At 68.5% G+C, this 108276-nt stretch carries 122 protein-coding genes, 1 tRNA gene, 1 other RNA gene and 3 pseudogenes (2 of these 127 only partly in view); 47 read left to right on the forward strand and 80 right to left on the reverse strand.

The window, feature by feature from the left end; all coding sequences use genetic code 11:
• The 15 genes from LCY71_RS10205 to LCY71_RS10275 form a co-directional block, all read right to left on the reverse strand.
• Positions 1-884 carry the 5' portion of a tubulin/FtsZ family protein gene (locus LCY71_RS10205; protein WP_225333044.1) on the reverse strand. 295 nt of this gene lie to the left of the window's left edge, so only the first 884 of its 1179 coding nucleotides appear in the window; it begins with the start codon at positions 882-884; the stop codon falls past the left edge of the window.
• 476 nt (positions 885-1360) lie between these two features.
• The gene (locus LCY71_RS10210; RefSeq protein ID WP_225333045.1) at positions 1361-1825 is read right to left on the reverse strand and encodes a response regulator; all 465 of its coding nucleotides are present in this window, start codon (positions 1823-1825) and stop codon (positions 1361-1363) included.
• A 36-nt stretch (positions 1826-1861) separates the two neighbouring features.
• On the reverse strand, positions 1862-2200 hold the full coding sequence (locus LCY71_RS10215; RefSeq protein WP_225333046.1) for a DUF7344 domain-containing protein: 339 nt from the start codon (positions 2198-2200) through the stop codon (positions 1862-1864).
• Positions 2201-2283: 83 nt separating this feature from the next.
• Entirely contained in the window at positions 2284-2931 is a 648-nt protein-coding gene (locus LCY71_RS10220) for a helix-turn-helix domain-containing protein (protein ID WP_225333047.1), read from the reverse strand.
• 53 nt (positions 2932-2984) lie between these two features.
• Positions 2985-3245 (reverse strand): DdfA family disk-determining factor, encoded by a 261-nt coding sequence (gene ddfA, locus LCY71_RS10225; RefSeq protein WP_225333048.1) that lies wholly within the window; start codon positions 3243-3245, stop codon positions 2985-2987.
• Between the two features lie 151 nt (positions 3246-3396).
• Complete coding sequence (locus LCY71_RS10230; RefSeq protein WP_225333049.1) at positions 3397-3975, reverse strand: Lrp/AsnC family transcriptional regulator; 579 nt, start codon at positions 3973-3975, stop codon at positions 3397-3399.
• Between the two features lie 162 nt (positions 3976-4137).
• Positions 4138-4518 carry a rhodanese-like domain-containing protein gene (locus tag LCY71_RS10235; protein WP_225333050.1) on the reverse strand — a complete coding sequence of 127 codons (381 nt, stop codon included), beginning with the start codon at positions 4516-4518 and terminating at the stop codon, positions 4138-4140.
• 53 nt (positions 4519-4571) lie between these two features.
• The gene (locus tag LCY71_RS10240) at positions 4572-5141 is read right to left on the reverse strand and encodes an NUDIX hydrolase (RefSeq protein WP_225333051.1); all 570 of its coding nucleotides are present in this window, start codon (positions 5139-5141) and stop codon (positions 4572-4574) included.
• Positions 5138-5683 (reverse strand): NUDIX hydrolase, encoded by a 546-nt coding sequence (locus LCY71_RS10245; protein WP_225333052.1) that lies wholly within the window; start codon positions 5681-5683, stop codon positions 5138-5140. Before LCY71_RS10245 ends, LCY71_RS10240 begins: the two co-directional genes overlap by 4 nt.
• A gap of 1 nt (position 5684) precedes the next feature.
• Entirely contained in the window at positions 5685-6080 is a 396-nt protein-coding gene (locus LCY71_RS10250; protein ID WP_225333053.1) for a hypothetical protein, read from the reverse strand.
• Between the two features lie 69 nt (positions 6081-6149).
• The gene (locus LCY71_RS10255; RefSeq protein ID WP_225333054.1) at positions 6150-6563 is read right to left on the reverse strand and encodes a DUF5809 family protein; all 414 of its coding nucleotides are present in this window, start codon (positions 6561-6563) and stop codon (positions 6150-6152) included.
• Positions 6564-6587: 24 nt separating this feature from the next.
• Positions 6588-7097: a DUF5810 domain-containing protein gene (locus LCY71_RS10260; RefSeq protein ID WP_225333055.1), complete on the reverse strand. Its 510-nt coding sequence runs from the start codon at positions 7095-7097 to the stop codon at positions 6588-6590.
• A 99-nt stretch (positions 7098-7196) separates the two neighbouring features.
• Positions 7197-7667, reverse strand: coding sequence for a ribosomal protein S18-alanine N-acetyltransferase (gene rimI, locus LCY71_RS10265; RefSeq protein ID WP_225333056.1), 471 nt, complete (start codon positions 7665-7667; stop codon positions 7197-7199).
• A gap of 57 nt (positions 7668-7724) precedes the next feature.
• Complete coding sequence (locus LCY71_RS10270) at positions 7725-8966, reverse strand: GNAT family N-acetyltransferase (protein ID WP_225333057.1); 1242 nt, start codon at positions 8964-8966, stop codon at positions 7725-7727.
• Positions 8967-9122: 156 nt separating this feature from the next.
• Positions 9123-11099 (reverse strand): aconitate hydratase, encoded by a 1977-nt coding sequence (locus tag LCY71_RS10275; RefSeq protein ID WP_225333058.1) that lies wholly within the window; start codon positions 11097-11099, stop codon positions 9123-9125.
• A gap of 177 nt (positions 11100-11276) precedes the next feature.
• Between LCY71_RS10275 and LCY71_RS10280 the strand changes: the two genes are divergently transcribed.
• Positions 11277-11738, forward strand: a complete 462-nt coding sequence (locus LCY71_RS10280; RefSeq protein WP_225333059.1) for a deoxyuridine 5'-triphosphate nucleotidohydrolase — start codon at positions 11277-11279, stop codon at positions 11736-11738.
• A gap of 46 nt (positions 11739-11784) precedes the next feature.
• Here the strand turns inward: LCY71_RS10280 and LCY71_RS10285 are convergent, their stop codons facing one another.
• Positions 11785-12420, reverse strand: a complete 636-nt coding sequence (locus tag LCY71_RS10285) for an IS6 family transposase (RefSeq protein WP_225333060.1) — start codon at positions 12418-12420, stop codon at positions 11785-11787.
• Positions 12421-12606: 186 nt separating this feature from the next.
• Positions 12607-12750: a hypothetical protein gene (locus tag LCY71_RS10290; protein ID WP_225333061.1), complete on the reverse strand. Its 144-nt coding sequence runs from the start codon at positions 12748-12750 to the stop codon at positions 12607-12609.
• Between the two features lie 92 nt (positions 12751-12842).
• Here LCY71_RS10290 and LCY71_RS10295 point away from each other — a divergent pair, with 92 nt between their 5' ends.
• Both LCY71_RS10295 and LCY71_RS10300 read left to right on the forward strand, forming a co-directional pair.
• On the forward strand, positions 12843-13106 hold the full coding sequence (locus LCY71_RS10295; protein ID WP_225333062.1) for a HalOD1 output domain-containing protein: 264 nt from the start codon (positions 12843-12845) through the stop codon (positions 13104-13106).
• 89 nt (positions 13107-13195) lie between these two features.
• A complete protein-coding gene (locus tag LCY71_RS10300; RefSeq protein WP_225333063.1) occupies positions 13196-13588 on the forward strand; it encodes a methylglyoxal synthase in 393 nt (130 codons plus the stop codon).
• Here the strand turns inward: LCY71_RS10300 and queC are convergent.
• From queC to LCY71_RS10320, 4 genes are all read right to left on the reverse strand, one after another.
• Entirely contained in the window at positions 13585-14235 is a 651-nt protein-coding gene (gene queC / locus LCY71_RS10305; protein WP_373325165.1) for a 7-cyano-7-deazaguanine synthase QueC, read from the reverse strand. The genes LCY71_RS10300 and queC overlap by 4 nt on opposite strands.
• A 187-nt stretch (positions 14236-14422) precedes the next feature.
• On the reverse strand, positions 14423-15205 hold the full coding sequence (locus LCY71_RS10310; protein WP_225333065.1) for a 7-carboxy-7-deazaguanine synthase QueE: 783 nt from the start codon (positions 15203-15205) through the stop codon (positions 14423-14425).
• On the reverse strand, positions 15205-15657 hold the full coding sequence (locus LCY71_RS10315) for a 6-pyruvoyl trahydropterin synthase family protein (protein WP_225333066.1): 453 nt from the start codon (positions 15655-15657) through the stop codon (positions 15205-15207). Before LCY71_RS10315 ends, LCY71_RS10310 begins: the two co-directional genes overlap by 1 nt.
• Before the next feature lie 94 nt (positions 15658-15751).
• Positions 15752-16546 (reverse strand): helix-turn-helix transcriptional regulator, encoded by a 795-nt coding sequence (locus LCY71_RS10320; protein WP_225333067.1) that lies wholly within the window; start codon positions 16544-16546, stop codon positions 15752-15754.
• 223 nt (positions 16547-16769) lie between these two features.
• On the opposite strand from LCY71_RS10320, the gene LCY71_RS10325 reads away from it, so the two are divergent.
• Both LCY71_RS10325 and LCY71_RS10330 read left to right on the forward strand, forming a co-directional pair.
• The gene (locus LCY71_RS10325) at positions 16770-17768 is read left to right on the forward strand and encodes a DMT family transporter (RefSeq protein WP_225333068.1); all 999 of its coding nucleotides are present in this window, start codon (positions 16770-16772) and stop codon (positions 17766-17768) included.
• A 117-nt stretch (positions 17769-17885) separates the two neighbouring features.
• Positions 17886-18803, forward strand: coding sequence for a hypothetical protein (locus LCY71_RS10330; protein ID WP_225333069.1), 918 nt, complete (start codon positions 17886-17888; stop codon positions 18801-18803).
• A gap of 182 nt (positions 18804-18985) precedes the next feature.
• Here LCY71_RS10330 and LCY71_RS10335 read toward each other — a convergent pair whose 3' ends face one another.
• Positions 18986-19297 carry a hypothetical protein gene (locus LCY71_RS10335; RefSeq protein ID WP_225333070.1) on the reverse strand — a complete coding sequence of 104 codons (312 nt, stop codon included), beginning with the start codon at positions 19295-19297 and terminating at the stop codon, positions 18986-18988.
• A gap of 118 nt (positions 19298-19415) precedes the next feature.
• A complete protein-coding gene (locus LCY71_RS10340) occupies positions 19416-20135 on the reverse strand; it encodes a fumarylacetoacetate hydrolase family protein (RefSeq protein ID WP_225333071.1) in 720 nt (239 codons plus the stop codon).
• Between the two features lie 762 nt (positions 20136-20897).
• Here LCY71_RS10340 and LCY71_RS10345 point away from each other — a divergent pair.
• Positions 20898-22235, forward strand: a complete 1338-nt coding sequence (locus LCY71_RS10345; protein WP_225333072.1) for a Cdc6/Cdc18 family protein — start codon at positions 20898-20900, stop codon at positions 22233-22235.
• Between the two features lie 160 nt (positions 22236-22395).
• Here the strand turns inward: LCY71_RS10345 and LCY71_RS10350 are convergent.
• Together LCY71_RS10350 and LCY71_RS10355 are read right to left on the reverse strand one after the other, a co-directional pair.
• A tRNA-Arg gene (locus LCY71_RS10350) sits at positions 22396-22468 on the reverse strand.
• A 111-nt stretch (positions 22469-22579) separates the two neighbouring features.
• Positions 22580-23167 carry a 2Fe-2S iron-sulfur cluster-binding protein gene (locus LCY71_RS10355; protein ID WP_225333073.1) on the reverse strand — a complete coding sequence of 196 codons (588 nt, stop codon included), beginning with the start codon at positions 23165-23167 and terminating at the stop codon, positions 22580-22582.
• Between the two features lie 166 nt (positions 23168-23333).
• Here LCY71_RS10355 and LCY71_RS10360 point away from each other — a divergent pair, with 166 nt between their 5' ends.
• Positions 23334-23543: a hypothetical protein gene (locus tag LCY71_RS10360; protein WP_225333074.1), complete on the forward strand. Its 210-nt coding sequence runs from the start codon at positions 23334-23336 to the stop codon at positions 23541-23543.
• Positions 23540-25072, forward strand: a complete 1533-nt coding sequence (locus LCY71_RS10365) for a sulfatase (RefSeq protein ID WP_225333075.1) — start codon at positions 23540-23542, stop codon at positions 25070-25072. The genes LCY71_RS10360 and LCY71_RS10365 overlap by 4 nt, the downstream gene beginning before the upstream one ends.
• A 23-nt stretch (positions 25073-25095) precedes the next feature.
• On the opposite strand, the gene LCY71_RS10370 is transcribed toward LCY71_RS10365, so the two are convergent.
• Both LCY71_RS10370 and LCY71_RS10375 read right to left on the reverse strand, forming a co-directional pair.
• The gene (locus tag LCY71_RS10370) at positions 25096-25521 is read right to left on the reverse strand and encodes a CBS domain-containing protein (protein WP_225333076.1); all 426 of its coding nucleotides are present in this window, start codon (positions 25519-25521) and stop codon (positions 25096-25098) included.
• Positions 25522-25617: 96 nt separating this feature from the next.
• Positions 25618-25776: a DUF1059 domain-containing protein gene (locus tag LCY71_RS10375; RefSeq protein WP_225333077.1), complete on the reverse strand. Its 159-nt coding sequence runs from the start codon at positions 25774-25776 to the stop codon at positions 25618-25620.
• A 104-nt stretch (positions 25777-25880) separates the two neighbouring features.
• Between LCY71_RS10375 and LCY71_RS10380 the strand changes: the two genes are divergently transcribed.
• The gene (locus LCY71_RS10380; RefSeq protein WP_225333078.1) at positions 25881-26516 is read left to right on the forward strand and encodes an IS6 family transposase; all 636 of its coding nucleotides are present in this window, start codon (positions 25881-25883) and stop codon (positions 26514-26516) included.
• 41 nt (positions 26517-26557) lie between these two features.
• On the opposite strand, the gene gnd is transcribed toward LCY71_RS10380, so the two are convergent.
• The gene (gene gnd / locus LCY71_RS10385) at positions 26558-27472 is read right to left on the reverse strand and encodes a phosphogluconate dehydrogenase (NAD(+)-dependent, decarboxylating) (protein WP_225333079.1); all 915 of its coding nucleotides are present in this window, start codon (positions 27470-27472) and stop codon (positions 26558-26560) included.
• 129 nt (positions 27473-27601) lie between these two features.
• Here gnd and LCY71_RS10390 point away from each other — a divergent pair, with 129 nt between their 5' ends.
• Together LCY71_RS10390 and LCY71_RS10395 are read left to right on the forward strand one after the other, a co-directional pair.
• Positions 27602-27979, forward strand: coding sequence for a hypothetical protein (locus LCY71_RS10390; protein WP_225333080.1), 378 nt, complete (start codon positions 27602-27604; stop codon positions 27977-27979).
• A gap of 80 nt (positions 27980-28059) precedes the next feature.
• Entirely contained in the window at positions 28060-29196 is a 1137-nt protein-coding gene (locus LCY71_RS10395) for a site-2 protease family protein (RefSeq protein WP_225333081.1), read from the forward strand.
• Positions 29197-29245: 49 nt separating this feature from the next.
• On the opposite strand, the gene LCY71_RS10400 is transcribed toward LCY71_RS10395, so the two are convergent.
• Positions 29246-30544: an aryl-sulfate sulfotransferase gene (locus tag LCY71_RS10400; RefSeq protein ID WP_225333082.1), complete on the reverse strand. Its 1299-nt coding sequence runs from the start codon at positions 30542-30544 to the stop codon at positions 29246-29248.
• Positions 30545-30626: 82 nt separating this feature from the next.
• On the opposite strand from LCY71_RS10400, the gene LCY71_RS10405 reads away from it, so the two are divergent.
• Complete coding sequence (locus tag LCY71_RS10405) at positions 30627-31466, forward strand: ZIP family metal transporter (protein ID WP_225333083.1); 840 nt, start codon at positions 30627-30629, stop codon at positions 31464-31466.
• Between the two features lie 124 nt (positions 31467-31590).
• Positions 31591-31755, forward strand: coding sequence for a DUF5786 family protein (locus LCY71_RS10410; protein ID WP_225333084.1), 165 nt, complete (start codon positions 31591-31593; stop codon positions 31753-31755).
• Between the two features lie 52 nt (positions 31756-31807).
• Here LCY71_RS10410 and LCY71_RS10415 read toward each other — a convergent pair.
• Positions 31808-33150 (reverse strand): annotated as a pseudogene (locus LCY71_RS10415) (RNA-guided endonuclease InsQ/TnpB family protein).
• A gap of 42 nt (positions 33151-33192) precedes the next feature.
• On the opposite strand from LCY71_RS10415, the gene LCY71_RS10420 reads away from it, so the two are divergent.
• On the forward strand, positions 33193-33333 hold the full coding sequence (locus tag LCY71_RS10420; RefSeq protein ID WP_225333085.1) for a hypothetical protein: 141 nt from the start codon (positions 33193-33195) through the stop codon (positions 33331-33333).
• Between the two features lie 73 nt (positions 33334-33406).
• Entirely contained in the window at positions 33407-34003 is a 597-nt protein-coding gene (locus LCY71_RS10425; RefSeq protein ID WP_225335903.1) for an IS6 family transposase, read from the forward strand.
• Between the two features lie 169 nt (positions 34004-34172).
• On the opposite strand, the gene LCY71_RS10430 is transcribed toward LCY71_RS10425, so the two are convergent.
• Positions 34173-35243 carry an AEC family transporter gene (locus LCY71_RS10430; RefSeq protein ID WP_308444671.1) on the reverse strand — a complete coding sequence of 357 codons (1071 nt, stop codon included), beginning with the start codon at positions 35241-35243 and terminating at the stop codon, positions 34173-34175.
• Here LCY71_RS10430 and thiE point away from each other — a divergent pair.
• A complete protein-coding gene (gene thiE / locus LCY71_RS10435; RefSeq protein ID WP_225333086.1) occupies positions 35242-35880 on the forward strand; it encodes a thiamine phosphate synthase in 639 nt (212 codons plus the stop codon). The genes LCY71_RS10430 and thiE overlap by 2 nt on opposite strands.
• A gap of 622 nt (positions 35881-36502) precedes the next feature.
• On the forward strand, positions 36503-38458 hold the full coding sequence (locus LCY71_RS10440) for an ABC transporter ATP-binding protein (protein ID WP_225333087.1): 1956 nt from the start codon (positions 36503-36505) through the stop codon (positions 38456-38458).
• A gap of 180 nt (positions 38459-38638) precedes the next feature.
• Here the strand turns inward: LCY71_RS10440 and LCY71_RS10445 are convergent, their stop codons facing one another.
• Both LCY71_RS10445 and LCY71_RS10450 read right to left on the reverse strand, forming a co-directional pair.
• Complete coding sequence (locus LCY71_RS10445; protein ID WP_225333088.1) at positions 38639-38923, reverse strand: translation initiation factor eIF-1A; 285 nt, start codon at positions 38921-38923, stop codon at positions 38639-38641.
• A gap of 180 nt (positions 38924-39103) precedes the next feature.
• A complete protein-coding gene (locus LCY71_RS10450) occupies positions 39104-39343 on the reverse strand; it encodes a hypothetical protein (RefSeq protein WP_225335935.1) in 240 nt (79 codons plus the stop codon).
• Positions 39344-39387: 44 nt separating this feature from the next.
• Between LCY71_RS10450 and LCY71_RS10455 the strand changes: the two genes are divergently transcribed.
• Both LCY71_RS10455 and dpsA read left to right on the forward strand, forming a co-directional pair.
• Positions 39388-39933 (forward strand): Rieske (2Fe-2S) protein, encoded by a 546-nt coding sequence (locus LCY71_RS10455; RefSeq protein ID WP_225333089.1) that lies wholly within the window; start codon positions 39388-39390, stop codon positions 39931-39933.
• Between the two features lie 279 nt (positions 39934-40212).
• Positions 40213-40650 (forward strand): DNA starvation/stationary phase protection protein DpsA, encoded by a 438-nt coding sequence (gene dpsA, locus LCY71_RS10460; RefSeq protein WP_225333090.1) that lies wholly within the window; start codon positions 40213-40215, stop codon positions 40648-40650.
• A 461-nt stretch (positions 40651-41111) separates the two neighbouring features.
• Here the strand turns inward: dpsA and LCY71_RS10465 are convergent, their stop codons facing one another.
• The gene (locus LCY71_RS10465; protein WP_225333091.1) at positions 41112-42248 is read right to left on the reverse strand and encodes a FecCD family ABC transporter permease; all 1137 of its coding nucleotides are present in this window, start codon (positions 42246-42248) and stop codon (positions 41112-41114) included.
• A gap of 20 nt (positions 42249-42268) precedes the next feature.
• Positions 42269-43471, reverse strand: a complete 1203-nt coding sequence (locus LCY71_RS10470) for an ABC transporter substrate-binding protein (protein ID WP_225333092.1) — start codon at positions 43469-43471, stop codon at positions 42269-42271.
• Between the two features lie 288 nt (positions 43472-43759).
• On the opposite strand from LCY71_RS10470, the gene LCY71_RS10475 reads away from it, so the two are divergent.
• Together LCY71_RS10475 and LCY71_RS10480 are read left to right on the forward strand one after the other, a co-directional pair.
• Positions 43760-44617, forward strand: a complete 858-nt coding sequence (locus LCY71_RS10475) for an ABC transporter ATP-binding protein (RefSeq protein ID WP_225333093.1) — start codon at positions 43760-43762, stop codon at positions 44615-44617.
• Between the two features lie 120 nt (positions 44618-44737).
• Entirely contained in the window at positions 44738-45499 is a 762-nt protein-coding gene (locus tag LCY71_RS10480; RefSeq protein ID WP_225333094.1) for an FAD-dependent oxidoreductase, read from the forward strand.
• Positions 45500-45539: 40 nt separating this feature from the next.
• On the opposite strand, the gene LCY71_RS10485 is transcribed toward LCY71_RS10480, so the two are convergent.
• Positions 45540-46343, reverse strand: a complete 804-nt coding sequence (locus LCY71_RS10485) for a TrmB family transcriptional regulator (protein WP_225333095.1) — start codon at positions 46341-46343, stop codon at positions 45540-45542.
• A 108-nt stretch (positions 46344-46451) separates the two neighbouring features.
• On the opposite strand from LCY71_RS10485, the gene LCY71_RS10490 reads away from it, so the two are divergent.
• Positions 46452-46790 carry a DMT family transporter gene (locus tag LCY71_RS10490; protein ID WP_225333096.1) on the forward strand — a complete coding sequence of 113 codons (339 nt, stop codon included), beginning with the start codon at positions 46452-46454 and terminating at the stop codon, positions 46788-46790.
• A 45-nt stretch (positions 46791-46835) separates the two neighbouring features.
• Here LCY71_RS10490 and LCY71_RS10495 read toward each other — a convergent pair whose 3' ends face one another.
• Together LCY71_RS10495 and LCY71_RS10500 are read right to left on the reverse strand one after the other, a co-directional pair.
• Positions 46836-47141 (reverse strand): cupin domain-containing protein, encoded by a 306-nt coding sequence (locus LCY71_RS10495; RefSeq protein ID WP_225333097.1) that lies wholly within the window; start codon positions 47139-47141, stop codon positions 46836-46838.
• A 44-nt stretch (positions 47142-47185) separates the two neighbouring features.
• Positions 47186-47611, reverse strand: coding sequence for a hypothetical protein (locus LCY71_RS10500; RefSeq protein ID WP_225333098.1), 426 nt, complete (start codon positions 47609-47611; stop codon positions 47186-47188).
• A gap of 381 nt (positions 47612-47992) precedes the next feature.
• Here LCY71_RS10500 and LCY71_RS10505 point away from each other — a divergent pair, with 381 nt between their 5' ends.
• Together LCY71_RS10505 and LCY71_RS10510 are read left to right on the forward strand one after the other, a co-directional pair.
• Positions 47993-48592 (forward strand): helix-turn-helix transcriptional regulator, encoded by a 600-nt coding sequence (locus tag LCY71_RS10505; protein WP_225333099.1) that lies wholly within the window; start codon positions 47993-47995, stop codon positions 48590-48592.
• A gap of 232 nt (positions 48593-48824) precedes the next feature.
• Complete coding sequence (locus LCY71_RS10510; protein WP_225333100.1) at positions 48825-48926, forward strand: SHOCT domain-containing protein; 102 nt, start codon at positions 48825-48827, stop codon at positions 48924-48926.
• 65 nt (positions 48927-48991) lie between these two features.
• Here LCY71_RS10510 and LCY71_RS10515 read toward each other — a convergent pair whose 3' ends face one another.
• Positions 48992-49468 (reverse strand): SHOCT domain-containing protein, encoded by a 477-nt coding sequence (locus LCY71_RS10515; RefSeq protein WP_225333101.1) that lies wholly within the window; start codon positions 49466-49468, stop codon positions 48992-48994.
• A 244-nt stretch (positions 49469-49712) separates the two neighbouring features.
• Positions 49713-50027: a plasmid pRiA4b ORF-3 family protein gene (locus LCY71_RS10520; protein WP_263654003.1), complete on the reverse strand. Its 315-nt coding sequence runs from the start codon at positions 50025-50027 to the stop codon at positions 49713-49715.
• 220 nt (positions 50028-50247) lie between these two features.
• On the opposite strand from LCY71_RS10520, the gene LCY71_RS10525 reads away from it, so the two are divergent.
• Together LCY71_RS10525 and LCY71_RS10530 are read left to right on the forward strand one after the other, a co-directional pair.
• A complete protein-coding gene (locus LCY71_RS10525; RefSeq protein WP_225333102.1) occupies positions 50248-51528 on the forward strand; it encodes an MBL fold metallo-hydrolase in 1281 nt (426 codons plus the stop codon).
• A gap of 53 nt (positions 51529-51581) precedes the next feature.
• Positions 51582-52370, forward strand: coding sequence for an HAD-IIA family hydrolase (locus LCY71_RS10530; RefSeq protein WP_225333103.1), 789 nt, complete (start codon positions 51582-51584; stop codon positions 52368-52370).
• Between the two features lie 48 nt (positions 52371-52418).
• Here the strand turns inward: LCY71_RS10530 and LCY71_RS10535 are convergent, their stop codons facing one another.
• Positions 52419-53753, reverse strand: coding sequence for a hypothetical protein (locus LCY71_RS10535; RefSeq protein WP_225333104.1), 1335 nt, complete (start codon positions 53751-53753; stop codon positions 52419-52421).
• Positions 53750-54403 (reverse strand): hypothetical protein, encoded by a 654-nt coding sequence (locus tag LCY71_RS10540; protein WP_225333105.1) that lies wholly within the window; start codon positions 54401-54403, stop codon positions 53750-53752. The genes LCY71_RS10535 and LCY71_RS10540 overlap by 4 nt, the downstream gene beginning before the upstream one ends.
• A 158-nt stretch (positions 54404-54561) precedes the next feature.
• Between LCY71_RS10540 and LCY71_RS10545 the strand changes: the two are divergent.
• Positions 54562-55998: pseudogene (locus LCY71_RS10545) on the forward strand (MATE family efflux transporter).
• A gap of 138 nt (positions 55999-56136) precedes the next feature.
• A complete protein-coding gene (locus tag LCY71_RS10550) occupies positions 56137-56982 on the forward strand; it encodes an aldo/keto reductase (RefSeq protein ID WP_225333106.1) in 846 nt (281 codons plus the stop codon).
• A 382-nt stretch (positions 56983-57364) separates the two neighbouring features.
• Here the strand turns inward: LCY71_RS10550 and LCY71_RS10555 are convergent.
• The 10 genes and pseudogenes from LCY71_RS10555 to LCY71_RS10600 all read right to left on the reverse strand — a co-directional run.
• Positions 57365-57646 (reverse strand): annotated as a pseudogene (locus tag LCY71_RS10555) (WNWW family protein); the annotation flags it as partial.
• A 149-nt stretch (positions 57647-57795) separates the two neighbouring features.
• An RNA gene (gene rnpB, locus LCY71_RS10560) (RNase P RNA component) lies at positions 57796-58180 on the reverse strand.
• Between the two features lie 123 nt (positions 58181-58303).
• Positions 58304-59464, reverse strand: a complete 1161-nt coding sequence (locus tag LCY71_RS10565; RefSeq protein WP_225333108.1) for a nicotinate phosphoribosyltransferase — start codon at positions 59462-59464, stop codon at positions 58304-58306.
• 50 nt (positions 59465-59514) lie between these two features.
• Entirely contained in the window at positions 59515-60561 is a 1047-nt protein-coding gene (locus LCY71_RS10570; protein ID WP_225333109.1) for a phosphate uptake regulator PhoU, read from the reverse strand.
• Positions 60562-60616: 55 nt separating this feature from the next.
• Positions 60617-61513: a phosphate ABC transporter ATP-binding protein PstB gene (gene pstB, locus LCY71_RS10575; protein WP_225333110.1), complete on the reverse strand. Its 897-nt coding sequence runs from the start codon at positions 61511-61513 to the stop codon at positions 60617-60619.
• The gene (gene pstA, locus LCY71_RS10580) at positions 61506-63107 is read right to left on the reverse strand and encodes a phosphate ABC transporter permease PstA (protein ID WP_225333111.1); all 1602 of its coding nucleotides are present in this window, start codon (positions 63105-63107) and stop codon (positions 61506-61508) included. Before pstA ends, pstB begins: the two co-directional genes overlap by 8 nt.
• Complete coding sequence (pstC, locus tag LCY71_RS10585) at positions 63104-64171, reverse strand: phosphate ABC transporter permease subunit PstC (RefSeq protein WP_225333112.1); 1068 nt, start codon at positions 64169-64171, stop codon at positions 63104-63106. Before pstC ends, pstA begins: the two co-directional genes overlap by 4 nt.
• 48 nt (positions 64172-64219) lie before the next feature.
• Positions 64220-65380, reverse strand: a complete 1161-nt coding sequence (locus tag LCY71_RS10590; RefSeq protein WP_225333113.1) for a substrate-binding domain-containing protein — start codon at positions 65378-65380, stop codon at positions 64220-64222.
• A 187-nt stretch (positions 65381-65567) separates the two neighbouring features.
• On the reverse strand, positions 65568-66890 hold the full coding sequence (locus LCY71_RS10595) for an Hvo_1808 family surface protein (protein WP_225333114.1): 1323 nt from the start codon (positions 66888-66890) through the stop codon (positions 65568-65570).
• Complete coding sequence (locus LCY71_RS10600; RefSeq protein ID WP_225333115.1) at positions 66883-68295, reverse strand: Hvo_1808 family surface protein; 1413 nt, start codon at positions 68293-68295, stop codon at positions 66883-66885. The genes LCY71_RS10595 and LCY71_RS10600 overlap by 8 nt, the downstream gene beginning before the upstream one ends.
• Before the next feature lie 83 nt (positions 68296-68378).
• On the opposite strand from LCY71_RS10600, the gene LCY71_RS10605 reads away from it, so the two are divergent.
• Positions 68379-68951 carry a cysteine hydrolase family protein gene (locus LCY71_RS10605; RefSeq protein ID WP_225333116.1) on the forward strand — a complete coding sequence of 191 codons (573 nt, stop codon included), beginning with the start codon at positions 68379-68381 and terminating at the stop codon, positions 68949-68951.
• A 30-nt stretch (positions 68952-68981) separates the two neighbouring features.
• Here the strand turns inward: LCY71_RS10605 and LCY71_RS10610 are convergent, their stop codons facing one another.
• Positions 68982-69806, reverse strand: coding sequence for a DUF8155 domain-containing protein (locus tag LCY71_RS10610; protein WP_225335906.1), 825 nt, complete (start codon positions 69804-69806; stop codon positions 68982-68984).
• Positions 69807-70010: 204 nt separating this feature from the next.
• Here LCY71_RS10610 and LCY71_RS10615 point away from each other — a divergent pair, with 204 nt between their 5' ends.
• The 3 genes from LCY71_RS10615 to LCY71_RS10625 all read left to right on the forward strand — a co-directional run bounded on the left by LCY71_RS10615 (position 70011) and on the right by LCY71_RS10625 (position 72551).
• Positions 70011-70688, forward strand: coding sequence for a lipoyl protein ligase domain-containing protein (locus tag LCY71_RS10615; protein ID WP_225333117.1), 678 nt, complete (start codon positions 70011-70013; stop codon positions 70686-70688).
• Positions 70689-70712: 24 nt separating this feature from the next.
• Positions 70713-72002 carry a dihydroorotase gene (locus LCY71_RS10620; RefSeq protein WP_225333118.1) on the forward strand — a complete coding sequence of 430 codons (1290 nt, stop codon included), beginning with the start codon at positions 70713-70715 and terminating at the stop codon, positions 72000-72002.
• A 78-nt stretch (positions 72003-72080) separates the two neighbouring features.
• Complete coding sequence (locus tag LCY71_RS10625) at positions 72081-72551, forward strand: DUF7529 family protein (protein WP_225333119.1); 471 nt, start codon at positions 72081-72083, stop codon at positions 72549-72551.
• Between the two features lie 96 nt (positions 72552-72647).
• Here the strand turns inward: LCY71_RS10625 and LCY71_RS10630 are convergent, their stop codons facing one another.
• Complete coding sequence (locus tag LCY71_RS10630) at positions 72648-73418, reverse strand: DUF5806 family protein (RefSeq protein ID WP_225333120.1); 771 nt, start codon at positions 73416-73418, stop codon at positions 72648-72650.
• Positions 73419-73607: 189 nt separating this feature from the next.
• Here LCY71_RS10630 and LCY71_RS10635 point away from each other — a divergent pair, with 189 nt between their 5' ends.
• Positions 73608-73976, forward strand: coding sequence for a universal stress protein (locus LCY71_RS10635; protein ID WP_225333121.1), 369 nt, complete (start codon positions 73608-73610; stop codon positions 73974-73976).
• Positions 73973-74497: a GNAT family N-acetyltransferase gene (locus tag LCY71_RS10640; protein WP_225333122.1), complete on the forward strand. Its 525-nt coding sequence runs from the start codon at positions 73973-73975 to the stop codon at positions 74495-74497. Before LCY71_RS10635 ends, LCY71_RS10640 begins: the two co-directional genes overlap by 4 nt.
• On the opposite strand, the gene LCY71_RS10645 is transcribed toward LCY71_RS10640, so the two are convergent.
• A complete protein-coding gene (locus tag LCY71_RS10645; RefSeq protein ID WP_225333123.1) occupies positions 74489-74929 on the reverse strand; it encodes a universal stress protein in 441 nt (146 codons plus the stop codon). The two genes, LCY71_RS10640 and LCY71_RS10645, sit on opposite strands and share 9 nt — an antisense overlap.
• Positions 74930-75019: 90 nt before the next feature.
• Between LCY71_RS10645 and LCY71_RS10650 the strand changes: the two genes are divergently transcribed.
• The 5 genes from LCY71_RS10650 (at position 75020) to LCY71_RS10670 (ending at position 77963) form a co-directional block, all read left to right on the forward strand.
• On the forward strand, positions 75020-75487 hold the full coding sequence (locus LCY71_RS10650; protein WP_225333124.1) for a universal stress protein: 468 nt from the start codon (positions 75020-75022) through the stop codon (positions 75485-75487).
• Positions 75488-75553: 66 nt separating this feature from the next.
• On the forward strand, positions 75554-76654 hold the full coding sequence (locus tag LCY71_RS10655) for a DHH family phosphoesterase (RefSeq protein WP_225333125.1): 1101 nt from the start codon (positions 75554-75556) through the stop codon (positions 76652-76654).
• 188 nt (positions 76655-76842) lie between these two features.
• On the forward strand, positions 76843-77211 hold the full coding sequence (locus LCY71_RS10660) for a type II toxin-antitoxin system death-on-curing family toxin (RefSeq protein ID WP_373325128.1): 369 nt from the start codon (positions 76843-76845) through the stop codon (positions 77209-77211).
• Between the two features lie 25 nt (positions 77212-77236).
• Positions 77237-77377, forward strand: coding sequence for a hypothetical protein (locus LCY71_RS10665; protein WP_225333127.1), 141 nt, complete (start codon positions 77237-77239; stop codon positions 77375-77377).
• A 139-nt stretch (positions 77378-77516) separates the two neighbouring features.
• Positions 77517-77963 carry a hypothetical protein gene (locus LCY71_RS10670; protein ID WP_225333128.1) on the forward strand — a complete coding sequence of 149 codons (447 nt, stop codon included), beginning with the start codon at positions 77517-77519 and terminating at the stop codon, positions 77961-77963.
• Between the two features lie 21 nt (positions 77964-77984).
• Here LCY71_RS10670 and LCY71_RS10675 read toward each other — a convergent pair whose 3' ends face one another.
• On the reverse strand, positions 77985-78419 hold the full coding sequence (locus LCY71_RS10675; protein ID WP_225333129.1) for a DUF5807 family protein: 435 nt from the start codon (positions 78417-78419) through the stop codon (positions 77985-77987).
• A gap of 90 nt (positions 78420-78509) precedes the next feature.
• Here LCY71_RS10675 and LCY71_RS10680 point away from each other — a divergent pair, with 90 nt between their 5' ends.
• Both LCY71_RS10680 and LCY71_RS10685 read left to right on the forward strand, forming a co-directional pair.
• Positions 78510-78824, forward strand: a complete 315-nt coding sequence (locus tag LCY71_RS10680) for a hypothetical protein (RefSeq protein WP_373325166.1) — start codon at positions 78510-78512, stop codon at positions 78822-78824.
• Positions 78825-78940: 116 nt separating this feature from the next.
• Positions 78941-79168 carry a hypothetical protein gene (locus tag LCY71_RS10685; protein WP_225333131.1) on the forward strand — a complete coding sequence of 76 codons (228 nt, stop codon included), beginning with the start codon at positions 78941-78943 and terminating at the stop codon, positions 79166-79168.
• Between the two features lie 86 nt (positions 79169-79254).
• On the opposite strand, the gene arlJ is transcribed toward LCY71_RS10685, so the two are convergent.
• From arlJ to LCY71_RS10770, 17 genes are all read right to left on the reverse strand, one after another.
• Positions 79255-81009, reverse strand: coding sequence for an archaellar assembly protein ArlJ/FlaJ (arlJ, locus tag LCY71_RS10690; RefSeq protein WP_225333132.1), 1755 nt, complete (start codon positions 81007-81009; stop codon positions 79255-79257).
• A complete protein-coding gene (flaI, locus tag LCY71_RS10695; RefSeq protein WP_225333133.1) occupies positions 81009-82682 on the reverse strand; it encodes an archaellum flagellar ATPase motor FlaI in 1674 nt (557 codons plus the stop codon). The genes arlJ and flaI overlap by 1 nt, the downstream gene beginning before the upstream one ends.
• Positions 82683-82684: 2 nt before the next feature.
• Positions 82685-83446 carry an archaellum protein ArlH gene (arlH, locus tag LCY71_RS10700; protein ID WP_225333134.1) on the reverse strand — a complete coding sequence of 254 codons (762 nt, stop codon included), beginning with the start codon at positions 83444-83446 and terminating at the stop codon, positions 82685-82687.
• The gene (gene arlG, locus LCY71_RS10705; protein ID WP_225333135.1) at positions 83443-83889 is read right to left on the reverse strand and encodes an archaellum stator protein ArlG; all 447 of its coding nucleotides are present in this window, start codon (positions 83887-83889) and stop codon (positions 83443-83445) included. The genes arlH and arlG overlap by 4 nt, the downstream gene beginning before the upstream one ends.
• Entirely contained in the window at positions 83890-84333 is a 444-nt protein-coding gene (gene arlF / locus LCY71_RS10710; RefSeq protein ID WP_225333136.1) for an archaellum stator protein ArlF, read from the reverse strand.
• A complete protein-coding gene (locus LCY71_RS10715; protein ID WP_225333137.1) occupies positions 84317-85756 on the reverse strand; it encodes a FlaD/FlaE family flagellar protein in 1440 nt (479 codons plus the stop codon). The genes arlF and LCY71_RS10715 overlap by 17 nt, the downstream gene beginning before the upstream one ends.
• A 262-nt stretch (positions 85757-86018) precedes the next feature.
• Positions 86019-86537 carry a chemotaxis protein CheD gene (locus LCY71_RS10720; RefSeq protein WP_225333138.1) on the reverse strand — a complete coding sequence of 173 codons (519 nt, stop codon included), beginning with the start codon at positions 86535-86537 and terminating at the stop codon, positions 86019-86021.
• A gap of 1 nt (position 86538) precedes the next feature.
• Positions 86539-87855: a chemotaxis protein CheC gene (locus LCY71_RS10725; protein WP_225333139.1), complete on the reverse strand. Its 1317-nt coding sequence runs from the start codon at positions 87853-87855 to the stop codon at positions 86539-86541.
• Positions 87856-88215, reverse strand: coding sequence for a chemotaxis protein CheY (gene cheY / locus LCY71_RS10730; protein ID WP_225333140.1), 360 nt, complete (start codon positions 88213-88215; stop codon positions 87856-87858).
• A gap of 98 nt (positions 88216-88313) precedes the next feature.
• Entirely contained in the window at positions 88314-90464 is a 2151-nt protein-coding gene (locus LCY71_RS10735; RefSeq protein ID WP_225333141.1) for a hypothetical protein, read from the reverse strand.
• The gene (locus LCY71_RS10740) at positions 90461-90940 is read right to left on the reverse strand and encodes a hypothetical protein (protein ID WP_225333142.1); all 480 of its coding nucleotides are present in this window, start codon (positions 90938-90940) and stop codon (positions 90461-90463) included. Before LCY71_RS10740 ends, LCY71_RS10735 begins: the two co-directional genes overlap by 4 nt.
• Positions 90941-90980: 40 nt before the next feature.
• Entirely contained in the window at positions 90981-91565 is a 585-nt protein-coding gene (locus tag LCY71_RS10745; RefSeq protein WP_225333143.1) for a DUF7500 family protein, read from the reverse strand.
• A gap of 150 nt (positions 91566-91715) precedes the next feature.
• On the reverse strand, positions 91716-92336 hold the full coding sequence (locus tag LCY71_RS10750) for a flagellin (RefSeq protein ID WP_225333144.1): 621 nt from the start codon (positions 92334-92336) through the stop codon (positions 91716-91718).
• 275 nt (positions 92337-92611) lie between these two features.
• Positions 92612-92887, reverse strand: a complete 276-nt coding sequence (locus tag LCY71_RS10755; protein WP_225333145.1) for a DUF7521 family protein — start codon at positions 92885-92887, stop codon at positions 92612-92614.
• 141 nt (positions 92888-93028) lie between these two features.
• Positions 93029-93364 carry an ArsR/SmtB family transcription factor gene (locus LCY71_RS10760; RefSeq protein WP_225333146.1) on the reverse strand — a complete coding sequence of 112 codons (336 nt, stop codon included), beginning with the start codon at positions 93362-93364 and terminating at the stop codon, positions 93029-93031.
• A gap of 247 nt (positions 93365-93611) precedes the next feature.
• A complete protein-coding gene (locus LCY71_RS10765) occupies positions 93612-94337 on the reverse strand; it encodes an RAD55 family ATPase (protein WP_225333147.1) in 726 nt (241 codons plus the stop codon).
• Positions 94338-94442: 105 nt separating this feature from the next.
• Positions 94443-94874, reverse strand: coding sequence for a chemotaxis protein CheW (locus LCY71_RS10770; RefSeq protein WP_225333148.1), 432 nt, complete (start codon positions 94872-94874; stop codon positions 94443-94445).
• A 152-nt stretch (positions 94875-95026) separates the two neighbouring features.
• Here LCY71_RS10770 and LCY71_RS10775 point away from each other — a divergent pair, with 152 nt between their 5' ends.
• The 6 genes from LCY71_RS10775 (at position 95027) to LCY71_RS10800 (ending at position 102064) form a co-directional block, all read left to right on the forward strand.
• Positions 95027-96091: a protein-glutamate methylesterase/protein-glutamine glutaminase gene (locus LCY71_RS10775; RefSeq protein ID WP_225333149.1), complete on the forward strand. Its 1065-nt coding sequence runs from the start codon at positions 95027-95029 to the stop codon at positions 96089-96091.
• Positions 96088-98145 carry a chemotaxis protein CheA gene (gene cheA / locus LCY71_RS10780; protein ID WP_225333150.1) on the forward strand — a complete coding sequence of 686 codons (2058 nt, stop codon included), beginning with the start codon at positions 96088-96090 and terminating at the stop codon, positions 98143-98145. Before LCY71_RS10775 ends, cheA begins: the two co-directional genes overlap by 4 nt.
• Positions 98146-98150: 5 nt before the next feature.
• Positions 98151-98963, forward strand: coding sequence for a CheR family methyltransferase (locus tag LCY71_RS10785; RefSeq protein WP_225333151.1), 813 nt, complete (start codon positions 98151-98153; stop codon positions 98961-98963).
• Positions 98960-100183, forward strand: a complete 1224-nt coding sequence (locus tag LCY71_RS10790; RefSeq protein ID WP_225333152.1) for a HEAT repeat domain-containing protein — start codon at positions 98960-98962, stop codon at positions 100181-100183. Before LCY71_RS10785 ends, LCY71_RS10790 begins: the two co-directional genes overlap by 4 nt.
• A 13-nt stretch (positions 100184-100196) precedes the next feature.
• Positions 100197-101063: a CheF family chemotaxis protein gene (locus tag LCY71_RS10795; protein WP_225333153.1), complete on the forward strand. Its 867-nt coding sequence runs from the start codon at positions 100197-100199 to the stop codon at positions 101061-101063.
• A gap of 245 nt (positions 101064-101308) precedes the next feature.
• Positions 101309-102064: a class I SAM-dependent DNA methyltransferase gene (locus LCY71_RS10800; protein ID WP_225333154.1), complete on the forward strand. Its 756-nt coding sequence runs from the start codon at positions 101309-101311 to the stop codon at positions 102062-102064.
• Positions 102065-102222: 158 nt separating this feature from the next.
• Here the strand turns inward: LCY71_RS10800 and LCY71_RS10805 are convergent, their stop codons facing one another.
• The 7 genes from LCY71_RS10805 to LCY71_RS10835 form a co-directional block, all read right to left on the reverse strand.
• Positions 102223-103101, reverse strand: a complete 879-nt coding sequence (locus LCY71_RS10805) for a CheF family chemotaxis protein (protein WP_225333155.1) — start codon at positions 103099-103101, stop codon at positions 102223-102225.
• 97 nt (positions 103102-103198) lie between these two features.
• Positions 103199-103627, reverse strand: a complete 429-nt coding sequence (locus LCY71_RS10810) for a DUF7112 family protein (RefSeq protein ID WP_225333156.1) — start codon at positions 103625-103627, stop codon at positions 103199-103201.
• A 1-nt stretch (position 103628) separates the two neighbouring features.
• The gene (locus LCY71_RS10815; RefSeq protein WP_225333157.1) at positions 103629-104015 is read right to left on the reverse strand and encodes a 30S ribosomal protein S6e; all 387 of its coding nucleotides are present in this window, start codon (positions 104013-104015) and stop codon (positions 103629-103631) included.
• 383 nt (positions 104016-104398) lie between these two features.
• Positions 104399-104815: a dCTP deaminase/dUTPase family protein gene (locus tag LCY71_RS10820; RefSeq protein ID WP_225333158.1), complete on the reverse strand. Its 417-nt coding sequence runs from the start codon at positions 104813-104815 to the stop codon at positions 104399-104401.
• 55 nt (positions 104816-104870) lie between these two features.
• Positions 104871-105953 (reverse strand): aminopeptidase, encoded by a 1083-nt coding sequence (locus LCY71_RS10825; protein ID WP_225333159.1) that lies wholly within the window; start codon positions 105951-105953, stop codon positions 104871-104873.
• A gap of 61 nt (positions 105954-106014) precedes the next feature.
• Positions 106015-106998 (reverse strand): Gfo/Idh/MocA family protein, encoded by a 984-nt coding sequence (locus tag LCY71_RS10830; protein WP_225333160.1) that lies wholly within the window; start codon positions 106996-106998, stop codon positions 106015-106017.
• Positions 106999-107230: 232 nt separating this feature from the next.
• Positions 107231-108276, reverse strand: the 3' portion of a protein-coding gene (locus LCY71_RS10835; protein ID WP_225333161.1) for a hypothetical protein. The gene runs 763 nt beyond the window's last position; only the last 1046 of its 1809 coding nucleotides appear in the window; its start codon lies off the right edge, out of view; its stop codon occupies positions 107231-107233.

The following is a 108276-nucleotide window of genomic DNA, read 5'->3' on the forward strand; positions in this document are numbered from 1 at the left end:
ACCAGGAGCGTCTTCTCGGCGCCGTCGACGTCGCAGGGCAGCGTCAGCCGCCCCAGCGCGGCCTTGCGGACCAGCGACGTGATGCGGTTGGTCGTGTCGACGGCGTCGCAGTCCGACCCGCCGCTCCCGCCGGCCAGTCGCGACAGGAAGCCGTCGTGGTCCGACCGCTCGACTGGCTCGCTGGCGTATCCCACCGTCGAGATGCCGCCGCCGTCGAGCGTGTTGATGATCTCCGAGGAGTCAACGACGCTCTCGGCGACCTCGTCGCCGGTCTCGGCCTCGCCGGCGCCGAAGAGGACGCCGAAGCGCGTGACGATCTCCTCGTTGATCGCGTCGTACCCCTCGGCCATCGACTCGCCTGCCGACCGCCAGGCGTCGTTGTCGAACACGAGCAGGTTGTCCACCTCGCGGACGAACGTCCGAAACGAGCGCGCGGCGTTGAGCGTGTAGATGCCGCCCTCGTCGGCCGCGGGCAGCACGCCCAGTCCGAACACGGGCTCCTCGTAGACGTGCTCGAGGTGCTTGGCGAGGACGGGCGCGCCGCCGCTGCCGGTCCCGCCGCCCAGCCCGGCGACGACGAGGAACGCGTCCACTTCGTGGACCGGGACGCGGTCGATCGCCGCCTGTATCTCGTCGAGGTCGGCCTCGGCGACCTCGGCGCCCAGCTCGTTGTCGGCGCCGACGCCGTGGCCCTTCACGCGCGACTGCCCGATGAGGACCCGGTTCTCCTCCGGGACTCGCTCTAGCCCCTGCAGGTCGACCGTCGCGGAGTTGACCGCGATCGGACACCGGACGACGTCCTGGCCGGTGCGCTGCTCGTACTCGAGGAACTTGTCGACGATCTTGCCGCCTGCCTGACCGAACCCGATGAGTGCGAGTTTCATGGTTGGATGGACGCGGGGCGTCCGACCGCCTCAGTTCCCTGGGAGCGTCGTCCCACCGCCTACCCCGCGCACCTCTTGATCCACACGTCTACGGCATTGTTATGTAGTCTATACTTCACTCTAATCAGTTATATACCAGACGATCAGCAGTCGTCTGACGGGCGCGTGACGCGCGGCGTGCGGACGGACGGCGCACACCGCAGCTCCGGAAGCCGGGACGGGGCGGCAGAAACGACCCGTTTTTCAGAGACGGACGCGTAGCGACGCCCGGTGGCGATGACGACACGTTACCCCCGCTGAGCCCCTTGTGACGATGCCTTTCAACTGAGCCACCAACTCTCGAAACCGATCAGTAGCGACGCTCTCGCCCCCGTCGTTGCGAAGCGGGGCGTGGAACTGACGTCCGAGTCCGGTGGCTCTGTGGATCGACCGTAGTGGCCGCCGACAGCAGCCTGTCGCAGACCGCTTCGTTCCACTCAGTTCGCGATTTCCGGAGACCCCTTCCGGACGATCGTGACTCCGAATCCGCTCATCCCCCGGACGACGTCGACGAACTCGGCAGGTTCGAGCGGTTTCTGGATGGAGACGTCGACGTCGCTGCCAGACGACTGTGCGATGTCGGCCTCCGCGGTCGACCCCGTCATTCCGAGGACCGGCACCGACGCCAGTTCCGGCCTGTCGTTCAACGTGGCCAGGACGTCCTCGCTCTTCCGCCCGGGAAGCTCGAGATCCAGAAGGACGACGTCCGGGGCCGGAGCGTTCGTGTACTCACCGCGCTGACGAACGTAGTCGAGGGCCGTCTCACCGTCGTAGACGACGTTAATCTCGTTCGTGACACCCGCTTCGGCGAACAGTTCTCTGACGAGTCGCACGTCGCCGTGGTTCGCCTCGATCAACAGGATCTCTACGGCGTCGGGTTCGGAACGCTTCGAGGGCGTCACGGCCCTCGCGACCTCCGCTCCGCGAAGTCGGACGGGTCAGTCATTTCCGAGGGAGACGTCGAGATTCCTCGCGGATCCGTCGCCGTCCTCGGAGCGGCCAGTGAACTCGATCATCTTCGTGCTCGGCTCGTACCTGACGAGCCCCGCTTCGTCGAGTTTGGGAAGATGACAGTGGTGGAGTTCGACGGCGATCTCCTCGGCTGGGACGTTCACTTCAGCGTCGTGTTCGGCGAGCCGGGCGCTCAGGGCATCGAGGAACGCCCGATCGGTCCGCTCGTACTCTCCGAGAAGTCCGATCAGGCGACGGCGGCGAGAGTCAGTCCGGACCTCAAATAACATGTCCTGCTGGCGGGTGTCGGGAGTGGGATCGTCCATTCGCGTTCTCGGCAGTGATAGACTACTCTCACAGATAAGCCGCTATGTGAGATAGACAGGTGATTTAAACGTTCGACTTTGGATTATCCCGACAGGAGCGTGTTTTCGATGAGCTCGGAAACGCCCCGGTTCAGTCGTTCGGAGAAGGCCTGTTGAGAGAGGTCGAACCGTTCGGCCAGTTCCGTCGCAGTCGTCTCCCGTGGTTTCTCGTAATACCCGGCGTTGTAGGCGGCGACGAGCGCGTCGCGCTGTTTCGCCGTCACGTTGAACTCGCCACTGTGGGGCCCGGCGGGGGAGAGGAGTCGCTCCACGTGCACGGTCCCGCTGGTCTTGAAGTGGGCGTGGAAGAGCCCGAGCTGTTCACGGTCGGCGAACCGGACTTTCAGCTGCCACCTGTCGCCGCTGCCGACAGCTTCGAGAATCGTCCCTTCGTGATCGAGTACGAGGTCCACGGTGTGGGTCACGTCGCGGTCCCACGTCATCTTGTACAGGCAGGCGTCGGGGAACGAGTCCGTCACTTCGAATTCAGTGACCGACGAGTCGTCCGCTACTGCCTCCTCGAACTGCGCGAGCTCGTCCTCTTCGCCAGTAACCCAGAGGAACGGCATGATCCAGTTGCTACTGTGGGCGACGAGACGGTCGAAATTGGCAGTTATCGAGGGGACTGCTTCGAGCGAATGCGCGAGCGCAAACGCATCCGCTGGAATGGTAAAATCCGCGATGATACTCATTGCGGCGGATAGCCCAGAGAGAGGGATGAGTGTTCCGGCCTCTCTCGTACCAGTTACGGGGCGCTCGGTGTCGCCTCGTCGGCGAGCGTGACCGTCCCGCTGCTGTCAGCGATCACCGTGTGTCCGTGGTAGGCGAACGCGATTCGACAATCGGACTGTCGACCGTCGTCTGTCTGCGACTGTAGCGCGTCCAGGGCGTCGGGATCGATCGCTTCGTACAGCGGGTCCAGGTCCAGCGGATCGCTGTTCTCGGCTTCGGCGACTCGGTCGACGACAGAGCGACTGAGCGATCTGCGCGCTGCTGTTGTTCCCATTGTCGGTCCCAGGGGACGATGGCAGATAAACTTGTTTGGTAGTTGTTAATTACAGGATGGGGTTTAAATGGCGCTGTCTGGACACAGGTCGCGGGGCAACTATCGTGGAAAACGCAAGGGAGCGACTCAGCTATCGTGAACCGCCTCGGGGTCAAGCCCCGAGGCACTCGGCCTGCTCCGGCTGTAGACATTGAACGCACTGACGCACTCGAAGGGCCCCCGGAGCGCCCTTCGATGTGTAAATAGTTTCAATTTCTACTATAGTCGTCGACAACGTCCTCCCGAAATTGTCGGCGGGCTTGTGGAGCTCCCGTTTGAGCAGTTCGTTGCGCACGAGATCGAGCCCCAGCTCCGCTAACGCCTCGATCGACTCTTCGAGTTCCTGCCGCGTGGACGTCGCTATTTCGAGCTCGAGGTTCCGGTGATGGGTCAACAGCTCTCGGACAGCGACGACCCCGTGAACTTCGAGTGCGTCCTCGGCGAGTTGGCTGCGACTGTCCATCGGGGCCGTTGCGGTGACGAGCATGTGATGGTCGAGTCCGGCCTTCTCGTAGTTGAGGATCGGTTGATAGGCAGTGATGATATCTTTCTCTTCGAGCTTGTTGATGCGGTTCCCGACGGTAGTCGACGAGACGCCCACCCTCTCACCGATCCCCGCCGTCGTGTTGTTGCGAGCGTCTTGCTGGAGCAGATACAGGATGCCCTGATCAGTCGGATCGAGGTCGACCATCGGAACAGGGACAGGTACGCCCTCCACGACCAACAACCCTCGCTTCCGGAGGTGAGCGCCGGAATCACGGCCAGCGCGCGTATCCTTCGGCGTTCCAGCCCCCTCGATCGTCGTTCCGCCGAACGACGAGGCCGCGCACTGCGCTCTGCCGCTGGGACTCGCTCAGAACGGCGACTCGGGGCCCTCGTCTACCGCACCGTCCGCCCTGACACCGTCCTCTTCCGCCTCGTCTGCGCCCGCCTCGATCGGTCCGTCCCACTCGCTGAGGCCGGGTTCGTAGCTGACGACCTCGCCCTCGAACCCCTCGTAGGCGGCGATCAGCCGCGCGGCCTTGACGCTCGACTTCCCGTGGGGACAGAGCGTCACGACGTCCTCGTCGCCGGCGAACCGCTCGACGTCCTGCACCAGTTGTCCGAGCGGGACGTTCTCGCTGCCCGGGACGTGGCCCTGCCGGTAGGCCCGCGGCGGGCGGATGTCGACCACGCGCGTCTCCTCGTCGTCCAGGCGCTCCCTGAGTTCCTCGGTGCCGATCTCGCCGTCCATCGGCGTCCACTGGGCGACCGAGGCTGAAAGCCCTCACGGAACGCGACGGACGGCTACAGCAGCCCCTCCTCCCTTGCCAGCAGCAGGGGCGTCAGTGCGCCGCCGTTGACGGGGCCGTCGCGGCCGCGGACGACGTCGATCACCTCGTCGGCGGGGACCGTGTCGGTCTCGATCCACTCGCCCTCGTTGAGGTCGGGGTCGCCCGGCGTGAGGTCCTCGGCGACGTAGACGTGCCGGCGGTAGCGGACCCACCCCGACGGGACGTACGACTCGACGTGGGTCACCGTCCCGGCGCGGTAGCCCGTCTCCTCGCGCAGTTCGCGGCGGGCGGCGGCCGCGGGGTCCTCGCCCTCGTCGACCCCGCCGGCGGGCAGTCCGATCTCGCGCATCCGGTGGCGCGGGCAGTACTGCTCGACCGCGACGACCTCGCCGTCGTCGACGGCGAGCACGATGACGGCGTCTGACGGTTCGAGCCAGAAGTAGTTCGCCCGATTCCCGTTCGGCCGCTCGACGACGTCGTAGCCGGCCTCGAAGAAGGGCGTCTCCCAGGCGACGACGGCGTCGTGGACGAGCCACTCGGAGTCCCCGACGTCATCGCTCCAGGGAGCGGCCGGCGGAGTCACAGGAGGCCGTCCTCCCTCGCCAGCAGGATCCCCTCGATGGTAGCGTCGTTGGCGGGTTCGCGCCGGGCGACGTCCAGCGCGTCCTCGACGGGGACGGTCCGCACCGAGAGGAACTCGTTGTCGTCGAGGTCCCGCTCGACGGGTTCCAGTCCCTCGGCGAAGGCGATGCCCCGCCTGTGGCGGAGGACGCCAGTGGAACACCAGAACTCCTCCAGCAGGGAGACGCCGGCGGGGTCGAAGCCGGTCTCCTCGCGCAGCTCGCGGCGGGCCGCCTCGGTGTAGGACTCGCCGTCCTCGACGATGCCCGCGGGCAGTTCCAGGCACTGCTCGCGGATGGTCGGGCGGTACTGGTCGACGAAGACGAGTTCGTCGCCGGTCCGAGCCACCACGACGACGGCGTCGGGCAGTTCGGCCCAGTAGTACTGCTTCTCGGAGCCGTCCGGTTGCTCGACGCGGTCGTACCCGCCGGTGTACCAGCCGGTCTCGTACTCGGCCGCGCGCTCGCGGACGGGCCACTCGTGGGTTGACTCGCGGTCGCTCACGCTAGGGGCGTGCGACTGCGACGCGGTAAAGCGTGCCGTTGTCGCTGAGGTACACCGCGTCGCCCTCGGCCGCCGCCGGGTTCCGCCCTCGCAGCGACGCCAGTTCGTCGAACGGGGAGTGCGTGAACGCCTCCTTGATCCCGACGTAGCCGGTTCGGTAGGGCGCCGACCGGCCCGCCTCGCCGTCGGAGGCGTTGGCCAGCGCGGCGGTGGCGTAGGGGTACTGGCGCTCGGAGAGGGTCCCGGCGTCGACGGCGGCGTGCGTGGCGTTCGACGGCGTCGCGGTCAGGTAGTAGGGGTCGCCGCTGCCCAGCAGCGACGGCAGCGCGCCCAGCGCGATCAACAGGACCAGCACCGCCAGGATGCCCAGAATCAGGTTCCGCGTGACGGGGCGCATACCACACGGTCAGGGCCGGCGCCCATAGGCCGTTCGGAACCCGGCTGGCCGCTCAGACGGACGTCCGTCTCAGACGACGTCGCGGTAGAGCCGGCCGAACGCCTGCCGTCGGAGCGTGTCCACCGCCGCGCGCTCCTCGTTCTGGAACGTGGCCGCGACGGCGGCGTCGGCGAACGGCGGCGCGTGCCAGACAACGTTCTCGACGTTGTCCGATCCCACCTCGATCACCTCGTGGTCGGCGCCGTCGCGCCACTCCTCGTACTCCGCCCGCGTGCCGACGGTGACTTCGAGCCGGTCGGCGAACAGCGCGTCGCGGGCCGTCTCGACGACCCCGCTCGTCACGCGCTCCTCGTACTCCTCGGCGTCGAACTCCATGGCCTTCGCGATTTCCTTGACGACCAGCTGGGCCGTCGAGCCGAGCGCCTCGTAGCGCTCGCTGGCCTCGTCGGCCGTCTCCGGCGAGAACGTCCCCTCGGTGTGCATGCCCCGGCGTTCGCCCGTCGGCCACTACTCCGTTTCGCCTTCCCCGCGGCCGTCGGCCGCTTCGCCGTCGTCGGCCGCCTCGCCGTCGGCCGCTCCGTCGCCGTCCCGGCCCTCGGCGTCGTCGGCGTCCGCAGCCGCCTCGCGCATCTCCTCCGTCAGCCGCTGGGCCTCGCGGAGGATTGCCTGCGCCTCGTCGTCGATCTCGCCGCCCCCGCGGGCCCGCGCCGCGGCCTCGTCGATACCGCCCGCGCCGCCGTGGCCGTGCTGGTGGTCGTGGCCGTGCTGGTGATCGCCGCCGTGGTCGTGGTCGCGAACCCCGCTCTCCTCGAACACCTGCGGGAACTCCTCCTCCTCGGCGTACTCGACGACGGCGTCGGCCAGCTCCGACTCGCCCATCCCGCCCCACTCCGGGACGCGCTCGTCGAGCCACTCCTCGTGGTCGCCACCGCCGGTCATCGCCGTGAACGCGAGGTGGTTCGCCAGGTGCTCCGCGTCGGCCTGCGGGTCCTCGCAGACGGGACAGGCGTAGCCCATGGTCGACGCGTGGGGCCACGGACGGATATCGCTCACGGCTTCGGGCGACCTACCGCTACAGCGAACACTGCATATTCCTCGTAACACCAACCGCAGTTCCTAGTCCAGCCCGCGGACCATCACGAGGGCGTCCTCGCCGTTGCCGTAGTAGTTGGGGATGGTCCGCTGGTGCTCGAAGTCGAACTCGCGGTACAGCGAGATGGCGACGTCGTTGGAGGCGCGCACTTCGAGTTTGACCGAGCCGGCACCGCCCTCGCGAAGCGTCTCCAGCGCGCTGTCGAGCAGGCTCCGACCGATGCCCTCGCCCCGGCGGTCCGGGGCCACGGCGATGTCCTTGACGTGGCCCAGCGGCGTGCCGTGGTTGGGGATCGCGTCGGCGACGACGTAGCCGACGACGCCGCTGTCGCCCTCGGCCACCAGGAAGCCCGGTTCCTCCAGGTAGTTCTCGAACGCCGGCATCGGCCAGGGCTGGGGGAAGGCGACCTGCTCGATCCGGTGGACCCGCAGCAGGTCGCCCGGCGTCGCCTGCCGGACCGAGACGGCGTCGTCGGCTGGTGGGACGGTCGTCACTACCGGCAGTTCGGCGGCGGTCCACAAAGGAATGACGCCTGCGCCGGTCGGCGGCGGTCAGAAGAAGTCGGTGAGGTACACCGGCCGCTCGGGAAAGAGCGCGTCGAGGTCGGCGACGGCGTCGTCGGTAGCCGCCAGCAGGCCCCGGTCGGCCGCCGTCGACGGCGCGAGCGTCCCGACGTACAGCTTCGAGAGCAGGCCGACGCCCAGTTCGACGTCGGGCTCTGCGTCCGTCGGCTCGCAGGTCGGTCCGTCGGGACCCGGTTCGATCCGTATCGTCGCGTCGTTGGCGGGCAGCAGCGGGTCGTCGACGTCGACCGTCACGGGACGCTCGGGAGTCCGCTCCGCGGGGAGGCACTCGATGGCGGCCTCCAGATCGACGATCCGGCCCATCGCACCCGGCTCGACCGTCGCGGTGACCGCCTTCGGATCGACGGCGTCGTGGACCAGCCGGGTCTCCTCCGGGGCGGACCAGCGCACCTTGTCGACCTGCGGCGCGTGCCGGCGCACCAGTTCCAGGAGCTGCCGGCGCGCTTCCTCCGTCCGGTAGACCAGTTCGTCGACGACCATCGTCGCGCCGCTGCCGTCCTCGCTCTCGCCGGGGAGCCTGAACACGACGTACCCCGCCGGCACCTCGGCGTCGGCGGGCGTCCGGCCCAACTGCGTGAGGCCGGGCTCGACAGACGAGCAACGCGAGTCTGTCGGCGTCCAGCAGTAGATCCAGTCGTCGTCGAGCGTCCGCTCGCGCCACCACCGTGCCGACCGGTCGAGTGCGAGTTCGTATCCCGCTGCCCACTCCTCGTGGGCCGGAAGCAGCCGCTCGTAGTCGTCGGGCGTCAGCCGCTCGAAGGCGCCCTCGGCGTTCGCGCTCGGCAGCGCGTCCGCGGGGAAGCGGTACTCGGTCTCCGCGTGGACCAGCCCCCAGCCGGAGCGGCGGTAGTAGGGGATCGAGTTCGGCCAGAGGGCAGCGTACGGGTAACCCCGGTCGCGGAAGACCCGAAGCGCCTCGCGCTGGAGCCGTTCGCCGTGGTCCGCTGCCCGGTGTTCCGGCGGCGTCGCGAACGCTGCGAAGCCGCCCACGGGACGCCGCTCCCCGGCCAGCGTCGCGCGCAGGTCGTACAGGGCGCAGGTCGAGACCAGCGCTCCGTCCTCGAACAGGCCCCATCGCTCGGCGATCCGATCCCTGACGTCCTCGGGCCCGTCGTAGGACGGCGGTCCCGCGCCGGAGCCGAAGGCGTGATCGATGGCGGTGGCCTGCTGGACGACCTCGTCGCCCTCGAGCCGGCGAAAGGTGGCCATGCAGGGGTGACCGGTGCCGGGCGCTTGAAGGTTGCTCCCGTGTGTGGCTCACTGGCACGGTGCCCGATCGGGTAGCCGCGGCTATCGGGCGGACAGCGCTCGAAAAATGGAGCGAATCAGTTGCCGGTCGGACGGGTGACCGACTACGGCGTCCGATCAGTCGTCGGCGGGCGCGGCGCCGCTGCCGTCTTCGGCCTGCTTCTTCGTGTGCGAGAGCTTGCCGCCGTCCGCGAGGATGCGGCGCTCGCGCTCGGAGGCGTCGAGGGTGGCGGTAGCCTCCCAGTCGTCGTTCACGCGGATGGTGAACTCCTCCTGGCCGGAGGCGACCGCGTCGGCGACGTCGGTGACGATCTCGACGTCGTCGCCCTCGTCGATCTTCTCGTAGGTCTCCTCGTCGATCTCCAGGGGCACGATGCCGAAGTTGAAGAGGTTCGCCTTGTGGATGCGGGCGAAGCTCTGGGCGAGGACGGCCTCGATGCCGAGGTACATCGGGCACAGGGCCGCGTGCTCGCGCGAGGAGCCCTGACCGTAGTTCTCGCCGGCGACCAGCAGGCCGCCGTCGGCGTCGCGGGCGCGGTCGGCGAAGGTGTCGTCGATCCGCGACAGCGTGAAGTCCGAGAGCTTGTCGATGTTCGAGCGGAACTTGAGGATGTCCGCCGTCGCCGGGATGATGTGGTCGGTGGTGATGTTGTCCTCCATCTTCAGGAGGGCCTCACCCTCGATGTCCGCTCCCAGCGGGTCCTTCAGCGGGACCTCGCCGATGTTCGGGCCCTTGATGAGCTCGTCGTCGACGGCCTCGTCGGGCGCGATGAGGTCCGAGGTGGAGCTGCCGATGTACTGGTCGGGCAGCTCGAAGCCGGGGTCCTCGAGGTCGCCCAGCTCGTCGGCCAGGTCGCGCGGGTCGACGATCTCGCCCTTGATGGCCGCGGCGGTCGCGACCTCGGGCGAGCAGAGGTAGACGTTGTCGTCCTCGATGCCGGAGCGACCCTCGAAGTTGCGGTTGAACGTCCGCAGCGAGACGGAGTCGGAGGCGGGCACGTGGCCGATGCCGATGCAGGCCCCGCAGGTCGCCTCCGAGAAGTTGACGCCGGCGGCCATCAGCTCGGCCGTCCAGCCGTCGCGGGCCAGCATCTCGGAGGCCTGCTTGGAGCCGGGCGCGACGATCATCTCGGTCGTCTTCGCCGTGTTCCGGCCCTCCAGCATCTTCGCGGCGGGCAGGATGTCCTCGTAGGCGCCGTTCGTACAGGAGCCGATGATGACCTGCTCGACGTCGGTGCCGGCGACCTCGCTGACGGGCACGACGTTGTCGGGCATCGACGGCTCGGCGATGAGCGGCTCGAGCTCCGAGAGGTCGACCGTGATCTGGTCGGCGTACTCGGCGTCCTCGTCGGGCGAGAGCTCGACGTACTCGTCCTCGCGGCCGAGCCGCGAGAGGTAGTCCTCGGTCTGCTCGTCCGTCGGGAAGATCGAGGTGGTGGCACCGAGCTCCGTGCCCATGTTGGTGATCGTCGTCCGCTCGGGCACGGTCAGGTTCTCGACGCCGGGGCCGGTGTACTCCAGCACCTTGCCGACGCCGCCCTTGACGGAGAGCCGCCGGAGGAGCTCGAGGATGACATCCTTCGCGGTGGCCCACTCGGGCAGTTCGCCCTCGAGGCGGACGTTGACGACCTCGGGCATCTCGATGTAGTAGGCGCCCCCGCCCATCGCGACGGCGACGTCGAGGCCGCCGGCGCCGATGGCCAGTTCGCCGAGCCCGCCGGGGGTCGGCGTGTGGGAGTCGGATCCGAGCATCGTCTTGCCCGGCGCCGCGAAGTTCTCCTTGTGGACGTTGTGGCAGATGCCGTTACCCGGCCGCGAGAAGTGCGCGCCGAACTTGCCGGCGGCGGAGCGGAGGAACCGGTGGTCGTCCGTGTTCTTGAAGTCGAACTGATAGGTCTGGTGGTCGCAGTACTGGGCGGCCAGTTCCGTCTGGACCTCGTCGAGGTCCAGCGCCTCGAACTGCAGCCACACCAGCGTACCCGTCGTGTCCTGCGTCAGGACCTGGTCGATCTCGATCCCGATTTCCTCACCGGGCGTGAGCTCGCCCTCGACGAGGTGATCGTCGAGAATTTTCTCCGTGAGCGTCTGTCCCATAACGTACGTACGTGGACGGTCGCCGGGTATAAATCCCGCGTATTCGCAAACGTTGTTCGTGCAGGACTTGCGTCCGTTCCGGCGCGGGTCTCTGCGACCGTCCCGGTACGGGTGGTAGCTATGGTGGTTCTCGATGCGGGTGGTAACGCCTATGGTGGCCCCGTTCCGAGCGCGGGTATGTTCCGAAGCGGTGCGTTCGTCGCGGAGCGACTGGGCGAGTTGCGCAGCGAGCAGGTCCAGCCCAACGGCGTCGACCTCACGCTGGAGACCGTCTACGAACAGGTCGAACCGGGCCGGATCGAGCGGAGCGACAAGACCGTCGGCGACCGGCGAGAGCTGTCGTCGGACGGCGACGCTTACGGCCTGGAGCCCGGCGGCTACGTCGTCGAGTACGGCGAGCGGGTCGCCGTGCCCGAAGGCCACGTCGGCTTCGTCCTCCCGCGCTCGTCGCTCATGCGCAACTCCTGCATGCTGAACACGGCGGTCTGGGACGCCGGCTACGAGGGCCGCGGCGAGGGCCTGCTGCAAGTCCACCACCCGATCGAACTCGAACCGGGCGCACGCATCGCGCAGTTCGTCCTCGCCGAGGCCGGCCACGAGGACACCTACGACGGGACGTATCAGGGCGAGAACCTCTGAGCGTTCCCGCTCACGCCGTCCCGTCACCCAGTCAGCACGGTAGTGTTCAGATTAGCTGATTCCATGCGAAGCTGAACGATTTGAGCCAGTCGTCGGCTATGTCCGCTTCGGCGTTGCTGAAGCAGTTTGAGAACGAAGATGTCCGTCGTTTTATTTCTCGAAAGACACGTTCGACACTGTTTCGATTTCCATGGCGTTCATATCTGAAATCGAGGCCGTGTCGCTGGCAGGCGTCTTTCAGCGGTGTCGCACCATCGACGAGAAAGACGGCGTCGTCGACATCGTGTTTCTCGCGGAGCTCGGTGAAGAACGCACGAGCGAGAACGTTTGTTTTCGTCGGTTCAAGCTGTGTATGGAGTAATTCGTTCGTGTCTGGATCGACGGCAGCGTACAGCCAGTAGTGCTCGTCATCGAGTTGGATCACGGTTTCGTCGACCGCGACGTGATCCGGTTCTCGCCCATCCTGGGGCTGTAGATCGGCTTTGTGAACCCAGTTGTGAACGGTTGACCGAGCGCGTTGGACACCGAATACCTCAAGAAACGAGACAGTATTCGAAAGCGAGAGTCCAGCCAGATGCAGCTGAATACTGAGCTTCATCAGTAGTCGCGGTGTCGCTTCTCGCTCCACAAACTCTAACTCGATCTGGTCCAAACAACCGTTGAGGCGGTCGGTTTTTGGCATAGAGCACTAAAAACCCCATCCGCCTCACCTTTCAAGCTTATCTGAACACCGCCGTCAGCACAGGCAAAAGACCTAAGGTTTGTTGTGTCCTACCACACTGTGCATCACTTCGGAGGTGATGCCACCCAGGGCAGTTCCCGTCTGAGCGAGCGCGGACGGCACGCTAGCCCGGATTCGTCAGTCTGGTCACCGGGCCGCGGCGCGCTGCTCGCGCCCGGCCCACTTTCCCGCCCCGTAGCCGGCGGTCTCGCCGCCCTGCCGGCCGGGGCGGTCCATCTGTACGTCGGCTGTAGCCGCGTCCGCGTTCGCCGCAGCGCCGGCCAGCTGCATCGCGGGCGCCGGCCGGCAGTACGCCGCGGTCTTTTCAGCCTCTGAAACGACCCATCGGTACTTACGGCGGTCGCCGGCAAACGGGAGAGCGTATGAGTTTCAATCACGGTATCTACGTACTCGACGGCGACGACGGGGACGAGTGGGTCACGCCCCGGCCCGTCGACGAGGTGGTGGTCGACGCCGTCGCGGCGTCGACCGATCTGGAACGGGGTGACCTCGACGCCATCGACGCCTACGCCGACCTCGACGAGGTCGCGGCGGTCGTCGCCGACGGTGACCGCGAGTCCGTCACCTTCCCCGTGGAGGGGCACGAGGTGACGCTCACCCGCGAGGGCGACGTCTCCGTGGCGTGAGCGGTGGGAGACCCCTCCCGTCTGCCCGATAGCGTCGCCGCTCTGCCCCGACCGCATCACCTTTGACGGGCGCGCTCCCAGCACGCTCTATGACTCGCGTCGCGCTGATCGCTCACGACGAGAAGAAGCCCGACATCATCGACCTCGCCCAGGAGTACGAGGCGGTCCTGTCGACGTTCGACCTCGTCGGCACGGGCACCACGGGCAAGCGCATCACCGAGGAGACCGACCTGCACGTCAACCGCAAGAAGTCCGGTCCCATCGGCGGCGACACCCAGATCGGTGCCGAGGTGGCCGACGACGCGATCGACGCCATCGTCTTCCTCCGCGACCCCCTGACGGCCCAGCCCCACGAGCCGGACATCTCCGCCCTGCTGCGCATCTGCGACGTCCACGACGTCCCGCTGGCGACCACCCGCACCGCCGCCGAGTACGTGCTCGAGGGGCTGGCGCGCGACACCGGCAACGCCGACCTGCTCTAGTACTCCGGCCGCTCCTCGTACTCGATGGGGTCGCGCTCGTCGAGCCGCTGGAACGCCTGGAGCCGGTAGGCGCAGGCGTCGCAGGTGCCACAGGCGGGCGCCTCGGCGCGGTAGCAGCTCCATGTGTCCTCGTACGGGACGCCCAGTTCCAGCCCGCGCTCGGCGATGTCCGTCTTCGACCACTCGACGAACGGCGCTTCGATCGAAACCGCCGTGTCGGGGTGCGTGCCGACGTCGACCACGTCCTCGAACGCCTCGAAGAAGGCGGGCCGGCAGTCGGGGTACCCGGAGAAGTCTTCGCTGTGGGCGCCGATGAACACGGCCGCACAGTCGTTGGCCTCGGCGTAGGCGACGGCCATCGACAGCAGGTTGGCGTTCCGGAAGGGGACGTAGGTGTCCGGCACCGCCTCGGCGTCGAGGTCGGCGTCCTCGACGGCCTCGTCCTCGTCGGTCAGCGACGACCCGCCGATGGCCCGGAGGTGGTCGGTCTCGACGTGGAGGAACTCCGCCGCGTCGACGTGGCCGGCCAGCGCCTCGGCGCACGCCCGCTCGCGGTCCTCGGTCCGCTGGCCGTAGCTGGTGTGCAGCAGGTACAGGTCGTCGTACCCCTGCGCCCGCGCCTCGTAGGCCGCCGTCGCGCTGTCCATCCCGCCGGAGGCCAGCACGACGGCCGCGTCTCCGCTGGAGTGCCCGTCGGTGGTGTCGGCGGCGTCGGTCTCGCCGTCCGCCGGGCCGCCGGTCGTCTCGTCGTCCGATGCGTCCGCGGTGTCGTCGGTGGTGGTGTCGTCCGTAGTCATGGTCGTGCGCTCTCGCACGCTCGTCTGGCTCGCCCGCTCAGGTCCCCGGCGCGTCGTTCCACAGGTCCACGTGCAGCCGGGGCGTGTACCGGTAGCCGCGCTCCGCCGCCAGCTCGGCGACGGTGCGGCGCGTCTCGTCCAGTTCCTCGCGCGTCCGCCCCTCGGGCATCAGGAGGACGTCCGCGTCGCGGACGGGGACGCTCGTCGCCTCCCGGACCCGATCGACCAGGTCCTCGATCTCCGGCAGGTCGCCCTTACCTGTGACGACGAACTTCAGCTGGAACTCGCAGTCCTCGACCAGTCCGGCGAGCGCGTCGAGGTCGAGCCGCCGCTGTTCGTGTCTGTCGGCCCACTCGCCGTCGCCCTTCGGGTCGCGCTCGGCGATCGGCGTGCTCGACGCCAGCTTCGGGCTCACGCTGGCCAGGTCGATCGGCGCGTCGCGGTGGATCGTCCCGTTTGTCTCGACGGTGGTGTGATAGCCTGCGTCGTCCAGCCGCTCCAGCAGCGCGACGCTCTCCTCGTGCACGAGGGGCTCGCCACCCGTCAGGACGACGTGGTCCGCGTCGTGGTTCGCCACCTCGTCGACGATCTCGTCGATCCCCATCCAGGCGTGGGTCGGCTCCCAGGAGGTGTGGTAGGAGTCGCAGAACCAGCACCGGAGGTTGCAGCCGCTCGTGCGGACGAACACGCTGGGCACGCCCGCCAGCTTCCCCTCGCCCTGCAGCGAGTGGAACAGCTCGTTGATCGGCAGGCCCTCGCCCTCCGGCTCGGTCGCCGCATCGCCGTCGCCCTCCGCCTCGACGTCGCGCTCGACCGGCATCACTGCCCCGCCGCGAGCTCGCTGGTCTCCCGGACGGTCACGTCGACCTCGCTGACCGTGTCGGGCAGCGCCTCGGCCAGCCGCTCCTCCAGCAGGACGGACATGACCTCGGCGGTCGGCGGGGCGTCCAGGACGACGACGGCGTCGCCGTCGCCGCTGTCCTCGAAGGCCTCGATCAGCGGGTCGCCCGCCTCCAGCAGGAAGCGGTGGTCCCAGGCGTCGATGGCGTCCGTGACCGCGCCCTTGTCGGCGATCCACCCCTCCTCGGTCAGCTCGCCGACCAGGCGCACGGTCACGGCGTAGTTGTGTCCGTGGGGCCTGCTGCACTTGCCGTCGTGGTGCATGATCCGGTGGCCCGCGCTGATGCGGATCGGCCGGTCGCCCCCGACGACCAGTTCCCGCTCGCCCGCGTCGACGAGCGACGAGTGTTCTTCGGCGACTCTATCGGTCATATCTGGATATTATTGAGGGAGTAGTTAAAACGACTGGTCGATCGCCGTCTGGGGATTCCGACGGGCTCGCCGTTGCCACCGTGGCTGTCGCCGATCACTCGGGCAGGTCGTCCCGCTCCAGCGGCGTCGCGGTCCGCCAGTAGTGGTCGAAGGCGTCGCCCGCCCACGACCGGACAGCCCGGTCGTCGGTGTCCACCGAGGCCTGGAGGACGCCGTTCCCGTCGCGCAGCAGCAGGTGGACGACGTCGTCGACGACGGTCACCGCCACTGGCACGCCCTCGTCGCGGATGCGGATCGCGGCGTTCTCGGCGTCCAGTAGCGAGGCCAGCCGCTCCCGGAGCCCGGGGTCGTCCGCCAGCGGGTCGATGGCGCTCCGGGAGAACACGCCCCGGAAGGTCCCCTCGCCGTCGGTGACCAGGTCCTCGACGACTCCGAGGCTCTGGTCGTTGAACGCGTGGGAGAACACCCGGACGTCCGACGCCGACTCGATCAGGTCGACCACGCGCTGGACCGGCGCGTCGGGCCGCGTCACGGTCGGCGTCGTGACGGTCGCGTTCGCCAGCCGCCCCAGGTCGAAGTCCATCGCGTGCGTGGGCAGGAACTCGACGACGTCGCGCAGCTCGCGCTCCGTCTCGAGTATGTCGAGCAGGTCCGTGACGCCCGAGGCCACCAGCCGCCCGGTGGCCGTCGCCACGTACTCGCTGCCGTCCCGGCGGATCCAGGACCGCTCGTCGAGGTCGCCGAGGATCCGGCCGAGCGTCGCCTGCGACGCGCCCGTCGCCGCGGCCAGTTCGTCGCGCGTGTGTCGCCCCTCGGCGAGCAGCTGCAGCACCTCGACCCGGTTGGCCGAGAGCGCGAGGAACTCGATCTCCGCCAGTGCCTCGTCCATACCGCCACTCGCAGCCCTCTCCGGAAACCGCTTTCGCACCGTGAAATCGTTTCACGCCGCGCAACAGCGGTGCAGCGCGAGCGGCTTGCACGCTATGTAAGAATTTCTGAACGAACTCATAACCATAGCGGCCTAAGTACGGGTAAGATGACGCAACTCCGCTCTACGCCGGTGTTCTCTCTTCCGGCGTACGATGGTCAGATTAACGAGGTGAGTCCGTAACGTGGTCGCGAAGCGCGCGCTCGCGCTGGCCCTGATCACAGCCGTCCTGTTCGGCGGGACGTTCGTCGCGGCGAAGGCGGGGCTGGAGTACTTCCCGCCGCTTTTGTTCGTCGCGCTGCGGTTCGACGTCGCGACGGTCGGTCTGGTGGCCTTCGCGGTCGCCACCCACTCCCGGGCGGCCCTCCGGCCGCGGACGTGGGGCGATCTCGCGGGCATCCTCGCGACCGGGATCTTCGCCATCGGGCTGGCCAACGCCCTGCTGTTCGTCGGCCAGCAGTACGCCACCAGCGCCGTCGGTGCGATCGTCTTCGGGCTCAATCCGATCCTGACGCCGGTGCTCGCCGCCGGCCTCCTCGCCGACGAGCGGCTCTCCCGGCGCGGCGTCGTCGGCCTCGCCCTCGGGCTGGTCGGGGTCGCGCTCGTGGTCGACCCGGACCCGGCGACGCTGTTCGCCGGCGGCGTGGGGAAGCTCCTGCTGTTCGGCGGCGCCGCCAGCGGTGCCCTCGGGAGCGTCCTCATCCGCCGGGCCGACAGCACGCTCTCCAGCACCGCCCGGACCGCCTGGGGGCTGCCCTTCGGCGCGGCGCTGACGCACCTCCTGAGCCTGTCGGCCGGCGAGTCGGTCGCCGCCGTGACCTGGAGCCAGGAGGCGCTGCTCGCGCTGGGTTACGTCGGCCTGTTCGCCGGCGCCGTCGCCTACATCACCTACTTCGAGCTGATCGACGTCGCCGGCGCCGTCCGGGCGAACCTGGTGTTCTACGTCACGCCGGCCGTCGCCACGCTCGGGGGCTGGGCGCTGCTGGGCGAGACTGTCTCCGTGCTGACCTTCGCCGGCTTCCTGACCATCTTCGCCGGCTTCGCCGTCCTGGGTAGCGAATCGATCGACGTCCGTCGGCTGCTGGAGCGCGTCGCTCCGACCGCCGCCGACGTCCGGCCAGCGGGTGCGGCGCGCTTCGATCACGGGTCGGACGCGGTCGGGTTCGACGGTTCCGACGACTAATCCCGTATGGTTACTTCCATGAGTGGCCTGGCTGCGATATCGCACACGCGGCGATAGGCGTACGGATTCCCCAACTACGTGGTATTTTATCGAAGCAACCCTACAGCTCGGCACGCTATGGGACGCGACACCTCCGGGCTGGCAATCAGTCTGCTCGGTCTGGCGGTGTTCGTCGTCGGCGTCGGGCTGCTGATCGATCTGACGTACTTCGAAACCGCACCCGCCCTGCAGGCGAGAGAGGGACTGGGGCTGCTGACTCCCAACCTCGTCGTCGGTGGCTACGGACTGATGGAAGCGGGCCGGTACCACGGAACTGCGGGAGGGTCTGAGGAGTCGAGGTACTTCGACACCCGCCTCCCGGTGTTCAGCGGTCGGGACTCGACGGCCGTCGAACTGTCCCCCTCGAACGCCACAGCGCTGTGGTTCCGCGTCCTCTGGATCGGTCTGACCGGACAAGCCGTCTGGGCGGGGCTGGCGCTGACTGGCCTCGTCGAGGGCGTCTCCGGACGGGTGCTGCGCTACGCGACACTACTGGCGACAGTGCTGGCGGCCTACTACGACATGCAGTACGTCGCCGGGCGTGCTCGCTGGTCGGGGCCACAGCGGTGGCTTCTGGGGTTCGCAGTCTTCCCGGTGAACCTCGGTGTCGCCGTCGCCTACGTCCGACTCCGCCGACGGCGACTGACTGGGGCCGGTTCGTCCTGTGGCGATGGCGACGTCGCTGGACCGACCGGAGGAATCGACCGCTCGTGGGCCGCTCCCGGATGGCACTACGTCGTCGCGCTCGCCACCGTCAGCTGGCTCCCGATCCTCCTGGTCGGGGACGTCGCCGTCAGTACTGGCCCGCTGGTCGCAGTGGTCATCGTCGCCGTCTGGTCGGCGCTCCCGGTGGCCATCGCGCTGGACAGCCGACAGTTCGTCGACAGCGACTGGGCGCCGAAGCGGCGCCGCTGGATACTCGGGAGTCTGATTCCGGTGTGCAACCTCGTCGTTGGTCCCGCGTACCTCCTTCGGCGATACGAGACGACACGCTGAGCGATGCGACGGCCCTGGGCGGAGGCGTCCTGTTCCTGTACGTGCGACCGGAGGACGACAGGGAGCCGTATTCCGTGACGTCTCTACCGGTCACTGAATAGCGGTACTCGACGACTGCCAGCAGCGAGCGCCGGCCGCCGCTCGCGGCGATCCGTGGCGACCTGCCCCAACGGCGCTCGCTGTCAGGCCCCGAGCCAGTCGTTCGTCGAGACCTCGTGGCCGCGTTTCCGGACGATCTCCGCCCCCTGCTGCCGGACGTTCCGCGCGGACGGGTACTTCTCCCGCGAGCGCATCTCCTCCTGGATCCACTCGGACAGCTCCCGCGCCGCTTCGTCGTCGTCGTCCGCGATCTCGCGGACCTCCCGCAGCCCCTTCTCGTAGGCGTCCCGCCGCGCCCCGGCCTTCTCCTTCGCCTGCCGCCGGGCCGCGAGGTCGAACACTTCGACGGCGGTCTTGTCGATCTCCCGTACCATCTGCTCGATCTGATCACTCATGAGAATCTCTCCGTCCCACCTTGGGTCGCTCCTCGCAAAGGGTTATTCTGCGACTCCGTCGCTTTAGATGCCGATTCGCCGCGATCGATAGCCAGATCGTCACGTCGATCGCCGGCCGTCACTCCCGCTCTACGACGGTGTTGCGCAGCGTCCCCACGCCCTCGTACGTTATCTCTACCTCTTCGTCCGGCTCGACCAGTCCGGGGTTCGCCGGGCTCCCGAACGCGATCACGTCGCCCGTCCGCAGCGTGAACCGCTCGGAGAGGTAGGCGACGACCTCGTGGGGGCCGAACAGCATCAGCTCCGTGTTCGCCTCCTGGCGGCGCTCGCCGCCGACGTCGGTGTGCATGTCGATCCCCGTCGGATCCAGGTCCGTTTCGATCCACGGCCCCAGCGGCCCGGAGCCGTCGAAGGCCTTCCGCGCCGTCCGCCCCTGCTGGTCCAGCGCGTCGACGTCGTTCATGATCGTGTACCCGCGCACGACGCCGGGGACGTCCTCCTCGGCGACGTCCCGGCACCGCTCGCCGATCACCGCCGCCAGCTCGCCCGCGTACGTCAGCTCGTCCGTGAACTCCGGATAGGGGATCGGCTGCTCGTGAGCCAGCAGCGATGCCGGCGGCTTGACGAAGAAGTCCGGCTCCTCCGGCCGCTCGTACTCCATCTGCTCCAGCGTCTCCGCGTAGTTCCGACCCACGCAGTACAGCGCCGTCGGCTCGCAGGGCGGGAGCAGCCGACCGTCGACGCCCACCTCGTAGGTCCCGTCGTCGGCGTGGATCGTTCCGTCGACGTACTCCCCCGAGACCGGTCCCTCCGGCGTCAGCAGTCGTGCCAGTCGCATGCCTCCACCTCGCAGCGCTCCCCGCAAAGGGCTAACGGGACTCGATCTCTGGACGGTCTCCTACCCCACTCACACCGTTATCGAAATGAAATAGACTAGAAGAGAGAGTCTAGACAGAGTGCCCTCACACACCACCTTCGAAATGAAACGCTGGCGGCGGGAGTCAAATCTAGCTCGCTAATGCGGTAAAACGGGTGAAAGCGAGCGATCGTGGCGTACGGTCGACGAACTTCATTTCGATACCGACGTCTCTCGAAGCGGTACATCCGTCGCGGCCGTTCCCCGGTGGCGGGTCTTCGAATTTCATTTCGAAAAAGGGGTCTGAGGGCTTACGGATCGAATCTCGACTCGGACGACAGATCATTTCGATACCGGTGTCCTCATTTCGAAGCCGGTCGGAGCGAACTGGCGTCCTCTCTCTATAGTAGAAATTGAACGCACTGACACGCTCGAGGGGCACTCGGGGTGCCCCTCGATGTGTAAATAGTTTCAATTTCTACTATAGAGCAGGTCCGAGAACTGCGACCGCGCCGCGGCGAAGTTCATTTCGATACCGGTGTCCTCATTTCGAAGTCGGTCCGAGACGTGTTGATATCTCCCACGGCCACGACCGTGGCCGTTCTCCTCGACAGTCGCACCACGGTGGCGCCACGGGTCATTTCGATATCGGTGTCCTCATTTCGACATTCCCCCATTCATTCCGACAGACCCTGGATCATATCGACAGAGGTTATAGGGACTAGTTTGCAACGGACGATATCAATGGGAAACGGCGCCGAACCAACTCACGCCGGGGACGACGAGGCGTCGTCGCCGTCGGAGTCGTCCGTCGTCGACAGCATCCTCGACGGGGAGGCACAGACGGTTTTCAAGAACAAGGACCTCGTCGATCCGAACACGATCGTCGACCAGGACCGGATCTACGGTCGAGACGAACAGTTAGCCGCCGAAGCCCGCGCGTTCCGCGACACGCTAGAGGGGGAGCGACCGCCCGATCTCCTGCTGTACGGGCCGAGCGGTACCGGGAAAACGCTGACCGTGAAGGCGGTCGCGAACAAGGTCAAGCAACGGGCCGAACAGGAGGACATCGTCTTCGACTTCGTGGCGGTGAATTTCAAGACGATGGAGTCGCACACCCTCGATCGTGCCGTCTGGAAACTGGGCTATCAGACGGCGCAAAAGGCCGGTGTCGTATGGGACATCCCGCGCAAGGGCGTCTCGACGGACGCGAAGTACGTTCGCCTCTACGAGATCGTCGACGAGCACTTCGATTCGCTCGTCTTCATCCTCGACGAGATCGACGCGCTCACCGGGCACAAGAACGAAGACGAGCCGGCGTACTCCCGGCTGCTGTACAGCCTCAGCCGGGTCATGGCCGAACAGCACGTCGACACGCTCATCTCGACGGTCGTCGTCACGAACTACCCCAAGTTCCGCGAGAACCTCGACAGCCGGACCGACAGCTCCTACAACCCCAACGGGATCCACTTCTCGGACTACGACGCGAACGAACTGATCGAAATCCTCGATCGGCGTCGTGACGCCTTCAAGGAAGACGCGCTCGAAGACGGCGTCATCGAACTCGTCGCCGCCTACGGCGCGCAGAACGAGGGCGACGCCCGGCGTGCGATCGACCTGCTGCGCGACGCCGGGGAGATCGCGAACCGGGACGGCGATTCGAAGGTGCGGGAAGACCACGTCCAGTCCGCCAACGACTCGGTCGTCAAAAACCGCGTTCTGGAGATCGTCGGCGGGATGTCCCTCCAGAAGAAGCTCTCCCTGTACGCGGCCGCGCTGGTTGCCGACGTGAACGACGGAGCCGCACCGAGCCCCGTCGTCTACCGGGCGTACAGGACCATCTGTAAGATGTCCGACCGGGAGATCTACACGCAGGAGACCGTCAACAGCCACATCAACAAAGCGGGCACCTACGGCGTCCTCGAGAGCGAGCGGACGAGCAGCGGATACAAGTCGGGCGTCCACCTGCTCTTCGAGTTCAACGAGCCCGTGGATGCCGTCCTCGAGACCATCGAAGACGACAGCGCGTTCGACGACATCGAGGCCGAGGCGGTCCGCTCGATGGCTGCGAAGGCGCTATAGCAGGCGGCGACGCGCGTCGCTCGCAAGTGAGCGGCGCGAAAACGTGTCGGGCGGCGAGGGATTTGAACCACGCCCAGACGTGCTCGCTACGCTGCGCGCGACTGGTCTACCTCAAATCCTCGGGCCGCTTTCGCTCGTCACGTCCGTTCCTCGCAGAAAGCGGGCGGCGAGGGATTTGAACCCCCGACCATCTGGTCCGGAACCAGGCGTTCTGTCCGCTGAACTAGCCGCCCTCACGTGATGATACCGGACACCCACTCTTAACGATTGTGAACCGGACCGCGGGTTGGTCCGCGTTGACAGTGTCGCGGACGCGGAGACGAAGTGCGGAGAAAGCGAACCGGCTAGGGCTGCTCGCCGGTTTCGAGGGTGAAGTCGTCGGTCGGGTAGGCGACGCAGGTCAGGCAGTAGCCGTCTTCCATGTCGTCCTCGAACAGCGACTCGTTCTGGCTGTGGCGGATGTAGTCAGTGGCGGGCCCGTCCTGAATCTGGCCGGCGCAGGAGACGCACTGGCCCTGGCGGCAGGCGTAGGGCAGGTCCCAGCCTTCGTCCTCGCCCGCGTCGAGGATGTTCTCGTTGCTGGCGATCTCGATGGTCTCGCCCTCCTTGGCGAACTCGACCTCGTAGTACTCGACCTCGTCGTCCGGGATGGCGTCGGGGTCGAAGCCTTCGTCGGCTTCCTCTTCGCCCTCTTCGCCCTCGGCGAGCTCGCCCTCGGCCTCGCCGGCCGGGATGGCGGCCGCGCCGCCACCGCCGATGGAGCGGTTGTACGGCTCCGGGAACTCGGTGTCCGGCACCGTGGCGGCCCGCTGCTCTAAGACCTCCTGAGAGATGTCCTCGTTGGCCTCCCATCCCGTCCCCGACGAGTAGTGGATGGCCACGAGGACGAGCGTGAGGGCGGCCCCCGCCGCGACACTCGCTGGTTCGACCATGTGTGCGGCTATGGAGGACTGCTATAACTAAGCTTTGTTCCTCTCCGGCCGCTGGAGGGCCGCCCTTCCGCGGTTCCGAACTCGTTCGGCGGCGCAGTCGGTGACCGCCGCCCGCTCGTGTCACGATGACTGAACGATTGAAGGGCGTCGGGCGTCAACTGGGCCCATGGCGACTATCGAGTGCTGCGTCAACAGCGTCGACGCCGCCAGCCGCTCCCGGCTGGCAGAGTACGGTTCGGTCCGGGGCGACCGCTGCCTGGAACACTGCGAGACCTGCCGGCACGGTCCCTGCGTCGTCGTCGACGGGGACCTGCTGACGGGCATCGAGGCCCTCGAAATGGCCGTCGCGGCCGCGACGGGCGGTGATCCGGCGTGAGCGACAACGTCCTGCTGATCAGCCTGGACAGCCTCCGCAAGGACGTCCTGGGGGCCTACGAGGACTCCGGTACGTTCGACTACGAGGTGTCGACGCCGACGCTCGACGCCTTCGCCGAGCGGGCGACCGTCTTCGACTCCCATTACGCCGGGAGCCTCCCCTGCATGCCGGCCCGGCGCGAGTGGCTGGCGGGCGTCAGGGAGTTCCTCTGGCGGCCGTGGGGGCCGATCGAGTCCTACGACACGACGCTCGCGGAGGCGGCCCGCGACGCCGGCGTCCTCACCCAGCTGATCACCGACCACTTCCACTACTTCCAGCACGGCAGCTGGGGCTACTACGAGGACTTCAACGGCTTCGACTTCCTCCGCGGCCACGAGTACGACGCCTACGAGACGAAGCCGCGCGACGTCGACCGGGAGTTCCACGGGCGCATCGCCGACGAGGAGACCGATCCGGCCGACGGCATGGGCTTTCTCAACCGCACGCAGTACGTGCGCAACGCCGGCGACTTCGAGGGGGAGACCGACTTCTTCGCGCCCCGGCTGTTCGAACGGACCGCGGACTGGCTCGACGGCCTCGACTGGGACCGGTGGTTCTGCTACCTCGACAGCTTCGATGTCCACGAGCCGTTCCACAACTCAGCGGAGTACGCCTCGATGTACACCGACGAGGACCCCGAGGACCCGGACCTGCCGATCTGGCCCTACTACGGCCGCGTCGACGAGGGCCAGAGCGCCCTCTCCGAGCGCGAACTCGACTTCGTGCAGGCCCAGTACGCCGGCAAGGTGACGATGGTCGACGAGTGGCTCGGCCGCATCTTCGACGTCCTCGACGAGGAGGGCCTGTGGGAGGAGACGACGGTGATCGTCACCTCCGACCACGGGTTCCTGCTGGGCGAGTACGGCTGGATGGCCAAGAACGACGGCCCCGTCTTCGACGTGCTGGCCAACACGCCGCTGTTCGTCTGGGACCCGGACGGCGAGCGCAACGGCGAGCGCGTGGACGCGCTGACGACCGCTGTCGACCTCTACCCGACGATCCTGGAGACGCTGGGGGCCGACGTGCCCGCGCCTAACCACGGAGTGAGCCTGCGCCCGCTGCTCGAGGCGGAGACCGACGACCACCGCGACTACGTCTGCTACGGCTACTGGGGCGCGAGCCTGAACGTCACCGACGGCGAGTACACGTACCACCTCCCCGGCGAGGCGGGCGCGCCGGTCGACTGCTACTCGACCCACCAGATGAACGTCACGGGCACGTTCCACCCGATGGTCGAGAAGCCCGACGCCGAGGCCGACGAACTGCCCTACGCGGCGACGCCCGTCTGGCGGCTGCCCGCGGAGTCGTATCTCCAGCACGAGGAGCCACTGCTGTACGAGCGCTCCGGCCCGTTCGGCGCGAAGGAGGACCGCGCCGGAGAGGGGCTGGACGCGGAGGAGCGGCTCAGAGTGACCGCCGCGGAGCTACTGGCGGCATACGACGCGCCGGAGAAGCAGTTCGACCGCCTCGGACTGGAGCGGCCGGGGTGAAGACTGCGGACGGGGGACGCCGTTCAGGGCGAGTAATCGGGCGACTGGGTCTCGATGGTGTCGGCGACCTCGTCGAGCTGTTCGCCGATCGACGCGACGAGGTCGTCCAGCGTCGCCATCCCGGTCAGCTGACCGCTGTCGTCGACGATGGGAATCCGGCGGGCGTTCGTCTCGCCGATCGTCCGGGCCAGTTCCATCGCCTCGGCGTCCTCCTGTATCGTCTCTGGGTCCTCCGTCATCACGGACTCGACCGACTCCGCTGCGACGTCGTCGCTCTGCGGGACCGCCAGGGCGACGTCCCGATCGGTGAGGATGCCGGCGGGCTCGCCGTCCTCGACGACGACGACCGAGCCGACGCCCTCCGACTCCAGTTTCTCGACGGCGTCGCTGACCGTCGCGTTCGCGTCGACCGTTACGACCTCCTCGGGACCGAGATCACCGACAGGCATAGTACGTCCTCTCCGTCGCCTGCCGACGGCGTCAGTCTGCCCCTTTCACATACAGGGCTGTTATCTGAGTGCGAAGACGGTCGGAATTCGCCGTCGTCAGTGTCCCACGACGGACTCCACGACTTCGTCGCGGGTCGCCGTGTTCCCGTGCCTGTCGCGCTGGTGCTGCTGTGCCGCCTCGACGACGTCGTCCTGCTCGTTGTTCTGGGTCGCGAAGTCGCAGTCGGTGACCGGGCACTGGTACTCGTAGGGCATGCCGTTCGACCGTACGGCCCTCACGCGTTTAATGGCCCGGCCGGTGTGGCGGGCGGTGTTCAGATAAGCTTGAAAGGTGAGGCGGATGGGGTTTTTAGTGCTCTATGCCAAAAACCGACCGCCTCAACGGTTGTTTGGACCAGATCGAGTTAGAGTTTGTGGAGCGAGAAGCGACACCGCGATTGCTGATGAAGCTCAGTATTCAGCTGCATCTGGCTGGACTCTCGCTTTCGAATACTGTCTCGTTTCTTGAGGTATTCGGTGTCCAACGCGCTCGGTCAACCGTTCACAACTGGGTTCACAAAGCCGATCTACAGCCCCAGGATGGGCGAGAACCGGATCACGTCGCGGTCGACGAAACCGTGATCCAACTCGATGACGAGCACTACTGGCTGTACGCTGCCGTCGATCCAGACACGAACGAATTACTCCATACACAGCTTGAACCGACCAGAACAAACGTTCTCGCTCGTGCGTTCTTCACCGAGCTCCGCGAGAAACACGATGTCGACGACGCCGTCTTTCTCGTCGATGGTGCGACACCGCTGAAAGACGCCTGCCAGCGACACGGCCTCGATTTCAGATATGAACGCCATGGAAATCGAAACAGTGTCGAACGTGTCTTTCGAGAAATAAAACGACGGACATCTTCGTTCTCAAACTGCTTCAGCAACGCCGAAGCGGACACAGCCGACGACTGGCTCAAATCGTTCAGCTTCGCATGGAATCAGCTAATCTGAACACTACCGTGTGGCGGGGTCGCGGGGGGACCTCCCTGCTCTCACTCTTCGCGTCGGGGGACCTCGTGACGCCCGAAGCCGTACCGCAGCCGGCTGGCCAGCCGCCGGGAGAACCGCCCGGGGTCGTCGCCGTCCGTCGACCGCGAGGCAAAGCGCTCGGCCAGCGCCTGGTAGATCAGCGGCACCGGGACCTCCTGTTCCAGCGCCTCCTGGACGGTCCAGGTGCCGGTCGAGCCGCCCTCGACGCGGTCGGCGACGGTGCCGAGGTCCGACCCCTCCTCGGCGAAGGCCTCCTCGCACAGCTCCAGCAGCCACGAGCGGATGACGGCGCCGTTGTTCCACGTGCGCGCGACGGACTCGAGGTCGAGGTCGAAGCGGCCGTTCGCGAGCAGCTCGAACCCCTCGCCGTAGGTCTGCATCAGCGCGTACTCGACGCCGTTGTGGACCATCTTCACGTAGTGGCCCGAGCCAGCGGGCCCCATCCGATCGTGGCCGTCCGGCCCCGTCGCCACGGCGTCGAAGACGGGCGTCATGGCCTCGTAGGCCCACTCCGGGCCGCCGATCATCAGCGAGAAGCCCAGTTCCGCACCGGCGGGGCCGCCGGAGGTGCCGCAGTCGAGGTAGGCCGCGTCGGTCTGCTCGGCGCGGCGCATCGAGTCCCGGAAGTTGGAGTTGCCGCCGTCGACGACCACGTCGTCCCCGTCGACGAGCCCGTCGAGTTCGTCCAGTGCGGCGTCGACGGGGTCGCCCGCCGGCACCATCAGCCAGATGCGCTTCTCCTCGCCCAGCTGGTCGGCGACGTCCGGGATGGAGTCGGCCGGGGCGGCGCCCGCGTCGGCGGCGTCCGCCACGGCCGCTTCGTCGATGTCGAACGCGACCACGTCGTGGCCCGCGTCGAGGCACCTGTCGACGACGATGCGTCCCATCCGGCCGAGGCCGATGACGCCGAGTTCCATATCTCGGGGTCGACGAGGGGGCAGGTAGGGGTTGTGGTTTGCCCGGGCCCGCTCGAACCGCCGTCCGGCGGCGGCCGCAGTTCCCAGCAAGCCACCAGATACCTAAGGCTCGACGCCGCAACGTCGACCATGGGTGTGATTTCGGGGTTGATCACGTCAGTCGTGCTGTTCGCAATCAGCCTGGTGATCGGCGCGGCGGCCATCTACGCCGGCGGGTACCTGGTCGCCGGCGAGGACGACGGCCGGACGGCGGTCTGGACGGCGCTGTTCTGCGCGCTCGGGTGGGGACTGCTCTCCCTGCTGTTCGGATGGATCCCCGTCCTGGGCGGCCTGCTCGTCACGGTGCTGGGATTCGGCGTCTACGTCGGCGTGATCAACACGCAGTATCCCGGCGACTGGGTCGAGGCGGCCGCGATCGGGTTCGTCGCCTGGATCGCTGCCCGGGTCGTCATGGTCGTCGTCGGGCCGCTGCTCGGCGTCGGCGCGCTCGGCGTGCCCTGGGTCTGACCCGGTCCGGACCAGCGCGGCGCTGTGGCCTCGAGAGCGTCGAACGCCAACGGTAACCGTACGGAGTGAGATCAGGGAGCATGCGCTCCTATCAGATCGGGCGGATCTGGGGCATCCCGATCCGCATCCACGTGTCGCTGCTCGTCGTGTTGCCGATCTTCGCCTGGCTGCTGGGTAGCGGCCAGCAGATCACGCTGTACGCCGGCCTCATCGAGGGGTTCACCGGAGCGCCGCTGGACGTCGACGCGCTCCAGCGCGGTCAGACGCCCTGGCTGATCGGCTCGCTGGCGGCGCTCGGCCTGTTCTTCAGCGTCGCCGTCCACGAGCTGGGCCACGCCTGGGCGGCGATGCGCTACGACCTCGAGGTAGAGTCGATCACGCTGTGGATCCTGGGCGGGCTCGCGAACCTGGGATCGATCCCTCGCGAGTGGGACCGGGAGTTCTGGATCGCCGTCGCCGGCCCGACCACGAGCGTGCTGACGGGCGCCGTCTTCTACGCCGCGCTGTTCGTGATCCCCTCGTCGCTCCACGTCGCGACGTTCGTCGTCGGCTGGCTCGCCGTGACGAACCTCGTGCTCGCCGGGTTCAACATGCTGCCCGCGTTCCCGATGGACGGCGGGCGCGTCCTGCGGGCGCTGCTGGCCCGCTCTCGGCCCTACGGTTCCGCCACGCGCATCGCCGCCCGCGTGGGGTCCGTATTCGCGATCCTCTTCGCCGTCGTCGGCGTCCTCGCCTTCAGCCCCATGCTCCTGCTGCTGGCGCTGTTCATCTACGGCGCCGCGAGCGGCGAGTCCCGCGCGGTCGCGCTGGCGGACCTGCTGGAGGGGCTGACCGTCGGCGACCTCGCCAGCGCGCCGGACGCGACCATCGACGCCGACGCCACCGTCGAGGACCTCGTCGGCCGGATGTTCGCCGATCGGCGGACCGAGTACGCCGTCACCCGCGACGGCGACGTCGTCGGCGTCGTCACCGTCGAGGACTTCCGGTCGCTCTCCGAGGACGAGCGCGACCGGACGCCCGTCTCCGACCTCATGGCGACCGACCTGCCCCGCTTCGACGCCGCCACGCCCGCGTTCGACGCGCTGATGACGCTCGACGCCGGCAGGGCCAGCGAGGCGTTCGTCATCGGCAGCGGCCGGACGCGAGTCGTCTCCCGGGCCGACTACGCCGCCGCCATGGAGACCCGGCGGCTGCTGGGCGACGGCGATCCGTTCTGAGCGGCGACCGGTTCTGAACGGCGATCCGTTCGAGAAGGGACTCGACTCTCTACGCCCGCCAGCGGTCGATCCCGCCGCCGACGATCAGCACCACGCCCAGCAGCGAGAGCCCGAGGTGCGTCTCGCCGAACCAGTACGGCGTCCCCGGAGCGACGGCCCGGAGGACGGTCATGCCCGTCGAGAGGACCGGGACGCCCTCGTCGGGGCCGGTGACGCTGCCGTCGCCATCGTACGGCTGGGCGCCGGCGCGCTCGCCTTCGGGGAGCCGCTCGGCCTCGTAGGGGATGCGGGGCGTCTCGCGGCTCCAGACGACGGTCCCGTTGGGCGTGATCTCGAAGAGCCGCTGGTTGAGCGTGTCGGTCACGAGCGTGTTGCCGTTGTCCAGCCGGTCGGCGTCGCGGGGCCAGTTCAGGTCGAGCCCCTCGGCGCGGGTCAGCGTCCAGGCCGGCTCCCACTCGCCGGTGGTCTCGTTGCGGTGGAGTTCCACCACGCGGTCGTTGTCGCTGTCGGCGACGAGGACCGCGCCCTCGCCGAGCCACTGCGGGTTGTGCTGGTGGTCGAGGACCTCGGGGTCGCCGCAGCGCACGTCGCCGTCCTCGTCGGGGACGAGCTGCTCGCCGCGGACCTGACAGCGCTCGTCCGTGGAATCGTCGTCGTCCTCGTTGATGACCTCGACGGCGCCCTCGCCGCGCTCGACGATCACGAGCTGGTTCGCGTTGCGGACGCTCACCAGGTAGTGGGTCTCGTTGATCGTGTCGACGTCGTTGATGTGCAGCCAGTCGCGGCGGGTCGGATCCTCGGGGGCGGTGTACAGTTCGCTGGCGTTCCACTGCCAGGTGACCTCGCCGTCCTGGACGGTGACCAGGCGCTCGCTGTCCATGTCCGTCAGCAGGTACTCGCCCGACTCGAGGCGCTCGACGTCGTGGATCTCGCTGTTGGACTGGCTCCGAACCGGGAAGGCGAACTCCTCGACCACCTCGGGGCCGCCTGCTCCGGGGTCGATGATCCGGAAGCCGGTCTTGGTACAGGGCGCCTCGTAGGGGCCGCACGCTTCCTCGTAGCCCGAGTGCATGAAGCCGGCCAGCACCTGGCCGTCCTCGCGCATCGTGACGTCGAAGTAGCTGTCGGCGCTCCCCTCGCGCCACTCGATCTCGTCGCCGGTCAGCAGGTAGACGCTCCCGTGGTCGTGCCAGCCGGGACCGCCGCCCTGCGAGCCCACCAGCGTCTGCCGCTGTTCGCCGTCGGTCACCCCGATGTCGGGCGCCGTCGCCGCTCCGGCGACGAACGTCCCGACGAGCAGGAGGGCGCCGATTCCGGCCACTGCGAGGCCGCGCGTCGCTCGTTCCATCGGGTTAGCGGTGGCCGCAAGCGCGCAAAAGCCTTCCCCTCGCCCGGTAGCTACAAGCCGGCGGCGCAGCATCCACGAGACGATGCTCCAGACTCTTCCGGACGTCTTCGTCCGGATCGCCGGCACGGACCCGCTCGTTCAGGGGCTGGTCGGCGGCGTCTTCATCGCGCTGATGAACCTCTTCGGCGCCTCGCTGATCCTCGTGTGGCGGGATCCATCGGAGCGAGCGCTGGACGGGGCGCTCGGCTTCGCCGCGGGCGTGATGCTGGCCGCGGCGTTCACGAGCCTGATCATTCCCGGCATCGACTACGCCGGCGGCGATCCGATCCCGGTGCTCGCCGGCGTGGCGCTCGGCGCGCTCTTTCTCGACCGGGCGGACGGGCTGGTGCCCCACGCCCACTACCTGCTGACCGGCGAGCGCCGTCCTGACGCCGCCGATCCGGGGGACGAGATCCCCCGCGTCGATCCGGAGCGGCTGGCCCCGGTCGTCCTGTTCGTGCTCGCCATCACGCTGCACAACATGCCCGAGGGGCTGGCCGTCGGGGTCGGGTTCGGGTCGGGGAACCTGGCCGACGCCATCCCGCTGATGCTGGCCATCGGCATCCAGAACGTTCCGGAGGGGCTCGCAGTGTCGGTCGCCGCGGTCAACGCCGGCCTCGACCGGCGGGCCTACGCCGTCTTCGCCGGCCTCCGCTCGGGCGTCGTCGAGATCCCGCTGGCCGTCTTCGGCGCGGTGGCGGTCACGCTGGCTACACCGCTGCTGCCCTACGCCATGGGCTTCGCCGCCGGCGCCATGCTGTTCGTCATCAGCGACGAGATCATCCCGGAGACCCACGCCCGCGGCTACGAGCGCGTCGCCACGCTCGGCCTGATGGCCGGCACGGTCGTCATGCTGTACCTCGACACGACGCTGGCGGCCTGATCCGTCGGTCGAACCAGATGAACGCGGCTGCCCTCCTGCGGTTAGCTACTGCCTGTCGTGGAACTCACTCCCGAACGGCTACCGAGCCACGGTGCTTATCCGTCGGCCCGTCGCATCGACACGCATGGGGTTTGGAAGCTACGACGAATCCGAACAGCAGGACAACGACGCCGAAATCGACGACGACGCCGCGGTCTCCGTTCACGAGAACGACCACGACGGCGAGATCTCCTTCGAGTCCGACGCCGATCAGGACGAACTCATCGACCGTCTGGACGAGATGAAATGACATCCTCCGCACCGTGAACTGCGCGGTTTCCTCCGTGGGAGCCTTAGTCGATTTACGACTCGCCAGAGGCAATATGCCCGTCACGGTGGACGGTACTCGGGTCTGTGCGCTGTTCTTTGGGACTTTCGTGAGGGTGTGGTTTCCCCGACCAGTCGTGGTCGTCCCACTCGAACCGCACGGGCCGTGCCATCGGCCTGACCTCTTTGCTCGTGTGCCGCTTCAGGAACGTTGCTGACGCTGTCAGGTCGGCGTGGCCTTCAAACCCACACGGACAGGTGAGCGTGTCCTGCTGCCGCGTCGTTCGGTCTGTGCCTCCGCACTGCGGGCATTCTTGGCTGGTCCAGGCTTCCGACCGAACTTCGACCGAGATACCGTATTCTTCGGCGGTACAGACGAGTCGCTCGGTGAATTGCTTGAACGCCCAGAAGTTGTGGGTCTTGGCGTTGGTGTCAACCGACCAGTGCGCCTCCAGTACATCGGTCAACCCACCGATGTACACCGTACCACGCCGACCTCGTACAATCGTTCCAGTAGGTCACGACATAGCGCTTCTTGGGCGTGGTCGCGGCGACGGGTACGCTTGCGGTATAGTCGCTTGATACGCTTGCTACTGTACTGATCGTCCTCGAGTTTAGACTGTAACCGGGCAATCTCTCGGGTCGTCTCGCGGAAGCGATTGAACAACTCGCGGCCCTCGTAGAGATATTGCTGGCCGGTCGTGGTGGTACAGGCGACGAGATTGTTCGCACCAACGTCCAGAGCGGCCGTCTCGTCGGCCAGTGGAGTCGCCCGTGCATCCTCAGAAACAGTCACGGGCTGTGAAGCTCGGACGGTGCTTTCAGTCTCGTCGTACCATAGGTCTAATCGGCCCTGCTTCTCGTAGTCGGGCCAATTCGGGCGGCCAGTGATTTCGAGTCGGAGTCGCCCGGTATGGTCGTATCGGTCTTTCAACTCGCTCCCGACCAGTATCTCAAGCCGAGAGCGATCTCCCCATTCGACGGTGTAGGCGTCGTTGCGAATGACGGTCTTGAGCTGGCGTCCCTCGTCTTCGTTACCACGGAAGCCCGGCGGTTCGGGGTGTTCCGTGACCGACGTGTTCGAGTCGTCGTGATACTGCTCTTTCAGCCGGAAGAACCCGTGCCACGCTTCACTGTTCTTCCGGATCACTTGTTGAGCAGTAGATGCGCCGAGAACGCCTTTGTACTGACCTTCGAGCCGGCCTGTATCGGCGTCCCACACGTCCTTGTCCTCGAAGCCGTCTTCGCCGTTATACCGCATGAGACGCTGGTAGTTGACTTCGTTCCAGAGCGCGGCGGAAGCGTCCAACAGGTCCCGTAGCAGTTGCTCTCCCGTGGTGGAGAGCGGTCGCACGGTGAACGTGTTGGTGCGCTTCACGACAACAGATGTTTATACTTTTAGTCTTAAAGTCCTTACGTCATGCGCCCCAACATCGACATTTCACACACGCTTGGCGGCCGAGTCAAAGACTATGCAGAAGCGAACGATCTGGACCTCTCGGAAGCCTATACAGAGGTGTTAGAAGCAGGCCTGAAAGCGTTGGAGACTCAAGACCAGTAGTAACTCGGCAGTTCCTCAGTGGCGGTGTTCAGATAAGCTTGAAAGGTGAGGCGGATGCGGTTTTTAGTGCTCTATACCAAAAACCGACCGCCTCAGCGGTTGTTTGGACCAGATCGAGTTAGAGTTTGTGGAGCGAGAAGCGACACCGCGACTACTGATGAAGCTCAGTATTCAGCTGCATCTGGCTGGACTCTCGCTTTCGAATACTGTCTCGTTTCTTGAGGTATTCGGTGTCCAACGCGCTCGGTCAACCGTTCACAACTGGGTTCACAAAGCCGATCTACAGCCCCAGGATGGGCGAGAACCGGATCACGTCGCGGTCGACGAAACCGTGATCCAACTCGATGACGAGCACTACTGGCTGTACGCTGCCGTCGATCCAGACACGAACGAATTACTCCATACAAAGCTTGAACCGACGAAAACAAACGTTCTCGCTCGTGCGTTCTTCACCGAGCTCCGCGAGAAACACGATGTCGACGACGCCGTCTTTCTCGTCGATGGTGCGACACCGCTGAAAGACGCCTGCCAGCGACACGGCCTCGATTTCAAATACGAACGCCATGGAAATCGAAACAGTGTCGAACGTGTCTTTCGAGAAATAAAACGCCGTACATCTTCGTTCTCAAACTGCTTCAGCAACGCCGAAGCGGACACAGCCGACGACTAGCTCAAGTCGTTCAGCTTCGCATGGAATCAGCTAATCTGAACACTACCTCCTCAGTGGGGCGTACGTAATTCACGCCCGCCCTACTCGGCCCTCGCTGAAAGGGCGGGGCTCTCGTGCTGTCAAAAGTACCGTCTGCCGGGCCGGTCCACGACCGATCGCTGCTCCTCTGTCAGGTGACGACACCGATGACGACGCCCAGCGTCGCGACGGAGATCAGCGTCGTCGCGAAGACGGTCGTCGACGCGAACTCCGCGTCCCCGCCCAGTTCGTTCGCGTAGACGAACGTCGAGACGGCCGTCGGCGCGCCGAACATGATCACGCCGGCGTTGCGCGTCAGGGGGTCGGCGCTCAGCGCCGTGAACGCTACCCACGCGAGCGCTGGCATCAGGACGACCTTCAGGCCGACGACGGCGCCCAGCGTGTCCAGCGTCTCCGTCGGCAGTGCCAGTTCCAGCGACGCCCCGATCAGCACCAGCGCCAGCGGGAGCGCCCCCTCGCTGGCCAGCGCCAGTCCGGTCGTTGCGGGCACCGGTGGCGCGACCCCCACGGCGCCGACGACCAGCCCCGAGGCCAGCGCCACGAGTACGGGGTTGGTGGCGACGCTCCGCAGTTCCCCCGTCACCGACGCGTCGGCGTCGTTCATCGTGATCAGCAGGAGGACGGTCAGGGGGACCTGCGTGAGCGCGCCGACGCCGAGGATGATGCTCCCCTTGGCGGCCGCCGCGCCGCCGAGCGTGCTCGCGACCAGCGGGAGCCCGAGGTACCCGAAGTTGGAGTGATACGACTGCACCACGGCGACGCTCCGGGTCGCCCGCGACTCCGTCCGCGAGTGGACGACCCACGCGATGGCGACGGTGGCGCCCAGCACCAGCCACAGCCCGGCGACCAGTTGCGGCGTGACGATGTCGCCCAGCGATCGCTGATACGTCGAGTTGAAGATCAGCGCCGGCAGGGCGACGTAGAAGGCCACCCCGTTGAGCAGGTCCCGCCTGCGCTCGCTCAGCAGCCCCGCCTGCCGCGCCCCGACGCCGACCGCCAGCAGCGCCAGCATGTATCCCAGCCGCGCGAGCAGGTCCATGTTCCCCCGCAGCGCGCTCTCGCCTTTGCCTCTTACCGTTCGTTCGTATTGCCGTCGCTCCGTCGACAGGTCGCAGTCGCCGACCGCAGTGAGGCGGAGGCCGACCCAGCGGGACCGGCCGAGCGCAAGAGTGAGGGCCCCCGCCGCGCACCCGCCGGACATGGTCGACTGGTCAGTCTACCTCGTCACCCAGGAGAGCCGCTCGCGGGACCGCACCACACTGGAGGTCGTCCGGGCCGCCGTCGACGGCGGCGTCGGCGTCGTCCAGCTGCGCGAGAAGGACCTCCCCGCCCGCCGGCGCTACGAGCTGGGCACCGAGGTCCGGGAAATCACCCGCGAGGCCGGCGTCCCCCTGATCGTCAACGACCGCGTCGACCTCGCCCAGGCGCTGTCCGCCGACGGCGTCCACCTCGGCGACGACGACCTGCCCGTCGACGTGGCTCGCGAGATTCTCGGCGAGGACGCGATCGTCGGCCGCTCCGTCTCGTTCGTCGACGACGCCCGGGCCGCCGAGGCGGCCGGCGCGGACTACCTCGGCGTCGGAGCCATCTACGCCACCGGCTCGAAGGACGACATCCCCGACGACGAGTACGCCGTCGGTCCCGAGCGCGTCGCAGCGATCGCCGAGGTCGTGTCTGTACCGATCGTGGGTATCGGTGGGATCACCCCCGACAACGCCGCGCCCGTCGTCGAAGCCGGTGCCGACGGCGTCGCGGTTATCTCCGCCGTCACCGACGCCGACGACCCCGAAGCCACGACTAGGGATCTGCACGAGGCTGTTCAGGATGCGCGCGAGTAGGCGGTCCTCGCTGTAGCCCGAACACGGACCGAACGCCCTCGGCCCGCTCGCTGGAACGACCGGAACGACTGCTTACGACCAGAAAGCCCTCGGCCCGCTCGCGGCCGCTCCGTCGGATACCCTCACTCCGTTCGGGTAGTGCCGACGGAGCGACTCCCCTCCGGCGCGAGCGGCCCTCGCCCTTTCATCCGCTAGGACCGCAGGTCTGCCCTTCCCCGGGTCGCGCGATAAACGCGCTCCCGGCCGCGGTGCGGTAGGACGCGTGTCGCGCCGCCAGGCGCGACCGGGGAGGAGTGGTGGTATCCTCCGCTCGCGCCCTCGTGGCGCGAGCAATGCTGTCGTCTGGTGGATGAAAGGGCGAGGCGCGGTCGACGAAGCCCGACCCCGCAAGCACCGCAGCCGTAGGCGAGGAGCCAGCGTGGGTCGCGCGAGTCGAGCGGGCCGAGGGTTTTCTGGCCGTTAGTGGTCCGTCCAGTTGTTCCTAGGAGCGGGCCGAGGGCTTTCTCGTCGCAGTTTCTGGTTCCAGCGAGCGCAGTTCCGTAGCCTCGGCATCGAAACTATCCTAATCGTCGATGATCGACTTCGACGGCCTTTAGAGGGGTTAACTGACTAGTCAGTCACCATGTCGACCGACGAGGAGACGCCGTTCGACAGGTACAGACAGCAGGTCGACAGACCGCTGTCGCGCCTGTTCAGGGAGTACGGGCTGGAGCGCAAGCCGTGGCTGGTGGTCGGTCTCGTCGCCAACCTCCTGGCCCAGATGGCGTCGCTGTTGCCACCTGTCGTGCTGGGATCGGCGGTCGACGCGCTGTTCAGGGGGGACGCCCAGTACACGCTGCCGCTGGTGCCCCAGTCGTGGATTCCCCAGGGGACGGTCGAGCAGTTCTGGTTCTCCGTGGCGCTGATCGCGGGCTCGTTCGTCGCGGCGGCGGTGTTCACCTGGATCTACGGCGTCGTGGCCAACTTCTTCGCACACGGCGTGATGCACGAGGTACGCTCCGACAGCTTCGAGAAGATGCTGCGGCTGGACGCGGCCTTCTTCGACGACAAGCAGACCGGCGAGGTCATGTCGATCCTGTCGAATGACGCCCAGAACCTGGAACTGTTCCTCGACGACGCGCTGATGAACGGGACGCGGCTGGTGGCGATGGTGCTGGGCATCACCGCGATTCTCTTCGTCCTCAACCCGCAACTGGCCGTCGTCACGCTCGCGGCGGTGCCGGTCATGATCGCGTTCACGTGGTGGTTCATGCGGGCCATCGAGCCCCGCTACGAGGACCGCCAGAGCGCCGTCGCGGAGTTCAACACGCGCATCGAGAACGGCATCAGCGGCGTCGACCTGGCGAAGACCACCGCCAGCGAGGGCTACGAGGCCAGCCAGGTCCGCGACGCCTCTCGCGGCGTCTTCGAGAGCATCATGGCGGTCCTGAGGCTCGCGTACTTCTACCGCCCCGGGATGGAGCTGCTCGCGGGGCTCTCGTTCGCTGCCACTTTCCTCGTCGGGGGCTACTGGATCCTCTTCGGGGACCTGAGGGTCGGCGTCTTCGTCACGTTCGTCTTCATGACCCAGCGGTTCGTCGCGCCGCTGGCCGAGGTCTCCAGCATCGTCGACCAGACCCAGAACGCGATGGTCTCGGCCTCGCGCGTGTTCGGATTGATGGACATCCCCGTCCGCATCGAAGACGACGAGGACGCCGTCGTCCTCGACGACCCCGCGGGCAGCGTCGAGTACGAGGACGTCTGCTTCGACTACCCGGACCTGCTCGCGGAGATGGCGGCCGAGGCGGAGGCAGAGAGCGACGCCGGCGCCAGCCCGACGGCGGCACAGGCCGACGGCGGGACCGTGGCCGGCGCGGACGGCGGCGACCCATTCGGCACGGCGGACGACGAGGACGGCTACGTCGTCGAGGACGTCTCCGTCACCGCCGATCCCGGCGACACCGTCGCCTTCGTCGGCTCGACGGGCGCCGGCAAGTCGACGCTGTGTCGGCTCCTGCTGCGCCTCTACGACGTCGACGAGGGAGCGGTGAAGGTCGACGGCACCGACGTCCGCGATATCGAACTCGCCAGCCTGCGGGAACACGTCGGCTACGTCTCCCAGGAGGCGTTCCTGTTCGACGGCACCATCGCCGACAACATCCGCTACGGCCGCTTCGACGAGTCCGACGAGGCCGTCGTCGAGGCCGCGAGGGCGGCGGAGGCCCACGAGTTCATCACCGGACTCCCCGACGGATACGAGACCCGCGTCGGCGAGCGCGGCGTGAAGCTCTCTGGCGGCCAGCGCCAGCGCATCGCCATCGCTCGCGTCGTCCTCCAGGACCCGGAGATCCTCGTGCTGGACGAGGCCACAAGCGACGTCGACACCGACACCGAGCAGCGCATCCAGTCGTCGCTGGACGCGCTGACCGAGGACCGCACCACCTTCGTCGTCGCCCACCGCCTCTCGACCGTCGTCGGCGCCGACCGGATCGTCGTCCTCGAGGACGGCCGCGTCGTCGAGCGCGGCACGCACGACGAACTCCGCGAGCGGGACGGCCGCTACGCGGAACTCTGGAACGCGCAGACCGGCAGCGTCTGACGGCCGGCCCCGAGGCGTGGCCGCTCCGCTGCGACGACTCTCGGCGCTGGTGTGTCAGACGGCGCCGGCGAGACTACACGGCTCCCGTAGCCAGCGCTCGACAGTCGGAAAGAGAACAGTGGTACGAGCGGGCTCTCCGGTCAGTACGACCTGCGCCCGGCACGCTACGAAACTAGAGAATCAGTCGATGTGACCTTCGTCGCGCAGCTGGTCCGCGTCCTGGCTGGTGTAGCGCCACTCGATGTTGCCCTTCTCGTCCTGCCAGTCCCACGGCTCGATGACGACGACGTCGTCGACCTCGATCCACGTCCGGAACTTCATGCGGCCGGGGATCCGGCCCATGCGCTCCTTGCCGTCCTCGCACTGCACTCGAACGTGATTGCCGCCGTTGTGTTCCGTCACAACGCCGAACATCTCGTCACTGTTGGGCATTCGGAGGTTCCGACGCCCGGAATTTTCGCTCACAACATAAAGAGGAGCTACACACGTATAACGCTTCGGCGAGTCGTGGTATCGTTCACCACGACTTTCGGGAGACGATTCGAGGTTCCTCTCTTTGGTCAGAACCGCTCTCCCTCGCGTGTCGGTCGCCTCGCTCGCTCCCGCTCGGCCCTTCCGAGGTCGGCCGCTCCGCTTACGACCTCCCTACTCCTCGAACTCCACCTCGCCTTCGACTTCGACGGTGAGGCCTTCGGTCTCCAGTTCGGCCTCGAACTCTGACTCGTCCTCGACCTCCACCTCGAGCTCGCTGGTGTCGACCGCCACCTCGACCTCTATCTCGACGTTAACGTTCTCGGGGTCGATCGACTGCTCGCTCTCGTCGTGCTGGTGGTTGCTCTCTTCCTCGGGCTGGTCGCTCTCGTCGTGCTGATCGGAGTCGTCCATCGCGTTCGAAAGGTGCTTTAGGCAGTCCTAATATCTATCGCCGTATGGGAGATCCGCCGCGAGTGACCGTCAGTTCCGAGGGCGGTGAAGAGTCCGTCCGGGTCCACGACGACAGCGGGACCGTCGAGACGGACGACGCCGCGTTCAGCTTCAGCGTCGACGGGCTGTCGAGCGCGGACGGGAGTGACGACGAGAGCGCGGGTGCGGGCGACGGCACGGACGGCGACGCCGATCCCCGCCGCATCTGCGCCGCCGACGCGGTCCCCGCGGACGGGACGCTGCGCTGCGAGGCGCGATCAGGGCGGCGCGGCGTCGAGTTCATTCTCCATCGGCGGGGCGACGCCGTCGTCGCGTGGCGCAACTCCTGCCCGCACGAGCCCGAGGTCCCACTGGACACGGGCGGCGGCGCGATCGTCCGGCGGGACTCGATCGTCTGCCACAAGCACGGCGCGCAGTTCGAGCGCGACGACGGCGTCTGCACGCACGGGCCCTGCGCGGGCGACGCGCTCGACTCGATCCGCGTCGCCGTCGAGGACGATGCCGTCGTGCTGACCGACGAGCGCTTCGAGTCCGCGCGTCGGCTGGACTGACCGCCGCGGTGGAGACCGGTGCCGCCGCAGCGATCGTCGCGCGTCGAGACGGCGGCTCCTCCAGTCCGCTCGACCCCGCGACCGCGATTTTGCGGCCGGGATAGCCGCGACAGCGCGTCGCGGCCGTCGACGGCTTTCGTGTCGACTTTCCTAACAGAGGCACCAGTTCGGGAACTCGAATTACGATTGTCGGAAGTAGAGTTTTAGGTTGCCAGAGGAGTTATTTAAATATTGTAGTGATATAAGATAATCGGGTTCCCCCCCCCCCCTCGAACTGCAATGAGTACCCAAGAGACCGTCCGCCGGGAAGCCGGGACCGTCGAAGAGAACCCCGTCCGACTGGATCAGGATAAGGCCGAGCAGATCGCCGAGGCCCTGAACACCGGCCTGGCCGACGCGTACGTCCTCTACCACCAGCTCTACAAGCACCACTGGAACGTCGAGGGCGCCGAGCACCTCCCGATCCACGAGTTCCTGCAGGAGGCCTACGAGGACGTCGAGGCGGCCGCCGACGAGGTCGCCGAGCGCGCCCAGGCCCTGGGCGGCGTCCCCCACGCCAGCATGCCGGCGCTGTCAGACGCCGCGACTGTCGAGCCCGAGGACGAGGACGTCTACGACATCCGGACGTCCTTCGAGAACGACCTGGAAATCTACGGCGACGTCATCGACCACTACCTCGAGGACGACACCCTCGTCCTCGAGTCCGCACTGAAGTAGATCGCTTCCGTGCTGCAGTTTCTTAGACCGACGGAGCGACCTGACCGGACGGCTGCTCGGTGAGGGCGGTTCCCTGTTGGCTATGCGATCGGGACCGTCGTCCAGAAGCGTCCGTTCCAACCGGCGGGCGACGACCGGGTCGATTTCTCCGGCGAGTGAGTACCAGGCTGATTTCTCCGGCGGGCGACGCAACCGTCGGCGATCACCGACTGCGGCTCAGGGCCGCGGGTCGACGGTGTAGTCCGTCGCGGTCCAGCCCTCCGTGTTTCCGTCCTCGAGGAACACCCACTTCCCGGGACAGGTTTCACACCCTGCGCCTCGCCCCGAATCAGTCCGTCGTCGGGACGGCAGTCGCCACCTCGATGGCGACGCTGTATCTGTCAGCGACCGACACCCCGCACGTCTCCCGCTGTACTCCGGTCTGTTCGCCCCCGGAATTAACGCCTGTAAATGTCGGGCGGTCAGAAGTCACCGACGTTGCGGTTGCGACGCATGAGGTAGAGGAAGTACGGACCGCCGAGTAGGCCGGTAACGATCCCGACCGGTAGCTGGAGGGGTGACAGCGCGAGCCGGGCACCGACGTCCGCCGCAGTCACAAGGGCCGGTCCGGCGAACACACACCCGACCATGAGCCGCCGGTAATCGCTGCCGACGAGGTTTCGCACCAGGTGCGGGACGACGAGACCGACGAACGCGACGAGACCGGCGACGGCGACCGCGATCGACGCAGCGGCGATCGCGACCACCGACAGTCCGAAGCGGGTACGTTCGACGTTCATACCGAGCGAACTGGCCGTTTGTTCACCGAGCAGGAGCACGTTGAGCTGCCGCGATCCCGCCAGCGCCAGCGTCACCGCTATCGCCGTCCACGGAAGCGCCAGTCGCACCTGCGCCCAGTCCTTCCCGGTGAGCGAGCCGGTCAGCCACGAGAGCGCCGTCTGAACGACGCCGGTGTTGCCGGCGAAAAAGAACAGGCCGGTCTGCAGGGAATTGCCGATCATCGCTACGATGACGCCGGCGAGAATGAGCCGGACCGGGCTGGTGCCGCCCTGCCAGGCGATCGCGTACACGAGCAGGAACGCCGTCGCACCGCCCAGCGCGGCGACGAACGGCAAGTAGTTCGACAGGGCCGGCACCAGAATGAGTACGACCAGCACGGCGAGGCCGGCGCCGGCGCTCACGCCGAGCACGTACGGGCTGGCGAGTTCGTTCCGGGTGACCGCCTGGAAGATGGCGCCCGACACCGCGAGGTTCGCGCCCACGAACACGCCCACGATGATCCGCGGAATGCGGATGTTCCAGACGATGAGCGTCGCCGTCTCGACGTCCGGAAACTCGCCGCCGAGGAGCAGGCCAGCGAGGACGTTCGGATCGCCGATGACAGCCGGATCGAACACGGCGGCGAACGCCTCACCGATCGACAGCTCGTAGGAGCCGTATCGGATCTGGACGAACGCACTGACAGCGAAGATGACGAGGCTACCGACGACGACCGACGCGAGCTGTCGATCGAGGAGAGCACGCCAGCCGCTGATGACGAACCGGTCGCTGGAGTCCGCGTCGTCGGCTTTGGGCTCGGAATAGGAGTCGCTACTCATTCAATTAGGAGTGGGCGCGGTCAGACATCGCCGGCCACGATGTCAGCGATCCGCTGTCGGTCGAACAGTTGCTCGTCGCCAGACACTTCTCCGAAGGTGTCCGGGAAGAGCTGCTGGGCGGCCCGCTCGGTGAGGAAGAAGTTCTGGATCGGACCCTGGTGGAGGAACCCGCCGCGATAGACCCGGCCGTTCTGGACGGCCGTCAGCTCGCCGGCGACCTCGTGGTCCTGCATGTACGCGAGCACGGTGTCCCGGAACTCCTCGGGGGACTTGCGCTCGTGTCCGCGGACCATGATGACGTCGGGGTCGATGTCGAGCATCGTCTCGTAGTCGATCTTCCCCCGATCGGACGTGCTCAGTCCCTCGATGCCGGTCCCGGCGAGCGCGTCGCTGACCCCCAAGTCGTGCCACTGCTTCTTGCTCGTGCCCTGATCGTTGAGGCGATAGGGCGAGAACTGGTCCGGCTGATCTGCAGCGGCGTACACCAGCAGCACGTTCGGTCGCGAGTCCGCGGGCGGGAGCTGGCTCTGAACCTCCGCGATGAACTCGTCGTGGTACTCCTTGAACGCGGCGTAGCGCTCTTCCTCCTGGAAGACCTGCGCGACCTTCTCGAAGGCCTGGTAGAGGGTGTAGTAGCGGTAGTCGTGCCACTTGTCCTCGCGGCGGAAGATGAGGTTGCCGAAGAACGGCGCGACGTTCTCGGTGATCTCGTCGACGTCGGACTGCGACCAGCCGAACCAGTTGATCAACATGTTCGGGTCCATGAGGTGGACGTCGTTGTCCAGCTGGTAGAACGGCTCCTTGGGGATGGTGTCTCCGAGCAGCTCGTTCTCGGTCAGCACCGACCGATCGACGCTGACGCCGTCGATCTCGTCGTAGACGTACGTGTAGTAGCGGTCGGCGTAGCCGATGCCGGTGATGCCGTCGGACTGGCCGAGCGCGACCGCCATGTCGGCGTAGGCGCCGTCGTAGGCGATCCACTTCTCGGGGACCGACTCGAAGGTGACCTCCCCGACCGGCGCCATGGACACCGAATCGGACGTGTCGGTCTCCGTCGCCGTCTCGGTTTCAGTGTCGGTCGGCGTCCCCTCGTCGGTGTCCTGCGGCGTCGAATCGCCTTCACCGCCGCCGGTACCGTCGCCGGACAACTCGGCACAACCGGCGAGAAGGGAACTTGCGATACCTGCACCAGCGGTCAGTACACGTCTTCGGCTCGGGTCCATGCCGATTAGGCCCGCCTAAACTTTGTTAAAGACACCGGTTTTAGGAGAGCCAAAACGATTCTTGATGTAGAAAAGGCGGGGTTGAGAGAGCGGAACCCGTCGAGATCTCGACTGAGAAGACGAGGTCCGGAGCCGAGAGGGTGCGACCACCTGCCACCGACCGAGACTGCGATTGGTTTCCTTCGATACGCCGAGAGCGTGACTCGGCTCACGTCCCGTCGTCGAAAGGGAAACGACTTAATGTTAGGTATACCTAAAATAACGCCGAGAGTTACCCGAGCGAAGATCATGGTAGAACACACCGCAGACGCGTCGACGGCAGAACCGCAACCGGCCGCCAGAGAGGTGCCGTCCGAGGAGGTGCGGAGCGCTCTCCACGCCGACGCCATCGAAGTCGGGTATCCGACCACTGACGAACCGGTTGTGGATGTCGGCCGGGTCGACCTGCCCGAGGGGGAGATCACCGCGCTCGTCGGGCCGAACGGCAGCGGCAAGAGCACGCTGCTGCGGACGCTGTCCGGGCAACTCGCTCCCGACTCGGGCGCCGTTGTTCTGGACGGTAGCGACGTGCAGTCGTACGGTAGCAAGGAGCTCGCCCGGAAGCTCGGCCTGCTCTCCCAGGAGAACGAGTCCCCCGGGAGCATCACCGTGGAAGAGCTCATCTATCACGGCCGGTATCCCCACCGCGGCGTCTTCGAGGGGCGAACGGAGGCCGACCACGCGGCCGTGGACCGGGCAATCGGTCTCGCCGGCATCGATCACCTCCGAGAGACCGCGGTCGGCAACCTCAGCGGCGGGCAGAAGCAACTGGTCTGGATCGCGATGGTCCTCGCACAGGACACCGACGTGCTCCTGCTCGACGAGCCGACCACGTTCCTCGATCTCCGCCATCAGCTCCGCGTCATGGACGTGATCCAGACGCTCAACGAACAGCGCGACGTCACCGTCGGCGTGGTCCTCCACGACATCTCGCAGGCCGCCCGCTTCGCCGACTACGTGATTGCGCTCAAGGACGGCGACGTGTACGACTGGGGCCCACCGACGGACGTCTTGACCGAGCGGCTCCTCGCGGACGTCTTCTCCGTCGAGGCCGCCGTGTCCTACGACCCCGAAATCCGCATCACGCCGAAACGCGCCCTGGACTGACGGTCCGTCGTTCGGTCGCGGAACCGGGCTTCCTCTCGGGGCTGGCGGCGTTCGTCCCCTCGCGACCGCGCCCCGTCCGACTCGACGGGGATTTACCTGCGGCGCGCGCCCCTCCGTACGATGGTAGACACGTGTGACGCTGAGGCGACCGACGAGGCGAACGAGTACGACGTCGTCGTCGTCGGCGGCGGCGTCGCGGGGCTGACCGCGGGCGCGTTCACCGCGCGCGCCGACCTGACGACGCTGGTGATCGACGCCAGCGGTTCCATCCTCCGGCGCAACGCCCACCTGGAGAACTTCCCCGGCTTCCCCGCCGGTGTCAACGCCCGCCAGTTGCTCGACCTGCTCGCCGAGCAGGCCGAGACCGCCGGCTGCGAGCGCTGCGAGGCCGCGGTGACGACCGTCGAGACGGGAGACGACGGCTTCGCGGTCGAGACGGAGGGCGGCGACCGCTACGCGGCCGACTACGTCATCGCCGCGACGAAGAACGAGACGGGCTACCTCGACGACGTCGACGGCGTCGGCCTGATCGACCGCGGGAAGACCTTCGTCGACGTCGACGAGCGGGGCCGAACGGGCGTCGACGGCCTCTACGCGGCCGGGCGTATGGCCGAGAAGCCCCATCAGGCCGCCGTCGCCGCCGGTCACGGAGCGGAGGTCGCGGTGACGCTGCTGGAAGACACCGACGAACCGTTCTACCACGACTGGGTCGCCCCGGACGGCTACTTCACCGACCGCGGGCGCGACCTCCCGCCGGGCTGCGAGGAGATCGACGCCGAGGAGCGCCAGCGCCGCGAGGCGGACTCGCTGGAGACGATGCGCGAGCGGTTCGGCGAGCCCCACCCGGACGAGCAGGAGACCCACCCCAGTCTGGAGGAGTAGCGCCGCCGTCGGTCGGCGCGGTCGCCCGCGTCGGCCGCCGCTATTCGGCGAGCGCGGCCGGCTCGACCGGCGTCGCGTCCGCCCACGCCTCGCGGAAGCGGGCCTCGAACTCGGCGGCGGCGTCTCCGTCCCGGACGACCACGCCGCCGACGCGCTCGCCGGCGCTGAACGGCGCGGGCACGTCGACGTACACCTCGCGGTCGTCGAGCACCTCATAGGTCAGGTGGATCGGGGCCGCCGTGCGGACCGCGAAGTCCGCGGTGCTCTCCAGGGCCGCCGCCAGCCGATCGGTCGGCCCCCGCTCGACGAGGGCCGGCGTCGTCAGTAGCTTCACCTCGAGATTCGCGCCGACGCGCTCCAGGTAGGCGTCGACCTCGGCCTCGTAGTCGGCCGCGGCCGCCGCGTCGTAGGGCGCGGCGACGACGGACAGGATCGACTCCGCCGCCCGTTCCAACTGCTCGCCCATGGCCCGCGCGGCCGCCTCGTCGCCGAGGTCCATCGACCAGTACTGGCTCTCCGTCGGCACCAGCGGCGCCAGTTCCTCGCCGACGGAGGCGGCGACGTCCTCGTAGCGGTCCAGCCTGTCCCGCAGTTCCCTGCGGCGCTCCGTCAGCAGTCGGTTGGTCGCGGCGTCGGGGTCGGCCGCGACGTAGCGGGTGGGATCGCCGTCGCGAACGGTGACGAGGTCCCGGCCCGACAGCCCGTTCAGGACGTCGTAGATCCGGCCCATCGGGACGTCGCCGGCCTCGGCCACCTCGCGCGCCGTCGCCGGACCGAGCGACAGCAGCGTCCGGTAGGCGCGCGCCTCGTAGCTCGAGAGCCCCAGATCCGTCAGATCGCTCATCGGTCGGTGCAGCGTCCGGCACGGACAAAAGCGCTCTCGTCGAGAAACTGATCCCAAGGTGGGGCGCGTTTGGAACCGGTTTTGCCGCGCCCGCGGCAGCCGTCCCCCATGCGACCGTACCTGCTGCTGGCGCTGGCGATCGCGTCGGAACTGACGGGCACCACCGCGCTGAAGTACGCCGACGGCTTCTCGAACCCGCTGCCGAGCGTCGTGGTGGTCGTGACCTACCTGACCGCGTTCTACCTGCTGAGCGCGACCCTCCAGGAGCTCCCGGTCGGACTCGTGTACGCCACCTGGGCGGCCGCGGGCATCGTCGGCGCCGCGGCGATCGGCGTGGTGGCGTTCGACGAGTCCGTCGACGCGGCCGGACTGGTCGGTATTGCCCTGATCGTCGCCGGCGTCGCCGTGCTGAACCTCTTCTCGGAGACGTACGCGCCGGCGCACTGACGGGCGATCCGTCGACTGGTGACCGGCGACGCACGCCGGACCCCCTCAGTACTCCGGCGGCACGTAGAGGTTCAGCGTCTCTAGGGGCTCGTCGCCGGCGACGATCTCGTGGGCCTCGCCGGCCTCGATCCGGAGGAGGTCGCCGGACGCGAGGTCGACCGCCTCGCCGTCGACGGTCGCCGTCCCGGTTCCCGAGGCGACGAACAGCCACTGGTCGCTCTCGCGGTGGCGGTTGTCCGGTCCCCCTGTGGACTGCCCCGCCGAGAGCGTCATCGCGGCCGCCTGCGCGTCGTCGCTCGTCAGGAGGACGTCGAACCACCGGTCCGCGTCGTCGAGGCTGGCGCGCTCCATACCGGCCGTTACGTCGCCCGGGACAAATCGCTTGGCCGTTCCGATCAGTCCTCTGCTTCCGTCTCCGGTTCCCGACACCGCTTGGCCCGTCGACGCCACCGCTGCTGCAGACGCCGCTCGCTAACGTGGACCTGTCCGTCAGCCAGGTCGTCGCGGACCGCCCGCTCCGCCTCGGACACGTCTGCGAGGAACCCCTGGCGGACGTCGTCGACCACCTCGTAGGTCCACATGTCGTCGACGAACCCCTGCGGGATGACCTCGTCGCGCAGGACCGCGGCGTGGGCCTCGTGGCCCGACTCCGCGAGGAGTTCGCGGGCCCGCTCGAAGTGATCCACCGCGTGGCCGACGCTGTGGTGACAGGCCAGCAGGTACCCGTAGCCCCGGTTGGCGTGCTCGACGCCCAGCCGGAGCCGGTGGAGGGCCTCGCGTTCCGCGTCCGACAGCTCGGGCAGGTCGACGCTTCGAGACATGTGTTACCGTAGGTCCCGGAAGCTCGAAACCGTTCCGCTCGCGACTGTCCCCAGCAGAAACACGAACGCGAGTGGGTGGCGACCGGAAAGCGACGGATCCGAACCGCGCGGGCCGTGAGACGCGCTCCGTCCGCTCCGGCACGTATCGACGCCCGTACGATCCGGGGCCGCTACGAGATCCTATCCGGCCCCGCTACCGATGCTATAGTAGAAGTTGAAACTGTTCACACATCGGGGCCCCGGGTTCCCCGCGAGTGTGTCAGCGCGTTCGATTTCTACGGCAGTCTGGCCGGGGTCGCCTGGAGCGAACCGCAATTGGTTCACCCTCTCCGTCCGAAAGCACAGTATGAGCAGACGGCACGGACGACCGGGGTGGTTCCCGTGACTCGCCGTCGCATCGACGCAGTCGTCGCGATCATCGTCACGGCCGTGCTACTGGGCGGCGGAGCGCTCAGCTGGCAGGCCTATCAGCGCCAGCGCGCTCTGGACCAGGCCGGAGGCTCTATGATGGGCGGATCGATGGGAACGATGCACGGGCCGAACCCCCTCTGGTTTGCCTTCGGGACGCTTCTCGTCGTGGCCGTCGTCGCCGGGGGGTATCTGCTCGTTCGCGACGAGGTTTCGGCTGCGGACGGGAGCGCCCAGTCGATGCCTGACGGGGCCAGTACGGAACCCGCCGGTGCGACCGAGTCGCCGGAGGGGGCGTCGCGACCGGACGAGTCGATCGATCCCGAGGCGCAACCGCGGGACCGCGTGCTCGATCTGCTCCCGGACGACGAACGCCGCGTCCTCGAACCGGTCTGTACCTCCCCCGGGATCACGCAGATCGAACTGCGGGACCGATCCGGGTTCTCGAAGAGCAAAGTGAGCCAGACCGTGAGCGGTCTCGAAGAGCGCGGGCTGTTGTACCGGGAGCGACAGGGGCGGACCTACCGGATCTATCCGAGCGACGACCTCCAGCGCCGGACAGCAGAGCAGTAGCGAACCACCCCGTCTCTCGCAGCCGTCCGAATTCGGCGGGCACGAACGATCTCAGTTCTCACGAACGATCAGAACGCTCTATGCGCGTTCTCGAACGATCTCCTGGGCGAGTTCGCGCCCTCGGCGGTGAATCGCCTCGGGGTCAAGTGGTTCGAGAGACCTATGGTCTCTCGTCATCCCGGAAGACGAAGTCTTCCGGCGACCCCGAGGCTTCCTGCTTCGATGACGCGACTTGCAGACACGGACTCAGGTCCTCCGCGAGCGCTACGCCCGCGGAGAGCTTTCCGACGACGAATTCGAACGGCGGCGCAGACAGCTCGAACGCAACGGCTGACCGGACCGGACGTGGACTCCCGACCAGGCGACGGATGGGTCGCTCTCCGCTGTGGGCTCCGGTGATCAGTGTCGGCCGCGACGACCCATTCCGCGCCGACGGCACCCGTGCCGATCAGGTGGAGCGTGCCCAGTCGGCTCCGGCGACTGTCGGGCCACGTTCGTCGCGTCGGAATCGACGGTTTCGTCCGCCGGCCCGGCTTCGACGCCGATTCGATCCTCAACGTCGGCGACCGAACCGGTACCCAGCAGGGTCTCCAGCCGCCGCTCGAACTCCGCCTCGTCGATCTCTCCGACCGCGTACTGGCGCTTGAGCGTTTCCAGCGCAGCGTCCTCGTCCGTCGAACCGGCCTCGATGCCCCCGGAACGGCCGTCTGCGTCCCGTTCGGACAGGAGCCACGCCGCACCGACACCGACGAGCGACGCCGGGAGGAGCCAGCTCCAGTGGATCATCGATCCTGCAGCGACGAGACCGACGCCGACGGCCACCAGGCCGGCGATCCAGGCCCGTCCCATCGGCAGCTCCAATATTGATAGGTTCACACACTACTATTGGCAACTCTCGATCAAAAACCCTTGGACAGTGGAATCGAAACGCCTTTTCGAACTCTCATAAGAGACTAATCCGACTTGTGGCTACCTTCAGAAATGCAATTTGGAGACAATACTGTTGGGTAGAATGTGACCGAAATCGTCCGCTTCAGCGCCGTTCCCCACAGCCGACCTCAGTGGCCACTGATCTATCCGGGAGTGATGTCACCCACCGGAGCCGTACTGCTTGACTTCCTCACCCTCTCGTATCGACTACTTCGGGGCTTCTCACGCCCGGTTCCTCGTCGCCGATCTCCTTGAGAATCGCGCAGAAGCGCCACTCGTCCCCGTCGTCGTACAGATAGCAGATCCGGTCGCGCCCGTCGAGACCCAGCTGCTCGACGGCATCGCTGACCGTCGTCTCACCGGCATCGCACGTATCTCTCCCGGCTCCCAGTATCGACCCGCTCTGTGAACCGTCGAACTCCTGGGGGCACTGGTACTTGCCGTCGCTGTTCCAGTAGTCTTCCCCGATGCCGACGAACCAGAGGTGTCCCCGGTCGAGCCCCACCGCGGCGTTGATCGTCGTCTGGAACTCCTCGAGCGTGCGGTTCGAGCCGACGACGACGTCTCACCACAGCGGCGTCGGATCCGGATCGAACTTGACGCGGAAGCGGTCGGCTGTCATCCCCGTTTCGTTCCTTCTCCACCGACGATAGTGAGCGTTCGGCTCCCGACCGAGGCAGCACGATTCGACGTTGTCAAACGGTACGAGCGACTATCAGTCGCAAATGGATATTCGGTTTCTGGGCGGTGCGGGAGAAGTCGGCCGGAGCGCGATCCTGGTCAACGATCGCCTCCTGCTCGACTACGGAATGAAATCGGGAAACCCGCCGCAGTTCCCGGGTGACGCCGATCCCGACGCGGTCGTGGTGAGTCACGGCCACCTCGACCACGTCGGTGCGGTCCCGTCGTTGCTCAGCGGCGACGCCCGCCCGTCAATTCACTGGACGCCCCCGACGTACGAACTGACGCTGACGCTCGCGCGGGACACGCTGAAGTTACACGGCGTCTCCGCGAGCGGAGCGAGGGGAGGCTCGAAGCGTCGAAGACGCTTCGGCGGCACCATGCGGTGTCCCTTCACCGAAACGGACGTCCAGCGCGTGACGCAGGTCTCGAAGACACACGGCTATCGCGAGACGTTCGAGGCCGCGGGCCACGAGGTGACGTTTTTCGACGCGGGCCACATCCCCGGCTCGGCGCACGTCCTCGTCGACGACGGGGAAACGCGACTATTCTACACCGGAGACTTCCATACAGCAGACCAACAGCTGGTGTCCAAGACTACCGCTCGCCCCGATGCAGACGCGGTGATCTGCGAGAGTACGTACTCGGACGTCGAACACGACGACCGTTCCGCGGTAGAGGAGCAGTTCGTCGAAAGCGTCGAGCGGACGCTCTGGGAGGGCGGCACCGTCGTGATCACCGCGTTCGCCATCGGCCGGACGCAGGAGATGATGCTCATCTGTGAGGAATACGACATTCCCTGTTACGTCGATGGGATGGGGAAGCAGGTAACAGAGATGCTCCAGCAGTATCCCGAGTTCGTTCGCGACGCAGATGCGTTTCGACGAGCGAAATCCCACGCACGGTTCGTCACCGGCCGCGACGGCCAGCGCAGGCGCATCGCCGAACAGAACACGGCGGTTATAACGACGAGCGGGATGCTCTCCGGCGGCCCGGCGATGACGTACATCCCGGCGGTCCGCGCGAACCCGACCAACAAGATCGCGCTCACGGGCTACCAGGTGGAGGGCACGCCCGGGCGCCGTCTGCTCGACACCGGCCGCGCCGAGATAGACGGCCGCGTGATGCCCGTCAGCGCGGGGGTCGAGTGGTACGACTTCTCCGCGCACGCCGACCGCGACGGCCTGCTCGACCTGCTCTCGGAGTACGGGGACAGCCGGGTCCTGGTCAACCACGGCGACCGCTGTGCGGCCTTCGCCGGTGAGCTCGCCGACGAGGGCTACGAGGCGTCGGCGCCCGAACCGGGCGACGAGGTCGTCGTCTGACAGTTCCGGACGATGCCGAACCCCTCTTTGCGGTCGCACCCCTGAACGGAGACATGCTCGCTGACCGCTACGAGTCGTTTCTCGTCGACCTGGACGGGGTCGTCCACCTCGGCGACGACCCCGTTCCCGGCGCCGCCGCGTCCGTGCGGGAACTGCGTGACCGGGGCAAGCGCGTCCGCTTCGTGACGAACAACTCCCGGTCGGACAGGGAGGCGCTCGCGGACCACCTCGGGGGGTTCGGCATCGACGCCGATCCCGAGGACGTCGTCAGCGCCGGCTGGGCGACCGCCGAGTACGCCAGCGAGCGGGGCGTCGAGTCGGCCTACGTCGTCGGCGGTCCGGGGCTCGTCGGCATGCTCGAATCGGCGGGCATCGCGGTCCGCGGGGACGACGTCGACGTCCGCGAGACCGAGGTGGACGCCGTGGTCGTCGGTCACGACGAGGCGGTCACCTACGACGACCTCGAGCGGGCGACCCGCCTGATCTACCACGGGGGTGCGGACCTGATCACGGCCAACGCCGACGGCTGGTACCCGACCGAGGGCGGCGTCTCGCCCGGGACGGGCGCCATCGTCGCCGCGATCGAGGCCGCGACCGAGACGGAGGCGACCGTCGTCGGGAAGCCGGAGCCCCACCTGTTCGAGATGGCCCTCGCAGGACTCCCCGAGGCGGCGGTGATGATCGGCGACAACCCCCGCTCGGACGTGGTCGGGGCGACGCGGGCCGGCGTCGACGCGGTGCTCGTGGGGGACGAGCGGTCCGTCGAGGCCGACGGGATCGAACCGGTCGCGACCGTCGACGACCTCACGGACCTGTTCGAGGCGGATCCCCGCGAGTCGTAGGCGTCGCAGCGTCGACCGGTCGCCACTGGACGACGGCGTCGCCTGCTTTCACGGCCACCCGTCGGCGTCCTCGCGCAGGCGCTCGGCGACGAAGGACGCCGCGTCGGGCACCGTCTGCGCGTACAGTTCGGCCCAGGCGAACTCGGCGACGGCGCGCTCGGCGCTGCCGTACCCCTCCGCGAGGCGCTCCACGAGCGACCGCTGGGTGAACAGCGCCGGCCGGAGGAGCGCGACGGTCAGCGCCGACCGGCCGTCCTCCTGCCCGGACCGTTCCTCCAGCGCGGCCTGGATGGCTTCGCGGGCGCGCTCGTCGGCAGCCCGGAGGCGGTCAGCGTCGACTTCGCCACCGTAGGCACCGTCCTGCACCGCGTCGACGACGGTCTCGAAGACATCGGTCGCGACCAGCGCCTGCGCCCCGTCCACGATGGCGGTGGCGTGAGCGCCGCGCTCCCGGGCCTGCCGGGCGTCGTCCTGCCAGCGGTGTACGCGGGCTCCCGCCTCCGAGAACAGCCACCGGGCCGGCGCTCCCTCCATGTCGCGGTCGAACTCGCTCTCGTCGGCGTCGAGCCACCAGTCGACCCGCTCGTCGGACGTCTCGGCCAGCGAGTGGCGAAGGGCCTCGGCACCGGACACCACGGCGCCCCACTGCGAGGGCGGGTCGGCCCACTCCCCGAGCGCGGCCTCGCGGAGCCCCGTCGCGTCGGCCACGGCCGCGTCGGCCCGCTCGACGTCGCCGACGGCGTCTCCGGCCCGGAACGGCGCGGCCACCGGCTCGTCCGGGTAGGGCCTGCGGGGCTGGAGCCGCCTGCGGCAGTCCTCGACGACCGACTCGACGGGCACGTGCGCGAGCACGGCCGCGACCGGGTCCGGTGCCTGGTACTCCCAGTCGGACGCGAACTCGCCAAGGGACGCGCGGACCGACCGCCGGCGCTCAGTCAGGTCCCCGTCGTCGTCCTCGCCGGTGGCAGCGCGGTAGGCGCCGCGGATGGCCGCCGCCTCCCCGCGGCGACGTCGCCAGTCGTCGAGCGCCCGGATCGGCCACTCGTGGACGCCCTCCTCGGACTCCAGATCGCTGGCGGCGCGTTCGCGCTCGTCGACCAGCCCCGACCGGACGGCCTCGTTGGGAATCGCCGGCGCCCGGGGGACGTCCGAGAGGAGTTCGCGGGCGCGCTCGCGGTGGGCCTCGGCCAGCGACTGCGGGACCGCCGCCGGGAACGCGCTCTCGGGGAGGGCGACCGGAGAGAGGTCCCCGGCGACCGCGCGCACGTCGACGCGCTCGGGCGAGTCCTCGCCCATGCCCGGCAGGTCGGAGACGCCGGAACAGCCCGCCAGCCCGGCCAGCCCGGCAGCGCAGCCCACCAGCAGGCGACGCCGGCTCGTCACGAGCCGTCACCTCCTCCGGCGGGCGTCACCGTCGCCTCGAAGCCGACGCGTCCCGGCGGCCGGCGGCACGAACTACTCGTCCCGGTACTGTGCCCCGAGACCGACTCCTGAGCGACCGGGAGCCGGATCGCGAGGCCGACGGTGTCGAAGTCGTCCGTGCCGCACTCGACGTCGGCGGGCAGGGTCGCCCGGCAGAAGTCGCCGTCCGGGTCGCCGTCAGGGTCCAGTGCGACCGACTGCACCCGGATCTCGTGGCACGCGGTGACCGGCGTCGAGAACAGGTACACCGACGCCGACTCGAAGTCGGTCGCGGCGACGAACTCGCGCAACTGGTCGGCCTCGGGGACGTCGCCGAACGTGAGGTCGGCCAGGTCGTCCGCCGAGACGACGTAGGTGGAGCCGTACGTGCCCGGCGGGCGGCCCGACCGGCGGTCGTCGATCTCGACCGGCGTGGGGAGTTCGTCGGCCTCGGTGAACAGCACCGCGGCGTCGGCGTTCCTGACCTGCTCCAGCTCGTAGTCCTCGACGGTGCGCTGTCGGTCGCGGTGGTCGGGGCTGGGCGGGCCGTCGTCGGACCCGGAACAGCCTGCGACGCTCGCCGCGAGGCCCCCGGCGAGGGCGGAGAGGGCACGTCTGCGGGACCAATTCATGTGCGGGGTGTTCCGAACACCCCGGCATACCTCTTGTGGAGCGTCAGCGGGCGACGCCCCGTTCGTTTTCCCTCGAAGGCGACGAGCGAAACGCGAGCGCGAGCGCCGCTGTCGCCCATCGAACGGGTTTTGATGCTGGACGAAAAAGGCCGTCACCAGTGTCGTTCGACCGAATCAATCCCGTCCGCGGGCTCCTGCTCGCCGTCGGCACGGCCCTGGCCCGGGTCGGGCTCATCGACCACGAGCGGGTCGTCCGCGCGACGGACCTGGCCTGGCCCCGGATCGTCACCGGGCTGGCGCGGATGTCCAAGTCCACCGTCGACGTGGCCATGGTCGGCGCGGCGCTGGGGTCGAGCGCCATCGCCGGCCTGGGGTACGCCGCCCCGTACTGGGGCCTGGCGTTCGCGCTGGGCGGCGGCGTCGCCGGCGGCACCATCGGCATGGTGTCCTAGCGCTTCGGCGCCGGCGCGCACGAGGAACTCGCCGCGACGGTCCGGGCCAGCGCCCTGCTCGCCGTGGTCATCTCCGCGCCGCTGACCGCCGTCTTCTGGTTCGTCCCCGGCGTGCTCGTCGACCTGATCGGGTCCGGCGAGGCGGCGATCGGATACGGCACGGACTACCTCCGGGTCGTCGGGCTCGGCGTCCCCCTCGCGGCGCTGAGCCTGATCGGCAGCCGGACCCTCGTCGGAGTCGACGACGCCTGGACGCCGATGATCATCCGGGCCGGCGGCGCCGTCGCGAACGTCGCCCTCAACGCCGCGTTCATCTTCGGGCTGGACATGGGCGTCGTCGGCGCGGCGGTTGGCACCGTGCTGGCGAACCTGCTCGTCGTGGCCGCCTTCGGCGTCGGCCTCGCCCGCGGCGGCCTGCCGGGCATCGGCGAGTTCCCCGTCCGCGTGTCGCCCGGACGACCCTGGATCGACCGCTCGCTGGCGCGTGACCTGCTGGACGTGGCGCTACCGCTCGTCGGCACCAACCTCGCAAACAACGGCGCCAAGTACCCCAGGCTGGCCATCATCAGCACGTTCGGGTCGGACTTCGTCGCCGCCTACGTCGTCGCGATGCGCGTCCGGATGCTGATGGACACGCCCAACTGGGGGTTCAGCCTGGCCTCCTCCAGCCTCGTCGGGCAGGCACTGGGGACCGACGACGAGGCCGAGGCCGACGCCTGGGCGCGCGACGTGCTGCGGTTCTGCGTCGTCACGTACGTCGCCATCGCCGCCGGCGTGTTCGCCTTCGCCGAGCCCATCGGCCGCGTGTTCGTCGACGATCCGGCGATCCTCCCGACGGTGACGGTGTTCGTCTGGGTCGCCGCCGTCAGCGTCGTCTTCAACGGGATCTACGGCGGCGCAACGGGCCCGCTCCGGGCGAGCGGCGACACCCGCTGGCCCTTCTACGCGCAGCTCACCGGCCGGTACCTGGCCGCGCTCCCCGTGGCCTTCCTCGGAATCGTCACGCCGCTGGGGGCGACCGCGATCTACGCCGCTGTCGTCGTCGAGATGGCCGTGCCCGCCCTCGTCGCCTACTACCGGTACCGCAGCGGCACCTGGATGGTCGTCAGTCGCGACTACCGGCCCGACGCCGCGGCGACGTGATACGGACTGCCGTCGCCGCATTCTGGTCGACTGCCTGACGCCGGGCAGTCGTACCGGTACTGAACGACGGCAGTCCGTAATCGACGTTCGGTCACCGCCGACGCCAGTATGAAGGTGCTTCCGGGAGAGCCTTCGGTGATGGTAGCCAACGAGAGCGACACCTTCGACATCGGCGGCGAACTCACGGTCCACCGGCTCGGTTTCGGCGCGATGCGGCTCACTGGCGAGGACATCATCGGGCCGCCCGACGACGAGGACGTGGCGCGCGACGTCCTCCGGCGGGCCGACGAGATCGGCGTCGACCTGATCGACACGGCCGACTCCTACGGTCCGGGCGTCTCCGAGCGGTTGATCGGCGAGACGCTGGATGCCGACCGCGACGACCTCGTCGTGGCGAGCAAGGCCGGCCTCCTGCGCAACACCGACGGCGACTGGCCGACCCACGGCGACCCCGACTACCTCCGTAACGCCGTCCTCTGCAGCCTCGACCGGCTGCGGACGGACACCATCGATCTCTACCAGTACCACCGGCCCGACCCGGACACCGACTTCGAGGAGGCCGTCTCGACGTTCGCCGAGATGAAGGACGAGGGCCTCGTCGAGCACGTCGGCCTCTCGAACGTCACCGTCGAGCAGCTGGAACTCGCCGAGGACATCGTAGACGTCGCGACCGTCCAGAACGAGTACAACGTCGCCAACCGCGAGGACGAGCGCGTCCTCGAGGCCTGCGAGGAGAAGGGCATCGGCTTCATCCCGTGGTTCCCGATGGGCGGCGGCGACCTCGACGAGCGGGCGGACACGGTCGAGGAGATCGCCGAGGCCCACGACGCTACGTCCTACCAGGTCGCGCTGGCGTGGCTGCTCCAGCACTCCGACGTCATCCTGCCGATCCCGGGCACCGGAAGCGTCGAGCACTTGGAGGAGAACGTCGCCGCCTCGCAACTGGAATTGACTGACGACGAGATGGCGCGGCTGTCCGAGTGAACCCGGGCGCGTGACGGGTGCTGGGAGTCGACGCCTCGCGATCCGCTCCCGTCACCGGGCTCCGTCGTTCCCACTGACGGGTACTGTCGTTCCCGCCGGCAGACACCTTGTACCCGCCGACGGACGCCGTCGCCCCGCCGGCGGGCGTTGCCGTGGTACGGCACAACGTATCACATAAACATTCATTATGTTGTAGATTCAAGGGATACGTGTATGGCGACACGCCAGCAGCCCTCGACGACGTATCACACGTGCAGCTGTGGTGAGAAGTTCGACACCACGGACGCACTCCTCGAGCACGCGCGAGAGGAGCACGGACTCTCGGTATTCTGAGGCAACTGGCGCTGCTGGGCAGTCGGTCGCAGTCGCGTTTTTTCGGCGATCACTCGACGACGTCGGGTCGGACGCGGAACCGCTCGTAGCCGCCGTGGGAGACGTCCAGCGATCCGATCCACCAGTTCCACCGCTCGACGAGCGCGTACTCGTCGGGCGCGTCGTCCAGGTTCGTGAGCACCTGTTCGACGCCCAGCGGGTAGCCGAAGTCCGAGGCGATCATGCCGGAGTCGGCCAGGTCGCGGGCCTGCCGCGCGACGACGCGGACCGCGCCCTCGTCCGCCCCGTACCGGTCAGCGAGCGCCGCTTCGAGTGCCTCTCTGTCCACGCTCGGGTCTCGGGGATGGACGGTATTAACGTGTGGGGCGGCTGGCGCGCTCGCCCGGGAACGACCGTCGGCACGAACGCGCGTCCGTACATACGCAGGGCTGCAAAGTAATACGACCGCGAAAATCGCCCGCGTCACCGCGAAGACGCGGCGGCTGAGGGGAGTAAGCCCCCTTCTGTTCGATCCGGCATTCGGCTCAGCGTCCGCGCCCGCGGCCGGACTACCTGATGGCGCGGACTTGCACCGGTGAGGATTCGCCGTTCCATCCCTTCTCCGTCGTCTGGCTCACGGCCGAGGCCGCTCGCACGTTCCGGGACGACTACGTCGTCCCGCGACCCTCGGCGGGTTAACTCCCCGTTCCTTATCGGCTGACGCCGCGTCGGTCCGGGTTCGCGCGCCTCATCGGTCGGACGGAGGGGTCTCGTTTCTGTTCCAGAGCCGACGGTCTCCCGCCCCGGGCTTGCGCCCGGTCACCTGTCCGGCCGGTGGGGGGACTTTCCTCATGCCTCGCGGCACGGGGGCCGGACTCCCTCTGCCACTCTCCCCTAGCAGACCGGTCAGGATTAAGGCTTCGCACCGGCCGTGCGTGGCGATACCGCGGGGCACGCGACCGAGCGTCTGCTCGCTCCCCCGAGGTCTCCCCCGTCGGTCGGACCCTCGCTACTCGTCGTCTCCCTGTCTGAACCCGACGAGTTCGGCGTCCTCGCGGGCGCGATCGGCGGCCTCGTCGATATCGAACTCGCGGACGACCTCGCCGTCGCGAAGCAGGGGCTCGAGCAGCGCCTCGCCCTCCTCGGGCGCCTCGCCGTCGGTGAGAGCGACGTGGTGGCCACCGTCCGGCGTCCGGTAGACTTCCTTCCGGCCGGGGAGTTTGCCCCGCTTGGAGACGGCCTCGCCGTCGATCTCGACGATGTCCAGCGCGAAGTCGACGGGGTCGGCGTTGCTAACGTGGCTGCCCACGCCGAAGCCGTCCGCGACGTCCCGCAGGTGCCGCAGTTCCTCGCGCCCGAGGCCGCCGCTGGCGAAGACGCCGACGTCCTCGTGGCCAGCGGCGTCGAGCGTCCAGCGGACCTCCCGGATGATGTGCCGGAAGTCCCCGCGCCGCGAGGAGGTGGTGTCGATCCGGACGCTGTCGAGGTCGTCGACCGCCTCGGCCGCCCGCAGCGCCTCGTCGGCCTCGTCGGAGTAGGTGTCCGCGAGGGCGACGCGGGGGACGCTCTCGTCCACGGCCTCGTCGAAGGCCCGCCACGCGTCCTCCTGGTTGCCGCGTCCGAAGCACAGCATGAGCGCGTGGGGCATGGTACCGCTGGCCTCCCTGCCGATCATCTCGCCGGCGGCGACGTTCGAGACGCCGTCGAGGCCGCCGATCAGGGCCGACCGCTCGATCATGGCGCCGATTGAGGGGTGGACGTGTCGGGAGCCGAAGCTCATCACGGTCGAGTCGGGCGCGGCCAGCCGGGCCTCCAGCGCGGCCGTGGCGACGCCCGTGGGATGCGAGAGGAAGCCCAGCAGCGCGGTCTCCAGCCGGCAGAAATCGAGGTAGTCGCCCTCGATGCGCATCACCGGGCCGCCGTCGAACAGCCGACCCTCCCGGACCGCGTCGACGTCGAGGTCGTGTCCGGCCAGGAGGGTCGCCGCGTCCTTGACGCCGGCCAGGACCTCGAACTCGCCGGTGGGGAACTGGTCGGCGGTCACTTCCGCCACGACGCGGGGGTTCTTCCCCGCGTGCTCCAGCGTCTCGACCGTCCGGTCGAAGTAGGCGTCAGTCGCGCGCCCCGCCCTGATGGCCTCCGGGCCGACGACGTCGAACTCCTCGGTCATTACGGCCGGGTTTGCGGGCGCCGGGAAAAAAGCTACTCGTGTACGGCCGCTCACCCGCCGGCGTCGGCCGGCGAGTCGGCGGCCGCGTCGACCCCGCTCGCCTCGGCCAGGTCGCCCCGTCGGACCGCGGTCCGCAGCGCGCGCTCGGCGACGTTGCCGCCGTGCTCGGCCGTCCGGCGGAGGCGGTCGAGGACCCGGAGGTACCGGCCGTCGGCCTCCGAAGCCAGCAGCCGGCGGTCCAGCTCCCGGGCGCGCTCGCGGACGTCGTCGCGCCGCGACAGGGCCTCGCTGGCGGCGTCGACGTCGTGGTCGCCGGCGGCGGCGGTCGTCGCGTCGTCGACGATCCGCCGGGCCGCCTCGGCGAGGTCGGCGAGGTCCTCGCGCAGCGTCGGGCCCGCTGGCTCGCCGATCTCCGCGGCGGTCGCCCGGATCCGCTCGGCGTGGTCGGCGACCCGCTCCAGTTCCCGGGCGGTGCCCCACAGGGCGAACAGCTCCGGCCGGGTCAGGCCGAGGGCGTCGACCTCGTCGAGCCGTCCGAGCGCCCGCTCGACGTGGCGCTCGACCAGCCCGCAGAGCCGGTCGGCCTGGCGGTCGCGGTGGGCCGGCTCTGGCGTCCCCTCGCCGATCAGCGCCGCCGTCGCGTCGCGGTGCATCGACAGCGCGACGAACGACAGCTGGCGGACCGACTGGCGGACCGATACTTCAGAGGCGTCCAGCGGCGTCCGGACGACGATCCGGGCCCCCGACGCCTCGGCGACCGTGGCGCCCGCCAGGTCCCGGGCGACGCGTTCGATCCGCCGCCGCTGGTCGTCGGCCACTCCCTCCGGCGACTCGAACGCCACGGCGTCGGTGCCCGCGGCGTAGGCCGCGCGCAGCGCCTGCTCGACCCAGTCGGGGTCCTCGCCGCGGACCGGGACGCGGACCGGGTCGGCGGATCCCTGGTCCCGGTCGCGCGCCTGGATCACGAGCAGCCCGCCGATGTGCGCGTGGAGGTCGACGACGCTGCCGGCCGCGACTCCCTCGCTCTCGGCCCACTCCTTGGGGAGCGAGACCGTGTAGGTGCCGCCGCCGACCTCCTGGACCTTGCGCGTCTCCATCAGTGACCCCGTCCGACGACGTCCGTCGTGTCCAGCGTTCGGTCCCCCACGTCGATCACCCGAACTTGCCGGTGATGTAGTCGTCGACGCGCTGGCTCTCGGGGTTCTCGAAGATCTGGTCGGTGTCGCCGTACTCGACGAGGTTGCCGCCGGTGAGGAACACGGCGGTCTGGTCGGAGATGCGCGCGGCCTGTTGCATGTTGTGGGTGACGACGACGACGGTGTAGTCCTCGGACAGTTCCTCGATGAGGTCCTCGACCTTCGCGGTGGCGATGGGGTCCAGCGCCGAGGCAGGCTCGTCCATCAGGAGCACGTCGGGGTCGGTCGCCAGCGCGCGGGCGATGCAGAGCCGCTGTTGCTGGCCGCCCGACAGGCCCAGCGCGTTGTCGTCCAGCCGGTCGCTCACCTCGTCCCACAGCGCGGCCCGCCTCAGGGCGTCCTCCACGAGTTCGTCCTCCGCCCCGCAGTCGTCGCGGCCGAGCAGTCGAGCGAGCAGGCCGGTGTCGATCTCGCCGTGCTTGCGCGGGCCGTAGGCGACGTTGTCCCGGATCGACTTGGGGAAGGGGTTGGGCGCCTGGAACACCATCCCCACGCGCTTGCGCAGTTCGACCAGGTCGACGCCGTCCTGGTAGAGCTCCCGCCCGTCGAGCGCGACCGACCCCTCCACGCGGGCGCTCCCGATGCGGTCGTTCATCCGGTTGAGAGAGCGCAAGAACGTCGACTTGCCACAACCCGACGGGCCGATCAGCGCCGTCACGCTCTCCTCGGGGATCTCCAGCGAGACCCCCTGCAGGGCCTGCTCGTCGCCGTAGTGGACGTCCAGGTCCTCGACGGCGAGCTTCGCGTCGCCGTCGAAGTCGTACTCGCGCCACTCCTGCCGAACCGTCTCCTCGCTCTCCCCGTCGGTCGTTCGCTGGCTGTTCTGCGTCGCGTCGATCGCAGCGTTACTCATGAAGTTTCCTCCGGAAGTACAGTCGACTCGCCACTCCGATGGCGTACAGTCCGATCACGACGAGCAGCAGGACGAGCGCCGTCCCCCAGCCGAACTCCTGGTTCGTGAAGACCTCCTTGGGGAACACGCCGGCGGTGATCGTCGAGTACAGCTGGTAGGGCAGCGCGCTGGCCGGCGATAGCAGCGCCTCGTTGGTGACGAACGGCGGCTGGGCGGTCAGCTCGAACGATCCCAGTACGTCCGGCGTCGAGTTGGGGTAGGGCGCACCTCCGAACACGAGCAAGAGCGGCGCCGTCTCGCCGGCGATGCGGCCGACCCCGAGGATGGTCCCGGTGATGGTGCCCGGCATCGCCGCGGGCAGCACGGCGCTGCGGATCGTCTGCCACTTGCTCACGCCGAGCGCGGCGCTGGCGTCGCGGTACTCGTCGGGCACCGACTTGAGCGACTCCCGGCTCGTGATCAGCACGAGCGGGAGCAGCATGAACCCGAGGACGAGCTGGCCGACGAGGATGGAGTTGCCGCCGCTGATCCGCGGCACGAGGAAGGCCAGCCCGAACAGGCCGAACACGATGCTCGGCGTGCTCCAGAGACCGTTTGTGGCCACCTCGACGACCTGCGTGAACCGGCCCCGCTCGGCGTACTCGGTGAGGAAGACGGCCGCGCCGACGCCCAGCGGGACGGCGAAGGCGACGGCGCCCGCCACCAGCCACAGGGTCCCGACGACCGCCGGGAGGACGCCGGGCACATCGACGAACAGCCCGCCGGTGACGTTCGTCAGGAACGGGACCTCGATCCACGGCAGCGCGACGCCGATCACCGGCACCGTCAGTCGGCCGCCGTTCAGGCTGGCCCCGGTCAGCACCGCGCCCAGCCCGTTGACGACGATGAAGCCGATCAGCAGCGCCAGCACGCCGAGCGTGCCGAACACGACGGTCCCGACGAGCACCCGCGCGCCCGTCTCGCGGCCCCGTGCACCGAAGCCGTCGCGGGCCTTCGCGGCGACCCAGGCGCCCAGCACCGACCCGGCGACGACCAGGATCGGCGCCAGTTCGCTCCCGGGGAAGACGGCCGAGGACCAGGCCGGTTCCCACGTCCAGCCCGGTCCGATCGGGCCGGCGGCGACCGCGACGCCCGCCGGGACCAGCACGGCGGCCGCCGGTGCCGTCGCACCCAGGTCCTCCCGCGCGAACAGAGCGACGCCGGATCCGGCGGCGCCCGCCGCCAGCGCGAGCGGGAGCCAGATCGGGGCGGCCCCGAACAGGGCCACCCCGACGGAGCCCCCGCCGGCCGACCACAGAAGGCCGTAGACGACGGCGACCGGGACGCCCGCCGACGGGGACGGCGTCGCGTCGACGTAGCCCAACCGCGCGGCGAGACCCACTGCGACGAGCCCGACTCCGAGGACGGCGAGCGCGCCGCCGAGCCAGTCGAAGAGGCCGACGCCGAGGGGAGCGCTGCCCTCGTCGAGCCACTGGAACAATGCCGCCCACCCGGCCAGGAAGCCGAGCGCGGCGACCGCCAGCAGCGCCGTCGCGAGCGACTCGCCGGCGGTACCTCGCTCGCGCACCAGCGCGGGTGCCTCGACGTCGCTCATCGGTCACCTCCCAGGGTCCGCCGCATCCGCCACTCGATCCACTGCGAGGCGACGCTCAGCGCCATCACCGTGACGAACAGGACGACGCCGGCCGCGAACAGGGCGCTCATGTGCAGCCCGCTCGCGTTGCCCCCCTCGAAGGCGATGACCGTCGTCAGCGTCTCGCCGAAGTTCGAGAAGGCGTCGAAGACGGGTGTCGGGAACCCCTTCGTGTGGGACAGCATCACCGTCGCGGCCATGGTCTCGCCCATCGCGCGGCCGACGCCCAGTAGGACGCCCGCGGAGACCCCCGACAGCGCCGCCGGGACGGTGACGCTCCGCGTCGTCTGCCACTCGGTGGTCCCGACGGCGAGCGATCCCCGCTTCATCGAGTCGGGCACCGCCGAGAGGGCGTCCTCCGCCACGGTGACGACCGTGGGGAGCGCCATCACGCCGATCATCAGACCGGCGGCGAAGTGGTTGCCGATCGTCGGCGTCCGGAACTCCTCGTAGAAGTACTGGTTGAGGACGGTCAGGCCGACGAACCCGTACGTGATCGACGGGATGCCGGCCAGCAGTTCGATCCCGGGCTTGACCACCTCGCGGACGCGACCGGGCGCCATCTCGCTGACGAAGACCGCGCCGGCCACGCCCAGGGGCGCGGCGATCAGCGTCGCGATGACCGTGGTGACGGCGGTCCCGACGATCATCGGTGCCAGCGACCAGATCCGGCCGCCCTCGCCGCCCCACAGCGGCGCCTCGGTCCGCGTCACCAGGTCCAGCCCCATCGCCCGGACGGCGGGCACAGACCGCGCCAGCAGGAACGCGACGATCAGGCCGAGGACCGCGACCGTCGCCACCGTCGCCAGGAACGTCAGGGCCCTCGCGGTCGCGGCCTGTCGGCGGATCCAGCCGACGGCCACGGTCGCGACGAACGCGAGAAACGGGACCACGGTCCACCGGGAGCCGGCCATGAACAGGAGGACAGTGGCCAGCACCGAGAGGGCCATCGAGGCGTGTACCGCGGCGGCGCCGTCCTCCGCCCGGGAGTGGTAGCTCAGCGCCCGGTCAGTGGCTGCAGCCATCCCTCGCTTGACTCGCTGTAGCATGCAGTGTGTTGAGGGAGTCCGGCGTTACTCGTAGTTCGAGGGCGCGACCTTCTCGCGCTCGGTCTGGAGCCTGTCGTCGGGCAGTGCGAAGTAGTCGTTCCCGCGGACGAACGTCTCCTGGCCGAAGTCGCTCAGCAGGAAGTTGATGAACGCCGCCTCCTTGCGCGAGGTGTCCTGCCACGTGTAGGCGTGGAGGTCGCGGGACAGCGGGTACTCCTGGGCACCCAGGTTCTTCCCGTACTCGTAGAGCGTGCCGTCGATCTCCAGGCCGACCGGCGGAGTCGCGCCGTCGGGCTCGACGAACGCCAGCGCGATGTAGGAGATGGCGTTGTCGGCCTGGCCGATCGCCTGCTGGAGCTGCTGGTTCTGGCCGTAGCGCTGGTCCGGGCTGATCGAGGCGTCTGGATCGCCGTAGACGTTCTGCCGGAACGCGGTGTCGGTCCCGGAGCCCTCGGCCCGCCCGAGCGCGAGGATCTCGCGGTCCGGGCCGCCGACCTCGCTCCAGTTGGTGATCTCCTGCCGGTAGATCCCCTCGAGTTCCGCCAGCGTGATCTGCTCGACGCCGGCGTCCCGGACTTCCCGGCTGACGACGATGGGCTGGCCGTCGACGCCGACGACGTGGTCGACGAAGTCATCGAGGGTGCTCTGGTCGGCGTCGGACAGCTCGGCGGCGGCACTGGCGGAGGCGTCGCCGATGTCGACTCGCCCCTCCATGACGCCCTCGATGCCGGTCCCGGAGTGCGAGAGGGCGACGCTCGCCCGCAACGGCGGGTTCGAGCGCTCGCCGGTCGGCTCGTAGCCGTACTGCTGGGCGAAGAAGTCCGCCAGGCGCATGTCGGTGTCGTACTCCTCGCTGGCCCACGACTCCGGCCAGTAGTCCCCGTCGCCGGCCTCGGGGTTGGAGTTCCAGTAGCTCGCGCCCGTGTTCGTGATTGGGAACACCGTCGACGAACCGTCGGCGGTCAGGACGCTCGTGTCCGTCCCGCCGGATCCACCGCTCTCGGTCCCGCCGCCGGCGTCACCGCCGTCGCCGGACGCCGTCGAACCGCCGTCCTCCGTTGCGTCGCTGCTCCCGTCGCTCTGTCCGGAACACCCCGCCACTGTGCCGGCGCCGAGAGCACCGGTCGTCGCGATGAACTTTCGCCGCGATACCAGGCCGGACGGCCGCTCGCTGTCGCGTGCCATCGAGTGAAGAGGGGCAGGTGTAAACTAAACGGGTTTATAATAGGGGTATCCCCTGATACGTACCACTCCGGTCCGACTGTAGGCCACCGTAGCCGACATAGCCGTACTTGTTACTATATAGCCTCTTTACGTGCGAAAAGATGGCACGGGTCGGCTGCGGCGGACTGCGATGGACTGCGGCGGCCGGCTACCGCGCCCGATGCACGTCGTCCAGCCGGTCGACCGTCGGCGCGTTGACGATGGTCACCGTCTGCCCGCTCCGGCGCACCCGGAAGGCGTCGCCGAAGGGGTCGGATTCAGGGAGCCGATAGATCCCGTCGCGGGGCTGACTGCTGGCCCGCTCCGCCAGAATCGAGGTGTACGCCTCGCGGAACTCGCGAGCGTCCCGTTCCGTGTCCCACTCGGTCCGCCAGACGTAGGCGCCGACGCCGGACTCGTTGCGGTAGGGCACCACGCTGTCTCCGGCCCAGCCGGCCGAGGCGTTTGCGCGGTACAGGAACCACTCCTCCGGGCTGACGGCCCCGTGGTCGTACAGCATGGCGAAGATGGAGGCCTCGCCGACGGTGTCGGCCTCGGGGTCGTGGTCCAACCGCTCCCACGAATCGCCCGAGCGGTCGGGCACGGTGACGTTCACGGGGTCCTCCCCGGGATACTTCTCGGGGTGGATCACCTGCTCGGTGCTCTCCGGGACGTCCCCGTAGAGTCCGTCGACGGCCTCCCAGCCGCCGTCCTCGCGTGCCTGGTGGACGAACCGCGGTCCCGTGGCGTAGGGCTGGTAGATGGTGACGAAGACCCCGTCCTCGGGGCTGCCGCCGCTGGCGTTGCCGCCGTCGGCCGTGGGCCGATCGACGCACGTCCAGCGGTCGCCACAGCGCTGCTCGTAGAGGATCCGGACGTAGTTGGCCTCGCCCTCGGTGACGCTCTGGCGGGCCAGCTGCTGGTCCTGAGTCTCGGGCGTGGCGTTGAGCCGGTCGCGCTGGTCCTGCAGCGCGTGGACCAGTTCGTGGGCCAGCGTCGCCCGGTCGATGGTCGGCGTCTCGCTGTCGGAGACGATGACAATGCTGTCGTTGGCGGGCGCGTAGTACCCCTGGACGGAGCTGTTGCGCGTCCCGCCCAGCGCCTCGCCGGACGTGCTGTTCTCGCCGACGAGCAACAGCGCCTCCCAGACCTGGTCGTTCCAGGGGTTCTCCTGGCGGACGCCGCCCCCGCCCGCCGACCGGTTGCGGTACTCGGCGCGGGAGATTACTTCGAGGGAGACGTTCCCCCGGAACTCCTGGTCGCGGACCTGCTCGACGCGGGCCTTGGTCCGGGCGAGCAGCGCCGCCTGCTCGCTCTCGTTGAGGCCGTCGCCCGGCGTGACGGCGATCGACTCGTCGTACCAGTAGCCGCCCTCCCAGCCGATCTGGTCCTCGCCGGGGTCCTCCATGAACGGATGGTCCGGCGCGGGGAGGCCCGAACAGCCGGCCAGCAGCGCCAGCACCGCCGCGGCCGCGAGCAGCGACTTACGCATGGACCGCCTCCAGGTCGCTCCGGGTCGGCGCGTTGACTACCGTCACCGCGTCGCCGTCCCGCCGTATCTCGATAGCGTCCTCGTACGGACCGTCCTCGATCACCCACACGCCGTCGTCGACCTGCGTCCCGCCCCAGTGTTCGACCACGTCCCCCCAGCCGGCGGCGAACTCGGCGGCCTCGGACTCGTTCGCCCAGGCCGTCCGCCAGACGTAGGCCGATTCGTCGCCGCGCTCGTAGACGCGCATCCGCCCGCCGGTCCAGCCGTCGGCCGCGGGCAGGTGGTAGTTGTACGGGTCCGCCCGGTCGACGGAGCCGTCGCCGCCGTAGTTGATGATCTGCCGGGGCCCGACGACGCCGCTGTCGTCGTACTCGTCGGCCACCGTGTACGCCAGCCCGGCCGCGATGGCCGACTGACCCAGCACCGCGTGGTCGGGCCGGTCGGCGGGCCGGACGCGCTCCCAGCCGTCGCTCGCGCCGTCCTCGATCGTGACGTTCGCCGGTTCCCACTCGGGGTAGCGGTCCGGGTAGATCACTTCGGTCGACCCGTCGGGGTGCTCGTCGTAGGCGTCGTTCACCCGCTCCCAGCCGCCCTCGTCGTGCAGCGCGGCGACGAACTGCCCGCCGTCGCCGTAGGGGAAGTACATGAGGAAGTTGATCCCGAAGTGGCTGTCGCCGCCGCCACCGCCGGCGTCCGACGCGGCCGGGAGGCACTCCCAGGACTCGCCGCAGCGCTCGGTGTAGCGCCGCTGGGTGAACGAGGCGTCCCCCTCGATCAGCCCGTTGCGCCCCTGATAGGCGTCCCGGGTCGCGACGTCGTCGTCCGAGAGGTTGTAGTGCTGGTCCTGCAGCGCGTGGACCAGTTCGTGGGCCAGCGTCCCCTCGCCGTCCAGCCGGGGCGTCTCGCTGTCGGAGACGATGACGATGGCCCCCTCGGCGGGGTCGTAGTACCCCAGGACGCTCTCACTCAGCGTCCGTTCCTGCGTGGCTACCGAGTCCTCGCCCTCGCCGACCAGGAACATGGCCTCGAACTTCGCGTTGTCGAAGCGCCGGAACGACTCCGTGCGGTCCCGGCTCGACTCGTTGCGGTACTCCTCGCGGGTGATCACCTCGACGGGTACCGACTCCCGAAACTCCAGCCCGCGGACGTGCTCTACCCGGGCCATCGCCCGGGCGACCACCGCCTCCCGCTCGCTCTCGTTGAGGCCGTCCGCGGTGGTGATCGAGAGGCTCTCGTCGTGCCGGTAGCCGTTCTCGTACCCCAGGGCGTCGTCGGAGGCCCCTGCGTCGCTCTCGGTCGTGCTCGCGTCGACCCCGGTCTCCGTCGCCGTCGGCTCCCCGCCCAGACCGGGTGCCTGACAGCCAGCGAGGACCAGTAGAACTGCGCACAGGGCGGCGCGGTACATGTCCGGTCCGTAGTCGTCCGCACTCAAAAAGGGCCCGCAGTGGGGCAACGCTGTTGTGAGTCGATAGCATAGCTCCGGACGCCATGGAACTCGACCCCGACAGCACCGCTGTGGCGGTGGTGGACATGCAGAACGGCTTCTGTCACCCCGACGGGAGCCTCTACGCCCCCGGCAGCGAGGAGGCCATCGAGCCCTGCGTCGAACTCGTCGACCGGGCGCGCGAGGCCGGGGCCGTCGTCGTCTTCACCCGCGACGTCCACCCGCCCGAGCAGTTCGCGGACGCACACTACTACGACGAGTTCGAGCGCTGGGGCGAGCACGTCCTCGAGGGCTCCTGGGAGGCCGAACTCGTCGACGAACTGGCCCCCCGCGAGGAGGACCTGGTCGTCGTCAAGCACACCTACGACGCCTTCCACGAGACCCAGCTCGAGGGGTGGCTCGACGCCCACGGTATCGACGACCTCGTCTTCTGCGGCACGCTCGCGAACGTCTGCGTGCTCCACACCGCCGGCAGCGCCGGCCTCCGTGACTACCGGCCCGTTCTCGTCGAGGACGCTATCGGCGCCATCGAGGACGACCACCGCGAGTACGCCCTGGACCACGCCGAGTGGCTGTTCGGCGAGGTGACGGCGCTCGACGACGTCGCGTTCGCCTGACCGGATTCGCTCCGCCGGTCTCGCGTCGAATCACCGCCGCTCGACCGTCACGGCCACGTCCTCGCCGACCGCGAGGTCCACGGCCTCGCCGACGACCTTGATCCCGAACCGGTCGCGAGCGCAGAACAGCGCCAGGCCCGTGACGGGGCCGCCGTTCGCGTACACCTGCACGTCCGACCAGGTCACGTTCCGACCGGTCGCTTCTCCCACCGTCGTCCCGGCGACGACCACCGGCCCGCTCTCACCGCCTACCAGCCCGCCGCCGTCGTAGTGCGGCAGTCCCCCGTCGACGACGCCCGGACCCGCGCCGTTGGCCAGCCCGACGAACCGCTCGCCCGCCGCGGGATGGGCCGGCGAGTCCAGGCGGGCCCACGTCTCGTCGGCCTCGACGACCGTCCCGCTACCGTCCCAGTCGAGCGCCTCGACGTCCGCGCCGACCGCCAGCGGCACCGACCCGGACGCGCGATAGGGGTCCGCGTCCGGGTCGCGGAACTCCAGGTGCAGGTGGTCCGGGACCCAGGGAGCGAAGAAGCCCGCCCTGATCGACGGCCCGAGCGGGTCGCCGACCGTCACACGATCGCCGACGTCGACGGTCGGATCGACGTGCATGAGCCGCGCCGTCCACTCGCCGGCGTCCACCAGCACGAGGTAGTCGTGCTCCGGCGCGTAGGGTTTCGGCGGTGCCCGCACGCGCCGGACGTCCAGCACTTCCCCGGCGACCGGCGATGGCACCGGCTCGCCCGGTTCGTGGTAGAGGTCGATCGCCCGCCCCTCGTCGTGGGCGGCGAACGGCGAGTTGTACAGCGAGAACCGCCGGTACCGCGCCAGGACGTCGGCGGACAGCGTGACGGCCATCGCCGTTCCTTGGGCGGACGCGGGCATGTGCCTGTCGTCCGAGGTTTCAAGGAGGGGGACGGGACCACCACCGCCGTGCTGTGAGGACCGCCGCGACGGGCTCCGCGGGAGCGCGACGCCGCCCGTCGCGGGACGACCGCTCTGCGACGGGAGCGCCGGCGTCGCCTGCTCGCCTTTTTGCCCGAGGAGCCCCATCGCCCGGCCATGCGCGTCCTCCGCGGTCGGGCCGCCGATCCAGAGCGGGACTTCGAGCGGACCCGGGAGATGGCAGTCCGGACTGCCGAGACTGGCGAGCCCGCGCTGCGCGCCTGGCGACCCCACCGGCAGGTCGCCTTCGGCCGCCGCGACGCCCGCAGCGACGGCTACGACCTCGCCCGCGGCATCGCACGCAACCGCGGCTACGTCCCGCTCGAACGCGAGGTCGGCGGGCGGGCCGTCGCGTACACCGGCTCGACGGTGGCGTTCGCGCTGGCCCGCCCCGCCGACGACCGCTCCGGCATCCGGGACCGCTACGCCGACGCGACAGACCGCCTGCGGGCGGCGCTGGCCGACCTCGGCGTCGACGCCGACGAAGGAGAACCTCCCGACTCCTTCTGTCCGGGAACGCACTCGCTGCGGGCGGACGGGAAGATCGCCGGGCTGGCCCAGCGCGTTCGACAGGACGTGGCGCTCGTCGCCGGCGTCGTCGTGGTCGCGGACCGCGAGGAGATCGCCGCCGTCCTCGACCCCGTCTACGACGCCCTGGACGTCCCGTTCGATCCGGACAGCGTCGGGAGCGTCGCCGCGGCGGGCAGTCCCTCCGACCCCGACGCGATCATCGACGCCCTGATCCGCGCCTTCGTCCCGGACGACTACCGCGTCGAGCGCATTCGGGAGACTTAGGGCCACCGCCCGAGGAGCGCCTGTATGCTCTTCCGGAACGCGACCCTCGCGGACGGGCGCGAGCGCGACGTCCGCGTCGACGGCGAGACCGTCGCCGCCGTCGGCGAGGACCTCCAGGCCGACGGCGACGAGCGCGTGATCGACGCCGCGGGCAAGCGCCTCCTCCCGGGGATGATCGACGCGCACGTCCACTTCCGCCAGCCGGGCTTCCCGCACAAGGAGACCTGGGCCACCGGCTCCCGGTCCGCCGCCGCCGGCGGGGTCACCACGGTGGTCGACCAGCCCAACACCGACCCGCCGACGGTCGACCCCGCGGCCTTCGACGAGAAGGTCGACCTCGCCGGCGAGTCGCTGGTCGACTTCGGGATCAACGGCGGCGTCACGGCCGACTGGGACCCCGACCTTCTGGACCGCCCGCTCTTCGCGCTCGGCGAGGTGTTCCTCGCCGACTCGACCGGCGACATGGGCATCGAGGCCGACCTCTTCGAGTCCGCGCTGGAGGCGGCGACCGAGCGCGACGTGACCGTCACGGTCCACGCCGAGGACGCCGACGAGTTCGATCAGGGCGCCACGTCCCGGGACGACGCCGACGCCTGGAGCGCCTACCGCACGGCGGAGGCCGAGTCGGTCGCCGTCGAGCGCGCCTGCGAGGTCGCTGCCGACCTCGGCGCGACGATCCACGTCGCTCACACCTCGACGCCGGAGGGGGTCGACCGCGCCGCCGACGCCGGGATGACTTGCGAGGTCACCCCGCACCACCTCCTGCTCTCGCGCGAGGACCTGGACGAGCTAGGCACGTTCGGCCGGATGAACCCGCCGCTCCGGAGCGAGGAGCGTCGGGCGGCCGTCTACGAGCGGGTCGCCGACGGGACGGTCGACGTGATCGCCACCGATCACGCTCCCCACACGCGCGAGGAGAAGGACGCCTCCATCTGGGAGGCCCCGTCCGGCGTGCCGGGCGTCGAGACGGCGCTCCCCCTGTTGCTCGCCGAGGCGGTCGACGAGGACAGCCCGCTCACGTTCGAGCGCGTGCGCGACCTCACCGCCGCGAACCCCGCCGACGTCTTCGACCTGCCGTCGAAGGGCCGGATCGAGGAAGGCCGGGACGCCGACCTCGTGCTCGTCGACCCCGACGACGGCCGGAAGATACGCGGCGACACCCTCCACTCGAAGGTGGACTGGACGCCCTTCGAGGGATTCGACGGCGTCTTCCCCGAGCTGACGCTGGTCCGCGGGTCCGTCGCCTACTGGCGGGAGTCCGACGGCGAGGAGCGGTTCGGCGACGCGCGGGGCCGGAACGTCCGGCCGGAGTAGCCCTACGGGCGCTACACGGGACGCTGCGCCGGTTCACAGGCCCAACTGTTTTGACGGCTGAGTGTCACGTTACGCGTGATGAGCGACGACTCCGGTCCCTTCGACGGCGACGGCTGGGAGCGTGTGATGGAGGACGTCCACGCGATGGCCGAGGACTACCGGGCGGACGGTCGGCTGGTCGTCGCCTGCCATCCCGACGCCGTGACCGCGGTCGTCGGCGAGGAGGACGACGAGCAGGGGCGAGCGGGGCTGGACGTGCTGGTGCCGGACGACGAGTACGAGGCGGTCCGCGACGTCCTCGGCGGACGCTCCATCGACCGGGTCGACGTCTACCGCGCACCGGACGACGAGCGGATCTACCTCCTGCTCGCCGCGGAGTGCGCCGACGGCTGTGCGGTGTTGCTTCCCGCGTACTACGACCGTGACGACCGCGACCGCCTCGAGCGCGCGGCAGCGGAGCGCGGCCTCGCCGCGTACGTCCGCCGACTGGCCGCGGACGAGGTCGTCGAGATCGACCTCGCCGACCCCTCGCTGCTCTTTCCCGACTGACGCCGGGCCGGCCCCTGGCGCGCTCCCGGCGGTGCTGCTCCCAGTCCCGGGCGACGTGACCAGCGACCGGTTCGGCGGCGAGGAGACCGCCGTCGTCTACGCCTCGCCGTCCAGGTCGTGCCCGCAGTGGGGGCACTCGTCGTGGCGCAGCTCCGCGGAGTGCTCGCGGACCTCCCGCATGACCTCGGAGATGCGGTCCTCGGCGTCCAGCTCCTCCTCGACGCTGAGCTCGACGCCCTCGACCTCCAGGAGGAACTTGGCGACCTCCGTGGACTCGTACATCACGTCGTCGAGCTCCTCGGCGGTGAAGAAGTCGCACATCGCACCGTAGAGGAAGGTCGCGCCGGCCTTGCGGACCTTCTCCTCGAAGGCGGCCCGCGCCTGGTTGACGGCCTGGGGCGTGTACGTGTCGGTCATGAACGGGACCAGCTCCGGCAGGTTCTCGCCGATCTTGGTCATCTCGACGCCGGTCTCTGTCCGGAAGTCCGCACAGAGGCGCGCGATGGCCCACTCGCGGGCGGTGACGTAGGTGCGCTCGCGGAGGAACTCGTTGGCGCGGTCGTAGGTCCCGCCCTCGATCTTCTTGAAGCGGTCGTACTTCCGGACGTCAGCAGGCACAGCCTGCTGTGACTCGTCGTCTTGCGACGACTCACCGTCGCCAGGCACAGCCTGACGGGCAGACGAATCCGCATCGGCGGATTCGTCGACGTCTGCCGGAACGTCCCTCTCGGCCGCCTCGTCCTCGGTGGGGGTGACCTCGTCGTCGGAGAGTTCGTCACCGCCGACGCCCGCTCCGGTACTCTCGTCGCCCGCGTCGGATCGCTCTTCGTCTGTCCCGTCCGTCTCCGGCGACGCGCCGTCGGTCATGGCCGTCCCTGCGTTCTGGGGGCGAAAAAGCGTGTCGGCACGCTCGGGCGTGGCGAGCACGGATTCGGGGCGAACGGCGTGAATTTCGCTCGGTCCGGTCGAGTTGTGCGAGGTAAGGCTCGACGGACAAACGAAGTGAGTCCGTCGGCGGTGAGTGGCTTTTTGACGGCCGCCCTCTTTGGCTCGCTCATGAAGGTGTTACTCGGCGTCGGGGGCAGTCGTCTCTCCTACGAGGCCCTCGAGACGTCGATCGACCGTGCGCGCGAGGCCGGCGACGACCTCACTGTGGCGGTGTTCGCCAACGAGGAGGTCGACGCCGACGACGACGAGGTCGAACAGCGAGTCCGGGAGATCCTCGACGAGGCCGACTTCGAGGCGACGATCCGTCACCTCGACGGCGAGCCGGGCCCGCAGCTCGTTGAGATCGCCGGTCGCGAGGACTACGACCGCATCGTGCTGGGGAGCGGCCAGCGCAGCACGCTCGGCAAGATCCAGCTGGGATCGATCGCCGAGTTCGTGCTGCTGAACGCGCAGACCCCGGTGACGCTCGTGCGATGATGCGCGACTACCCCGACGAGCCGGCGGGCTCGTTCCCCGAGCCCCCGCGGACGTTCACCGACCGCGAGAGTCGGACCGTCCGCGTCGAGGTGTCCGGCGAGGACGACCGGGAGGCGCTCGTCGACATGTACGTCGACTTCGCCCCCGAGGACCGCGCCCAGGGTATCCCGCCGAGCCGCGAGTCCGCCATCCGGCGCTGGCTGGACGACATCCTCGCCGAGGGGTGCCTGAACGTGATCGCCTGGCACGGCGACGACGCCGTCGGCCACGCCACGCTCGTCCCGGACGAGCACGACGCCTACGAGCTGGCCATCTTCGTCCTCGCGGAGTACCAGGGCGCCTCCATCGGCACGGAGCTGGTCGAGACGCTGCTGGGCCACGGCGCGGCCGAGGGCATCGAGCGCGTCTGGCTCACCGTCGAGCGCTGGAACGACCCCGCTATCGCCCTCTACAAGAAAGTGGGATTCGAGACGACCGACAGCGAGCGCTTCGAGCTGGAGATGGCGATCCGCCTACACTGAGAGCACCGGCTGGCTGGCGTACTCGATGACGTACAGCGCGGCCTTGCCGATGGCCTCGTCCGGGTCCGTGCTGGGCGACTCGCGCGGGACCACCACGAAATCGGCGTCGATCTCCTCGGCCACGTCGAGGATCACACTCCCCGGCGACTGCGCCAGCCGCCGCTGCGAGAACCCGGCGGCAGTGGAGTACGTCAGCCCTGTCCCGTTGCCGTCGATCCGTTCCCGGACGCCGTCGGCGAAGCCTCTGTGTTCGCTGGCGACCGACTCGGCGTCGACGTTCCCCGCGTCGATCGCCTCCACCAGCGTCTCGTCCAGCACGAACAGCAGGTGCATGTCCGCCCCGTAGGCGTCCGCGACCGCGAGCGCGTACTCCACCGCCCGCTCCGACCGGTCGCTGCCGTCCACGGGCGCGAGCACGAGGTCGACCTCCATCGACCGTGACTGGGTTCGGCCCCCGCAAAAATCCTCCGGGCCGAGCGGCGGTGCCGCGGCTTTATTGCGCGGGCCCGGATAGTACCACGCATGTTCGAGACGGTACTCATCGCCACGGACGGCTCGGCGAGCGCGGAGCGCGCCGTCCGGGCCGCCGTGGACCTGGCGGAGCGGTTCGAGGCGACGGTCCACGCGCTGTACGTCGTCGACTCGGGCGACGTCGCGGCGACGCCGGACGACGTCCGCGAGGACTTCGAGCGCGCGCTGGCGACGGAGGGCGGCAAGGCGCTGACCTTCGTCCGCGAGGCCGCCGCCGACGATCCGGACCCGGCGTCCGAGACGGTGGTCACGGCGATCAGAGAGGGCGATCCGACCAGCGAGATCTGCGCCTACGCCGAGGGGATCGACGCGGACGTGATCGTCACGGGGACCCGCGGCCGCCACGGCGAGCACGGCTACCTCCTGGGCAGCGTCGCCGAGGGCGTCGTCCGGCGGGCGGAGCCGCCGGTGCTGACCGTCCGGCAACTGGAGGGCGCAGCGGCGGACGGCGAGGCGTAGCGACCAGCGACCGCGGTGGCGCACCCGGACCGCGACGTTCTTTGACCGCGGGGTTCAGGTCCGGGTATGGACGACTGGCTCATCGACGACGACCGCCTCTCGCTGGAACGGAAGTCGATTCTGCCCGGCGAGGGCTTCTTCGTCCCCGACTCGCTGGAGGAGGACCGACAGGAACAGGAGGTCGCCGAGGAACTCGACGGTGCCGGCACCGTGGTGGTCGCCGACCCCGACGCCGACGGCCTGGCCTGCACCGCGCTGGTGCGGGAGGCCTACGGCGAGGGCGCGCTCGTCCCCGCCGGCCCCCACGAACTCGAAGAGACCCTCGAGTGGGTCGCAGAGTACGCCGAGACGGGCGCGACGGTCGTCGTCTGCGACCTCGCGCCCGACAGCGAAGACGACGTCGCGGCGCTGCCCGACCTGGTCGCCCGGGTCGAGGACGTCCGCTGGTACGACCACCACCAGTGGGAGGACGACCTCGCCGCGCTGGTCGACGAGGCCGGCGTCGAGCGCGTCGTCGGCGACAGCGACGAGGTCTGCACCGCCGACGTCGTCCACGGGGAACTCGACTACGACTTCCCCGACCGCTTCCGGGAACTGGCCGAAGTCACCCGCGACCACGATCTCTGGATCCGCGAGGACGAGCGCAGCGACGACCTGGCGGACTTCTCCTACTGGTCGGAGCCCGAGGAGTACATCGAGGCCGTTCTCGAACACGGGCCCGACCTCTCGGCTGAGATCCACGAGTACCTCGCCGAGAAGCGCGTCGAGAAGGAGGCCCTCATCGAGAAGGCCGTCGAGCGCGCCGAGCTGCGCGAGGTCGGCCCCTGGACGGTCGGGGTCACCTACGGCCGCTGCTCGCAGAACGAGGTCGCCGAGGAACTCCGCAAGCAGGGCGCCGACGCCGCCGTCATCGTCAAGCCCGCCGGCTCCGCGTCCATCCGCGGCACCGAGACCTTCGAGCGCTGCCACGAGGTCGCCCGGCAAGTCTCCGGCGGCGGTCACCCCCGCGCCGCCGGGTGCAAGCCCGACGTCTACGACGACATGCTCGACTACGCCCACCACTGGAGCACGCGGGGGGCGGTGGCCAAGCAGGCCATCGTGGACGCGTTCCGGCGGCTGGAGGTCGAGGGAGAGGATGAAGGCGGGGCGGGCGACAAAACAGAGTAGCGTTCTCCGCGGGATTTCTCAGATACAGACGGGAACTGTTACACCAGTTCGGTGTGAGACAGCAGACGAATGGCCACTCCGCTCTGGTACCCGTCCGTCGAGGACGTCCTCGACATCCACGAGGACATCGTCTCGGAGTATCCAGATACGAGTCCGGGCGTTCGGAACCGCGGAGACATCGAGTTGCATTGGGCTACGTCGAGGAGGGTAGTTTCGGGTCCGTTCCCGAAACGATCCACGAGAAGGCCTTCCACTTGCTTCGATTCCTCGTTGCCGACCATCCATTCGTGGACGGGAACAAACGCACCGCTCTCAACACTGTGTCCGTCTTCTACCGCCTCAACGGATATCAGCTCGAGTACGACGACGAGATCATAGATATTCTGAAGCAGTTCGGGACGGACGAGGCGACCGTAGACGAGGAGCGGATCCTCGCATATCTCCGATCGAACTCGCGACCGATAGACCTGAACGACGAGATCTCGAACTATCGCGAGGAACTGATCCATTACGGACTCGAGGAAATGACCGACGAGACGTCCGACCCGAACGATTAACGGGTCTCAGGGCCAAGGGACACCCATGGCGACCGAAGGGGGGACGAGCGACGGGACACCGCTCGACGACGTGATGGAGGACATACGGCAGGAAATCGTTTCCCGAGTGGCCGAGACAGACCGGGAGGAGCACCGCGACATCTACGACGCTCTCGCAGACGAGTAACCCATCGTCGACGCCTTCCGGCGGCTGGACTTCGAGGAAGACGAGGGAGTCGAGGGCGAGGACGGCGACGCCGCCTGACGTGACCGTTATCTAGGACAAGATTCATCCTCACCGCATTCGATCCTCCCGACAGATTGCGATGCCGCTGCTCGCCCTCCACTCGCCTCTCCCCTCGCGGAACCGCGTCGTGTCGCGCTTGCTTCAGGCCGCCGCGGTCGCCGCGACGCTGGCGGTCCTCTCTGACTCGCTGCGCTCCGCTGCCCTCTCCGCCGCCGGCTTCCTCGCCCTGCTGCTAGCTGGAGACGTCGCCGAGGCGGTCGTCGGCGACTACGCGGACCACGTCCTGCTGGGCGCGCTCACCCTCGGATTCATCGGATTCGTGGCGGCCGGTGCGGGGGCGGTCTGGTTCGTCGCCGGGGGCGGCTTCGTCGGCGGCTGGCTCCTACTCGACGGCGTCCAGCACCTCCGACACGGCGTGACCCGCGACGAGGTGACCGTCGCCTACGAGCACGAGGGCGGCGTTCTCACCGGCATCGCTCGCGCGCTAGTCGAGCGGCTGCTGGCGCCGATCAGACTCGAATCGTAGAACGCGCGTGCGCGACGGCCGCTACTCGTCGCCGACGACCCACTTCTCGGAGTAGCGCTCGCCGCAGGTGCAGACGCCGTAGGCGTGGATCACGTCGCCCTCGGCGTAGACGCCGCCGACCTCCTCGTTTCGCTCCTCGGCGAACGCGAAGACGAACTTCGCAGCGTGGTCGCCGTCGGGGTCGTCCTCGCTCGCCGGGCAGACGCCGCCGGTGAGGTCCCGGCTGATCTCGCCGTCGGTCTGCATCGCCTCGCGGGCGAGTCCCATCGGGTCGATGCCGGTCGCCGACTGGAACGCGCTGCGGCCGGAGTCGCCCTCGACGACGAGGACGACGCCGTCCTCGACCTGCTCGGCGTAGTCGTCCAGCGCCGAGAGGTTGCCGACCGCGTCCTCGTGGAGGAAGAAGGCGACGTCATCGACGCGCTCGCCGGCCAGGAACTCCTCGCGCTTGCTCATACCTGCGGAGAAGCGGTCGCTCCGGATAAGCCCCCCGATGGCCGGCGAGCGACCGTCGGAACTACGTCCGCGGCCGTCGACGCCGTGCCCGTGCCCAGGGAGCACGACAAACTGGTCCGGGACGGGATTCCCGAGATGATCAGAGAGGACGGGGAGGAACCGGTGACACACGCCGTCGAGGGCGGGGCCTACCGAGAGCGCCTCCGGGAGAAACTCGACGAGGAGGTCGCGGAGTACCACGAGAGCGAGGATCCCGAGGAACTGGCCGACGTGCTGGAAGTCGTCGCGGCGCTCGCGGGGGCGCATGACCTCGCAGAGGACGAACTGGAAGCGATGCGGGAAGCGAAGGCCGACGAGCGGGGCCGCTTCGAGGACGGAATCGTCCTCGAGGCCGTCCGCGAGTGATCGGCCCGGCCGCCGAAACAGCGCGCGAGCGGTCGCTCCGGATACGTTCCACTCCCGGTCCAGAATAGTAGGATATCCAACAGTACTTGCCCGTCGCCGCCCTACCTCCGGACGCAATGAGCACGAGAGACAACGGCTTCGGCCCGTTCGGACAGTTCTCGCTGGCCGGGTTCCTGATCATGGGACTGCTGGCCATCATCGACGCGGCGGCGATCGCCCCGTGGCCGCTGTCGCCGTCACTGACTGCGATAATCGCGCTCCTCGCGGGGATCGGCGCGGCCGCGCTGTGGTTCGGCCACGACCCCACCGCGAGCGAACGAGCGCGGGCAGACGTGGAGCGGTAAACGGAAGCCGGCATCCGCGAGCGCGGAGCACTCGCGGTTCGCTTCTCGCGAGCGAAGCGAGCGAGGACACCTCCCGAAGTAACAATTCAGACCGCCAGGAACTGGGTGACCAGGTACTTCGTGGCGACGGCGGTGAGTGCGCCGATCCACGACAGCAGGACGAAGTGCATGTAGGTGTTGGCCTTGTGGCCGCCGTCGGTCGTCCGGATCATCAGAGCGGAGAGCATCGCGCCGAACATGATGATGACGACCAGCAGGAACTCGATGAGGGGGATGTCGTAGACCTCGGTGTGGATCAGCGAGCCGGCGTCGAAACCGGGGTTGTTGCTCGTGTTGAGGTCCAGCGACAGCGACGAGAGGATGTTGACGACCTGAAGGCCGATGAAGAAGGCGAAGGTGGAGGCGGCGGTGATGCCGTACAGGAGGCCGATCAGCGTCGTGGTGGCCTGGTTGCGCTGCTGGCGCAGCTGTAGCACCTCGTTCATGTTCTCGGCGACCAGCTCGCCGAGTTGCTTCGGCGACCCCCCCATCTCGCGGCCGACCAGGTACATCTCGGAGAAGGTCTGGATGAGGTACGAGCGGCAGTCGGCCGTGAAGTAGTGCCAGGCCTCCGCCGGCTCGATGCGCATGTTCAGCCGCTTGTAGAGGTCGTCGATGTTCGGGGTCAGCGGCCCGAAGTCCTTCTTCCGGAGGGTGCGCAACACCATGGAGGTGGTCGACTGCTTCGCGCCCTCGGTAGCGCCGAGGGCGCGGATGAAGCTGGGGAACTCCTCGTCGCGGGCCTTGATCAGTTTCTCCTGCCGGCGGAGGACGATGCCGGGGAGCAGCAGTGGCGTGATCGGCGTCGCGGCGTAGAACGCCAGCGGGACGCCGTCGAGGAAGAAGTAGACGTCGTTCAGCGTCACGGGCGAGAGGCCGAGCATCCCCCCGAAGGAGACGAACAGGAGCAGGCCGGCGAGGCCGACGCCGACGTAGGTGGCGCGGTCGACGCGCCGCTCGACGTCGGAGGGGTACTCCTCCGGGTGGAACCAGACGGGGTCGTACGGCGCCATCGACCGGATGGCCAGGTAGAACCCCGACTGGACGAAGACGTACATGACGATGACCGCGCTGACGGTCATGGTAGGGTCGGTCCCGGTCAGGACGGGCAGGACCGTCGCGAACACCAGCGCGAACGTCATCGAGAGGATCATCGACAGGTAGAGGTCCTTCATGACCTCCAGGTTGTCCAGCGTGCCCTGGTAGACGGTCTTGTAGTTCTGGATGATCTGCTGTTGCTCGCTGACGAGGTAGTCCTCGAGCGACTGCCCGGCGCCGAGCGTGTAGGCCAGCCGGTCGAGGAAGTCGGAGACGGCGTCGCTGGGGACCGCCTTGGCGCGGCGGCGGCAGGCGTCGTCGAGGCTCTGGTTCCACGTGTCGACCAGTTCGACGATCCGGCGCATCTCGTTGGCGAGTTCGCCGTACTCCTCTTCCTCCGCCAGCGTGCGGAACACCTCCATGCGGTCGATCTTCGTCGTCGCCAGCACCGTCATGTGGGTCACGAGCAGGTGAAAGCGATCGTTGAGCTGCTGGCGGCGCTGGCTGACGAGGATCTTCGGGTAGAAGACTGCCGCGAGCAGCGCAAGCAGGCCGAGCATGGGGACCGGCACCGTGACCGCCGTCGGCAGGTCCAGCACGACGACCGCCGCGATCGACAGCACGAAGAAGGCCCCCGAGGGGAGCAGGATGAAGAGGACGTACCGCTCCAGCGGGATGTGCATCCGCTGGTAGGCCTCGACGAGCGACTCGACGAACTCCGAGGCGGTCAGGTTCAGGCGGTTCTCGGCGTCGTTCGAGGCCATCAGTCGGGCCGGGAGATGGTGAAGGGGACCCCCTCGATGCCGTCGCGCTGGAAGTTCTGGATGAACTCGTTGACCTCGTGGTAGCCCGTGATGTTCTCCTGGATCGCGCGCCGGATGATGTCGGCCCGGTACTCGAGGTCGTTGTAGATGTCGCGCGTGTCCTCGTACCCGAGCAGCGTCGCGATCTGCTCCTCGAGGACGTAGGAGTTGTTCATGCCCTGGAAGACGATCTCGTCCTCGACGGGGTCCCAGTAGAAGGCCTGGCGGGTGACGACCCCGTCCATCTCCTTGGAGTAGCCCTCGATCTCCTGGACCGACGTCACGCGACGCAGGACCCGGTCGCCCTGCTTGACGCGGTTCTGGAACAGCGCGACGTCTGCGTTGTCCATGAACGTCTCGGGGACGTTGATCGGGTCCCCGGTGAACCGCTGGATCATCGAGACGATGTCGCTGGCGTGGAACGTCAGCATGACCGGGTGACCGGTCTGGGCCGCCTGGAAGGCCATCCGACCCTCCTCGCCACGGACCTCACCCACGATGATGTAGTCCGGACGGGAACGGAGGGCGGCCGCCACGAGGTCGAACATGTCGACGCTCGTGCCTTCGTCCTCGCCCTCGCGGGTGAGCAGTTGCTGCCAGGTGTTGTGCGGCGGCAGCACCTCTGCGGTGTCCTCGGCGGTGTATATCTTCGAGTCCCGCGGGATGAACGAGGTGATGGCGTTCAGCGTCGTCGTCTTCCCCGACGCGGTCTCCCCGACGACGAACACCGTCTGCTCGTTCTCCAGGCACAGCCAGAGGTAGGCCGCCAGTTCGGGGCTGAGCGTGCCCCACTTGGTGATCTGGAAGATCGACAGGGGGACCTCGTCGCCCTGGCGGATGGTCAGGGAGGGGCCCTTGACGGAGATGTCGTCGGAGTAGATCAGGTTCAGACGCGACCCGTCCGGCAGCGTCGAGTCGACGATGGGGTCGGAGTCGGAGACTGGGTCGCCGATCCGCTCGCCCATGTTGCGCAGCCACTGGTCGAAGGCCTGCTCGCTGGGCCACTCGACGGTGGTCTCGAGCATGCCGTAGACCGAGTGGTCGACGTGGCACTCGTCGCGGCCGATGACGTGGATGTCCTCGTTGGCCGGGTCGCGCATCACCGGCTCCAGCGGTCCGAGGCCGACGATGTCGCGGTTGAGCCGGTAAAGGATGTTCTCGTAGGTGCTCTCGGTGACCTCGACCCTGCCGACGCTGCCCATGTTGGCCAGCCGGGTCAGCACGCCCCGGTCCGCGTCGCGATCGCGGACCCGGGTGGACTCCTGGAGGAGCTCCTCGATGCGGTCGTCGTACTCGGTCTCGCTCTGGGGTGCGGGCTTGTTGACCGACTTCTGCAGGAGCTTGTCGCGGACCTTCCCGAAGACGACCTGTTCCTCCTGATCCAGGTCGGGCTCGATGGCGTAGTAGCGCATGTCCTGGCCCACATCGCCGTAGACGTGACAGAAGATGGGGCCGCCGACCGGGTAGAGGACGTTCGGCCGTTCGGACTCGTAGTCGTCCTTGGCCTCCTCGATGAAGGTGGGGAACTCCCCGGTGATCTGCTTGAACTTCTTGAGGTGGTCCCGCAGGTGGGGACGCCGGGCGGCCACCTGCCGCAGTTCGTCCGACGGTCTGGGTCGTCCGTGCTCGGTCATGGTTACGCGACGCTCCTGGACTCGATGACGACGCCGGTGCCCGACCGCACCGAGTACCCGATGGTGTCACCGACCTGTTCGCCCATGCCCGCGAACCGCTTGACGGCGATCTGGCGGCGGACGTCGTTGCCGACCTCGATCATCTCGAGCTCGAGGAACACGTCGGCGATCGACCGGAAGGGACCGATCGCCTCCTCGTCCAGCGTCGAGGGGTCGACGGTCAACATCACGCACTTCCCCTGGGCGATGATGTCCCGGAAGAAGGAGATGATCTCCAGGGCGGCCTGGCGCTCCTCGTTCTGCCGGACCAGCGCCTCGAACTTGGGGTCGTTCCGGAGGATCGAGTCGAACGTGTCGATGACGATCACGTCCGCGTCCCACATCACCTCCGCCTCCATGAGCCGCTTGAGCAGCTGCTTGCGGTCGCTCTCCTCCTCGCCCCCGGAGAAGGTGTTCCCGTCGCCGATGTCGGCGTGCAGGAACAGCATGTTCTCGTCGAGGAGGTGATCGACCGCGTCGTAGGACAGCGAGTGCATCTGGTCGAGGAAGCTCCCGACGGTGAGCTCCGTCGACAGCATCGTCACGTCGTGGCCCTCCTCGCAGAGGCCGTAGGAGAACCGCTGGCTCATCACCGACTTGCCGGCCCCGTAGTCGCCCTCGACGAGGATGATGCTCCCGGGCGGGATGCCCCCGCCGAGTTCGGCGTTCAGTCGGTCGTGGTCCTCCATCCCGAGCGAGAAGAGGTCCTGCGATGCGAGGCTCATGTGCGGAACTCGAACACCTCCTCGTCGCCGTTCACGACGATCTTGACGCGGTGGTCGCCCGATCCGAGCGTCGCCGATATCTCGAGCTGCACGACCTCGCCCGGCCCCCAGGAGTCGGCGCCGCCCAGCAGCGTCGGGGTGACGGCCGTCGTGTACCGCCCGTCGACGAACACGTCGATCAGGTCGGGGCCGAGCCGCTCGGAGCCGGTGTTCTTCACGTGCAGCGTGACGTTCCCGTTGCCGTCGCTGTCGTAGACTGCGTCGCTGCCCGCGTCCGAGATGATCTCGACGTCGCTGCGGACCTCGGAGCTGACGTCCAGTCCCTGGTCGCTGATCGCGTTGCTGAGCCGGTTGACCGAGTCCGTGAACACGCCGACGACGCTGGCCGCGACGACCATGCTCGCGATGAAGATGATGAGGTGCGAGACGGAGGCGCTGGCCATCTAGCTCACCACCTCGGTCCGTGCCGTCTCGGCCACGCCGGGCCCGGTGACGAGCTTCACGCGGCCCGGATCACTGTCGAGCGACGCGACCGTGATCGTCAGCCGCTCCTGGGGGAGCCACAGGTCGGTGTCGTCGTCGCCGCCGACCTCGGTGACGTACCCCGAGAGGTACGTGTTGTCCGCCAGCAGGTCGACGTCGCCGACGGTCAGTTCTGCCGCGCCGGTGTTGTTGGCGCGGACGGTCAGCTCGCCGGCCGTACTGTTCCACTCGGCGATGGTCAACTCGACCGCGGTGTTCTGGGCGACGAGCGTTCGGTCCGTGCGCTCGTCCTGGGCCTCGTGGACGTTCTCGAACCCGTTGGCCGTCGCGGTGTAGAACATCCCGAAGGCGACGAACAGCCCGACGAAGACGATCGCCGCGGAGCCGCTAACGCTGAAGCCCATCGGAACCACCTCCGACGAGCTTCGAGAGCGCGACCGCCTCGCCGCCGCCGTCGAGCTGGCTGACGTATCGCAGGCTCTGCGTGTGGTGGTCGATAGTCAGTCCGCCCGACCCGCCCTCGACGTCGTCGAACCCGCGCAGGACGTCCTGGAGCTGGTCGGCGACGGCCTCGTCGATCCAGTCGATGGTCTCGTAGTAGTCGACGGCGCGCGCGGCCTCGCGGTAGCCGGCCTGCTCGACGAGGTACTCGAGCCACTCGGCGACGATCAGGTCGCCGGCGAACCCGTCGGGCAGCTCTGCGAGGTAGGGTTTGCCGTCGTCGTCCTCGGTCGCTCCGTCCGCCTCGCCGGCCTCCGCGGTCGCGGGCTCCGGTTCGGGTGCCGGTTCTGGCTGGGGCTCGGGGTCCGCGTCGGCCACGGGGTCCGGTTCGGGCTCCGCCGCGGGCTCCGGATTCACACCCGAGCCCGCGTCGTCCTCCTCGATGACCTCGTCGAACAGGTCGTCGTCCGCGAGGTCGTCCATCTCGCCGTCCTCCTCGTCGCCGCCGTCGAAGTCCTCGTCGAACGTCCCGTCCGAGTCGAGGCCGTCGTCGCCCTCGCCGTCCTCCTCCTCCTCGGCCCACTCGGCGTCCCCGGACTCGTACTCGTCTTTCAGCTCCTGGAAGGACTTGCCGCTCTCGTCGTCGTCGCCGTCGCCGCCCTCCAGGTCGTCGCCGAACGGGTCGTCACCGCCGTCGTCGAACCCGTCGTCGAAGGGGTCGCCGCCGTCGTCCTCCTCGACGAGGTCGTCGTCGAAGAAGCCCTCGGCGTCGGCGCTGGCGATGTCCTCGTCGATCTCCTCGTCGTCCTCCTCTTCGCCGTCGCCGTCGAACAGGCCGAACGAGCTGTCCTGGCCCATCCCGCCGCCCATACCGGCGTCGATGTCGTCGGCGAAGGGGTTGACCCCGCGCGTGACCATCTCGTAGATGTCCAGCAGCTTCCGGACGTTCTCCTCGACCTCCTCGACGGACTCGCTGATCTGTTCGTTCTCCGTGCGCACGGTGCTGACCGTCGAGGACAGCGATCCGACCTCGTTCTCCAGCTCGTCGAGGCGGTGCTCGAGCTCGTCGGTCGCGGCGCCCCCTGCGTCGTCCATGTCGCCGAACCCGTCGTCGCCGAACCCGTCGTCATCGAGGCCACCGAGGTCGCCGTCGTCCATCCCGCCCAGTCCACCGAGGTCGTCTCCGCCGTCCTCTTCGGCCATCAGACCGCCGCCGTCGGCCAGCTCTTCGCTGCCGCCACCGCCCTCCTCGTCGTCCGGGAGGATGGAGTCGAAGACGTTCCTGATGCTCATCCCGGCCGCGCCGCTCGCGAGCAGCACGGCGAGCGGGATTCCCCCGTCTGGGAGCGTTACCTGCGCAGTCGGGACGAGCCCGATACCACTCATTGGCAGGGTAGTTGCCATTCACACTCTTGAAGATTCTGGCTATGATATCGAATGTGATAACAATCCCCCGGTTTCGGGAATTCAGAGTTGAACCAACCCGACCGGCGCTGTAACGAGGGATGATGCAGTCCGTGAAACGGCTGATATCGAAATTCACTGGAATTCTCCGCCGGGTACTCTCTCTCTCTCTACGGCCATACTGGTGTTCTACCCGGCACGTTTCCCGGGAATCCCCTGCCGTCCGGCCCTCTGTTCTCAATCTCTATAACGTCGTGGCGTCCTGGTCTGCGCTCTTGACCACCAGGTCTCCGGTCGTCCCCTCGAGGCGCAGCGACCGACCGTGCCGGCCGCCGACGTCCTCGGCGACGATCGGGACGCCGTGCTCGCCGAGGGCCTCGCGGACGGCGTCGACGTTCCGGGTCCCGATCGAGGAACCGTCGCCCGAGAGGTCGAGCATGTCGCTGCCGCCGGCGATCTTGGCCTCGACGCCGTCGGGGTCGGCGCCCGCATCGGCCATCGCCTCCAGCAGGACCGCGACGCCGGTGTCGGCGAACTTCGCGTGGGCCCCCTCGCCCTCCGCCGCGGCGGGCAACATCACGTGGACCAGCCCGGCCACGCCGGCCGTCGGATCGTACAGCGCGACGCCCACGCACGACCCCAGCCCGCTGGTCGTCAGAACGGCCCCGTCGGTCGCGACCTCGTACTCGGCGATGCCGACCTTCCGCCGCTCGGGCGTCGGTTCGACGCTCTCGTCGGCCGAACTCCCGTCGTAGACCTTCATGTCAGAACAGTGCGTCCGCGTCGGCCTCGGTCTGGTCGGCTCGCTCGACGTCCAGCGCCTCCAGCGCCTCGCGGAGCCCGCGCCCGTCCGGGAGCGCGTGGATCTCGCTGGCGAACTCCACGTCGTCGGTCCGCATCGTCGCGTCGACGACGAAGGCGTGCTCCCGGTTCCGTCCGACCTGAGCGGCCAGCGGATCGACGATGGCCTGGCCCATGTCGTGGACGAGCTCCGGCGGGCTGTGGTCGATGGTCGTCTGCAACACGTTCGCCCAGCCGTCGACGAACCCGCTGGTGACGACGTTGCCCAGCTCCTCGATGGCCGCCCTGTGCCGGTCGGTCACGCCTTCGCCGTCGGGCGCGGTCGGCATCAGCGCTTCGGCGACAGTCAGCGCCGAGGCCTCGTCGAACAGCACCAGCAGGAAGCCACTGGGCGTGCCCGACAGTTCCACGACAGTGCCCACGTAGGTGTCCGACCCGATCCGCCGGGGGACGTCCTCGACGGGCGCGAAGCTGATCCCGGTCACCTCGGCCTCCGTGGGGATGCCGGTCATCATCTCGACGTTGTCCGCCGCCGTGGCCGTCCCCGCCCGGGTCATCTCGTTGAACACCTCCAGCTTGTCGACCGGGACGGCCTCGCTCTCGCCGTCTCCGATGTCGGTCATCAGGTCGGTCAGCGCGCCCTGCTCCGGGAGCACGTAGATGTAGAAGTTCACCGGCTGGCCGACCCACTCAATCTCCGAGGCGAACACGAAGACCTGCTCACGTGTCGCTCTCTGCGGTCGCTCCCGTTCGCGTTTCCGAGGATCTCCGCTGCGCTCAGATCCTCGCTGCTCGCGTGTCGCCTCACTTCGTTCGGAGTCCCGCTGCTCCCGCTCGCTGCCCGTCGGGTCCGGGAGGACGGCCGGCCCGTCGGCCGCGACGTACTCGGGCGGGCTGTGTTCGATGGTCGTCTCGAGGTAGTCGGCCCAGCCGTCGACGAACCCGCTCATCATGACGTTTCCGAGCTCCTCGACGCAGCTCTGCACCATGGCCGGGGTCGCCGCTCCGGGGAGCATCTCGCCCGCGACGGTCTCGGCTGAGTCGGCGTCGAACGCCAGGACCGCGTCGCCCTCGAGCCCGCCGGTGAGGTCGAACCTGACGCCGACTGCCTCCGTGCCGCGCAGTTCCCCGCCGACGTCTCCCCGGTTCATCAGCGTGATCCGAGTGACGTCGACGGCTGCGTCGATCCCGGTCAACTGCGACAGCGACGCCGTGGCCGCCTCGCTGCCCTCGCGGGCCAGCCGATTGACCGTCCCGAACGACTGGACGTCGACGCGCATCTACGAGGGGACGACGTCCTCGATGGCTTCTATGACGCTGGGCTTCTGGAAGGGCTTGGTGATGTAGCCGTCCGCGCCGGCCTTGACCGCCTCCTTCATCTTCTCCTCCTGGCCGACGCTCGTACACATGATGACGTTCGCGTCGGGGTCGGCGCTCTTGATCTCGTCGGTCGCCTCGATGCCGTCCCTGATGGGCATCACGATGTCCATCATCACGAGGTCGGGCCGCTCCTCGTCGTAGACCTCGACGGCCTCGACCCCGTTCTCGACCTCTCCCACGATGGTGTGATCCTCCTCCAGGATCTCGCGCAGGAGGTTGCGCATGAACTCCGAGTCGTCCGCGATCAGTACGTCCGGCATTCTTGCCGGATAGGTCTCGGGAACTCCCAGTTAAATCCTCGCTCGAAATTATCGCCTGTGATACCGCCGAGGGGCCGTTTTCTCCCGGTTTCGGCCCGTCAGAGGGCCGGCAGCAGCGCCTCGAACGCTCGCGCGAGTCCGACGGCCGCCGGCCCGTACTGGACGTACTCGACGCCCGCCAGCAGGTAGAAGGCGGTCGTCGCCCCCGCAGTCGTGCCGACGGCTGCGGCGACGACGCGGTGGCTCACCCGACCGGGGCGGATGGTCCGACCCGCGACGACGGCGCCCGCCAGCGCGGCCGCGCCCAGACCGACCAGCGCGTGGAACTGGAACGCCTCGCCGACGGCCGCGTCGAGCGCAGTCAGCGTTCCGGCCAGCAGCGCGCCGCCGCCCAGCACCGCCAGCCCGTACGCGACCACTGCGACGCGGGTCCGAGCCGATACGGCGGCGGCCACCGGCGGCAGGCGAGCGACCAGGTAGACGCCCAAGGGCATCACCGGCAGCACGTACCGGGCGGTGATCTGGCTGAACAGTGGCAGCCGCGAGGCGTAGATCACGAGGAACGTGCCGAGCCACGCGACCGCCAGGAGGTCCGTCTGCGCCGCCGGCGACAGTCGCCGGACGCTCGACACCGCCGACTTGACCGCTCCGGTCCGTCCCGATCGCAACGCTCCCATCCGTCGTCGGAGCCTCCGCGCCGCGACGACCGGTGCCGCCAGCAGCGCGCCCAGCAGCGGGGCCGCCTCCAGCACGGCCAGTTCGACCGCTTCGTGTCCGTTCTCGGCGTACCGGAGGCCCGGGATTCGGCCGCTCCGGACGAGGACGTGCCAGAGCCACTCCCCCTTCTGGATGGCCGCCACTCCCTCCGCGACCGTCGTCCACACGAAGCCCGCGATGTACAGCATCTCGTCGGTGACGACCGACGGGGGTTCGAAGTCGACGCCGTCGAGTAGACCGCCGCCGGTGGATCCGCCGTCGGTCGATCCGCCGCTACCGCCGTCCCCGCCATCTGTCCCACCACTGCCCGTGGAATCGCCGTCCCCGCCAGGGCCGGCCCCGTCGGAGGCGTCGCTTCCCGACCCCTCCCCGCCCATCGGGTCGCCGGTCCCGCCCGCGTCGCCGGACCCTCCCTCTGTCGTCGGGACGAGGCCGTCCTCGCCGACGCTGGGCGTGAGTTCGACGTCGCCCACGCCGACGCCCGGCAGCAGCCGCGGAGGCCTGATCGGGTTCCCGCTGATCAGGACGTTGGTCACGAGCACGGGCAACAGTCCGAGGGTCAGCCCGACGACACTGGTCGCAAGCCGCCGTCGCGTGGCCCGTTCGGTCAGCCGGTCGACCGCGGCGAGGCCGACGAACAGGAAGAACCCCTCGAAGGCGTGGACCCACGCGACGAGTCCGGTGGCGCAGTAGGCACCGGCCAGCGCCAGGTCGCCCCGCCGGCCGTCGGCCCGCCGGCTCGTCGCGAAGCACAGCAGGCCGGCGAAGAGCAGCGCCGTGACGACGACGTGCCGCTTGGGAATCGTCGCCCAGAACGCGACCGGGCTGGCCAGCGCCGTCGCGACCCCTGCCGCGACGGCCAGCCGCCGCCCCGTCGGTACCAGGATCCGGTACGTGAACAGCCCGACGCCGGCCGCCGCGAACAGGCTGGTCCCCTGCAGCGCCACCAGCGGGAGCAGTTCTCGCTCGACGGGTGCCCCCACCGCGACGTGGACTGCGAACGCGACGAGCCCGAGCGCCGCGCCGCCGGCGCGAACGGACGGGCGTCCGAACGCGTCCCCGAACAGTCGCGCCAGCCAGACCACCGCCAGGCTCCACGCGCCGGCCAGCAGGAGGCCCGGCTGGGCGACGACTGCCCCCGCCTCCAGCGCGAGCAACAGGGGTAGCGACAGGACGGCCTGGCCGTAGTTGCGCCCGTACAGCGTCCCGTCGACCTCGTGGAGGCCGGGCATCGTCCCCATCGTCAGCGAGTACCGGACCTCGTGGATCGCCAGGTGGCCGTCGCCGACCGCCACCATCGCGTTCGCCACGGTGTAGGTGTCCGTGACGAAGACGCCGACCCGCCAGGTCAGCGCGAGGACGACGGTCAGTCCGAGCCACAGCGCCAGCCCCGCCCGGTCGCCGAAGACGAGACGCCCACCGCGACGCGCCCAGTCGCCGACTGGGGATCGGCGCATCTGTTCCCGGATCGTCGCTGCCGACAGGCCCGGGCCGTCTCTGCCGTCGCTGCCGGATTCGGTCCGCTCGCTCACTGCGCCACCTCCACCGTTACGTTCCGTTCATGGATCGTCTGATGGTCCTCGAAGCTCTGGACGGCCACGGTCACCTGCGCCTCGACCGGGCCGTCAGGCGCGTCCGGCCCGATACCGACGTCGTCGGGCGCCAGTCGAACGGTCCGCTCGTCGCCGGGCTCTATCAACCGCTTGGCCTCGGCGGTGAGATCGAGCGCGGGCACCTCCACTCGGTAGATCAACCGCGGCGTCCCCTCGACGGCGTTCACTGCGACGGTCGCCGCGGGCACCCGGAGGTACCACGTGCCGGTCCCGAATCGGCCGGGGTCGATTCGGAGGTCGTCGGCGGGCAGCGACGCCACCTCGGCGTCGGCCGTCCCGTCGCCCAGCGCCGTCGGCCGGTGGGTCGGCGCGTCGAGCAGCCCCGCCGGACCGCTCGCAGCGAGCGTCGTGAGGACGATCCCGACGACGGCGACTTCGAGTGCCCGCACGGACATGCCCCTACCAAGAGCGATAGGGGCTGATAAAAGGTTCGGGCTACAGGCGCACGCCGTCGTCGTCGCCGACGGCGACCAGCAGGTCCGCGATGGTGTCGTCCGGCGAGAGGTCCGTCGTCCGGACGAGCCGCTTCAGGCTCCCCGGCGGGTACCTGACCGGCACGCTGGACTCGCTCAGCAGGATGCCCAGCACCTCCTCGACTGGCGTCTCGCTGTCGACCTGCCGCGCGTACCACAGCAGCAGGCTCTCGAAGACGGTGACGATGTCGTTCGAGACCAACTGCTGCTGGCTGACCGATCCGTCGAACTTCGCCGTCACGTCGAAGCCGTACCGCGAGTTGTTCTCCGCGAACCGCTGCTCTAACCACTCGTGGACCGACGCGTCGGTCAGCTCCGGCGTCGGGTCGGGCTCCCGCTCCGGCGTCGGGTCGGGCTCCCGCTCCAGCGTCGGGTCCGGATCGGGAGTCCGCGCTCGCTGCCGACCCGTGTCGGTCCTGACGTCCGGCGAGACCACGTAGCGCCCGTCGTCGATCTCCGTGACGTGCTCGTCGTCGGCGATGTCGAGCTCCTCGGGGGAGAGGATCTTGCCCTCCTCGGGGTTGACGTCGTCGGGCCCCGGATCCATGCCAACCACTGTATCGACCAGCCGTATAACTCCGTCGGCGGTTGCGCGAGTGAAGCGGGGTAGAACACGGAGGGCGAACAGCGTGAGTCGACCGGAGGTCAGTGTTGTGGCTGGGGCGTGGAGAAAGCGAAAATGGAGGTGACGCGTAGTTTAGAGGTTGGTCGCGCTGGTGCCGCTCAGTGATTCGGGCACCACGAGCCGTTCGGTAGTCGCTGTACCGGACGACGTAGTAATTCTCAGAGTCGCGGTTTCACCCTCTTCAAGATATCCTGGCGCACCACCGGTGGCATCGTCTCCAAGGTTAATTATCATATCGATGCGATCGTCGGGACTGTTGATGACAGGCGACGAGTCATCGTTGTCCTTGAACGGCTGGGTACTGAAGGTACCGTCAGCGCTGTCAGGGACCGATCCGTCGTCGCTATAAACTAGATTGTATGTCTCGGAGCTGTCGACCCACTGCACCGTTACCTCCTCGAGGTCGATGTCGTCTGCACCGGGTGCCTTGGTCGTTGTCAGTGCGACGCGCCCAATCTCGTTGTCGGCGGAGAGATCCGTCTTCTCGCCAGTCGACGAGAGAACCTGCAACCTATTCGTCACCTGCTCCTGACTCTCCTGGCCGGTCTGTTCCGCCGAGCTCTGGAGGAACCCGGCCGTGTTGATCAGCACGCCCGCGGCGATCGCCGCGACCAGGACCATCGCGATGAACACGATGAGGGTCCCGATCCCGACCTGACCGCGGTCGTCGTCGTTCGTGAGTTGCTCGATCATGGTTGTGTCCCGCCCAGAGTGGCGTTCACTCCGGACTCTACCACCCAAGTGGAAACTAACCAGTAATAAGGATGACCCGCTAAATATCACGGCTGAAAACAGACTCTCGCCGCCGATTCCCCGGGATTCAGCGATGAAAACACGACGCTCGACGGTCGAATCTGGTGGTCTACGACGAGCCGCTCACAGCCGGTTGCGTCGAGTATCGGATTCGATTCCGATCGATGCGGAGTCGTCGGCGCGCCTGCCCGAGGCAGCCGCGGTCGACTGTCGGCTCACTCGTAGGTGACGAGGCTGTACATCACCAGCAGGAACCCGCAGGTCGTCAGCACGCTGTTGACCAGCAGGAGCGACTTCACGCCGTCGAAGTCAGTGATGAAGGCGCTGATCATCGTCGCGGCCGCCCCGGCGACGGCCAGGGAGAATCCCAGCGACAGGTGCAGCATCGCCCGGCGAGACGTCTGGACGTAGGCCCGCACGGCCATCCCGGCCATCGTCAGGCCGGCGACGACGAACACGAGGGTAGAGGTCGCGTAGAGCAGTTCTATCATCGACACCGGTTGCGGGTTTTCGGTTACTCCTAATAAATCCACGCACGAAAATATCTCTCGTGATAACGGTTCTCGATACCGCGATAGTCGTTTTCACGGACGGAAACGGCCGGCGCGCTTGTCGGTCGGCTCCGGCGGGTCTCAGCCCTCGGAGAGCGTCCGCCAGGCCTCGTCGAGCTTGTTGGTCACTTCCGTCCGCTCCTCGACGTGGACCGACAGCTCGTCCTCGAACTCGACCGTGACCTCCTCGACGTTGCGCCGGTAGACCTTGATGCGGCGCCGGTCGTCGGAGAGGATGTTGTCGTGGAGCTCGAGGAGCCCGTGTTCGGTCAGCTCGTCGATGCGCCGATAGCACGTCGCGATGGGAATCCCGAGCTCGTCGCTGAGTTCCTGAGCCGATGCCGGTTCCTCCGTCGCGTCGAGGATCTCCGCGCTGTATTTGTTCCCCAGCGTCTGCAGGATCTCCGCGGAAGCCATCGGTTATCAAGTGGTTAATTCTGTTTACCATAAAGCTATCGCCTATGATACTGGCCGATATCGGGCTACGTACGGGATGCGTACCAGATGAGATACGCGTTCTGATACCGCCACCGTACTGCGATTTCGAGAGTGATAATTCGATTCGTCCGGCGTAGGCGGTGGTTTCCAGTGGGGGGTTCCGCCGGAGGTATGAGCTGACTGATTGATAGGGAACGGCGAGTCGAGAGCGAACCGATCGCCGGCCTCAGAGCGGCGACTCGTCCTCGCTCATCATCGAGAAGGCGCTGGCGTTCTCGTGGACCTTGATCCCGCCCCAGGAGATCTCCATCGGGTAGATGTCGGTCTCGATGTCCTGCTTGCGCATCTTCGCGACCCAGACGTAGCGGTTCACGCCGGAGTCGGTCGGCGTCTGGATGAGGTAGATGTTGCCGTCGGTGAGGTAGTTCTCCAGCCCGATGTCGGTGTCCGGGAAGACCGCTCCCTGCTCGTTGGTCATCAGGGTCGTCAGCTCGTTCTCCCGGAGGATGTCGGTGAACTTCAGGAGGTAGGTCCGCTTCTCCTTCTCGGTCTCGAAGAACAGCTCGAACATCGCGAGCGAATCGAGCACGAGGCGGTCGTACTCCTCGTCCTCGAGGTCGGAAAGCAGGAGGTCCAGCGACGAGGAGAAGTCGTTCTCGCGCAGGAGTACCTGCTTGTCGTACACCTTGATGTCGCCGTTCTCGACGTACTCCGGCCACTTGTCGAAGCCGATCGACTCCGCGGCCTCGCGGAGGTCCCGCTCGTTCTCCTCGAAGGAGAGGTAGATGCCCTTCTCGTCGAACTGCTCGACGCCGTTGTAGATGTACTGGAGTCCGAGGATCGACTTCCCGGCGCCCGGGTTGCCGCTGACCAGGGTCGTCGAGTTCGTCACGATGCCGCCGTTGAGAATCTCGTCGAGGCCGTCGATACCGGTTTTGGTGAGTTCGATCATCGTAGGGCGTTTCGGTATGGGGTGGCTGTCGAACTGCTGAGTAAAAAAGTCTTGTTCACGGCTCACTATCAGGAATCTCGGAAGAATCGGGCAGCAATCCCGACGTCACTCCGCGTGTACGGTGGCCGGGTCCACCCAGACGACGAAGCCGTCGTCCCGCTTGACGACGCCGGTGACCGCGCCGTCGCCGCCGTCGCCGGGCGGATCGTCGACCCGCTCGTCGTCGACTCCGACGACCTGTTCGACCTCGTCTACCAGCCAGCCGACCGCGTCCCCCTCGGCCGCGATGGACGGGTCGAAGACGACGACCCGGCGCTCGGCACCGTCCTCGCCGATGCCGAACACGTCCTTGGGGTTCACGATGGCGGTCGTCCGGCCGCGCAGATCCATCACGCCCTCGACGTACGGCGGGGCGTTCGGCACGGTCGTCAGGTCGCCGACGTCGACGATCTCCGTGACGTAGTCGATGCTGACGCAGTACGTCTCGTCGCCCAGTCGGAACTCCAGTACCTGATCGCTCGCCGCCGTGGTCGCCATGACGGACAGTCCCGGAGCGCCGACTTAAGGTTGATCGCCGGGCTATCAAAGTTGATGACGGGGGCGGTGTCTTTATTTCCGTGCTCGCCACGTTACGGGACAGGAATGGCCAGCGGTTCGAATCGCCGTGGGCGGCGCCCGCGGGGTGACCGATGACGGGCGTGCGGGCAGTCGTCGCCGACGACTCCCACTTCATGCGGAGCGTCATCTCGGACATCCTCGAGGAGGGCGGCGTCGACGTCGTCGCGGAGGCCCGGAACGGCCGCGAGGCCGCGGCCCTCGTCGACGAACACCGGCCCGACGTCGTCACCATGGACGTCGAGATGCCCGAGATGGACGGCATCGCGGCCGTCGAGCGGATCATGGCCGACTGTCCGACGCCGGTGTTGATGCTGTCGGCCCACACCGACGAGAACGCCGACGTCACCTTCGAGGCGCTGGAGGTGGGCGCGGTCGACTTCTTCACCAAGCCCGGCGGCGAGGTGTCGATGGAGATGTCCCGGCTGAAGGACCAGCTCGTGGACATGGTCCGGTCCGTCGCGGGGGCCGACGTGGGCGCGGGCGACGGAGCGTCGCCGACCGGGAGTGGCGACCGGTCGGGAACGGCCACGGCGGCGGAGTCGTACGTCGAGAACCCGACGCTCGTGATCGGCTCCTCGACCGGCGGTCCGAAGATGGTCGAGCGCGTCCTCTCGGAGCTCCCGCTGGCCGCGGACCTGCGGATCCTGATCGTCCAGCACATGCCCGAGGGCTTCACCGGGCGCTTCGCCGAGCGGATCGACGCCCGCAGCGACTACGACGTCGACGAGGCGCGCCACGGCGCCCGGATCGGCGGCGGCGAAGCGCTCGTCGCCGCCGGCGACCGGCACATGCGCGTGACCAACTACGGGAGCGGACGCCTGCGCGTGAAGCTGACGGACGACGACCCGGTCAACAGCGTCCGGCCCGCCGTCGACGTGACGATGGAGACGGCGGCCGACGTCGTCGACGACCCGCTCGTGGGCGTCGTGCTCACGGGCATGGGCGGGGACGGCGCCGACGGCGTCCGGCGGATCAGGCAGGCCGGCGGCCACACGATAGCCCAGGACGAGGCGACCTCGGCCGTCTACGGCATGCCCCGGCGCGCGGCCGAGACCGGCTGCGTCGACGACGTGCTGCCGATCGAGGAGATCTCCCGGGGCGTCCTCGATGCGATCACACGCGAGGTGACACGATGAACGACGAGTATCTCGACGCGTTCGTTCGCGAGAGCGAGGAGGCGATCACGCAACTGAACAACTCCCTGCTGGCCCTGGAGTCGGACCCGGAGGACACCGAGGCGATGGACTCGATCTTCCGGACGGCCCACACGCTGAAGGGCAACTTCGGCGCGATGGGGTTCGACGACGCCTCGAACCTGGCACACGCCGTCGAGGACCTCCTCGACGAGATGCGCCAGGGCGAGATGGCCGTCACGCCCGACGTGATGGACCTCGTCTTCGCCGGCGTCGACGACATCGAGGCCATCGTCCGGGAGATCGAAGAGCACGGCGAGGCCCGGACCGACACCGACGAGACCGTCGACCGGCTCCGGACCGTCCTCGAAGAGGGGGCCGAAGCGGCCGGCGGTGGCGCCGCGGCGGCCGCTGGCGGTGGTGGTGCCACAGTAGCGGCAGCGGGCGGTGGCGACGTCGCGACGAGCGACGGCGACGCCGAGGCCGCGACCGGAGGCGTCGCTGCTGCGGTGGCAGAGACGCCAGAGCTCGACACTGACCTCTCGTCCGGGGCGGCCGACGACCGGGTGATCCGGGCGACGGTGGACGTCGGGGACGCGGAGATGCCCGGCGTCGACGCGCTGCTGGCCGTCGACGGCATCGAGGAGTCGTTCCCGGTGCTCGACGCGACGCCGGATCGCGACGCGGTCGAGGACGGCGAGTTCGAGGACGACTTCGCGCTGTATCTCGACGCGCCCGACGCCGACGCCGTCGAGGCGGCGCTGGCCGACGTCGGGACGGTCGACGCGGCCGAGGCGGCCGACGTGACCGACGCCCTCGACGGCGGCGCAACCGGGAGCGACGACGGTGGAGCGCACGACGGCGACGAGTCGGCCGCCGACGGGGCGGACGACGGCGGTTCCGCAGCCGACGCCGGCGTCGACGAGATCAAATCGGTCCGGGTCGACGTCGATCAGCTCGACGACCTCCACGGGCTGGTCGAACAGCTCGTCACCAGCCGGATCAAGCTCCGCCGGGCCGTCGAGGACGACGAGGTCGGCGGCGCCGGCGAGACGCTCGACGAGCTCGACAAGATCACCGCGGACCTCCAGAACACGGTGATGGACATGCGGCTCGTCCCGCTGAAGAAGATCGTCGGGAAGTTCCCCCGGCTGGTGCGGGACCTCTCGCGGGAACTGGGCAAGGACGTCGAGTTCACCATCGAGGGCGAGGACATCGAGCTCGACCGGACGATCCTGACCGAGATCTCGGACCCGCTGATGCACATCCTGCGGAACTCGGTGGACCACGGCATCGAGGCGCCCGACGTCCGCGAGGAGAAAGGCAAGCCCCGAACGGGTCACGTCACGTTGCGGGCCTCCCGCGAGCGGGACCACGTGATCGTCGAGGTCGAGGACGACGGGGCCGGACTGGACGTCGACGGGATCCGGAGCAAGGCCGCCGAGAAGGGCGTCCGCTCGCCGGAGGAACTGGAGGCGATGGACGACTCGGCCATCTACGACCTGGTCTTCCACCCCGGCTTCTCGACGGCCGACGAGGTGACCGACACCAGCGGCCGCGGCGTCGGGATGGACGTCGTCCACGACACCGTCACGCAGCTCGACGGCTCCGTCAGCGTCGACTCGGCGCCCGGCGAGGGGACCACGGTGTCGCTGCGCCTGCCGGTGACGATGGCCATCGTCAAGGTGCTGTTCGTCGAGGTCGGCGACGAGGAGTACGGCGTGCCCCTGAAGAACGTCGACGAGATAACCCGCGCCGACGACGTCAAGCGGGTCGACGGGAGCGAGGTGATCAAGCACGACGGCGAGATCTACCCGGTCGTCGACCTCGGGTCGACCTTCGACGTGCCCGGGGAGACGAAGAACGGCGACGGGATGCTCGTGCGCGTCCGCGAGTCCGAGCGCCAGGTGGCGCTGCGCTGTGACTCCGTCGAGCGCCAGGAGGAGGTCGTCGTCAAGCCCCTGGAGGGCATCCTCAGCGGGACGCCGGGGCTCTCGGGGACGGCCGTGCTCGGCGACGGAAACATCGTCCACATCCTCGACGTGGTGACGCTGTGAGCGACATGAGCAAGGGTAGCCAGCGCGAGTTCGACCAGTTGCTCGCCCTCATCGAGAAGCGGATGGACTTCGAGTCCGGCTTCTACAACGACGCCTACCTCGACCGCCGGATCACCGCCCGCATGCGGCGGACGGACACCGACTCCTACGCCGAGTACAAGCGCCTCCTCCAGCGGGACGACGGGGGGGAACGCCAGGCGCTGCTCGATTCGCTGTCGATCAACGTCACCGGCTTCTTCCGGAACCCGGAGGCCTGGGAGCACCTCCGTCCGGTCCTGCGGGAACTGACCGAGCAGAAGCGCCGCGTCGACGTCTGGAGCGCCCCCTGCGCGGACGGCCGCGAGCCCTACTCGGCCGCGATGCTGGCGCTGGACGACGACGAGGTCGTCGACCGGCGCGTCTCGATCCTGGGGACCGACATCAACCGCGACGTCCTCCGGCGGGCCCGTCGGGCAACCTACCAGACCTCGCAGACGACGGACATCGAGGGGGAACTGGCACCCCTCGACGAGTACGAGCCCTACGTCGACCGCGACGGCGACGAGTTCACCGTCCGACCGCCCGTCCGGGACATGGTCTCCTTCGAGCAGCACGACCTCATCCGCGGCGAGGCCAAGCGGAACTTCGACCTCGTCTTCTGCCGGAACCTCCTCATCTACATCGACAGCGAGTACAAGGTCCCCATCTTCGAGACGATCCGTAACTCGCTGCGCCCGGGCGGATATCTCATGATCGGGATGACGGAGACGCTGCCCGCGGAGTGCCGGGACGCCTTCGAGCCCGTCGACAAGCAACACCGCATCTACCGACGCGTATGAGCCTCTACCAGCTGGAACGGGACGGCGAAGTCCAGGAACTCATCCGGGTGCTCAGGGAGAGCGACAACGAGCGCGTCCGAGCCCGCGCCGCCGAGTTGCTCGGGAACTTCCCCGACCACGACGACCGCAGGGACGTGGTCAACGCCTTGATCCGGTCCGCGCAGTCGGAGGGCGGCGCGGTCGCAGCGAACGCGGTCGACTCGCTTTCCGACCTCGGCGGGGACGCCATCGAGCAACTGATCGCCGACGCCGCCGGCGTCGACCTCGACGAGGGCGCCGACTGGGTCCGCGCGAAGGCCTTCGCGAGGGCGCTGTCGGCCGACGTCCCCGAACTCCGGATGGCCGCGGCCAACGCCCTGGGCCGGCTGGATCAGGCCGACGCGGTCGGGCCGCTGGCCGGGCGCTTCGACGATCCCGACCCCCGCGTCCGGGCGCGGGCGGCGCGGGCCTGCGGGTCCATCGGCGACCCGCGGGCCGCCGAACCGCTGACGAAACTGCTCGACGACGGTCACGCGACCGTCCGCCAGGAGGCCGCCCGCGCGCTGGGCGACGTTGGCAACCGGCGGGCCCTGCAGGCCCTGCTCCCGCTGTACCAGGATGACGACGAGCGCGTCCGCCGGGTCGCCGTCGACGCGTTCGGCAACTTCGGCAACGACCGGCCCGTCGACTACCTCGTCGAGTCGCTGACGGACGAGTCGGCCGTCGTCCGCCGGACCGCCGTCTACTCGTTGATCGAACTGCTGTCGAACGTCCCGACCGAGCGCAGCCACGAGATCCGCGAGACCGTCGTCGAGAAGCTCTCCGCGACCGACGACCGCAGCGTCGTCGTGCCGCTGGTGGAGATTCTCGAGGAGAGCACCCAGCCGGCCCAGCGTCGCAACACGGCGTGGCTGCTGGGCCGGGTGACCGGCGACGAGGAGCGCGGGCGCGTCCTCGACGCCCTGGTCGCGGCGCTGGACGAGGACGACGGGATGCTCCAGCAGTTCGCCGCGACCAGCCTCGCCCGGCTCGGCGGGAGCGACGTCGAGCGGCGCCTGCTTTCAGTCGTCGAGGATGACGACCGCGACCCGCAGGTGCGGGCCCAGGCCATCTTCGCGCTCGGCAAGGTCGGCGGCGAGCGTTCCCGGAAGACGCTCGACCGGCTGATCGACCAGACCGACAACGAGACCGTCCGTAAGCGGGCCTTCTCGGCCGTCTCGAAGCTGGGTGGTCGCGTGTGACGGGTGACAGCGCATGAGCGACGAGCGGAAGCTCGCGGACGCGAAGGGCAAGTTCGTCCAGGTCGTCGCCGACGGTCGCAAGCGCAACGACATCGACTGGGCGCTCGGCCGGATCCTCCTCTCGAACAGACGCCTGCTGCTCGTGAGCAACGACGGCAAGCGGACGATCCCGCTCTCGGAGATCACCCGGGTCACCGGCCGGGACGACGCGACTCAGGCCATCGCGAAGGTGTCGGGGTACCTCTCCGTCCAGGCCGGGGCCGACGTGTTCCTCGTCGCCCCGCAGGACGTCGACGCCTTCGAGGGCGAACTGTTCGACGCCCTGCTGGACCAGACGACGGTCGTCGTCAAACACCCCGCCGTCGAGGGCGGCGTCGTCCGCGACAGCGAGTGGGAGAAGGGCCGCCTGACCGTCGAGACGGGCGACGACCCCTCGGCCGACCTCGCCACCGCCGCGGGGACCTTCGTCGAACTCCCCGTCGACGACGTCGGCCGGGTCGAGCGGACGACGAAGACCGTGAAGGGGTCCGACCGGCCCGTCCTCGAGGTCGAACACGCCGTCGATGGGACCAGCGTCGAGACCCACGTCGCCGGGGCCGCACAGGACGTCGCCGTCCTCGGCTGCTTCCTGCGCCGCGGCGACGCCGACGCCGACGACGTCGATCTCACCAGGGAGGAGCACGAGGTGCTGATGGCGCTCTACACCGGCGTCTCCCCGTTCCAGATCCCCGACTTCGTCGGCATGGACGTCGACCAGGTCGAGGCGGTCTTCGACGACCTCGTCGAGCAGGGCGTCCTCGAAGCGGTCCGCACCCGCCGCGAGGTCCAGCTGGAGGCCCGCGGGCGCTCTATCGCCGGCGACGCGATGTCGGAGCAGTAGGCGGTTCCGAGTGCAACGAGGAACCGCCGGACAAGCGAGCGGGAGCGACGATAGGAGCGACACGCAAACAGTAGCGAGGTTCTGACCGTAGGGAAGAACCTCGTTTTAGCGAGCGGGAATGAGCGAAGCGCACGACACGCAAGCATGGCGGTTCCTCGTTCACGGGAGCGGGAAACCGCCGCTCGGATGCTCCCCGTCTAGCACACCGTCGAAATCGGTTTGTCGTGCCCCGGCGACGACACCACATGGCTCGCGACGGCTACCGGGGTACCGCAGCGCGTTTCTACGACGTCCACGCCCGCGAGTTCGACCGCGACGGCGCGGCCTTCTATCGGCGGCTGGCGTCCGACGCGGACGGTCCCGCCCTCGAACTCGCCTGCGGGACCGGTCGGGTGTACCTCGACCTGCTCCGGTCCGGGGTCGACGTCGACGGACTCGATCGGTCCGCGGACGCCCTCTCGGTTCTCCGCGAGAACGTGGACGCCGACGGCCGCTCGCCGACCGTCTGGCAGGCAGACATGACGGACTTCGCCGTCGACCGCGAGTACGCGCTGGTCTACTGTCCGTTCAACGCCGTCCAGCACGCGCTCACCGTTGGGGACCAGCTCGCTCTCTTCCGATGCGTCTCCGACGCGCTGGCTCCCGGCGGCCGGTTCGTCTTCGACGTGTTCGTCCCCTCCTTCGAGGTCATCTGCGAAGAGTACGGCGACTGGGAGACCAAGTCGGTTCGATTCGACGGCGAACCCCACGAGTTCCGCACGCGCACCCGCATCGTCGACGAGGTCGAACAGCGCTTCGAGGTGACGAACGAACTCCGCGACGCCGACGGTAACCACCTCTTCGAGGAGTCGTTCCCGCTGGCGCTGCTCCCCAAACCCCACGTCGGACTGCTCGCCCGCCTGTCCCCCTTCGACGACTGGCACGTGGACGGCGGCTTCGGCGGCGAACCGATCGCCGACGGCGACGAGACGCAGGTGTGGACGTTGGAGACTGCGGAGTAGTGTGGCACGAGCATCCGCGGCGCTTCGCGCCGCGGTTCACTCCGAGCGCGCTGAAGGCGCGTCTCGGAGCTGTTTTTCGCCCACGTTTTTCCGAGGAGTGGTGCCCGCAGCGAGCCGAAGGCTCGCGAGGACACCCGACGCCGGAAAAAGGTGGTCGGCTAGTGATTGACGTCTTCCAGGTGCTTGCTGGCGACGACCTCGCCCTTGGGCGTGAGCGCGGGGCCGTCGGGGGAGTCCTGGACGAGGCCGTCCTCCTGCAGGTCGCGCAGGAGCATGGTGACCTCGGAGCCGTCCTTGCCGACGACGCTGGCCAGTGGCATCCCCTCCGAGTCGCCGGTGGAGTACATCGCGACCAGCAGCTCCGTCTTGTCGTCGGTGAGCTCGACGTCCTCCAGTTCTTGGACGAGGTCGGTGTACTCAAGGCGGAGGTAGCGACCGAGGATGGACAGCTTCCGCGAGGAGGGGACGGCGGCGACGGTGGTGACGGCGCGGCCCGCCTTCATGTGCCGGAAGGTCAGTACGGGGCGCTCCTCGCCGCCGATCTCGCGGCGGCCGCGCTCGAAGTCGGTCACGGTCTCCAGCGAGACCGCGAAGGAGCCGTCGGGCCGGCGGAACTCGACGGTGCCGGCCTCGACGTACAGCTTGGCGCTCTCGAACCCCTCGTCGGTGACGCGACCGCCCACGCGGGCCCGCTCCGTGACGGAGGTGTCGGTGCCGTTGATGATGGCCTTGAACAGCACCGTCGAGAACTTCTCGACCTTCTCGTCGTCGGCCTCGACGACGGCGACCGACCGCTGGCCGCCGCGCTCGAAGGCGACGGTGACCGTCGACTGGAAGAAGTCGCCCAGATCCGGCGGGACGTGACCGACGGCGACGTCGAAGACGGCGGAGAGCGGAATCGTCAGCTTGTCGTCCTCGTTGGCGGCCAGCACCAGGCGCTTCTGGCTGAGGAGGACCCGCCCCTGCACCGGCTCGGCCCGGGTCATCACCTCCGCGTTGAACTGCCCCACGAAATCGGCGATGACGGACTCCGACATGTGACTCGCCGGCGGCTACCACGGCGGCGATATTGAGGGTTTCGCGCCAGTATCAATCGAGAGAACGCGTAGGGGCGAGAAGCCCGCCGGCGGCCGTCTATCCGTCGAGGTCGCGCGCGATGTCCGCCAGCGACGAGTCGGGGGCGTCCGTCGCGCTGTAGACGACGCGCTTGCCCGGCTCGCGGAGGCCGTACTTGTAGCCGGCCGTGATAACGTCGAGGTGGGCCGAGCCGCCGAGCGCGACGCCGCTGGCGTCGACCCACTCGGCGAGGCGGTTGTCCCCGTCGCCCTCGCGGGCCAGGCGCGCGTTGTCGGCGACGTGGCTCACCACGAGGCTGCCGTCGAGCGCGCCGTCGACGCGGGCGTGGTACTCCTCGCCGTCCAGCACCAGGCGGACCACGTCGCCCTCGTCGGCGTCGATCCCGTCGGGGAGTTCGACCTTCGGGCGGTCGGTCCGGCCGACGCTGGCGACCGTCACGCGATGCGTCTCGACGGCGTCGTGGTCGCTCGGCAGCCGGTCTGCCACGCTACTCCTCGTCGCCCAGGAGGTCGTCGACGTCGTCGCTGCCGCGCTCGGTGATCTTCGCGTTGACCTGCGCCGTCGCGTCGGAGACCTCGCGGCCGCGGACGGTGATGCGCTTGCGCTCGCCGTCGCGGGTCGGGTTGAAGCCGACGCCGCCGTCGGTGAGGATCGACTTGAGGTCGTCGCCGCGGACGTCCGGTCGCATCGGCCGGCCGGCGTCGTCGGAGCCGCCGGTCAGCTCGAGCGTGTAGCCGTCGAGGCCGACGGCGCCGCCGTCGACATCCTCGCCGATCTCGCGACCGATGAAGCGGTTTGCGTCCTGTCCGTCCACGTCGATCTGGTACGTGGTGCCGTCCTCCGGGTCGGAGACGGCGACCGTGAATTCAGCCATACGGGACAGCTATCGGTCAGGCTTAAAAAGTACGTCGGAACCATCTTTTTACTGCGGGGGGTTCGCACACGTTCGAACCCCCCTTGCAAAAACATGGTCCTCCTGAGCGCAGCGAAGGAGGGCTCGGGAGAGCGTAGCTCTCCCGGCGGTGAAAAACACCCGGAAGCGGCGAAGCCGCTTCCGGTGAAACCACGGCGCGTAGCGCCGCGGTATGCTGGCGACTGCTCACTCCTCGGCGTCGACGACGGTACTCACTCTGGCGTTCTCGGCTACCACCTTTTTCGCCGTGAGGTTTCCTCGTTCACTTCGTTCACTGCGGGAACTCCACGGCGAAAAACGTGGGCGAAAAAGCGGACTCGCCGCCCTGCGGCGAGTTCGTAGTGCTACTCCTCGGCGTGCACGATCGTACTCACCCGCGCGTTCTCCTTGATCCGTATTCCGGCACCGCCGACCGACAGCGGGACGCGGGGCAGTTCGTCGACGCGCAGCGTCGGGTGCGAGACGCCCCGCTCCAGCAGTTCCGTCCGGGGCTGGACCGTGACGGCGGCGTCGCCCGTCAGCGACTCGTTGTACTCCAGCAGGTACTGGCCCTCGCTGAGGTGCCACCACTCGTAGTCGTCGTCGGGGTTCCGCTTCTCGCTGTCGTGGGGCGCGGTCCCGGCGGGTTCGAGTTCGCCGCCCCCGAAGTCGACACGTCCGGGTTCGACCACCTCGTACACCTCGGCGACGGTGAGGTCGAACCCCTCGTCCTCTGTCTGGGTCGGTTCGTGGACGACGTCCGTGACGTACTGCTCGTACATGCGCGGGGCCACGGACGGAACGTTGAAAAAGCCGGTCGCCGGGCGCGGGCGGTCGCTACTCCCAGGCGAACGCGCCGGCCTCCAGCACCGCCTCGCCGTCGACGAGCAGGCGACCCTCCTCGCGGAGGTCGGTGATCAGGTCGACGTGGACGGCGCTGTCGTTGCCGGCCTCGCCCCCGGACAGACAGGCGTCGTAGGCCCGGCCCAGTGCGAGGTGGACGGTGCCCCCCATCTTCTCGTCGAAGAGGATGTTGTCGGTGATCCGGTCGACGCCGCGGTTCGCCCCGACGCCGAGTTCGCCCAGGCGCCGCGCGCCGTCGTCCGTCTCCAGCACCTCCGCGATGGTCGCCTCGCCCTGTGCGGCCGCGTAGTCGACGACCTCGCCGTCCTCGAAGGTCAGGCGGACGTCCCGGACCCGCGTGCCGTGGACGGTCATGGGCACGTCGAAGGTCACCTCGCCCGCCGTCGCTTCGGGCGCGGTGAACACCTCGCCGGAGGGGAGGTTGTGGGAGTCGTAGGCCACGCTCGCGGCGCTGTTGACGGCGGTCCGGTTCTCGATCGCCATCGTCAGATCGGTCCCCGCACCCTCGATGCGGACCTCGCTGCCGTCGTCGAGGGTCTCCTTCAGCCGGCCCATCTCCTCGGCCAGCGACTCCCAGTCCCGCAGCGTGGCGTCGTAGACGAAGTCGCGGTAGGCCTCGTAGCTCATGCCGGCCTGCTGGGCCATCGCCCGCGTGGGGTGCTGGGTCGACACCCAGTCCGTGTCCAGGCGGGCCTCGCGGATGGCCTGCCGCGAACGGTTGTACGCCTGCCGGCGCTCGCTCGGCACGTCGCTGGTCCCGGCGGTGTTGTTCGAGCCCTTCAGGATCAGGACGGAGTCCGCGCGCTCGTACAGTTCGCGCTCGTAGGCGGGGTCCTCGCCGAAGTCGCCGTCGTGGGCGCGCAGGTACGCCCGGGTGAGCTCGTCGGAGCCGTACGTCGCCAGGAGGTTCGCGCCGCGGTCGCCGAGCGCCTCGGCGACGGCCACCGCGAGGTCGTGGGCGCCCTCGTCGACGTGGACGACCACGTCGTCGCCCGCCTCGACGCGGGCGCTCCAGTCGACGAGCGTCTCGGCGTGTTCCCGGATGCGCTGGTCCATACTTCGACTGTGCCGGCGGGCGACAAAACGGCGGCGACCCGTCGCGCAGGTCGGCGGCTCCCTACTCGGCGTCGACGGCCACCGACTCCCCGCGCTCGGCGCTCTCGTACAGCGCGTCGATGGCCGCCGCGTTGCCGACCGTCTCGGCGCGGTCGACGCGCGGCGTCCGGCCCGAGTCGACCGCGTCGGCGAAGGCCTCGGCCTGCAGGCGGTAGTGATCCACGGCGTCGAACGTCTCCGTGTGCTCCTCGCCGTCTTTGACCCAGGTCAGCGACACCGGCTGGTCGGGCTCGGGGCCGAAGGGGTCCGCGGCCTCAACCCGCCCGTCCTCGGTCAGCACGCGGTAGCGCTCGGTGTGGGGCGCGTCGAAGCTCCCCACGACGTGGGCGGTGGGACCGTCGCCGTACTCCAGGGTGCCGGCGAGGTGGGAGTCGACCCCGGAGTCGTAGCGGTCCACGGCCGTGGCGTATGCGCGGTCGGGCTCGCCGAGGAAGTTCCGAGCCGCGCTGACGGCGTAGCAGCCCACGTCCATCAGCGCCCCGCCGTCGAGGTCCGGGTCCAGACGGAAGTTGTCCGTTCGGTCGCCCATCTGGAAGGTGAACGTGGCCTCGACGTGGCGGACCGCGCCCAGTTCCTCCCGGACGATCTCCAGCGCTCGCTCGGTTCGCGGGTGGAACCTGTACATGAACGCCTCCATCAGCGTCACCCCGCGCTCCTCGCAGTAGTCGAACAGATCGTTGGCCGCTCCCGGGTCGCGGGTCAGCGGCTTCTCGCAGAGGACGTGCCGGCCCGCGTCGGCGGCCTTCCGGGTCCACTCCGCGTGGAGGGCGTTGGGCAGCGGATTGTAGACGGCGTCGATCCCGTCGTCGGAGAGCAGCGCCTCGTAGCTCCCGTACGAGCGGTCGATGCCCGTCTCCGCCGCGACATCGTCGGCGCGGTCGGCGTCCCGCGAGGCGATAGCCGCCACGCGGTGCTCGCTGGCCTGGATCGCCGGGATCACGTAGTCGATGCCGATGTGGGCCGTGCTGAGAACGCCGAAGTCCATGCCGGAGAAGCGGCGCTGCAGCTATTAAAGCCGCCGCCGGGTCGGCGTCCGGCCGAGCGTAGCGAGGCCGGGCTCGGAAGGCGAGTGGAACGAGCCGTTCGGCGTCCTGGCGAGCGAAGCGAGCCAGGGCTCGCGGGACGAACGCAGTGAGTCCCGCGGCGTCTCTGCGAACGCAGTGAGCGCGGGCTCGGGAGTCGACCAGCGGGAGCCTCCCGACGTCGGGCCGATCGCGTCAGTTAGACACGCGGTTCCGCAGGTCGAACGCCTCGATGATGCTCTGGTTGCGGTCCAGGTTCGTCTCCAGTTCGACGTGGAGCGTGTCGAGCATGGTGTCGACCAGCTCCTGGCGCTCCTCGTCGGAGGTGAACCGCTCGTCGCCGGTGTTCGGATCGGTCGAGGGCAGGCCCTGCTCCAGGGCCCACTCCTGGTTCGGGTAGGCGGTCCGCATGTTGTACGGCTCGTCGTGCTGGGCGATCCGGACCGCGTACGCCGAGAGGCTCCGCTCCTCGTCGTAGACGACCTCGATGATGTCCCGCTGCGGGTGGCCCTTGCCGGGGTTGGGCCGGTGCGGGTTGTTGTAGTGGCCGTTGCGCAGGTCCGACAGGCCCATCAGGCCGACCCACCAGATGACGGCGGCGTCGACGTAGTAGGGCACCGCCTGCGTGTTCTTGAACTTCAGGACCTGATACCAGTAGTTGGAGTTCTCGGCGTGCATCCGGACGGTGGCTTCCATCGGCGCGTTGGCCGTGAAGCCCTCGTCGAGGTCCTCGCCGGTCACCGGGTGCTCGTTGTTCCGGATGGTCTGGAGCAGCGGGTGGTCCTCGTCGTAGTAGACGTCGTCGCTCAGCAGCGACGAGAACGTCCAGTCCGCGTCCTCGTGGTCCGGCTGGTCGTGGGCCCGGTCGCGCTCGTACTTCTCCTCGGGCTGGTAGGTCCGCGCGTCCGTGGGCCACTCCTGTTGAATCAGCTGGTCGGGGTCGTTGCCCGCCGTCGCCGGTCCGGCCGTCTGGTCCCACGGGTCGTTCGTCTTGTGGTACGTCAGCTGCTCCGTCTCGTCGGGCAGCAGCATGAGCCGCGGCAGCAGCTTCGCCGTCGCGTGGTACGGGAAGCCCTCCTCGACGTAGGTCTGGACGTGATCCAGCGCCTGCGTGCCGAGCTCGCCCATCGTCAGCTCGCCGCTGTTGACCTTGTCCTGGATGGCCTGGACGTCGACGTCGTACATCCCGGCCTTCGTGCTGTCGTCGACGGACTCCTCGGTGACGTCGATCTCGCCGTCGA

Source organism: Halomicrobium urmianum (assembly GCF_020217425.1).
Lineage (GTDB): Archaea > Halobacteriota > Halobacteria > Halobacteriales > Haloarculaceae > Halomicrobium > Halomicrobium urmianum.

Bases quoted from the DNA above. Each gene is read 5' to 3' on its own strand.
- LCY71_RS10215 (WP_225333046.1), bottom strand. From the start codon at position 2,200: ATGGACGATCCCACTCCCGACACCCGCCAGCAGGACATGTTATTTGAG.
- LCY71_RS10220 (WP_225333047.1), bottom strand. From the start codon at position 2,931: ATGAGTATCATCGCGGATTTTACCATTCCAGCGGATGCGTTTGCGCTC.
- ddfA (WP_225333048.1), bottom strand. From the start codon at position 3,245: ATGGGAACAACAGCAGCGCGCAGATCGCTCAGTCGCTCTGTCGTCGAC.
- LCY71_RS10230 (WP_225333049.1), bottom strand. From the start codon at position 3,975: ATGGTCGACCTCGATCCGACTGATCAGGGCATCCTGTATCTGCTCCAG.
- LCY71_RS10235 (WP_225333050.1), bottom strand. From the start codon at position 4,518: ATGGACGGCGAGATCGGCACCGAGGAACTCAGGGAGCGCCTGGACGAC.
- LCY71_RS10250 (WP_225333053.1), bottom strand. From the start codon at position 6,080: ATGCGCCCCGTCACGCGGAACCTGATTCTGGGCATCCTGGCGGTGCTG.
- LCY71_RS10255 (WP_225333054.1), bottom strand. From the start codon at position 6,563: ATGCACACCGAGGGGACGTTCTCGCCGGAGACGGCCGACGAGGCCAGC.
- LCY71_RS10260 (WP_225333055.1), bottom strand. From the start codon at position 7,097: ATGGGCTACGCCTGTCCCGTCTGCGAGGACCCGCAGGCCGACGCGGAG.
- LCY71_RS10270 (WP_225333057.1), bottom strand. From the start codon at position 8,966: ATGGCCACCTTTCGCCGGCTCGAGGGCGACGAGGTCGTCCAGCAGGCC.
- LCY71_RS10275 (WP_225333058.1), bottom strand. From the start codon at position 11,099: ATGGGACAGACGCTCACGGAGAAAATTCTCGACGATCACCTCGTCGAG.
- LCY71_RS10280 (WP_225333059.1), top strand. From the start codon at position 11,277: ATGTTCCGAAGCGGTGCGTTCGTCGCGGAGCGACTGGGCGAGTTGCGC.
- LCY71_RS10285 (WP_225333060.1), bottom strand. From the start codon at position 12,420: ATGCCAAAAACCGACCGCCTCAACGGTTGTTTGGACCAGATCGAGTTA.
- LCY71_RS10290 (WP_225333061.1), bottom strand. From the start codon at position 12,750: ATGCAGCTGGCCGGCGCTGCGGCGAACGCGGACGCGGCTACAGCCGAC.
- LCY71_RS10295 (WP_225333062.1), top strand. From the start codon at position 12,843: ATGAGTTTCAATCACGGTATCTACGTACTCGACGGCGACGACGGGGAC.
- LCY71_RS10300 (WP_225333063.1), top strand. From the start codon at position 13,196: ATGACTCGCGTCGCGCTGATCGCTCACGACGAGAAGAAGCCCGACATC.
- queC (WP_373325165.1), bottom strand. From the start codon at position 14,235: ATGGACAGCGCGACGGCGGCCTACGAGGCGCGGGCGCAGGGGTACGAC.
- LCY71_RS10310 (WP_225333065.1), bottom strand. From the start codon at position 15,205: ATGCCGGTCGAGCGCGACGTCGAGGCGGAGGGCGACGGCGATGCGGCG.
- LCY71_RS10315 (WP_225333066.1), bottom strand. From the start codon at position 15,657: ATGACCGATAGAGTCGCCGAAGAACACTCGTCGCTCGTCGACGCGGGC.
- LCY71_RS10320 (WP_225333067.1), bottom strand. From the start codon at position 16,546: ATGGACGAGGCACTGGCGGAGATCGAGTTCCTCGCGCTCTCGGCCAAC.
- LCY71_RS10330 (WP_225333069.1), top strand. From the start codon at position 17,886: ATGGGACGCGACACCTCCGGGCTGGCAATCAGTCTGCTCGGTCTGGCG.
- LCY71_RS10335 (WP_225333070.1), bottom strand. From the start codon at position 19,297: ATGAGTGATCAGATCGAGCAGATGGTACGGGAGATCGACAAGACCGCC.
- LCY71_RS10340 (WP_225333071.1), bottom strand. From the start codon at position 20,135: ATGCGACTGGCACGACTGCTGACGCCGGAGGGACCGGTCTCGGGGGAG.
- LCY71_RS10345 (WP_225333072.1), top strand. From the start codon at position 20,898: ATGGGAAACGGCGCCGAACCAACTCACGCCGGGGACGACGAGGCGTCG.
- LCY71_RS10355 (WP_225333073.1), bottom strand. From the start codon at position 23,167: ATGGTCGAACCAGCGAGTGTCGCGGCGGGGGCCGCCCTCACGCTCGTC.
- LCY71_RS10360 (WP_225333074.1), top strand. From the start codon at position 23,334: ATGGCGACTATCGAGTGCTGCGTCAACAGCGTCGACGCCGCCAGCCGC.
- LCY71_RS10370 (WP_225333076.1), bottom strand. From the start codon at position 25,521: ATGCCTGTCGGTGATCTCGGTCCCGAGGAGGTCGTAACGGTCGACGCG.
- LCY71_RS10375 (WP_225333077.1), bottom strand. From the start codon at position 25,776: ATGCCCTACGAGTACCAGTGCCCGGTCACCGACTGCGACTTCGCGACC.
- LCY71_RS10380 (WP_225333078.1), top strand. From the start codon at position 25,881: ATGCCAAAAACCGACCGCCTCAACGGTTGTTTGGACCAGATCGAGTTA.
- gnd (WP_225333079.1), bottom strand. From the start codon at position 27,472: ATGGAACTCGGCGTCATCGGCCTCGGCCGGATGGGACGCATCGTCGTC.
- LCY71_RS10390 (WP_225333080.1), top strand. From the start codon at position 27,602: ATGGGTGTGATTTCGGGGTTGATCACGTCAGTCGTGCTGTTCGCAATC.
- LCY71_RS10395 (WP_225333081.1), top strand. From the start codon at position 28,060: ATGCGCTCCTATCAGATCGGGCGGATCTGGGGCATCCCGATCCGCATC.
- LCY71_RS10400 (WP_225333082.1), bottom strand. From the start codon at position 30,544: ATGGAACGAGCGACGCGCGGCCTCGCAGTGGCCGGAATCGGCGCCCTC.
- LCY71_RS10405 (WP_225333083.1), top strand. From the start codon at position 30,627: ATGCTCCAGACTCTTCCGGACGTCTTCGTCCGGATCGCCGGCACGGAC.
- LCY71_RS10410 (WP_225333084.1), top strand. From the start codon at position 31,591: ATGGGGTTTGGAAGCTACGACGAATCCGAACAGCAGGACAACGACGCC.
- LCY71_RS10420 (WP_225333085.1), top strand. From the start codon at position 33,193: ATGCGCCCCAACATCGACATTTCACACACGCTTGGCGGCCGAGTCAAA.
- thiE (WP_225333086.1), top strand. From the start codon at position 35,242: ATGGTCGACTGGTCAGTCTACCTCGTCACCCAGGAGAGCCGCTCGCGG.
- LCY71_RS10430 (WP_308444671.1), bottom strand. From the start codon at position 35,243: ATGTCCGGCGGGTGCGCGGCGGGGGCCCTCACTCTTGCGCTCGGCCGG.
- LCY71_RS10440 (WP_225333087.1), top strand. From the start codon at position 36,503: ATGTCGACCGACGAGGAGACGCCGTTCGACAGGTACAGACAGCAGGTC.
- LCY71_RS10450 (WP_225335935.1), bottom strand. From the start codon at position 39,343: ATGGACGACTCCGATCAGCACGACGAGAGCGACCAGCCCGAGGAAGAG.
- LCY71_RS10455 (WP_225333089.1), top strand. From the start codon at position 39,388: ATGGGAGATCCGCCGCGAGTGACCGTCAGTTCCGAGGGCGGTGAAGAG.
- dpsA (WP_225333090.1), top strand. From the start codon at position 40,213: ATGAGTACCCAAGAGACCGTCCGCCGGGAAGCCGGGACCGTCGAAGAG.
- LCY71_RS10465 (WP_225333091.1), bottom strand. From the start codon at position 42,248: ATGAGTAGCGACTCCTATTCCGAGCCCAAAGCCGACGACGCGGACTCC.
- LCY71_RS10470 (WP_225333092.1), bottom strand. From the start codon at position 43,471: ATGGACCCGAGCCGAAGACGTGTACTGACCGCTGGTGCAGGTATCGCA.
- LCY71_RS10475 (WP_225333093.1), top strand. From the start codon at position 43,760: ATGGTAGAACACACCGCAGACGCGTCGACGGCAGAACCGCAACCGGCC.
- LCY71_RS10480 (WP_225333094.1), top strand. From the start codon at position 44,738: ATGGTAGACACGTGTGACGCTGAGGCGACCGACGAGGCGAACGAGTAC.
- LCY71_RS10485 (WP_225333095.1), bottom strand. From the start codon at position 46,343: ATGAGCGATCTGACGGATCTGGGGCTCTCGAGCTACGAGGCGCGCGCC.
- LCY71_RS10490 (WP_225333096.1), top strand. From the start codon at position 46,452: ATGCGACCGTACCTGCTGCTGGCGCTGGCGATCGCGTCGGAACTGACG.
- LCY71_RS10495 (WP_225333097.1), bottom strand. From the start codon at position 47,141: ATGGAGCGCGCCAGCCTCGACGACGCGGACCGGTGGTTCGACGTCCTC.
- LCY71_RS10500 (WP_225333098.1), bottom strand. From the start codon at position 47,611: ATGTCTCGAAGCGTCGACCTGCCCGAGCTGTCGGACGCGGAACGCGAG.
- LCY71_RS10525 (WP_225333102.1), top strand. From the start codon at position 50,248: ATGGATATTCGGTTTCTGGGCGGTGCGGGAGAAGTCGGCCGGAGCGCG.
- LCY71_RS10530 (WP_225333103.1), top strand. From the start codon at position 51,582: ATGCTCGCTGACCGCTACGAGTCGTTTCTCGTCGACCTGGACGGGGTC.
- LCY71_RS10540 (WP_225333105.1), bottom strand. From the start codon at position 54,403: ATGAATTGGTCCCGCAGACGTGCCCTCTCCGCCCTCGCCGGGGGCCTC.
- LCY71_RS10550 (WP_225333106.1), top strand. From the start codon at position 56,137: ATGGTAGCCAACGAGAGCGACACCTTCGACATCGGCGGCGAACTCACG.
- LCY71_RS10565 (WP_225333108.1), bottom strand. From the start codon at position 59,464: ATGACCGAGGAGTTCGACGTCGTCGGCCCGGAGGCCATCAGGGCGGGG.
- LCY71_RS10570 (WP_225333109.1), bottom strand. From the start codon at position 60,561: ATGGAGACGCGCAAGGTCCAGGAGGTCGGCGGCGGCACCTACACGGTC.
- pstB (WP_225333110.1), bottom strand. From the start codon at position 61,513: ATGAGTAACGCTGCGATCGACGCGACGCAGAACAGCCAGCGAACGACC.
- pstA (WP_225333111.1), bottom strand. From the start codon at position 63,107: ATGAGCGACGTCGAGGCACCCGCGCTGGTGCGCGAGCGAGGTACCGCC.
- pstC (WP_225333112.1), bottom strand. From the start codon at position 64,171: ATGGCTGCAGCCACTGACCGGGCGCTGAGCTACCACTCCCGGGCGGAG.
- LCY71_RS10590 (WP_225333113.1), bottom strand. From the start codon at position 65,380: ATGGCACGCGACAGCGAGCGGCCGTCCGGCCTGGTATCGCGGCGAAAG.
- LCY71_RS10595 (WP_225333114.1), bottom strand. From the start codon at position 66,890: ATGCGTAAGTCGCTGCTCGCGGCCGCGGCGGTGCTGGCGCTGCTGGCC.
- LCY71_RS10600 (WP_225333115.1), bottom strand. From the start codon at position 68,295: ATGTACCGCGCCGCCCTGTGCGCAGTTCTACTGGTCCTCGCTGGCTGT.
- LCY71_RS10605 (WP_225333116.1), top strand. From the start codon at position 68,379: ATGGAACTCGACCCCGACAGCACCGCTGTGGCGGTGGTGGACATGCAG.
- LCY71_RS10610 (WP_225335906.1), bottom strand. From the start codon at position 69,806: ATGGCCGTCACGCTGTCCGCCGACGTCCTGGCGCGGTACCGGCGGTTC.
- LCY71_RS10615 (WP_225333117.1), top strand. From the start codon at position 70,011: ATGCGCGTCCTCCGCGGTCGGGCCGCCGATCCAGAGCGGGACTTCGAG.
- LCY71_RS10620 (WP_225333118.1), top strand. From the start codon at position 70,713: ATGCTCTTCCGGAACGCGACCCTCGCGGACGGGCGCGAGCGCGACGTC.
- LCY71_RS10625 (WP_225333119.1), top strand. From the start codon at position 72,081: ATGAGCGACGACTCCGGTCCCTTCGACGGCGACGGCTGGGAGCGTGTG.
- LCY71_RS10630 (WP_225333120.1), bottom strand. From the start codon at position 73,418: ATGACCGACGGCGCGTCGCCGGAGACGGACGGGACAGACGAAGAGCGA.
- LCY71_RS10635 (WP_225333121.1), top strand. From the start codon at position 73,608: ATGAAGGTGTTACTCGGCGTCGGGGGCAGTCGTCTCTCCTACGAGGCC.
- LCY71_RS10640 (WP_225333122.1), top strand. From the start codon at position 73,973: ATGATGCGCGACTACCCCGACGAGCCGGCGGGCTCGTTCCCCGAGCCC.
- LCY71_RS10645 (WP_225333123.1), bottom strand. From the start codon at position 74,929: ATGGAGGTCGACCTCGTGCTCGCGCCCGTGGACGGCAGCGACCGGTCG.
- LCY71_RS10650 (WP_225333124.1), top strand. From the start codon at position 75,020: ATGTTCGAGACGGTACTCATCGCCACGGACGGCTCGGCGAGCGCGGAG.
- LCY71_RS10655 (WP_225333125.1), top strand. From the start codon at position 75,554: ATGGACGACTGGCTCATCGACGACGACCGCCTCTCGCTGGAACGGAAG.
- LCY71_RS10665 (WP_225333127.1), top strand. From the start codon at position 77,237: ATGGCGACCGAAGGGGGGACGAGCGACGGGACACCGCTCGACGACGTG.
- LCY71_RS10670 (WP_225333128.1), top strand. From the start codon at position 77,517: ATGCCGCTGCTCGCCCTCCACTCGCCTCTCCCCTCGCGGAACCGCGTC.
- LCY71_RS10675 (WP_225333129.1), bottom strand. From the start codon at position 78,419: ATGAGCAAGCGCGAGGAGTTCCTGGCCGGCGAGCGCGTCGATGACGTC.
- LCY71_RS10685 (WP_225333131.1), top strand. From the start codon at position 78,941: ATGAGCACGAGAGACAACGGCTTCGGCCCGTTCGGACAGTTCTCGCTG.
- arlJ (WP_225333132.1), bottom strand. From the start codon at position 81,009: ATGGCCTCGAACGACGCCGAGAACCGCCTGAACCTGACCGCCTCGGAG.
- flaI (WP_225333133.1), bottom strand. From the start codon at position 82,682: ATGACCGAGCACGGACGACCCAGACCGTCGGACGAACTGCGGCAGGTG.
- arlH (WP_225333134.1), bottom strand. From the start codon at position 83,446: ATGAGCCTCGCATCGCAGGACCTCTTCTCGCTCGGGATGGAGGACCAC.
- arlG (WP_225333135.1), bottom strand. From the start codon at position 83,889: ATGGCCAGCGCCTCCGTCTCGCACCTCATCATCTTCATCGCGAGCATG.
- arlF (WP_225333136.1), bottom strand. From the start codon at position 84,333: ATGGGCTTCAGCGTTAGCGGCTCCGCGGCGATCGTCTTCGTCGGGCTG.
- LCY71_RS10715 (WP_225333137.1), bottom strand. From the start codon at position 85,756: ATGAGTGGTATCGGGCTCGTCCCGACTGCGCAGGTAACGCTCCCAGAC.
- LCY71_RS10720 (WP_225333138.1), bottom strand. From the start codon at position 86,537: ATGAAGGTCTACGACGGGAGTTCGGCCGACGAGAGCGTCGAACCGACG.
- LCY71_RS10725 (WP_225333139.1), bottom strand. From the start codon at position 87,855: ATGCGCGTCGACGTCCAGTCGTTCGGGACGGTCAATCGGCTGGCCCGC.
- cheY (WP_225333140.1), bottom strand. From the start codon at position 88,215: ATGCCGGACGTACTGATCGCGGACGACTCGGAGTTCATGCGCAACCTC.
- LCY71_RS10740 (WP_225333142.1), bottom strand. From the start codon at position 90,940: ATGTCCGTGCGGGCACTCGAAGTCGCCGTCGTCGGGATCGTCCTCACG.
- LCY71_RS10745 (WP_225333143.1), bottom strand. From the start codon at position 91,565: ATGGATCCGGGGCCCGACGACGTCAACCCCGAGGAGGGCAAGATCCTC.
- LCY71_RS10750 (WP_225333144.1), bottom strand. From the start codon at position 92,336: ATGATCGAGCAACTCACGAACGACGACGACCGCGGTCAGGTCGGGATC.
- LCY71_RS10755 (WP_225333145.1), bottom strand. From the start codon at position 92,887: ATGATAGAACTGCTCTACGCGACCTCTACCCTCGTGTTCGTCGTCGCC.
- LCY71_RS10760 (WP_225333146.1), bottom strand. From the start codon at position 93,364: ATGGCTTCCGCGGAGATCCTGCAGACGCTGGGGAACAAATACAGCGCG.
- LCY71_RS10765 (WP_225333147.1), bottom strand. From the start codon at position 94,337: ATGATCGAACTCACCAAAACCGGTATCGACGGCCTCGACGAGATTCTC.
- LCY71_RS10770 (WP_225333148.1), bottom strand. From the start codon at position 94,874: ATGGCGACCACGGCGGCGAGCGATCAGGTACTGGAGTTCCGACTGGGC.
- LCY71_RS10775 (WP_225333149.1), top strand. From the start codon at position 95,027: ATGACGGGCGTGCGGGCAGTCGTCGCCGACGACTCCCACTTCATGCGG.
- cheA (WP_225333150.1), top strand. From the start codon at position 96,088: ATGAACGACGAGTATCTCGACGCGTTCGTTCGCGAGAGCGAGGAGGCG.
- LCY71_RS10785 (WP_225333151.1), top strand. From the start codon at position 98,151: ATGAGCAAGGGTAGCCAGCGCGAGTTCGACCAGTTGCTCGCCCTCATC.
- LCY71_RS10790 (WP_225333152.1), top strand. From the start codon at position 98,960: ATGAGCCTCTACCAGCTGGAACGGGACGGCGAAGTCCAGGAACTCATC.
- LCY71_RS10795 (WP_225333153.1), top strand. From the start codon at position 100,197: ATGAGCGACGAGCGGAAGCTCGCGGACGCGAAGGGCAAGTTCGTCCAG.
- LCY71_RS10800 (WP_225333154.1), top strand. From the start codon at position 101,309: ATGGCTCGCGACGGCTACCGGGGTACCGCAGCGCGTTTCTACGACGTC.
- LCY71_RS10805 (WP_225333155.1), bottom strand. From the start codon at position 103,101: ATGTCGGAGTCCGTCATCGCCGATTTCGTGGGGCAGTTCAACGCGGAG.
- LCY71_RS10815 (WP_225333157.1), bottom strand. From the start codon at position 104,015: ATGGCTGAATTCACGGTCGCCGTCTCCGACCCGGAGGACGGCACCACG.
- LCY71_RS10820 (WP_225333158.1), bottom strand. From the start codon at position 104,815: ATGTACGAGCAGTACGTCACGGACGTCGTCCACGAACCGACCCAGACA.
- LCY71_RS10825 (WP_225333159.1), bottom strand. From the start codon at position 105,953: ATGGACCAGCGCATCCGGGAACACGCCGAGACGCTCGTCGACTGGAGC.
- LCY71_RS10830 (WP_225333160.1), bottom strand. From the start codon at position 106,998: ATGGACTTCGGCGTTCTCAGCACGGCCCACATCGGCATCGACTACGTG.